Source organism: Neobacillus mesonae (assembly GCF_023715155.1).
Classification (GTDB): Bacteria; Bacillota; Bacilli; order Bacillales; family Cytobacillaceae; genus Neobacillus; species Neobacillus mesonae_A.
The window spans coordinates 346,029-461,371 of the sequence record NZ_JAMBNQ010000001.1; the positions used below are offsets into that span (position 1 = coordinate 346,029).

116 protein-coding genes, 1 other RNA gene and 1 riboswitch (2 of these 118 cut by a window edge) are annotated in these 115,343 nt (G+C 38.1%); of the genes, 92 read left to right on the plus strand and 25 right to left on the minus strand.

Features of this window, described 5'->3' with window-relative positions; translation table 11 throughout:
* From M3183_RS01865 to M3183_RS01900, 8 genes are all read left to right on the plus strand, one after another.
* A protein-coding gene (locus M3183_RS01865; RefSeq protein ID WP_251465923.1) for a DEAD/DEAH box helicase crosses the window boundary here: on the plus strand, positions 1-784 show its 3' end. Its footprint begins 1,520 nt before the window's first position; only the last 784 of its 2,304 coding nucleotides appear in the window; its start codon lies beyond the left edge, outside the window; the stop codon is at positions 782-784.
* Positions 775-2,067, plus strand: a complete 1,293-nt coding sequence (locus M3183_RS01870) for a ribonuclease H-like domain-containing protein (RefSeq protein ID WP_251465925.1) — start codon at positions 775-777, stop codon at positions 2,065-2,067. The genes M3183_RS01865 and M3183_RS01870 overlap by 10 nt, the downstream gene beginning before the upstream one ends.
* 405 nt (positions 2,068-2,472) lie before the next feature.
* Complete coding sequence (locus tag M3183_RS01875; RefSeq protein ID WP_251465926.1) at positions 2,473-2,835, plus strand: CotD family spore coat protein; 363 nt, start codon at positions 2,473-2,475, stop codon at positions 2,833-2,835.
* A 131-nt stretch (positions 2,836-2,966) separates the two neighbouring features.
* Positions 2,967-3,524, plus strand: a complete 558-nt coding sequence (locus tag M3183_RS01880) for an SLOG family protein (RefSeq protein WP_251466265.1) — start codon at positions 2,967-2,969, stop codon at positions 3,522-3,524.
* Positions 3,525-3,651: 127 nt separating this feature from the next.
* Entirely contained in the window at positions 3,652-3,954 is a 303-nt protein-coding gene (gpsB, locus tag M3183_RS01885; protein WP_251465931.1) for a cell division regulator GpsB, read from the plus strand.
* Between the two features lie 71 nt (positions 3,955-4,025).
* An RNA gene (rnpB, locus tag M3183_RS01890) (RNase P RNA component class B) lies at positions 4,026-4,417 on the plus strand.
* A gap of 234 nt (positions 4,418-4,651) precedes the next feature.
* The gene (locus M3183_RS01895) at positions 4,652-5,797 is read left to right on the plus strand and encodes a THUMP domain-containing class I SAM-dependent RNA methyltransferase (RefSeq protein ID WP_251465932.1); all 1,146 of its coding nucleotides are present in this window, start codon (positions 4,652-4,654) and stop codon (positions 5,795-5,797) included.
* A gap of 48 nt (positions 5,798-5,845) precedes the next feature.
* Positions 5,846-7,762 (plus strand): ATP-dependent DNA helicase, encoded by a 1,917-nt coding sequence (locus M3183_RS01900; RefSeq protein WP_251465934.1) that lies wholly within the window; start codon positions 5,846-5,848, stop codon positions 7,760-7,762.
* A 41-nt stretch (positions 7,763-7,803) separates the two neighbouring features.
* On the opposite strand, the gene M3183_RS01905 is transcribed toward M3183_RS01900, so the two are convergent.
* From M3183_RS01905 to M3183_RS01930, 6 genes are all read right to left on the minus strand, one after another.
* Positions 7,804-8,106, minus strand: coding sequence for a metal-sulfur cluster assembly factor (locus M3183_RS01905; protein ID WP_251465935.1), 303 nt, complete (start codon positions 8,104-8,106; stop codon positions 7,804-7,806).
* A gap of 14 nt (positions 8,107-8,120) precedes the next feature.
* A complete protein-coding gene (locus M3183_RS01910; RefSeq protein ID WP_251465936.1) occupies positions 8,121-9,365 on the minus strand; it encodes a hypothetical protein in 1,245 nt (414 codons plus the stop codon).
* Positions 9,366-9,377: 12 nt separating this feature from the next.
* Complete coding sequence (locus M3183_RS01915) at positions 9,378-9,587, minus strand: DUF2249 domain-containing protein (protein ID WP_251465937.1); 210 nt, start codon at positions 9,585-9,587, stop codon at positions 9,378-9,380.
* 15 nt (positions 9,588-9,602) lie between these two features.
* The gene (locus M3183_RS01920) at positions 9,603-9,836 is read right to left on the minus strand and encodes a DUF2249 domain-containing protein (protein ID WP_251465938.1); all 234 of its coding nucleotides are present in this window, start codon (positions 9,834-9,836) and stop codon (positions 9,603-9,605) included.
* A gap of 27 nt (positions 9,837-9,863) precedes the next feature.
* Positions 9,864-10,556, minus strand: a complete 693-nt coding sequence (locus tag M3183_RS01925) for a Crp/Fnr family transcriptional regulator (protein WP_251465939.1) — start codon at positions 10,554-10,556, stop codon at positions 9,864-9,866.
* A 143-nt stretch (positions 10,557-10,699) separates the two neighbouring features.
* Positions 10,700-10,852, minus strand: a complete 153-nt coding sequence (locus tag M3183_RS01930) for a hypothetical protein (RefSeq protein WP_251465940.1) — start codon at positions 10,850-10,852, stop codon at positions 10,700-10,702.
* A 148-nt stretch (positions 10,853-11,000) separates the two neighbouring features.
* Between M3183_RS01930 and M3183_RS01935 the strand changes: the two genes are divergently transcribed.
* The 3 genes from M3183_RS01935 (at position 11,001) to M3183_RS01945 (ending at position 13,834) form a co-directional block, all read left to right on the plus strand.
* Complete coding sequence (locus tag M3183_RS01935) at positions 11,001-11,234, plus strand: DUF2249 domain-containing protein (RefSeq protein ID WP_251466267.1); 234 nt, start codon at positions 11,001-11,003, stop codon at positions 11,232-11,234.
* A 195-nt stretch (positions 11,235-11,429) separates the two neighbouring features.
* Positions 11,430-12,932 carry a carboxypeptidase M32 gene (locus tag M3183_RS01940; protein WP_396953686.1) on the plus strand — a complete coding sequence of 501 codons (1,503 nt, stop codon included), beginning with the start codon at positions 11,430-11,432 and terminating at the stop codon, positions 12,930-12,932.
* A complete protein-coding gene (locus M3183_RS01945) occupies positions 12,929-13,834 on the plus strand; it encodes a DMT family transporter (protein WP_251465942.1) in 906 nt (301 codons plus the stop codon). Before M3183_RS01940 ends, M3183_RS01945 begins: the two co-directional genes overlap by 4 nt.
* A gap of 36 nt (positions 13,835-13,870) precedes the next feature.
* Here the strand turns inward: M3183_RS01945 and M3183_RS01950 are convergent, their stop codons facing one another.
* The 3 genes from M3183_RS01950 to M3183_RS01960 are packed head-to-tail and all read right to left on the minus strand — an operon-like array spanning position 13,871 to position 16,178.
* A complete protein-coding gene (locus M3183_RS01950) occupies positions 13,871-15,529 on the minus strand; it encodes a b(o/a)3-type cytochrome-c oxidase subunit 1 (RefSeq protein WP_251465943.1) in 1,659 nt (552 codons plus the stop codon).
* Positions 15,526-16,005, minus strand: coding sequence for a cytochrome c oxidase subunit II (locus M3183_RS01955; RefSeq protein WP_251465944.1), 480 nt, complete (start codon positions 16,003-16,005; stop codon positions 15,526-15,528). Before M3183_RS01955 ends, M3183_RS01950 begins: the two co-directional genes overlap by 4 nt.
* Positions 16,006-16,028: 23 nt before the next feature.
* Complete coding sequence (locus tag M3183_RS01960) at positions 16,029-16,178, minus strand: cytochrome c oxidase subunit 2A (protein WP_251465945.1); 150 nt, start codon at positions 16,176-16,178, stop codon at positions 16,029-16,031.
* Positions 16,179-16,913: 735 nt separating this feature from the next.
* Here M3183_RS01960 and M3183_RS01965 point away from each other — a divergent pair.
* The 5 genes from M3183_RS01965 to M3183_RS01985 all read left to right on the plus strand — a co-directional run bounded on the left by M3183_RS01965 (position 16,914) and on the right by M3183_RS01985 (position 24,679).
* Positions 16,914-18,005 carry a type III polyketide synthase gene (locus tag M3183_RS01965; protein WP_251465946.1) on the plus strand — a complete coding sequence of 364 codons (1,092 nt, stop codon included), beginning with the start codon at positions 16,914-16,916 and terminating at the stop codon, positions 18,003-18,005.
* Positions 18,002-18,571, plus strand: coding sequence for an isoprenylcysteine carboxyl methyltransferase family protein (locus M3183_RS01970; protein WP_251465947.1), 570 nt, complete (start codon positions 18,002-18,004; stop codon positions 18,569-18,571). Before M3183_RS01965 ends, M3183_RS01970 begins: the two co-directional genes overlap by 4 nt.
* Before the next feature lie 605 nt (positions 18,572-19,176).
* Positions 19,177-22,833, plus strand: coding sequence for a dynamin family protein (locus M3183_RS01975; RefSeq protein ID WP_251465948.1), 3,657 nt, complete (start codon positions 19,177-19,179; stop codon positions 22,831-22,833).
* Between the two features lie 25 nt (positions 22,834-22,858).
* Entirely contained in the window at positions 22,859-23,683 is an 825-nt protein-coding gene (locus M3183_RS01980) for a sulfurtransferase (RefSeq protein ID WP_251465949.1), read from the plus strand.
* A 108-nt stretch (positions 23,684-23,791) separates the two neighbouring features.
* Entirely contained in the window at positions 23,792-24,679 is an 888-nt protein-coding gene (locus M3183_RS01985) for a 5'-3' exonuclease (RefSeq protein WP_251465951.1), read from the plus strand.
* Between the two features lie 53 nt (positions 24,680-24,732).
* Here the strand turns inward: M3183_RS01985 and sspL are convergent, their stop codons facing one another.
* Positions 24,733-24,870, minus strand: coding sequence for a small, acid-soluble spore protein L (gene sspL / locus M3183_RS01990; RefSeq protein WP_251465953.1), 138 nt, complete (start codon positions 24,868-24,870; stop codon positions 24,733-24,735).
* Positions 24,871-24,956: 86 nt separating this feature from the next.
* Between sspL and M3183_RS01995 the strand changes: the two genes are divergently transcribed.
* The 4 genes from M3183_RS01995 (at position 24,957) to M3183_RS02010 (ending at position 27,016) form a co-directional block, all read left to right on the plus strand.
* Positions 24,957-25,448, plus strand: coding sequence for a divergent PAP2 family protein (locus M3183_RS01995; RefSeq protein ID WP_251465955.1), 492 nt, complete (start codon positions 24,957-24,959; stop codon positions 25,446-25,448).
* 37 nt (positions 25,449-25,485) lie between these two features.
* A complete protein-coding gene (locus tag M3183_RS02000) occupies positions 25,486-25,755 on the plus strand; it encodes a DUF6123 family protein (protein WP_251465957.1) in 270 nt (89 codons plus the stop codon).
* A 390-nt stretch (positions 25,756-26,145) separates the two neighbouring features.
* Complete coding sequence (locus M3183_RS02005) at positions 26,146-26,802, plus strand: reverse transcriptase-like protein (RefSeq protein WP_251465959.1); 657 nt, start codon at positions 26,146-26,148, stop codon at positions 26,800-26,802.
* Positions 26,803-26,824: 22 nt separating this feature from the next.
* Positions 26,825-27,016, plus strand: coding sequence for a zinc-finger domain-containing protein (locus M3183_RS02010; RefSeq protein WP_251465961.1), 192 nt, complete (start codon positions 26,825-26,827; stop codon positions 27,014-27,016).
* A gap of 44 nt (positions 27,017-27,060) precedes the next feature.
* Here M3183_RS02010 and cspD read toward each other — a convergent pair whose 3' ends face one another.
* Positions 27,061-27,261 carry a cold-shock protein CspD gene (cspD, locus tag M3183_RS02015; RefSeq protein ID WP_042355328.1) on the minus strand — a complete coding sequence of 67 codons (201 nt, stop codon included), beginning with the start codon at positions 27,259-27,261 and terminating at the stop codon, positions 27,061-27,063.
* 359 nt (positions 27,262-27,620) lie between these two features.
* Here cspD and M3183_RS02020 point away from each other — a divergent pair, with 359 nt between their 5' ends.
* The 3 genes from M3183_RS02020 (at position 27,621) to mntR (ending at position 30,715) form a co-directional block, all read left to right on the plus strand.
* Complete coding sequence (locus tag M3183_RS02020) at positions 27,621-27,881, plus strand: hypothetical protein (RefSeq protein ID WP_251465963.1); 261 nt, start codon at positions 27,621-27,623, stop codon at positions 27,879-27,881.
* Between the two features lie 149 nt (positions 27,882-28,030).
* A complete protein-coding gene (locus M3183_RS02025) occupies positions 28,031-30,202 on the plus strand; it encodes a DNA topoisomerase III (protein WP_251465965.1) in 2,172 nt (723 codons plus the stop codon).
* A gap of 90 nt (positions 30,203-30,292) precedes the next feature.
* Entirely contained in the window at positions 30,293-30,715 is a 423-nt protein-coding gene (gene mntR / locus M3183_RS02030; RefSeq protein WP_251465967.1) for a transcriptional regulator MntR, read from the plus strand.
* Between the two features lie 703 nt (positions 30,716-31,418).
* Here the strand turns inward: mntR and M3183_RS02035 are convergent.
* Together M3183_RS02035 and metA are read right to left on the minus strand one after the other, a co-directional pair.
* The gene (locus M3183_RS02035) at positions 31,419-31,631 is read right to left on the minus strand and encodes a DUF3892 domain-containing protein (protein WP_251465970.1); all 213 of its coding nucleotides are present in this window, start codon (positions 31,629-31,631) and stop codon (positions 31,419-31,421) included.
* Positions 31,632-31,743: 112 nt separating this feature from the next.
* Positions 31,744-32,652 (minus strand): homoserine O-acetyltransferase MetA, encoded by a 909-nt coding sequence (gene metA, locus M3183_RS02040; protein ID WP_251465972.1) that lies wholly within the window; start codon positions 32,650-32,652, stop codon positions 31,744-31,746.
* Between the two features lie 210 nt (positions 32,653-32,862).
* On the opposite strand from metA, the gene M3183_RS02045 reads away from it, so the two are divergent.
* The 14 genes from M3183_RS02045 (at position 32,863) to M3183_RS02110 (ending at position 47,727) form a co-directional block, all read left to right on the plus strand.
* Positions 32,863-34,545 (plus strand): formate--tetrahydrofolate ligase, encoded by a 1,683-nt coding sequence (locus M3183_RS02045; RefSeq protein WP_251465974.1) that lies wholly within the window; start codon positions 32,863-32,865, stop codon positions 34,543-34,545.
* Positions 34,546-34,764: 219 nt separating this feature from the next.
* Complete coding sequence (locus M3183_RS02050; RefSeq protein ID WP_251465975.1) at positions 34,765-35,301, plus strand: hypothetical protein; 537 nt, start codon at positions 34,765-34,767, stop codon at positions 35,299-35,301.
* 144 nt (positions 35,302-35,445) lie between these two features.
* Entirely contained in the window at positions 35,446-36,294 is an 849-nt protein-coding gene (locus tag M3183_RS02055; protein ID WP_251465978.1) for a DegV family protein, read from the plus strand.
* Positions 36,295-36,392: 98 nt separating this feature from the next.
* A complete protein-coding gene (locus M3183_RS02060) occupies positions 36,393-37,043 on the plus strand; it encodes an HD domain-containing protein (RefSeq protein ID WP_251465980.1) in 651 nt (216 codons plus the stop codon).
* The gene (locus M3183_RS02065; protein ID WP_251465983.1) at positions 37,040-38,926 is read left to right on the plus strand and encodes an ABC-F family ATP-binding cassette domain-containing protein; all 1,887 of its coding nucleotides are present in this window, start codon (positions 37,040-37,042) and stop codon (positions 38,924-38,926) included. Before M3183_RS02060 ends, M3183_RS02065 begins: the two co-directional genes overlap by 4 nt.
* 413 nt (positions 38,927-39,339) lie before the next feature.
* Positions 39,340-40,476 carry a conserved virulence factor C family protein gene (locus tag M3183_RS02070; RefSeq protein WP_251465985.1) on the plus strand — a complete coding sequence of 379 codons (1,137 nt, stop codon included), beginning with the start codon at positions 39,340-39,342 and terminating at the stop codon, positions 40,474-40,476.
* Between the two features lie 49 nt (positions 40,477-40,525).
* Complete coding sequence (locus M3183_RS02075; protein WP_251465987.1) at positions 40,526-40,960, plus strand: BrxA/BrxB family bacilliredoxin; 435 nt, start codon at positions 40,526-40,528, stop codon at positions 40,958-40,960.
* A 124-nt stretch (positions 40,961-41,084) separates the two neighbouring features.
* Complete coding sequence (locus M3183_RS02080) at positions 41,085-41,678, plus strand: YpjP family protein (protein ID WP_251465988.1); 594 nt, start codon at positions 41,085-41,087, stop codon at positions 41,676-41,678.
* A gap of 93 nt (positions 41,679-41,771) precedes the next feature.
* Positions 41,772-42,353 carry a TerD family protein gene (locus M3183_RS02085; protein ID WP_251465989.1) on the plus strand — a complete coding sequence of 194 codons (582 nt, stop codon included), beginning with the start codon at positions 41,772-41,774 and terminating at the stop codon, positions 42,351-42,353.
* Positions 42,354-42,440: 87 nt separating this feature from the next.
* Positions 42,441-43,214: a TerC family protein gene (locus tag M3183_RS02090; protein WP_251465990.1), complete on the plus strand. Its 774-nt coding sequence runs from the start codon at positions 42,441-42,443 to the stop codon at positions 43,212-43,214.
* A gap of 69 nt (positions 43,215-43,283) precedes the next feature.
* Positions 43,284-44,480: an HpcH/HpaI aldolase/citrate lyase family protein gene (locus M3183_RS02095; RefSeq protein ID WP_251465991.1), complete on the plus strand. Its 1,197-nt coding sequence runs from the start codon at positions 43,284-43,286 to the stop codon at positions 44,478-44,480.
* Positions 44,422-45,801: a phosphoribosyltransferase family protein gene (locus M3183_RS02100; protein ID WP_251465992.1), complete on the plus strand. Its 1,380-nt coding sequence runs from the start codon at positions 44,422-44,424 to the stop codon at positions 45,799-45,801. Before M3183_RS02095 ends, M3183_RS02100 begins: the two co-directional genes overlap by 59 nt.
* On the plus strand, positions 45,779-46,894 hold the full coding sequence (locus M3183_RS02105; protein WP_251465993.1) for a cysteine protease StiP family protein: 1,116 nt from the start codon (positions 45,779-45,781) through the stop codon (positions 46,892-46,894). Before M3183_RS02100 ends, M3183_RS02105 begins: the two co-directional genes overlap by 23 nt.
* Positions 46,891-47,727 (plus strand): hypothetical protein, encoded by an 837-nt coding sequence (locus M3183_RS02110; protein WP_251465994.1) that lies wholly within the window; start codon positions 46,891-46,893, stop codon positions 47,725-47,727. The genes M3183_RS02105 and M3183_RS02110 overlap by 4 nt, the downstream gene beginning before the upstream one ends.
* On the opposite strand, the gene M3183_RS02115 is transcribed toward M3183_RS02110, so the two are convergent.
* A complete protein-coding gene (locus M3183_RS02115) occupies positions 47,671-47,919 on the minus strand; it encodes a hypothetical protein (RefSeq protein ID WP_251465996.1) in 249 nt (82 codons plus the stop codon). The two genes, M3183_RS02110 and M3183_RS02115, sit on opposite strands and share 57 nt — an antisense overlap.
* A gap of 218 nt (positions 47,920-48,137) precedes the next feature.
* Here M3183_RS02115 and M3183_RS02120 point away from each other — a divergent pair, with 218 nt between their 5' ends.
* Genes M3183_RS02120 through M3183_RS02135 form a run of 4 tightly spaced genes read left to right on the plus strand, consistent with a single transcriptional unit; the run spans position 48,138 to position 52,136 of the window.
* On the plus strand, positions 48,138-49,781 hold the full coding sequence (locus tag M3183_RS02120) for a YceG family protein (protein ID WP_251465998.1): 1,644 nt from the start codon (positions 48,138-48,140) through the stop codon (positions 49,779-49,781).
* Between the two features lie 3 nt (positions 49,782-49,784).
* On the plus strand, positions 49,785-50,891 hold the full coding sequence (locus M3183_RS02125) for a toxic anion resistance protein (RefSeq protein WP_251466000.1): 1,107 nt from the start codon (positions 49,785-49,787) through the stop codon (positions 50,889-50,891).
* A gap of 29 nt (positions 50,892-50,920) precedes the next feature.
* Positions 50,921-51,529 (plus strand): TerD family protein, encoded by a 609-nt coding sequence (locus M3183_RS02130; RefSeq protein ID WP_251466002.1) that lies wholly within the window; start codon positions 50,921-50,923, stop codon positions 51,527-51,529.
* 28 nt (positions 51,530-51,557) lie between these two features.
* Complete coding sequence (locus M3183_RS02135; protein ID WP_251466269.1) at positions 51,558-52,136, plus strand: TerD family protein; 579 nt, start codon at positions 51,558-51,560, stop codon at positions 52,134-52,136.
* A gap of 177 nt (positions 52,137-52,313) precedes the next feature.
* On the opposite strand, the gene M3183_RS02140 is transcribed toward M3183_RS02135, so the two are convergent.
* Entirely contained in the window at positions 52,314-53,561 is a 1,248-nt protein-coding gene (locus tag M3183_RS02140) for an MFS transporter (RefSeq protein ID WP_251466004.1), read from the minus strand.
* Between the two features lie 205 nt (positions 53,562-53,766).
* Between M3183_RS02140 and M3183_RS02145 the strand changes: the two genes are divergently transcribed.
* The 20 genes from M3183_RS02145 to M3183_RS27040 all read left to right on the plus strand — a co-directional run bounded on the left by M3183_RS02145 (position 53,767) and on the right by M3183_RS27040 (position 70,299).
* Entirely contained in the window at positions 53,767-54,681 is a 915-nt protein-coding gene (locus tag M3183_RS02145; RefSeq protein ID WP_251466006.1) for a LysR family transcriptional regulator, read from the plus strand.
* A gap of 145 nt (positions 54,682-54,826) precedes the next feature.
* Positions 54,827-55,525: an anthrax toxin lethal factor-related metalloendopeptidase gene (locus M3183_RS02150; RefSeq protein ID WP_251466008.1), complete on the plus strand. Its 699-nt coding sequence runs from the start codon at positions 54,827-54,829 to the stop codon at positions 55,523-55,525.
* Between the two features lie 44 nt (positions 55,526-55,569).
* Entirely contained in the window at positions 55,570-56,364 is a 795-nt protein-coding gene (locus M3183_RS02155) for a thymidylate synthase (protein ID WP_251466010.1), read from the plus strand.
* Entirely contained in the window at positions 56,361-56,846 is a 486-nt protein-coding gene (locus M3183_RS02160; protein ID WP_251466012.1) for a dihydrofolate reductase, read from the plus strand. Before M3183_RS02155 ends, M3183_RS02160 begins: the two co-directional genes overlap by 4 nt.
* 338 nt (positions 56,847-57,184) lie before the next feature.
* Positions 57,185-57,376 (plus strand): twin-arginine translocase TatA/TatE family subunit, encoded by a 192-nt coding sequence (locus M3183_RS02165; RefSeq protein ID WP_251466013.1) that lies wholly within the window; start codon positions 57,185-57,187, stop codon positions 57,374-57,376.
* 110 nt (positions 57,377-57,486) lie between these two features.
* Positions 57,487-58,227: a twin-arginine translocase subunit TatC gene (gene tatC / locus M3183_RS02170; protein WP_251466014.1), complete on the plus strand. Its 741-nt coding sequence runs from the start codon at positions 57,487-57,489 to the stop codon at positions 58,225-58,227.
* A gap of 175 nt (positions 58,228-58,402) precedes the next feature.
* Positions 58,403-59,245: a DegV family protein gene (locus M3183_RS02175; RefSeq protein WP_251466015.1), complete on the plus strand. Its 843-nt coding sequence runs from the start codon at positions 58,403-58,405 to the stop codon at positions 59,243-59,245.
* Positions 59,246-59,362: 117 nt separating this feature from the next.
* Positions 59,363-60,988, plus strand: coding sequence for a sensor histidine kinase (locus M3183_RS02180; RefSeq protein ID WP_251466016.1), 1,626 nt, complete (start codon positions 59,363-59,365; stop codon positions 60,986-60,988).
* A gap of 57 nt (positions 60,989-61,045) precedes the next feature.
* Positions 61,046-61,648: an SCO family protein gene (locus M3183_RS02185; RefSeq protein WP_396953687.1), complete on the plus strand. Its 603-nt coding sequence runs from the start codon at positions 61,046-61,048 to the stop codon at positions 61,646-61,648.
* 188 nt (positions 61,649-61,836) lie between these two features.
* Entirely contained in the window at positions 61,837-62,661 is an 825-nt protein-coding gene (locus M3183_RS02190; RefSeq protein ID WP_251466017.1) for an SGNH/GDSL hydrolase family protein, read from the plus strand.
* Positions 62,662-62,668: 7 nt separating this feature from the next.
* Positions 62,669-63,247: a YpmS family protein gene (locus tag M3183_RS02195; protein ID WP_251466018.1), complete on the plus strand. Its 579-nt coding sequence runs from the start codon at positions 62,669-62,671 to the stop codon at positions 63,245-63,247.
* 157 nt (positions 63,248-63,404) lie between these two features.
* Complete coding sequence (msrA, locus tag M3183_RS02200) at positions 63,405-63,944, plus strand: peptide-methionine (S)-S-oxide reductase MsrA (protein ID WP_251466019.1); 540 nt, start codon at positions 63,405-63,407, stop codon at positions 63,942-63,944.
* Positions 63,941-64,375: a peptide-methionine (R)-S-oxide reductase MsrB gene (gene msrB / locus M3183_RS02205; RefSeq protein ID WP_251466021.1), complete on the plus strand. Its 435-nt coding sequence runs from the start codon at positions 63,941-63,943 to the stop codon at positions 64,373-64,375. The genes msrA and msrB overlap by 4 nt, the downstream gene beginning before the upstream one ends.
* A gap of 186 nt (positions 64,376-64,561) precedes the next feature.
* Entirely contained in the window at positions 64,562-65,017 is a 456-nt protein-coding gene (gene tnpA, locus M3183_RS02210; protein WP_251466272.1) for an IS200/IS605 family transposase, read from the plus strand.
* Between the two features lie 316 nt (positions 65,018-65,333).
* On the plus strand, positions 65,334-66,545 hold the full coding sequence (gene hmpA / locus M3183_RS02215; RefSeq protein WP_251466023.1) for an NO-inducible flavohemoprotein: 1,212 nt from the start codon (positions 65,334-65,336) through the stop codon (positions 66,543-66,545).
* 161 nt (positions 66,546-66,706) lie between these two features.
* Positions 66,707-67,483 (plus strand): SGNH/GDSL hydrolase family protein, encoded by a 777-nt coding sequence (locus M3183_RS02220; protein ID WP_251466025.1) that lies wholly within the window; start codon positions 66,707-66,709, stop codon positions 67,481-67,483.
* 12 nt (positions 67,484-67,495) lie between these two features.
* Positions 67,496-68,410: an ABC transporter ATP-binding protein gene (locus tag M3183_RS02225; protein WP_251466027.1), complete on the plus strand. Its 915-nt coding sequence runs from the start codon at positions 67,496-67,498 to the stop codon at positions 68,408-68,410.
* Entirely contained in the window at positions 68,403-69,383 is a 981-nt protein-coding gene (locus M3183_RS02230) for an ABC transporter permease (protein WP_251466029.1), read from the plus strand. Before M3183_RS02225 ends, M3183_RS02230 begins: the two co-directional genes overlap by 8 nt.
* 151 nt (positions 69,384-69,534) lie before the next feature.
* Positions 69,535-70,056 carry a hypothetical protein gene (locus tag M3183_RS02235; protein ID WP_251466031.1) on the plus strand — a complete coding sequence of 174 codons (522 nt, stop codon included), beginning with the start codon at positions 69,535-69,537 and terminating at the stop codon, positions 70,054-70,056.
* Between the two features lie 117 nt (positions 70,057-70,173).
* On the plus strand, positions 70,174-70,299 hold the full coding sequence (locus tag M3183_RS27040) for a hypothetical protein (RefSeq protein WP_285878354.1): 126 nt from the start codon (positions 70,174-70,176) through the stop codon (positions 70,297-70,299).
* Positions 70,300-70,348: 49 nt separating this feature from the next.
* Here M3183_RS27040 and M3183_RS02240 read toward each other — a convergent pair whose 3' ends face one another.
* Entirely contained in the window at positions 70,349-70,564 is a 216-nt protein-coding gene (locus M3183_RS02240) for a twin-arginine translocase TatA/TatE family subunit (protein ID WP_251466033.1), read from the minus strand.
* A 53-nt stretch (positions 70,565-70,617) separates the two neighbouring features.
* Positions 70,618-71,667 (minus strand): M42 family metallopeptidase, encoded by a 1,050-nt coding sequence (locus M3183_RS02245; protein ID WP_251466035.1) that lies wholly within the window; start codon positions 71,665-71,667, stop codon positions 70,618-70,620.
* A 222-nt stretch (positions 71,668-71,889) separates the two neighbouring features.
* Here M3183_RS02245 and M3183_RS02250 point away from each other — a divergent pair, with 222 nt between their 5' ends.
* Entirely contained in the window at positions 71,890-72,210 is a 321-nt protein-coding gene (locus M3183_RS02250; RefSeq protein ID WP_251466037.1) for a hypothetical protein, read from the plus strand.
* A 290-nt stretch (positions 72,211-72,500) separates the two neighbouring features.
* Here the strand turns inward: M3183_RS02250 and corA are convergent, their stop codons facing one another.
* Positions 72,501-73,451 (minus strand): magnesium/cobalt transporter CorA, encoded by a 951-nt coding sequence (gene corA / locus M3183_RS02255; RefSeq protein WP_251466039.1) that lies wholly within the window; start codon positions 73,449-73,451, stop codon positions 72,501-72,503.
* Positions 73,452-73,563: 112 nt separating this feature from the next.
* Between corA and M3183_RS02260 the strand changes: the two genes are divergently transcribed.
* From M3183_RS02260 to M3183_RS02270, 3 genes are read left to right on the plus strand one after another with little or no spacing between them, the layout of a single operon-like run.
* Positions 73,564-74,904 (plus strand): spore germination protein, encoded by a 1,341-nt coding sequence (locus tag M3183_RS02260; RefSeq protein WP_251466041.1) that lies wholly within the window; start codon positions 73,564-73,566, stop codon positions 74,902-74,904.
* A 24-nt stretch (positions 74,905-74,928) separates the two neighbouring features.
* Positions 74,929-75,999 carry a spore germination protein gene (locus M3183_RS02265; RefSeq protein WP_251466044.1) on the plus strand — a complete coding sequence of 357 codons (1,071 nt, stop codon included), beginning with the start codon at positions 74,929-74,931 and terminating at the stop codon, positions 75,997-75,999.
* On the plus strand, positions 75,996-77,096 hold the full coding sequence (locus M3183_RS02270) for a Ger(x)C family spore germination protein (RefSeq protein ID WP_251466046.1): 1,101 nt from the start codon (positions 75,996-75,998) through the stop codon (positions 77,094-77,096). Before M3183_RS02265 ends, M3183_RS02270 begins: the two co-directional genes overlap by 4 nt.
* A gap of 32 nt (positions 77,097-77,128) precedes the next feature.
* Here M3183_RS02270 and M3183_RS02275 read toward each other — a convergent pair whose 3' ends face one another.
* Both M3183_RS02275 and M3183_RS02280 read right to left on the minus strand, forming a co-directional pair.
* The gene (locus M3183_RS02275; RefSeq protein ID WP_251466048.1) at positions 77,129-77,479 is read right to left on the minus strand and encodes a hypothetical protein; all 351 of its coding nucleotides are present in this window, start codon (positions 77,477-77,479) and stop codon (positions 77,129-77,131) included.
* 665 nt (positions 77,480-78,144) lie between these two features.
* Positions 78,145-78,612, minus strand: coding sequence for an MFS transporter (locus M3183_RS02280; RefSeq protein WP_251466050.1), 468 nt, complete (start codon positions 78,610-78,612; stop codon positions 78,145-78,147).
* A 258-nt stretch (positions 78,613-78,870) separates the two neighbouring features.
* Between M3183_RS02280 and M3183_RS02285 the strand changes: the two genes are divergently transcribed.
* Genes M3183_RS02285 through M3183_RS02300 form a run of 4 tightly spaced genes read left to right on the plus strand, consistent with a single transcriptional unit; the run spans position 78,871 to position 82,790 of the window.
* A complete protein-coding gene (locus M3183_RS02285; protein ID WP_251466051.1) occupies positions 78,871-81,189 on the plus strand; it encodes a xanthine dehydrogenase family protein molybdopterin-binding subunit in 2,319 nt (772 codons plus the stop codon).
* Positions 81,190-82,017: an FAD binding domain-containing protein gene (locus M3183_RS02290; protein ID WP_251466053.1), complete on the plus strand. Its 828-nt coding sequence runs from the start codon at positions 81,190-81,192 to the stop codon at positions 82,015-82,017.
* 23 nt (positions 82,018-82,040) lie between these two features.
* On the plus strand, positions 82,041-82,508 hold the full coding sequence (locus M3183_RS02295; RefSeq protein WP_311315340.1) for a (2Fe-2S)-binding protein: 468 nt from the start codon (positions 82,041-82,043) through the stop codon (positions 82,506-82,508).
* 30 nt (positions 82,509-82,538) lie between these two features.
* Positions 82,539-82,790: a hypothetical protein gene (locus tag M3183_RS02300; protein WP_251466055.1), complete on the plus strand. Its 252-nt coding sequence runs from the start codon at positions 82,539-82,541 to the stop codon at positions 82,788-82,790.
* 11 nt (positions 82,791-82,801) lie between these two features.
* Here the strand turns inward: M3183_RS02300 and M3183_RS02305 are convergent, their stop codons facing one another.
* Positions 82,802-84,880, minus strand: coding sequence for a peptidoglycan D,D-transpeptidase FtsI family protein (locus M3183_RS02305; protein ID WP_251466057.1), 2,079 nt, complete (start codon positions 84,878-84,880; stop codon positions 82,802-82,804).
* A 107-nt stretch (positions 84,881-84,987) separates the two neighbouring features.
* Between M3183_RS02305 and M3183_RS02310 the strand changes: the two genes are divergently transcribed.
* A complete protein-coding gene (locus M3183_RS02310; protein WP_251466059.1) occupies positions 84,988-85,368 on the plus strand; it encodes a hypothetical protein in 381 nt (126 codons plus the stop codon).
* A 43-nt stretch (positions 85,369-85,411) separates the two neighbouring features.
* Here M3183_RS02310 and M3183_RS02315 read toward each other — a convergent pair whose 3' ends face one another.
* Genes M3183_RS02315 through M3183_RS02325 form a run of 3 tightly spaced genes read right to left on the minus strand, consistent with a single transcriptional unit; the run spans position 85,412 to position 89,077 of the window.
* The gene (locus tag M3183_RS02315) at positions 85,412-85,900 is read right to left on the minus strand and encodes a (2Fe-2S)-binding protein (RefSeq protein WP_251466061.1); all 489 of its coding nucleotides are present in this window, start codon (positions 85,898-85,900) and stop codon (positions 85,412-85,414) included.
* Positions 85,897-86,736, minus strand: coding sequence for an FAD binding domain-containing protein (locus M3183_RS02320; protein WP_251466063.1), 840 nt, complete (start codon positions 86,734-86,736; stop codon positions 85,897-85,899). The genes M3183_RS02315 and M3183_RS02320 overlap by 4 nt, the downstream gene beginning before the upstream one ends.
* Positions 86,723-89,077, minus strand: a complete 2,355-nt coding sequence (locus tag M3183_RS02325; protein ID WP_251466065.1) for a xanthine dehydrogenase family protein molybdopterin-binding subunit — start codon at positions 89,075-89,077, stop codon at positions 86,723-86,725. Before M3183_RS02325 ends, M3183_RS02320 begins: the two co-directional genes overlap by 14 nt.
* Positions 89,078-89,411: 334 nt before the next feature.
* Here M3183_RS02325 and M3183_RS02330 point away from each other — a divergent pair, with 334 nt between their 5' ends.
* The 7 genes from M3183_RS02330 to katA all read left to right on the plus strand — a co-directional run bounded on the left by M3183_RS02330 (position 89,412) and on the right by katA (position 96,883).
* Positions 89,412-90,953: a carboxypeptidase M32 gene (locus tag M3183_RS02330; RefSeq protein ID WP_251466066.1), complete on the plus strand. Its 1,542-nt coding sequence runs from the start codon at positions 89,412-89,414 to the stop codon at positions 90,951-90,953.
* A 523-nt stretch (positions 90,954-91,476) separates the two neighbouring features.
* Positions 91,477-92,250: a TerC family protein gene (locus tag M3183_RS02335; protein WP_251466067.1), complete on the plus strand. Its 774-nt coding sequence runs from the start codon at positions 91,477-91,479 to the stop codon at positions 92,248-92,250.
* 128 nt (positions 92,251-92,378) lie between these two features.
* A complete protein-coding gene (locus M3183_RS02340) occupies positions 92,379-93,062 on the plus strand; it encodes a phosphatase PAP2 family protein (RefSeq protein WP_251466068.1) in 684 nt (227 codons plus the stop codon).
* A gap of 160 nt (positions 93,063-93,222) precedes the next feature.
* On the plus strand, positions 93,223-93,924 hold the full coding sequence (pssA, locus tag M3183_RS02345; protein WP_311315341.1) for a CDP-diacylglycerol--serine O-phosphatidyltransferase: 702 nt from the start codon (positions 93,223-93,225) through the stop codon (positions 93,922-93,924).
* A 100-nt stretch (positions 93,925-94,024) separates the two neighbouring features.
* On the plus strand, positions 94,025-94,333 hold the full coding sequence (locus M3183_RS02350) for an iron-sulfur cluster assembly accessory protein (RefSeq protein WP_251466070.1): 309 nt from the start codon (positions 94,025-94,027) through the stop codon (positions 94,331-94,333).
* A gap of 158 nt (positions 94,334-94,491) precedes the next feature.
* Positions 94,492-95,235, plus strand: a complete 744-nt coding sequence (locus M3183_RS02355; RefSeq protein ID WP_251466276.1) for a Cof-type HAD-IIB family hydrolase — start codon at positions 94,492-94,494, stop codon at positions 95,233-95,235.
* 187 nt (positions 95,236-95,422) lie between these two features.
* The gene (gene katA / locus M3183_RS02360; RefSeq protein ID WP_251466071.1) at positions 95,423-96,883 is read left to right on the plus strand and encodes a catalase KatA; all 1,461 of its coding nucleotides are present in this window, start codon (positions 95,423-95,425) and stop codon (positions 96,881-96,883) included.
* A gap of 684 nt (positions 96,884-97,567) precedes the next feature.
* On the opposite strand, the gene M3183_RS02365 is transcribed toward katA, so the two are convergent.
* Entirely contained in the window at positions 97,568-98,602 is a 1,035-nt protein-coding gene (locus M3183_RS02365) for a nuclease-related domain-containing protein (protein WP_251466072.1), read from the minus strand.
* 332 nt (positions 98,603-98,934) lie between these two features.
* Between M3183_RS02365 and M3183_RS02370 the strand changes: the two genes are divergently transcribed.
* The 15 genes from M3183_RS02370 to M3183_RS02440 form a co-directional block, all read left to right on the plus strand.
* On the plus strand, positions 98,935-99,780 hold the full coding sequence (locus M3183_RS02370; protein ID WP_251466073.1) for an oxidoreductase: 846 nt from the start codon (positions 98,935-98,937) through the stop codon (positions 99,778-99,780).
* 75 nt (positions 99,781-99,855) lie between these two features.
* Positions 99,856-101,883 (plus strand): CapA family protein, encoded by a 2,028-nt coding sequence (locus tag M3183_RS02375; RefSeq protein ID WP_251466075.1) that lies wholly within the window; start codon positions 99,856-99,858, stop codon positions 101,881-101,883.
* A 229-nt stretch (positions 101,884-102,112) separates the two neighbouring features.
* The gene (locus tag M3183_RS02380; RefSeq protein WP_251466076.1) at positions 102,113-102,583 is read left to right on the plus strand and encodes a GyrI-like domain-containing protein; all 471 of its coding nucleotides are present in this window, start codon (positions 102,113-102,115) and stop codon (positions 102,581-102,583) included.
* Positions 102,584-102,809: 226 nt separating this feature from the next.
* Positions 102,810-102,954: riboswitch (FMN riboswitch) on the plus strand.
* Between the two features lie 117 nt (positions 102,955-103,071).
* The gene (gene ribD, locus M3183_RS02385) at positions 103,072-104,154 is read left to right on the plus strand and encodes a bifunctional diaminohydroxyphosphoribosylaminopyrimidine deaminase/5-amino-6-(5-phosphoribosylamino)uracil reductase RibD (protein ID WP_251466077.1); all 1,083 of its coding nucleotides are present in this window, start codon (positions 103,072-103,074) and stop codon (positions 104,152-104,154) included.
* A 12-nt stretch (positions 104,155-104,166) separates the two neighbouring features.
* Positions 104,167-104,826: a riboflavin synthase gene (gene ribE, locus M3183_RS02390; protein ID WP_251466078.1), complete on the plus strand. Its 660-nt coding sequence runs from the start codon at positions 104,167-104,169 to the stop codon at positions 104,824-104,826.
* Between the two features lie 19 nt (positions 104,827-104,845).
* Positions 104,846-106,039 carry a bifunctional 3,4-dihydroxy-2-butanone-4-phosphate synthase/GTP cyclohydrolase II gene (locus tag M3183_RS02395; protein ID WP_251466079.1) on the plus strand — a complete coding sequence of 398 codons (1,194 nt, stop codon included), beginning with the start codon at positions 104,846-104,848 and terminating at the stop codon, positions 106,037-106,039.
* A gap of 18 nt (positions 106,040-106,057) precedes the next feature.
* Entirely contained in the window at positions 106,058-106,528 is a 471-nt protein-coding gene (gene ribH / locus M3183_RS02400; RefSeq protein WP_251466080.1) for a 6,7-dimethyl-8-ribityllumazine synthase, read from the plus strand.
* A gap of 538 nt (positions 106,529-107,066) precedes the next feature.
* Positions 107,067-108,032, plus strand: a complete 966-nt coding sequence (gene meaB / locus M3183_RS02405) for a methylmalonyl Co-A mutase-associated GTPase MeaB (protein WP_251466081.1) — start codon at positions 107,067-107,069, stop codon at positions 108,030-108,032.
* A complete protein-coding gene (locus M3183_RS02410; RefSeq protein ID WP_251466082.1) occupies positions 108,016-109,212 on the plus strand; it encodes a M24 family metallopeptidase in 1,197 nt (398 codons plus the stop codon). Before meaB ends, M3183_RS02410 begins: the two co-directional genes overlap by 17 nt.
* Positions 109,213-109,245: 33 nt before the next feature.
* On the plus strand, positions 109,246-110,886 hold the full coding sequence (locus M3183_RS02415) for an AMP-binding protein (RefSeq protein ID WP_251466084.1): 1,641 nt from the start codon (positions 109,246-109,248) through the stop codon (positions 110,884-110,886).
* A 52-nt stretch (positions 110,887-110,938) separates the two neighbouring features.
* Positions 110,939-111,859, plus strand: coding sequence for an AEC family transporter (locus M3183_RS02420; RefSeq protein WP_251466085.1), 921 nt, complete (start codon positions 110,939-110,941; stop codon positions 111,857-111,859).
* 69 nt (positions 111,860-111,928) lie between these two features.
* Positions 111,929-112,951 carry a TRAP transporter substrate-binding protein gene (locus M3183_RS02425; protein ID WP_251466086.1) on the plus strand — a complete coding sequence of 341 codons (1,023 nt, stop codon included), beginning with the start codon at positions 111,929-111,931 and terminating at the stop codon, positions 112,949-112,951.
* A 15-nt stretch (positions 112,952-112,966) separates the two neighbouring features.
* Positions 112,967-113,452: a TRAP transporter small permease gene (locus M3183_RS02430; RefSeq protein WP_251466087.1), complete on the plus strand. Its 486-nt coding sequence runs from the start codon at positions 112,967-112,969 to the stop codon at positions 113,450-113,452.
* Entirely contained in the window at positions 113,449-114,762 is a 1,314-nt protein-coding gene (locus M3183_RS02435; RefSeq protein WP_251466088.1) for a TRAP transporter large permease, read from the plus strand. Before M3183_RS02430 ends, M3183_RS02435 begins: the two co-directional genes overlap by 4 nt.
* A gap of 69 nt (positions 114,763-114,831) precedes the next feature.
* Positions 114,832-115,343, plus strand: the 5' end (the start) of a protein-coding gene (locus M3183_RS02440; protein WP_251466278.1) for an acyl-CoA mutase large subunit family protein. 1,153 nt of this gene lie beyond the right edge of the window; only the first 512 of its 1,665 coding nucleotides appear in the window; it begins with the start codon at positions 114,832-114,834; its stop codon lies beyond the right edge, outside the window.

Consider the following 115,343-nt stretch of genomic DNA (forward strand, 5'->3'; position numbering starts at 1 on the left):
TCAATCTGATACAGCAAATGTAAAAGTCATCGGTGAAATGGATCGGTTTTCAGCTATGACACTCCTTCATGATGAAGCCATTTATTTGCATCAGGGAAGACAGTTCCAAGTAGAAAAGCTTGACTGGGAAGAAAAAAAGGCATTTGTCCGTGAAGTGGATGCGGACTATTATACTGATGCTAATTTAGCTGTACAATTAAAGGTTTTGGAAGAAGATAAGCTGCAGTCATTTTCGGATGCCGAAATTGGTTTTGGAGATGTCAGTGTAAGGGCAATGGCAACCATCTTTAAAAAAATAAAGTTTGAAACCCATGAAAATATCGGATCCGGGCCAATCCATCTTCCAGAGGAAGAACTGCATACAAATGCCGCATGGATTTCTTTACAAAAGCCTTTAGCTGAAATGGGGCAGGAACGATTGGAACAAGGGTTAGTTGGAGCTGCACATGCCTTAAATCATATAGCCCCATTATTTGTAATGGCCGATCCACAAGACATTCATGTTATTCCACAAGTCAAGGCTGATCATAATGAAAAACCAACCATCTTCTTTTACGATCGTTATCCAGGCGGTGTAGGGTTAAGTGAAAAAATATATAGTGATATGTTTCATGTGTTCCAGGAAGCCAAAAAACTGATTCTCCATTGTCAATGTGAATCAGGATGCCCTTCCTGTTTAGGTACAGAAGCAATCAGCGAAACGGCTAAAAAAGATACATTAAAAATCATTGATTCTTTTCTTTCGGCATCCGAAATCGGTAAGGAAGTGAGGACATGTCCTTAAAAAATAAATTAAACCGCTTGAGACCACATTTGTCGGTGGGGAACCAATCGGATAAAAGCATCATTTCAAAAGAATCACCGGACATTGAAGTTCCATTTCGAGAACGATGGGAAGAGGCAGATGTTTTCCCCTATTTTTTCGATCATAATTATTGTTTGATTAGGGAAGTAAAATACCCTCTCTCACAAAAACACGGATATTACCGTTTTCAAGATTTTTTGACTGCGGTGGATATTTGGAATAAACAGGATGTAAGCCACCCTTTGTCTGCCCGGGGGTTTGCTCCAGAGGAATTATTTTTCTTTGATACCGAAACGACTGGACTTGGCGGCGGTGTTGGCAATACTATTTTTCTACTTGGATATGCCAGTATAATGGAAAATCACCTTTTGGTACGTCAGCATATTCTTCCCAACCCTGGGGCAGAGGTTCCTTTGTATCAAAGTTTTTTAGAAAATGTAAATTATAAAACTCTTGTTACCTATAATGGAAAATCCTTTGATTGGCCGCAGGTGAAAACGAGACATACCTTGGTACGGGATCATGTACCTAAACTTCCGGCATTTGGCCATTTTGATTTATTGCATGCAGCTAAAAGGCTGTGGAAACATAAATTAGAGCGTTTAAAATTGTCAGTGGTTGAAAATGAAGTTTTAGGAGTCAAGAGAGAGGATGACATTCCGGGCTTTTTGGCCCCTATGATTTATTTTGATTTTATTGATAGTAAACAGCCGGACGGTATGATTGGAATCTTAAAACATAATGAAATTGATATCCTGTCACTTGTAACGTTATACACACATTTAACTTTTCAAATTTGCGGTATAGATCCTGGGCAAACCAGAATGGAGACGTACGAGGTTGGAAGATGGTTTGCATCATTGGGTGAGAAAGAAGAAGCAGAAAAGACATTATCAAAACTAAAAGATAATAAAGATGCAGCATTTTTTCGAGCAGCATTGGAATTGGGGTTTCAAGCAAAAAAAAACCATAACTGGGAAAAGGCGAAGACTTTATTTTTGGATGCGGCGGATTCAATGGATATGCTATTGTGTTTGAAAGCAAGTGTTGAACTTGCCAAAATTTATGAACATAGATTAAAAGATTTACAACAGGCATTTTTCTTTTGTGAAAAAGCAATCTCCCTGTCTGGGGCAATGACGGATCAAAAATTGCCGGATGAATTGACAGAAGAAAGGCTTTATAAGAGGCGCCTCCGTCTGGAGAAAAAAATGAAAAAGCCCCAAGAAATTCAGGAAATTTCATATAAAAACTTGTCGTAATACCATTTATTGCGCTTTTTTATTGAATGTAACAAAAGTTTCACAAATTTATTACAAAAACACCAAATTCCATATTGTTTATCTCTTGTTAACAGGGTACAATTTAAAATTGTTGAGTAAAAAACAACCCTTTAGAATTATATGGAGCTGGTCATTATGTATAAAGCAATATTATTTTTATTTTTCCTTGTAGTTTGCTTAACTGCAGTAGTTTTTACTAGTTTGAAAGACAGTTTTTATTCATTTTTTTAAAGAATCAGAAATCCATTTTGCCGGCATTACAATTTGGGCTATATCCATTTTAGAAATGGCCGGAAAAAATAGGTGTTTTCATTAGTACAAGAGTACTCCTTCATTCATAGGCTAGTAATGTAAATACAATATGAAATGAAGGGAGAATAAATTATGTTTCTTGGAGCTAATGTTACGCCGCCGGTTATTCATCCAACAACAAATTATGTGAATCATACTTTCTCAAAAACGGTGGTGCCTCATATTCATCCGGTTCACACCACAACAGTAAACCACCATATGTTTGAGCATAAACATTATTGTCCGCACACATCATCTTGCTGTGAAGATGTATGTAATCAGCATGTAAACTGCTGTAACCCATGTGCAACTGGCGGCATGGCGGCACCTAATGCTATGCCTAATGCTATGCCTGGTTATGGAATGGGCGGTCCTGGTTATGGAATGGGCGGTCCTGGTTTTGGCCCGGGAGGTCCTGGTTTTGGGGCAGGACCATATATGGGACCTAGACCTTAAATCTATTAAGATACTTTACAGGGGCTTTTAGCCCTTGTTTTTTATTTCTTTTTCTTACTATTATGGTATGCTGGTTGTATTAAAATGTTTGTCCTAATTATAAAATTTTTTTGCTAAAGGAGAAATTTCACATTAAAGTTTTGGCTGTTTCCGGTTATAAACCATTTGAGTTAGGGATTTTTAAAAAGGATCATCCATCGGCTGAATTTATCAAGGCAGCTATTAAAAAATCTATACTGCCTAAGGCTGAAGAGGGACTGGAGTGGATCTTAATCAGCGGTCAGCTCGGTGTGGAACTTTGGACTGCTGAAGTTGTTTTTGAACTGCAGGAGGAATTTCCTGAATTAAAGCTTGCAGTGATTACACCTTTTCTTGAACAGGAAGCTTCATGGAATGAAAATAATAAGGAGTGGTATGAATTTATCCTGATGCAGGCCGATTTCGTGGATTCTGTGACTAGAAAAGGATATGAAAAACCATGGCAATTCCGCTTAAAAAATCAATTTTTTCTCGAAAAAAGCGATGGACTGCTGCTCCTTTATGATCAAGAGAAAGAAGGAAGTCCAAAGTATATTTATGAATTGGCTGTAAAATATCAACAGGATCATAATTATCCAATTGAACTTATTTCGTTTTATGATTTACAAATGATTGTTGAGGAAGAACAAATGAAACATATGGATTATTAAGGCATAGCCTCCATTTTTCGCAATATAATGGTGTAGGAGTCGTGTACTATCTCTACATGAAAATTGACAAAATCGTATATTTTTGAAAAAATAGTATGTAATGATGGGCCAACTTGAGGTGATTTGAATGCTGTCAGATAAAGTGAAATTAACAGCTAAGGATATTTTGGAAAAAGAATTTAAAACAGGTGTCCGCGGTTATAAACAAGAAGAAGTAGATAAATTTTTAGATTTGATTATTAAAGATTATGGGACTATGCATCAGGAAATTGAAGATTTGCAGCAAGAAAATCTTAGGCTGCGAAAACAGCTTGAAGAAACATCAAAAAGACAGCCGGTTGCACAGCCTGCAGGAACAACAAATTTTGATATTCTTAAGCGGTTGTCCAACCTTGAGAAACATGTATTTGGCAACAAACTGTATGATTAACAGGAATTACCTAATAATAACCATTGAATTAACAGCATGAAATACATATACTATGTAAGTAATCATTCATAACGTTCGGGTAATCGCTGCAAAAAGCTTTTGCAAATTGTTGAGGAAAGTCCATGCTCGCACGATGCTGAGATGCTCGTAGTGTTCGTGCCTGGTGAATTCATAAGCCAGGGCAGCTGGCGGCTGCCAGTTGACGGCTGGGAAAATACCTGCGTCCTTTTGGATATGGTATGAGTACCTATAAAAGTGCCACAGTGACGTAGTCTTTCTAGAAATGGAAAGAGTGGAACGGGTAAACCCCGCAAGCGAGAAACCCAAATTATGGTAGGGGCATCTTCCCTTAGGAAATGAACGACGGGAAGGACAGATGATTAATCTGTAGATAGATGATTACCGCCTTTGTACGTGACATATGTCGTTTGCAGTACAGAGGAACAGAACATGGCTTACAGAACGTTATAATGAAAATATTCATGCAAACACAGCCCTCCAAATTGGGAGGGCTTTTTGTTTGTCGAAATGGTTCAATTTAGACAACATATAATTTAAGTACATAGTAAGTTTGCTGTCTAAATTTAGCGGATTTGCACTAACACATTGTTTTTCGGTTGAATTCAGGGTTTTTAGCCAATAATGTTATAGAAAATTTAACAAAGTATAAATTATAGAGATAAATAAGGGTGAAATTATGGGTACATATCAGATAATTGCAACAGCAGCAATGGGTCTTGAAGCTTTAGTGGCAAAAGAGGTTCGGGCACTTGGATACGATTGTCAGGTTGAAAATGGTAAGGTTATATTCACAGGGGATGAGAGTGCAATAGCACGTAGTAATCTGTGGCTAAGAACGGCTGACCGGATTAAGATAATAGTTGGAGAATTTAAGGCATATACCTTTGATGAATTGTTTGAACGGACGAAAGCTTTGCCATGGGAGGAGTTTCTTTCTGAAGATGCTGAATTTCCAGTAATCGGAAGGTCGCATAAGTCTAAGCTGTTCAGTGTTTCAGATTGTCAGGCGATTGTCAAAAAGGCTGTTGTTGAACGTTTAAAAAAACACTATAAACGGAATACATGGTTTGATGAAACTGGCGCATTATACCGCATTGAAGTTGCCTTATTAAAAGATACAGCAACAATCACAATTGATGCGAGCGGCCAGGGACTTCATAAACGGGGATACCGGGCTGAACAGGGAGAAGCACCTTTAAAAGAAACGATGGCTGCAGCTCTTATCATGTTGACAAATTGGCATCCAGACAAACCATTTTACGATCCTTTCTGCGGTTCCGGCACAATACCGATTGAGGCCGCATTAATTGGCCAGAATATCGCGCCAGGCTTTAATCGTGATTTTGTTTCAGAAGAGTGGAAATGGCTCCCTTCAAAAATATGGGATGATGCTAGAACTGAAGCAGAAGATCTGGCAAAATATGATCAGCCGCTTGATATTACGGGCTCGGATATTGATCATCGAATGGTTAAAATTGCACAGGAAAATGCCTTTGAAGCGGGTTTTGGAGATCTTGTTCAATTTAAGCAGATGCAGGTTAAGGATTTTACGACGACAAAGGAATATGGAGTTATTGTTGGAAATCCTCCATATGGAGAAAGAATTGGCGAAAAAAATGCGGTAGAAGCAATGTATCGAGAAATGGGACAAGTGTTTAGCAAATACGATACTTGGTCAATTTATATCTTAACCTCAAATGAACAATTTGAACAACTATATGGTAAACCTGCAACAAAGAAACGTAAGCTTTATAATGGTTCAATCCGTACTGATTTATATCAATACTGGGGTAAAAAACCACCAAGAAATCATACAGTTTAAGATAAGAACATCGTTTTATTGCCGTTAGCAGGCATGGGGAGGAAAGTAATGGAACAAAGCATACCTTTTACAGTTTCTAAAACAGAATCATTTTATGAAAAATTAAGTGAATGGATTGGCGATGTCTTTTATGATATATTGCCGGATGCAGGTTTTGAACTTCGGGATGAACAAGTCTTCATGGCTTTTCAGCTGGAGAAAGCTTTTAAAGAAAAAAAAGTCATGTTTGCCGAAGCTGGTGTTGGAACAGGGAAAACAATTGTTTATTTGCTTTACGCTATTATGTATGCTCGCTATACAAATCGTCCAGGTGTAATTGCCTGTGCTGATGAGACGTTAATTGAACAGCTGGTCAAAAAAGAAGGCGATATTGCAAAATTGGAACAGGCACTTGGACTAAAAATTGACGTCAGACTGGCAAAGTCTCAGGATCAATATTTATGCTTAAAAAAACTTGACCACGTAAAGAACTTTTCAGAAGAGATTCACGATATTTTTGAACAATTACCTGATTTTGTTCATATGAATGGGTCTTTGCAGAACTTTACAAAATATGGTGACCGCAGGGATTACTCAGCATTATCGGATGAAACTTGGAAGAATGTAAGCTGGGATCCTCTTCAGGACTGTTTTTCATGTGATAAGCGTCATCGCTGCGGATTAACATTGCACCGGGAATTTTACCGCCATGCAAAAGACTTGATTATTTGTTCGCATGATTTTTATATGGAGCATATTTGGACAAAAGAATCCCGCAAACGGGAAGGACAGCTGCCGCTTTTGCCGGAACATTCTTCTGTTGTATTTGATGAAGGGCACTTGCTTGAATTTGCTGCTCAGAAAGCATTAAGCTATCGTTTTACAGATTATACATTAGAGATGTTGCTGACAAGATTAATGGAGAATGAAGTTAGAGAAAAAACATTGTATACGATTGAAGAAGCGCTGATGGAAAATCATGCATTTTTCTCTTCCTTATCCCAATTTGCAAAGCGAATGCAGGATTCAGAAAAACACCTCATTACAAAACATCCATTAGTCATGAAACAGTGCCGTAAATTACTTTCAAAACTGCAAGAACTTGAGGAGGAGCTTGTATTTGAAAGTGAACTATTTGTCATTGATGAATATGTTTTAAAGATTGTGGAGGAATATTTAGAAAAAATAACGTATTCCTTATCTCTTTTCTTACAGGAACTAAATGGGATCACTTGGTTTGAAGAGATTGGGGAGGAACGTACACTTGTGATTATGCCGAAAATGGTAGAACAGGTGATGAGGGAGGAAGTTTTCTCGCAAAAGAAACCGTATATCTTTTCGTCTGCCACTTTGTCCAACCAAAAGTCGTTTGATTATATTGCGAGGAGCCTTGGAATTGAGCAATTCTTATCATTTTCAGTAGAATCACCGTTTGATTATGAGGCAATGATGAAAATCTACCTTCCCTCATTTACAAGTGGAGATTTCATTGGAAAACTTAATTATGTAAATGAACAAATCCGTCACTCAGATGGGAGAGCCTTAATCCTTGTCAATAATCAAGCAGAACTAAAGGCAATTAAAGAAAATCTAATGGAGGAGATATTTCCATTTCCGATTTATTTTGAAGGAGAAGAGGAAATCAGCACTTTAGTTTCAAAGTTTCAAAATGAGGAGCAAGCTGTTCTTTGTTCAGTCCATCTTTGGGAAGGGCTTGATATTCCGGGACGGTCGCTTGAGAATATATTGATTTTTTCATTACCATTTCCTCCAAATGATCCGGTCTTTACCGCTAAAAAGGATGGCGTGCTTGACCCTTTTTCAGAGGTGGATTTACCGTATATGCTGCTTCGATTAAGGCAGGGTCTAGGTCGATTAATTAGAAGTGAACAGGATCATGGTACAGTTCATATTTTATTAGATGAAAATCTTGATTTAACTGTTCTAGAGCATGTTAAATCGGTTTTACCGGTAAAAATAGATTAAAAAAAGCGGAAGGCCTGGACAAGGCGCTTCCGCTTTTCATTTTACCATATTCCTAGGGCTCTTTTACCGTCTTCCGTCATTTTATCTGGAGACCAAGCTGGCTGCCAGACAACGTTAACATCCACGCTTTTAACTTCCTCTAGTCCTTCAAGACATTGGCGTACTCCATTCGAAATACTGTCATGAAGAGGACAACCAGGTGTTGTTAAAGTCATCGTAATTTGAACATCACCATCGTCAGAGATACCAAGACCATAAATTAAGCCTAAGTCAACTACATTTATATTCAATTCGGGATCATAAACACTTTTTAGTGCTTCAAGAATTTTTTCTTCTAAATCCATGTTAAACACCTCGTTTATTTTTTTAGTACACTTATGATACTTAAGGCAATAATTAAAAACGTAATCGATACCACTATTTGGCCAATATTAAAAAGTATGAGAGATTTTATAGCCATCGAACAAAAAATGATTAATACCGCAGCAATAAATGATGAAAGAACAGGGACAATAAGTTTATCATTCATCATATCTTTTAATGACGGCACTTTCGTTTTCCCAATTTCTTTACTATATTTATATGTCCACCATAAAAATGGAACAATTTTGTATAAGTAGCCGGTAATGCTAAGGATAATCCAAAGCAAAATATAGGCATATACCAGAGGTCCCACCAGGTCTTTAAAGCTTGGTGTCCATAAAAGAATAAAGGCAGCCAGATGAATTAGATTTCCAAATCCAATAGCGGAAATGGCAAACGTAAATGGCTTATCAAGTTTTTTCTTCAATCTCTTTCTTATAATAATGCTTATATGCCAGCTAAAGATGGAGAAACCTGCCAACAGTAAAAAGAATCCAAGTTTTAATAGAATGTTTTGACCAGTTAAGAATGAAATTAGTGTTAGGATAAGTCCTGAAACATAAAAACCATAGACGAATTTTGCTTGAATCATGGGAAAACCATGTGACAATGAAAACATAGGGACCATCTTATAGGAAAAACCGAAAATTAACAGCGTAAACCAGCCGGTAAGGCCAAGTAACAAATGGCTTTGAAAAATTGCTTGGTAATGGCCGGCACCTGCACCAGTTTTTAGACTGCAAATTAAGGTAATACCTAAAGTAATGGTTAAAAATAAACAAACCAATGCTGTTCCGACAAAAGCGGTAAGGATATTTGGCTTTGCTTGGGTTTTTAATGTCATCATCATTTGGAATAAAAACATCAAGATTCCTAAAAGGGTAAGAATACCAGGAATCAACGCATTTTTTGGTGATAAATAAAGTGTTGCTGCAAAAGAGCTGATTCCAATAGCTGTAACAAAAAATTGAAGAAAGCCAAATTTTTCATTCCAGATTTTTGTCAAAAATGCTACTGGGACGAGCTGATACATTGAGCCCATAGCCGCCAATAATGCCCAGCCCAAGACCATAAGATGTGCTGCAGACCAGATAGCGGGAATTCTGAAAGCTCCTCCGGCCATCATTTGCCCATTGAACAGAAGGAGAAGCTGGGATACAACTAAAGCAATTAAACTGAAAATAATAAAGGAAAAAGGAAGTTTGATATTCGTTTCACTTCCTAGATTTTGAGGAAGCATGTTTTCACCTTCTTAACGGAAGATCTCAATTTTAAAACTTCCGTCTGATTGTTGTTCTGTTCGTTGTTTATAACCAAGTTCCTCCAATTGTTCATAAAGGAACATTGGACGTCTGTCGTTTATGATGGTTAATACTTCATCATCTTTCATTTTTGTTAGAGCATTTAATGTACGCATCATTGGCTGCGGCGGTTCTAGTCCGCGATTATCTAAAATTTTCATTTGCGTTCGCACTCCTTATTTGGTTTTTGTAAAAGTTACTTTCCAATGTTTTTTTTCAATTTCCTCTTCTTCATGTGAGAAGCCCTTTGCTTTTAATACAGTAAAAAGCGGTGTCGGCTTAAAGGGTGCATGCAGGATAAAAATATCATCCTTTTTACATTCCTTTACGGCTTCCATAATTTTTTGGAATGGCTCAATTTTATTCTTTAAGTCCTCGCGTACATCTATTTCAATAATTTTAGGTTCCATTTGAATTCATTCCTTTTCTATATTTATTTAAATAAATAATTCTGATTGGAGGGATTCACGGTCTATGTAATATTCACCCATTTCCCCCTGAAGGATATGTTTTTTCTTTTTTAATTGATTAATCGTTCGACTGACTGTTTCTCTGGACGTTCCAATCATATTGGCTAATTCTCTGTTGGTGAATTGTGTTGTCAGTTTATATTTGCTGCCGATTTTTTCGCCATTGGTTTTACAAAGCCTCATAAGGAGCAGGATAATTTGCTCAAAGGTATTGTGAAGTACCTGGGCTTCCAGCCTGGCTTGTAAATCTATTATCTTTTCCCCAAGAACCTTAAATAATTTGATACACAACTCTGGATTTGAAATAAGAATTTCTTCAAATTTATCTATCGGAATAACGATTAAATTTGCGTCTTCCATGACCTCTGCATATGCAGGATATTTTCCCTTTCTAAAAAAACCGGCATGGGGAAATAGTTCTCCAGGCTCCAGTACTGAAACGATTTGCTCTTTGCCTGTAAAGTCAGTTTTATAGATTTTAACCTTGCCGCTCTGAATGAAAAACACTCGGTCAAGGGGATCATCCTGCATAAAGACATACATCTTATGCTTGTAAAACCTTGATTGAGCAATTTCAACTATGGGCGCCAGCTCATCTGATGACAGCTCTTTAAAAAGACGGACATCAGACAGACTTTTTTCAATATCCTCCAGCCTCATTTACATCACCTTCATGTTAATAATTCCTTTTCATTAACATTGTAGCAATGAAATCACATGAAATATGTGACCTGAATCATAGATTTGATGTTTTTTGAAAATAATTCTCAATGTAACATAGAAAAGAAAAAAATCCGCAAAGCCTAGCTTTGCGGATTTTTTTCTACATTATCTATCTTTTCGTGACAATCAAAGCAGTAAGTCTGTTTATCATCTGTAATAATACCGTTAAAAAAACCGTCTAAACAATAAATTTCTTTACCACAGCACTTACATGTACCTGCCAATTCTTTCAATTTTACTGCCTCCTTTTTATAGACCCTTATAGACCCTTATAGACCCTATTAATAAAATCATGATAAAGGTGTGATAGGCTTCACTATTAATTGGTAAAACATTTTTTATAATGTAATAGAGGTTAACAAATTAAAAGGAGTGATAATGATGCAAACTTTTGCAAAGATTATTAATGTACCAGATTATCCACCAAGAGAAAAGCATCCAACAGTTTTTAAAGCATTTGATGAATTGGCATCTGGAGAAACAATGCAAATTGTGAATGACCATGATCCCAGGCCGCTTTTATATCAATTCATGATGGAAAGACCTGAACAATTTACTTGGGAATATTCCGAAGAAGGCCCTGAATCATGGAAAGTATCAATTAGCAAAAAGTAAGGTTTAACTCATTTTATAATAATCGGATATCTTTTAACTCTCACTTAACGTTTTATTTATGTAATTTCCATATTGCATTCTCTTTTTTCCTATAAACTTATTTTACAACAGAATTCATTTCTGTTGTTTTTTTTTTAATAATTTTTTCAGAAGAGTATGATAAAATTAAACATAAAAAAGGAGGGGGAGCCAGTTGTGAATCTTAAGCAAACGGAGAAAGAGTTTTTAGATTATGTAAAAAAGATGTCGGCCTATAATGAGGCGCTTGGTGTAATTTATTGGGATTTAAGAACGGGAGCACCCAAGCAGGGAGTGGAACAAAGGTCGGAAGTAATTGGTTTGTTATCCACTGAAGTTTTTAATATGTCAATATCAGAAGATATGGCCGCATACATAGCTAATCTTTCAAAAGTTGAACTGCCAGATAAAACAAAAAAAACTTTAGAAGTATGTAAAAAAGAATATGACCGGAATAAAAAGATTCCGGAAAATGAATTTAAAGAATTTGTTATTCTCCAGTCAAAGTCAGAAAGCGTTTGGGAGGAGGCAAAAGAAAAGGACGATTTCAAGATGTTTCAGCCATATTTAGAAAAATTGGTTGAAATGACAAAACGGTTTGCCGGTTATTGGGGTCATAAGCAAAATATATACAATGTCCTGCTGGATTTGTATGAGCCAGGCATGACAGTAGAAGTTTTAGATAAGGTGTTTGGTGAACTAAAAGAAAAAATCATCCCTTTAGTAAAACAAATTTCAGCTTCACCAAATAAACCAAAAACAGATTGTTTATTCCATCTATTTTCAAAGGATAAACAACTTAAATTCAGCTTAAGGATTCTAGAACAGATGGGCTATAACTTCGAAGCCGGGCGGCTTGACGAAACAGTACACCCATTTGCAATCGGTTTAAATCCAGGTGATGTAAGGGTTACTACCAGATATAATGAACACGACTTCCGCACAGCTATCTTTGGCACAATCCATGAGGGCGGTCATGCGTTATATGAACAAAATATTTCAAAAGACTTAATTGGCACACCTCTTTGTGATGGGACATCAACTGGTATCCATGAATCACAGTCTCTTTTCTACGAAAATATCGTTGGGCGCAGCCTCGCATTTTGGAAACAGAATTATAAGCTGTTGAAAACCTATGCCAGCGGTCAGTTTGATGATATTGGAGTAGATGATTTTTACCGTGCAATAAATGAATCTAAGCCTTCTTTTATTCGGATTGAGGCAGATGAGCTAACCTATCCGCTGCATATTATCATCCGTTATGAGATTGAGAAGGGATTATTTAATGGTCAAATCGAAGTGAAGGACCTTCCGGACATATGGAAAGATATGTATGAACAATATTTGGGAATCCGGCCTAAAAATGATGCTCAAGGGGTACTTCAAGATGTTCACTGGGCGGGTGGAAGCTTTGGCTATTTTCCATCATATGCTTTAGGGTATATGTATGCCGCTCAATTCAAGCAGGCGATGTTAAAGGATCTGCCGAATTTTGATCAATTATTGGAAGAGGGAAGATTGCTGCCAATTAAAGAATGGCTGACAAAAAGAATTCATCAATATGGAAAATTGAAGAAACCGCTTGAAATTTTACAGGATGTTACAGGTGAAGGATTAAATGCAAAATATTTAATTGATTACTTATATGAAAAATATGGGCAGGTGTATCAGTTAAATTGAAGCGCATATATCCGATTATTTTAATTACAGTCAGTGCATCATTATGGGGGATCATAGCCATATTTGTACGGAAACTTTCAAGTATTGGCCTTTCCTCCATGGAGATAGTAACCATTAGAGTGGTCATTGCGGCCATATTGCTTGCGGTTATAGGCCTTTTAAAATTTCAGCCTGAGATGAAAATTCGTTTAAAAGATATCAAGTTATTTATTGGAACAGGTATTTTTAGTATCGTTTTATTTAATTGGTGCTACTTTACCTCAGTGAATAAAATGAATTTATCCTTGGCAGTAATTTTATTATATACATCACCTGCATTCGTGACTATATTATCGTTTTTATTTTTAAAGGAGAAGATGAATTGGATAAAGGGTGCATCTGTTATCGGTACAATTATTGGATGTACCCTGATTGCAGGAGTCAGCCAAAACGATACCGTCTCTTTAAGTACACTCGGAATTATTACAGGACTCGGAGCAGGTTTTGGATATGCTTTGTACAGCATCTTTGGGAAATTTGCATTGGATCGGTATTCTTCGTTTACTGTCACTTTTTATACGTTTTTAGTGGCAGCCATTACTTTGATTCCGGTTACACAACTTTGGAATAAAGGGGACTTATTGTTTAGCAGAGAAGTATTATTATATGGAGGAGGTTTAGGAATCTTTCCAACGGTAATTGCTTTTTTATTATATACAAAAGGTCTTGAGAAAATTGAGAGCAGTAAGGCGGCAATTATCGCTACGGTGGAGCCGGTCGTGGCAACACTATTAAGTGTAATACTTTATAAGGAAAGCTTCGGTTTAGTTCAGGCAATTGGCACCCTGATTATTCTATCATCTGTAATAATAGTTAATATTAGTATTCCCAAAAAACAAAAGGCGTCAATCTCTTTGGATTGACGCCCTTCATTATTCCAAGGACCTGCAATTTTCATTCTACCATGTTCTAAATCCTTTTGATCCTGGAGGGGCATTTTGGATAATATCGATAAATGGAATCGTATATGCAAAAAGAATCAATGCTGTTAAAATTCCAAGCCACAATTTCCAGTTTTCGAATACCATTGGGGCTCTTTCTTCCGAGTTTTCTGCTTCCCCGACAGGAAATTCTTCATCTCCTTTAGGAGCAAAAAACGCAAGATTAATGAATATTACTAGTACTAAAATAATACCGATGAATAGAATGGTACCGCCGACCGCTTGAGCAATTTGGTAAGGAATCCATTCTAGAGCCTGCTTAGAATCGCCATATGTTGAGAAGGAAGAGCGACGCGGGCCGCCTAGAAGTCCTTGGATGTGCATGGACCCTGACATGAACGCCATTCCAATAAACCAAACCCATGCCTGAATGATTCCTAATTTATTCATTTTTTTCGTTAGCTTTCTTCCAGTTAAATGAGGAATCAGCCAATAAGAAATTCCAAAGAACGTTAAAATAACCGATGTTGCTGCTGTCAAATGGAAGTGCCCTGTTACCCAAATTGTGTTATGAACAACTTGGTCCATTTGGTTTGAAGCATTGATAATACCGCCTGCACCAGCAGGGATAAAGGCTGCCATACCTATAAATGGTACGATAAATCGAGCATCATTCCAAGGAAGGACCTTAAACCAACCTAAAATTCCTGTTGCCCCCTTGCTGCGGCCATATCTTTCAAATGTTGCAAATAGAGAAAATGCAGTCATTAACGATGGGATGACAACCATAAACGTTAAAATTACCTGAAAGAATTTCCATGCCGGATCAATACCTGGTTCTGTCAATTGGTGGTGAAAACCAACTGGAATTGAGAAAAGCAGGAATAGGATAAACGATAAACGAGCTAAAGAATCAGAGAAAATTTTTCCGCCAATAATTTTTGGGACAACAGCATACCAGCACATGTAAGCTGGAAGCAGCCAAAAGTATACGAGCGGGTGTCCAAAATACCAGAATAAAGTACGGCTGACAAGAACATCTACTGTATCTACCAAACCTAAAGACCAAGGAAGCAATTGGAATAAAACAGTGGCAGCAACACCTAAAGTAGCCACAATCCACAAGACAGTATTAATAACGGCCATAAAGCTTAATAATGGACTTGGTACTCCGGGGTGGTTTTTACGCCATTTGGCGTAAGTCATAATTTGTGCTATCCCGTCAACCCAGCTGCCGACAACGACAAAAGTTAATCCTAAGTAAAAAATCCAGTGTGCCTTTAGCGGGGCATAAAATGTATAAAGGACAGATGCTTCATTTAATAAAATCATTGTACCAGACATTAAGGTTCCCGCTGTCATCATCCAAAATCCGGTCCAGCCAGTTCGTCTTGCGGCACTTGAGTGTGGTCCGGCAGTTCTGCTGACGGCAGCATATTGGAATCCCATGATAAAAAATGTTGTAAGGACAAGTCCCATTAATACACCATGTGCAGTTAGAATCTGATAATAGCCAATTCCAAATGGAAGTTCAAATTTACCAGAGCGGACAAGGGTTTGCAGTAACCCCATAAGCCCTCCTATAGCGAGTGCCCCAAATGCAACAAAGAAATGTGCCATGGAAAGCTTTGCATCTTTAGAATCTACTTTAACTATAGCTTTTGCATTGTTAATCATTTTTTAACCACCTCAATCTTTGAAAACATTAAATGGTGACCTGAACCGCAATATTCATTACAAACAATCAGATACTCGCCCTCTTTATCAAACGTTGTTGTATATTCGCTGATATAGCCAGGCTCCAGCATCATATTGATGTTTGTTCCAGCAACCTCAAAACCGTGAATAACATCTTTAGTTGTTGCAATAACTTTGACCTTTGCACCAAGCGGAATCTCCACCTTTGCTGGATTATAGGAGAATGCTTGTGCAACATAGACTAATTCATAATCCCATTCTTTTCCTTCAACCTTGTGCAGACCAGGCTTATCAAATGGTTTTTGCTGATCCACCTTTTCCGGGTCGATTGTTAATAAACAGCTTGGCGGTTTGTTGCCCATATAGAAAGCACTTACACCGACTGTTGTTAAAAAAATGATCAGACAGCTGATTCCTAAAATCAACCAAATCTTTTCAAGCTTATGCATGTGCATATTTCTTTCCCCCTCTAATCCAATTAAAAACGATCTACGAATAGATAGTAGACTCCGAGCCATGAAACGATAATAAATAACAATAAAAATAACACTGAAGCCATTGTTCCTTTTAGAGAAGACCTGTCTTCAATTTCGGTATTCTGTTTTGCTTTTAATTCAACCTTCGCCATCTCTATGCACTCCCTTCAAAAACATAAAAAATAAATTAGTCATTTCTCTTTCATAATACAAAACAATTACGTAAGGAAAATATCAAATTTCCATTTTCACAAATTGTTCATTACTAATGTATCTACTATGGTAATGATATAAAGTTGATACAACAGTGATTAATGTCACAATCAGTGCTGTCCAAATGTGACATTAATGTGAATTATCACTTCTCTTCTGTGATGTGGATAGTTCAATGTTAGTAATCTAAATCACACCTTGTCCTGTCACCGCATATGAATAACAAAAATAAAATAATAAAAATCAAATTTTTAATCCAGGAAGAGAGTGATGGGAGTGGAGAAATATTATTGTGAACAGTGCCGTTTATTGTATAACAAAGTAGAGCACTGTAAAGTATGTGGAACTCTGGCAAACAATAAAATTAAAATTGAAATTCAAAAACAACCTGAGAAATAAAGAGAATGAGGGAAGAAATAAATTTTTGTATTTTTGTACAATTGGAAAAGATTGTGTAATGCTTGTCCATTCAACCTGTTATATAATGAAAGGGCACAACAACAACAACAACCTTCAAAACGTTGGCTTCTCCAGAGCGGGGGAGCTTTTTTTATTATATAAGACTTTAAGCTTCGACTTTAAGAATGGCCCAGTTCCAAAATCCACAAAAACAAGTTGAATAAAATCCTCTACACTGGAAAAAATACCCTCAAAAACAATGAAGGGGTTTGATTATGCCTACAATCGTTTCATCCGCAGAAGTTATTCCTCCTTTTGAAATTAAGCAAGAACAGGCAATAGAATTTGCAAGAGACCTTTTTTCCAATTCTTACAAAGATATTGAGAGGCTTTTGAAGGCGTTTCAAAACGGCCAAATTGAAAAAAGATATTTTGTGAAAAATGTAGACTGGTTTAGACAAACCCATACGTTCGAAGAGAAAAATAATGCCTATATTGAGGCTGCCGTTACTTTCGGGAAAAAGGCTATAGAGAAATGTTTAAACAATCATTCATTTTTAAAAAGCCCCATTCCATTTGAAGAGATCGAGGCTATTTTTTTTATCTCTACTACAGGGTTGGCTACCCCGACAATTGAAGCTAGAATTATGAATCTGCTGCCATTTAATCCAAATACAAAACGGATTCCTATTTGGGGGCTCGGCTGTGCTGGAGGAGCTGCAGGTCTATCAAGGGCATATGAATATTGTTTAGCTTTTCCAGAGGCAAAAGTCCTTGTTCTTTCAGTGGAATTGTGCAGTCTTACATTTCAGCATAATGACCTTTCAAAAAGTAATTTAATTGGAACATCACTTTTTGCGGATGGGATTGCGTGCATATTAGTTTGTGGTGACGAATGTAATTTGGAACATTTTCGTAAAAAAAAGACAATGCCATCCATCATTGCTGTTCAATCCACCCTAATGCCGGATTCTTTAGATGTTATGGGGTGGGACATTAAGAATGATGGGTTATTTGTAGTCTTTTCAAGAGATATTCCCCGGATTGTTAAAGATTGGCTTAAACCGAATGTTATGGATTTTTTACAAAAAGGACGTATCGATTTAGAAAGATTGGATTACTTTATTGCCCATCCCGGCGGCAAGAAGGTATTAGATGCCTATGTTAAAGCATTAGAAATCCCGGAATCCATGACCAAAGTATCCTTGGATGTGCTCAGCCAATATGGAAATATGTCTTCTGCGACCATATTTTATGTGTTAAAGCAGTATTTGGAAATGGAAATTCCAAGGGGTTCTTACGGCTTGTGCACTGCACTTGGACCAGGATTCAGTTCAGAATTGCTGCTGTTGAAGTGGTTTGAATGAAGGATTTGTTTCCGTTTATGTGTTTTATGGCTTATTTAATCATCATTCGTTTAATCGAACTCATGATGGCAAAAAAGAATGAAAATTGGATGAAGCAGCGTGGTGCTGTTGAATTTGGCACCTCTCATTATCCATATATGATTATGATGCATGTCTTATTTTTTGTGTCAATGATTCTTGAAAAGGTATTTTTAAATCGAGAACTTTCTCCAGTATGGGCATCTATTTTAATCATTTTTATCACGACTCAATTCATGAGAGGCTGGGTTATTCTTTCGCTGGGCAGATATTGGAATACGAAGATAATAGTTATACCAAATGAGAAGGTCATTATGAAGGGGCCATATCGCTTCATAAAGCATCCAAATTATGCAGTTGTTTCACTGGAATTTGTGCTGGTTCCTTTATTGTTTAATGATTATATTACTGCATGTATCTTTACTGTATTAAATATTTTCATGTTAAGAGTACGGATTAAAGCAGAAGAAAAAGCACTCCAAAGTTTAACGGAATATGAAGGAAACTTCCATGGATCAAATCGGTTTATTCCAAAGTTTATAAAGTAAAACCTCAATCAGTGGGGGATTATCCTAAACTAATTGGTTAGTCCCGTTGTACTGTTTTTAATACCGTTGCTATCGCACCGATTAAGAGTCAATACAAACACTGGCTGGATCAGGCTGAACATCTGCTTATGCATCGGTAAGTTTCGCTGTGTCTCTCCAAACGGGCGAATGCAGCAGTTGATCCCCCCCTTTAACTTCTTGCTTTATGTAAGCATTGAAGCGGGGGTCTTACTGCACGTTAAATCGGGATAAAATAATTGGAACCATTTCTTATGGACAGTTGAAAATGATTATCAGCTATGTTATTATTTATTTAACAATTAATAATGAAAGTCATTCTCAAAAAGTGAGGGTGATAAGGAGAGTGTTACATATGGCTTATGCATTTGCCTTCGGAACGATTATTATTTACGCATTTGTCATGAAACATGTTTTAAAAAATGTAACTCATTGAAATGAACTTAAAAAAATCAGGGAGTAATATACTCCTTGATTTTTTTTGTGGAAATTTCTGCTGATGCGTGTATGAGGATAGGAAAAGTTCGAATTATCGTATAAAATAGAAATTATTATTATTATTATGTTATTAAGGGGAAATATGAGTAATGCTGAAAACAGCCAAACAAAATGAGACAATCAAGACATTGAAACAGAAAATCGTTCTGTTATATGAATATTTTATCGAGCAGAACGATATAGAAAATGCGGAAAAAGTAAAACAGCTTGCAAAAAAATTAGCAAATCAAGAATATACGATTGCTTTTTGCGGTCATTTTTCTGCAGGAAAATCGACGATGATCAATCGAGTGGTCGGTGAAAATTTATTGCCGTCAAGCCCGATTCCTACAAGTGCTAATCTTGTTAAAGTAAAATCTGGCGAAAATTACGCCAAGGTATTTTTTAAAAATGAAAAACCACGGTTATATTTAGCTCCCTATGATTATGAGCTTGTCAAAAATTATTGTAAAGATGGCGACCAAATTGAAGAAATCGAGATTAGCAACAGTGATTCACAACTGCCTGTAAACACCGTTATCATGGATACCCCAGGTATTGATTCAGCAGACGATGCACACCGAATTGCGACCGAATCAGCTATTCATTTGGCTGATTTGATTCTATATGTAATGGACTATAACCATGTACAGGCAGAACTGAACTTTTTATTTACTAAAGAATTGACAGAGGCTGGAAAAGAAGTTTATTTAGTTGTGAATCAAATTGATAAACATAAAGATGAGGAACTAAGTTTTAAAGACTTTCAAAAAAGTGTGGTTGATTCATTTGGTTCTTGGGGAGTGAAACCTGCAAAGATTTTTTATACATCTTTGAAATACCAAGATCACCCGTTAAATCAATTCCAGGAGCTTCAGGAGTTTATTGCCGACCATTTGGCATCAAAGGATCAATATTTGCTCCCATCTGTTTTTAACTCCTTGAAAAAAATTGCCCGAGAACATGTTGAGCAAACAAGTAAACAGGAAGAAGAAAGACATTCTAGTGCTTTTGACAGATTAAATGAGTTATCCGAAGAAGAAAAAGAAGGATTAATGGATTCCTTTCAAAAGCTTTCTTCCAATCTTTCGATAATAAATGATGGTGTTTCAAAAAAGGAAAAAGAGTTTGATAATGAACTCCAAGAAATATTAAAGAATGCTTATTTAATGCCGTTTCAAACTAGATCACTTGCGGAAAGTTATTTGGAATCATGCCAACCGGAATTTAAGGTAGGATTTCTATTTTCTAAACAGAAAACCCTTGATGAGAAAAACGCAAGGCTTGAAAAGTTTTACGAAGATATTACCGATAAAGCGAAGTCTCAGCTTGAATGGCATTTAAGGGAGTTCTTACTAAAAACATTAAAAGAGTCAAAATTGAATCAAGGTGAGCTCCTGGAACTCGCACAATCGTTTTCACTTACTGTTCCTAAAGAAATATTAATAGACGCTGTTAAGACAGGGGCCCGCTTAACTGGTGAATATGTACTTCATTATACTGATGATGTTGCGAACGGAATTAAGAAGATTGCCAGGGACCAATTGTCTGTATTTAAAGATCAATTTCTTAAAGCAGCAGCCGACCAGACAGCAAATTTAAAGGCGCAATATGAAAAGGAATTTGGCAAAATGGAAAGATATGTAGATGCATTATCAGAATTAAATGCATATCAACAATCCATTGCTGAAAAAGAAAAACAACTTCAATTAATCATAAGTCAAACAGAGGCCTTTGATGGTGATGACTATGATTTGTTTGAACAGGATGAAGAAGAATACGAAGTTATTAAGTTGGAACAGAAGCCGGCTGCAACAGCTGAAAAATATGAAAGTCAAGCGGTTCAAACCAATGAACCTATTTCGGTTCCTGCTAAAAAAATAGAAAAGCAAGCTGAGGATTATTTGAAAACCACCGTTTCACGTTTAAAACTTGCTTCCAGCTTAATTGCCGATTTACCAGGATTTCAAAAGCTTTCAGGTGAATTAGTGGAGAAAGCAAGCCGATTAGAGAACAAAGGGTTTACTGTTGCATTATTTGGTGCCTTTAGTGCAGGCAAATCCTCTTTTGCCAATGCTCTGATGGGGGAAAAAGTGCTGCCTGTTTCACCTAATCCGACAACTGCAGCCATAAATAAGATTAAACCGGTAACAGCTCGATATAAACATGGCACTGCACTGGTTAAATTTAAGGAAAAGGCAGCAATGCTTGAAGATGTCAATCGTTCCTTAAAGGTTTTTGATCTCCATGCAAATGATTTTGAAGAAGCGGCAAATGTAATAAAACAAATTATGCTTGAAAAAGGTCAGGCTGGTGTTTTAGAGAAAACACATTTTGCATTTTTGCAGGCATTTACAAAAGGATATGCATCCTTTGTCCCGCTTCTTGGAACGGTATTAGAAACAGATATAAACGAGTTTAATGAGTTTGTAGCCTTGGAGGAAAAGTCTTGTTATGTGGAATGGATTGAACTCTATTATGACTGTGACTTAACCCGAAAAGGGATCACGCTGGTGGATACACCGGGGGCTGATTCAATTAATGCCCGCCACACTGGGGTTGCCTTTGATTACATTAAAAATTCTGATGCTATTTTGTTTGTAACTTATTACAATCATGCCTTTTCTAAAGCCGACAGGGAATTTTTAATTCAATTAGGCAGGGTAAAAGAATCCTTCCAGCTTGATAAAATGTTTTTCATTATTAATGCCATTGACTTGGCAGAAAACGAGGAAGAGAAAAAGGCTGTTTGCAATTATGTGAAAGAGCAGCTGGTAAAGTACGGAATTAGAAATCCGCATCTTTATCCATTATCAAGTCTATTAGCATTACAGGAGAAGACCAATCAACCAGTTTCTGAACCTTCGGGGATGACCCATTTTGAGCAGAATTTTTCAGAATTTATTTCTACTGACTTAACCGAAATGGCTGTTTCTTCCGCTGTAAAAGAAGTGGAACGGATACAGGAAGTCATCAGCAAGCTGATACAAACATCAAAAGAAGATCAAAGTATTAAACAGAAAAAGCGGTTAAATATAGAACACCAAAAGGTTGAAATTGGAAAGTTATTAAAAGAGCAATCAGCTGATCATTTAAACAGCCGTATGCGGCAGGAGGCAGAAGAGTTAGTTTATTACATCAAACAGCGTGTCTTTTTCCGGTTTGGTGATTTCTTTAAAGAGGCGTTTAATCCATCTACTTTAAGAGATGATGGACGGAATTTAAAAAAATCTTTACAAGGGGCGCTGGATGAATTTTTAGAAAGTATTGGATTTGACTTTGCACAAGAGATGCGGGCAACAACTGTAAGACTCGATCGGTTTGCAGAAAAATTGTTCTCGGAATATCAGGAGGCTTTGATTCGTCTTTTACATGAAATTAATCCTGATTTGTCTTTTTCAAAGTTTGAGGTTCAAATCACTAATCAGCTTGATTTCCCAATTGCTTTTATCACGACAGACCAACAAGCCTTCAATAAGGCAAAGTCCTATTTCAAAAACCCAAAAGCGTTCTTTGAAAAAGGTGACAAGGAATTGATGCAGGATGAGCTTCAACAGGTGTTAGACCCACTGGCTGATGAGTATTTACGACAGGAAGCTGGGAAAGCAAACCGTCATTATGCTGCAGAAATAACAAATGAATTCAGCCGCTTAATGAAGCTGGCAGAAGAGCAGATTGATGATTTCTATTTAAGTTTACTAACGGCATTAGATGGTGGTGTGCCGCTTGAACGTTTAACAGAAATTCAGCAAAAATTAATGAATTAGAGAAAAATGAGGGGGGACATCGCAAATGAAGTACATTGCCGATAAAGAGTCGACACTTAAAAATTTGCATGACAGCAAGTTTCGGATTGTCGATTGCCGGTTCTCATTGGCAGATAAAGATAAAGGCAGCCAGGAATATAAAAAAAGCCATTTGCCAGGAGCTGTATTTTTTGATTTAGAAAAAGATTTATCAGGCGTTGTAGATATCCATGGCGGCCGCCATCCGCTGCCAAACATACAAGAATTAATTCAAAAACTGGAAGAGGCAGGAATTGATGAGACGGTTACTATTGTTGCATATGATAATGGTGAAGGTGCGTTTGCAGGCCGATTTTGGTGGCTGATGCAATATTTAGGTCATGAAAAAGTATTTGTTCTGAATGGCGGATTTAAGCAGTGGAAGGCTGCTGAATATCCGTTGACTACGGATATTCCTGTATTTGAAAAAACTCATTTTAACAGCAATATTCGTCATGAACTTTTGGCTGATGTTGACGAAGTGAGAGCGGTATCTGCTGGAGAAAAGGATGCTGTATTGATTGATTCACGGGAATCTAAGCGATTTTTGGGAATTGAAGAGCTGGTTGATAAGATAGCGGGACATATACCGGGGGCCATCAATAAGCCTTATTTGGAAGGCTTTATTAATGGCCAATTTAGGTCAGTTCAGGAGCAAAAAGAGAGATTCTCTGATATCGGCTTAACTACACAAGTCATTGTTTACTGTGGCTCAGGTGTGACCGCAGTTCCAAATTTTCTTGCATTAAAAGAAGCAGGCTTTGAAAAAGTGAAACTGTACTTAGGAAGTTTCAGTGATTGGATTAGCTATAAGGAAAATGAAATCGACTAATTTTAAGTCCGGTTTTATGTTATAATGGAAGACGTATTGTTAAGCGCCCAGTAATCAGTGCATTCTGCTAATTGGGCGCTTTAACTTTGTTGGGAGGTTAAAAAAATAATGACTCAAAAGCCATCATTCATGCTGGTTGACGGGATGGCATTGCTGTTTCGTGCATTTTACGCAACGTCCGTTTCCGGACATTTTATGATTAATTCAAAAGGAATTCCAACGAATGGAATTCATGGGTTTATAAAGCATATGTTTACCGCTGTTTCTACGTTTAAGCCGACACATTTAGCCGTATGCTGGGATATGGGCAGTAAAACGTTTAGAACGGAACTGTTCCCGGATTATAAAGGGAACCGCGGAGAAGCTCCAATCGAGTTAATTCCCCAATTTGACCTTGTTAAAGAGGTTGTGGAATCATTTGATATACCTAACATTGGGCTTGAAGGATTTGAAGCTGATGATTGTATCGGGACAATTGCAAACCAAATAAAAGAATTCACCCATGTCTCCATTTTGACTGGTGACCAGGATATTCTGCAGCTGCTTGATGATCAAGTTTCTGTTATTTTACTAAAAAAAGGTTTTGGCAACTATCATGTCCATACACCCGAAACATTTTTTGAAGAAAAGGGAATTACACCAAAACAAATGATTGATTTAAAAGCCTTGATGGGGGATTCCAGTGATAATTATCCTGGGGTTAAGGGGATCGGCGAAAAAACTGCCCTGAAGCTTTTAAAAGAATATAATCATGTTGACGAGATTGTTTCAAACCTTGACAAGTTATCCAAATCAAACCGGACAAAGATAGAACAGGATTTAGAAATGCTCCATCTATCCAGAAGGTTGGCGGAGATTAAATGTGATGTTCCTGTAAGCTGTACGATTGAAGAAGCTGGGCTAAACATTAAAAAGGAAAAAGCATTAGATAAGTTAATGGAGCTGGAAATTCGCGGCCTGCAGCGGCTTCTGCCAATGGAATCATTTATATCATAGCTAAGAACGCTGGCTGCCACTTTTGGGGCAGCCAGTTGCCCATTGATATTCGTTTATATTTTGGTATTAGATTTTTTTGCACGATTTTCCAATTTGCTTTTAGGCTCCTCAGCAAACTCAGCGTCTTGTCCATATCCTTGAGGATTTACTCCGGGTGCCTTAACCCCCCGGTTTCTACTTTTTTTACCCATTAACAATTCACCTCCACAAATTTTAGTATTTCCGTTTCGAATAATAAAACACCGCTTTCTAAACAATAATGGAAGAGGTGATGAAAATGAATAAGGGAGTTTATTTGTCCCTTCTTAGCATAGCACTTGCTCAAGGTGTAAAGATTCCATTGTATTATATAAAAAAGAAGGAGTGGCGTCCTGATTTATTTTTTAGTACAGGCGGGATGCCGAGCTCCCATTCGGCGGGTGTCTCCACCTTAACAACGTATATAGCTTTACAGCGTGGGATGCCAACATTTGACTTTGCTTTGTCCCTTATTTATGGCTTAATTGTAATGTATGATGCCCAAGGAGTAAGAAGGCAGACTGGTGAACTTACTTTAAAAGTAAATTCGCTTAATGAATTAATTGAAAAGATTCATAAAGAGGAAAGTCTTGAATTTAAGGAGGATGCTCCTAAAAAGCTGAAGGAAGTGCTTGGCCATCAGCCGGAGGAAGTATTAGGCGGGGCGCTTTTAGGGGTATTAGTAGGAATGGCAGGTCATAAGTTTACAAAAAAGGATAGTAAAATCAATAAAATTAGGTTAAGATTTTAAATGAATTTGCAAGTTTTTTGGAGGGGAATGTTAGTACGTGCGAACAGTGGAAGATTACCTGCAATACTTGAAGGGAAAGGGCCTTCATTTTAAAGAAGACTCAATAGGTTTTATTTATTTCGGGAAACAATATACGAATGCATCTGATGAATTGATTAACACAGCAATAGAACTGACATTAAAAGCCCAGAAGAGCTTTGATGGCAGTTTTTATGTTTCACTGTTGGAAACATTTACTACAAATCAAATCATTACCAGAAAAGATGCCCTAAAATTTGTTGAAGAGCAAGAGTTGTTAGCTATTTAACATTTTAGAACATTTAAGGTTATTTAAAGGACCCTGTTGATGGCAGCGGAAAGTACGAAGACTCAAGTATATCTAACGTATTTCCATCTTGCGTGAGTGCCTGCAAAGGCGTAAATCATTGTCTCTCATAAGTTCGGGCACGAAGTAGACTCCGCAGTCGTTAACGGCGAGGAAACACCAGCTAACCGCTTTAAGTCCTGTGATGCCTATGTTGCTGAAGACTTCCTTGTGGAGCGAAAAGCAGCAGATATGTTTAACGCACTCAATTTTAAAAAGCTCCCTTTCTAAAAGAAAAGGGAGTTTTTTCCTAAGATTCATAAGAATATTGTCATGATGGAGTTCGTATATATCGAAGATGTAGGATAAATCATTAATGAAAGGCTGAAAATAATGAAATTCAGGCTTGAATGGGAATATAAATTAAAAAATAGTGAAAAGATCCAATGTACATCTGAATGGGTGCCAGGGGAAACCGCCATTCAGATGGGAGAAGAACTTGAAATGAGCGGAAAAGTAAACAATCTGTTTTTTTATGATGAAAAAGGGACATCATGGATTTTAAAGGAAATGAAAAAGTTATTAACAGAGATTGAGGAAGATCCTCATGAAGTAACCGTTTATTTTGACGGCGGTTTTCAAAGGGAAAATAATCAGGCAGGACTTGGTATTGTCATTTTCTTTAAACAAGGAAAAAAAAGGTATCGAATCCGGGCCAATGAATTAATTGATGAAATGGAAACGAATAATGAAGCCGAATATGCTGCAATTTACTATGCCTTAAATATTTTGGAGGATTTGGGTGTAAAGCAAATGCAGTGTGAATTTAAAGGAGATGCACAGGGGTTATTAAAACAGCTTGAAGGAGAATGGCCTTGCTATGAAGATGTTCTAAATAAATGGCTTGACCGGATTGAGGAGAAAATGAAAAAGCTGGATATCAGTCCAACATACACAGTAATTCCTAGAAAGGAGAACAAAGAAGCAGACAGACTGGCAACTCAGGCATTAGAGGGAAAAGAAATCTTCTCCAAAATGCTAATCCTATAAACATCGGAGGTGCAGGAGTTTAGTGAAAGAATCTATAAGAAAAGAAGTGATCCATCAAGTTGAAAGTTTGATGGCCGAATATTGTGATGGCTGTTTTGTACACAAACAGTTAAAAAAGGACGGAGGCAGAAGATATGCCCATCGCTTCTGTATTTCACAATGCACCGTTGGAGAAAAATTGCAGGAGTATGGAAGAAAGTTAAATAAACAATAAAAAAGGCTGACATTGAAATGTCAGCCTTAAAATTTAATATTGGATTATAGTTTTACTACGTTAGCAGCTTGTGGTCCACGGTTTCCTTCAACGATTTCAAAAGAAACTTCTTGACCTTCTTCTAGTGATTTGTAACCTTCACCTTGAATTGCACTGAAGTGTACGAATACATCGTCGCCGCCTTCAACTTCGATAAAACCAAAACCTTTCTCGTTGTTAAACCATTTTACTTTACCGTTTTGCATGTACTTCTTCCTCCTAAGCCTTTCGAGGCACCACTTTTTAAGTGCCAAAGTTAAATATTACCATGCATACTAATTCCAAAGAGTCAATCCTTATGTAATTCGTCTACATGATGCTTTAAATATACAATAAGAAAAATTGCCAGTCAAGAAAGGGAATAAGGGTTTTTAAACAAATCATGAAATTTCTTCCGCATTTTCTGGCAGTAAGACCCCCATTTCAAGAATTCAAGTTAAACAAGTGGTAAGCGGCTGATTTAAGTTTCACTTTATGAAAAACTTTTTTATTTTTATGCTGATAACATAAAAATACAGGTGAACTTCATATGCTAGAGAAACTAGTTTAAATAGGGGTGCGGATAATGTATCGTTTTTCGATTAAGGAGGATGAATGGATATTACGATTCTCACCAAGGATTTCCATAGATGCTGAAGAACGTCAGGCCATTTTAATGTCATTGCTGCATATAGGTGAAAAATTGTCAAATTACTCCCATGGTGATGCCTTCCTCATGTTTACCAAAAAAATTGGGGCAATTGTCTTCGATGTCGAAACCATTCCATCATTTATTTTAACTGTTTCAAATATTATTTCAGATGAATACTGGTATATTCAAGAATGAACCAACTAAAATAGTTTAAAGAGTGGTCAATAGATCACTCTTCTTTTCATTTAGCCAAGAAAAAATTTTCCCATATTATTGATATGAAAATTTTCATGGTAAAATAATATGGTACGTTATACTGGGATTGTATAAAAGGGGCAGGAGAAATGAAGGTTATCATTGCTGAAAAGCCGGATCAAGGTTCTACCTTGGCATCGGTTTTTAAACATAAAAGACAAAATGGATTTATTGAGGTTTTTCCAAATGAGCTTTTTCCAGATGGTGCTTATGTAACATGGGCAATCGGCCATATTTGTCAATTAGTCCAGCCGGAAAAATATGAGCCAGGATGGAAAAAATGGTCCTTGGAAACTTTACCGATTATCCCCGGTCAGTTTGCCTATGAAGTAACAAAAGATAAATCAAAGCAATATGCTGTCATTAAGAAATTGGTTTCTGACCCTCATGTAACGGAAATCATCCACGCAGGTGACGCTGGACGTGAAGGGGAATTAATTATTCGCAACATTTTGAGACTTGCAGGCTGTCATAAGCCCATGAAACGATTATGGATTTCATCCTTAACTGCAAATGCGATTCTTGACGGATTTAGAAAATTAATAGATGAGCAGGAGACCCGTAACCTATATTTTGAGGCCTATACCCGCGCTTGTGCGGACTGGGTTGTGGGAATGAATGCTTCAAGGCTCTATAGTTTAATATTACAAAAAAAGGGATTTTCCGACGTATTTTCAGTTGGCAGAGTTCAAACCCCAACATTAGCCCTCATTGTGAAAAGAGAGTTTGAAATTGAAAACTTCAAATCCGAGCCATTTTGGGAGGTCCAAGCCCAATTTTCAATCAACGGAAAAAAATATAGCGGCAAATGGCAAGACAATGGTGAAACTAGAGTAAAGACAAAAGAATTGGCAGAGAAGGTAGCTGCATTTTGTCTTAATAAACCTGCAGAAGTTAGTGAAGTGATTTCTGAACGTAAAGAGTTGCAGCCGCCGCTGCTTTATAATTTATCTGCCTTACAAGCTGAGGCCAATAAACGGTTTAAATTTCCACCCAAAAAAACACTTGATGTATTACAGAAATTATATCAAAAAGGTAATGTATCATATCCAAGGTCTGATTCCCGCTGCGTTACAAAAGAGGAAGCAGCAGGTTTTCCGGACATTCTTACAAAATTAAGTCACTTTAAAGATTACCAGCCTTTATTTCCTTTACCAATTTCCTCAATTGCAGAAAATAAAAGGTATGTAAATGAAAAGAAGGTAACTGATCACTATGCAATTATTCCAACAGAACAGATTCCGAATATAGAGAAATTAAGTCCTGATGAGCTAAAGATTTATGATCTAATTGTAAGGAGTCTAATTGCTGCCCATTACAATAAAGCAATTGCTGAATATACGACTGTAACAACACTTGTAGATGGCAGAGCACAGTTTATTTCAAAAGGAAAGGTACAACTAGAAAAAGGTTTTAAAAAGGTGCTGGCTCAAAAGGAAAAGGATGAAGAACCAGCACTTCCTAAGCTGGTAAAGGGAGACCAAGGCCAGACTGTTAAGGCTGAAGTGAAGGAGAGCCAAACACAGCCTCCTAAGCGCTATACAGAGGGACAACTGATTACATTAATGAAAACGGCTGGAAAACATATTGACGATAAAGAACTTGAGAGAATTTTAACAAAAACGGAAGGGCTCGGTACAGAGGCGACTAGAGCAGGAATTATCACTATGCTGAAGGACAGAGCATACATTGAAGTGAAAAAGAATCTAGTTTATGCCACCGCAAAAGCTAAAATTCTGATTGGGGCTGTTGGCAAGGAAATTCTAGCTTCGCCAGAAATGACGGCCAAATGGGAACAGAAGCTGAAGGAAATATCAGAAGGTAAGGCATCCCCCAACCATTTTATGGAACAAACTAAGAAAATGGTCCACCATTTAATTAACGCCACCGTAGAGCAGGCATCTAATTGGACTTTTTCAAATGAAGTTTGCGATAGTTTTACACCTGGGAAACAACGCGGGAAGAGGAGAGCCCCTGTCAAACTTGGGTCATGTAAAAAATGTGATGGTACAATTATAGATAAGGGCAGTTTTTACGGATGCAGTAATTATAAAAATAATCATTGTGATTTTACCATTTCTAAGAAGATTTTTGGTAAAACAATTACCCAAAAGAATGTAAAGCTCCTTTTGACAGAAGGAAAGACAGAAATTATTGAAGGATTTAAGAATAAGGATCGAAGTTTTAATGCAAGACTGTACTTTGATGAAATAGAAAGTAAGGTAAAATTTTCATTTGAAAAAAATCTGCCGGTAAACTGATAGGGAAGACAGGCCTGTGATAAACAACCTTGTCACTCATTGCCTTCTATAGTAAACTTTTTAATGATGATTAGTAATGGAGGTTACGGGATGCCAACACCAAGTATGGAAGATTATATTGAACAAATTTATATTTTGATTGAAGAAAAAGGATACGCCAGGGTTTCTGATATTGCTGAAGCGTTATCTGTTCATCCCTCCTCAGTAACAAAAATGGTTCAAAAGCTTGATAAAGATGAATATCTGGTTTATGAAAAATATAGAGGACTTGTACTTACAACAAAAGGTAAAAAGATTGGCAAGCGGTTGGTTTTTCGACATGAATTATTGGAACAATTCTTGAAAATAATTGGTGTAAAAGAAGAAAACATCTATCATGATGTTGAAGGAATTGAGCATCATTTAAGCTGGGATGCAATTGATCGAATTGGAGATCTTGTTCAATTCTTTGAAGAAGATGACAGTCGTACCCAAGCTTTACTGGAAATCCAGAAACAAAATGAAAATGTATAAGAAAAGCACTCAGCAATAAGCTTAAGTAGTTCCGTTTTGGTGGAGAAACATACCAAACAGCATGTTAAATAGGAGACAAAGTCGCATACGATTTTGTCTCCTATTTTCCTCTTATATATCAACGACCAAGAGCTATAACCACTTTAATTAGCCAGCAAAATCGCAGCCTAAAAAACATATTGACAATAGTTGTTGTCAATGTGCTAATTACTATGTTAATTCCTATGCAATTTGCTAGGTTGTTTTTTACTGAGGTTCACTTGTTTTTTTGAAACATAAGTAGTCTAATCCATAATTGGGTAACCGGCGAAGGTAAAATAAGCGGAGATTTTTCCGCTATATGCAGAACGGAGCTCGTTTCGAGGAATATAAGGGGAGGTTTTCCGCTTATCAAAAGCAAAATTACCTATTTTCACATTTGTCGAGTCAATAGGCGGAAACCCTCCGTCTATTTTAGCTATTTTCAGTGTTTTTTGTTACTTAAGGGAAATTTCTCCGCCTATTTATCAAACTTGCCTCAGCGTTTAACGACTTGTACAACCTCTCCATTAAAACATATTAAAGACAAAAATCCCAAGCTTTTTTGTGTGCTAGTTATATTGTTAATTACTTGTTATTCATGCAACGAATTCTTATGTTATTTGTGTTGTGGTTTTAGATATTCTCCACGTTATCGGAACTACTTACAATAAGCTGGATGGTTTTAAAATATGTCAGGATATTCGTCAAAGTTAGTTTGGTCTTCTGGTTTTAAATATATATTTCCTTCCATATCCAGTCCTGTCTCTACCCCGTAAATAAGGCCATTTTCTGCCTCATCCAGGGCTTTTTGATATGAAATGACCCTGCCTTCTGAAGTAACAAAACTGATTATTTGACCAAAATGATTTCTGTGCAATGCTGTAATTGTTTCCAAATAAATCCCTCCTCATCTCTAGCATTTCTACTTTTCTTAATTTCTAATCAATTCTTTGCAGGAGACGGGAAGAATAAAGCATCGGGAGGATTCTGCCGATGCTTTGTTTTCGTTATTTCCAAAAAAATGGGGTTTCTTGATAGACATAATAGTTAAGCCAGTTTAAAAAGAATAAATGTCCATGAGAACGCCAGCAGTTAATCGGAGGCTGTGTTGGATCATTATTAGGAAAATAATTTTCCGGAACATGAATTTGTAAACCTTTTTTAACATCCCTTTCATATTCTTGTGCCAGAGTGTCTGAATCGTATTCTAGATGACCTGTAATCATTACATGTTTTCGGTCTTTTGATGCTATTAAGAGGGCCCCGGCCTTTTTTGATGCAGCTAATAATGTCAGTTCTGGATTACTTTTAATAGCTTCAATCGAAACATCGGTATATCTAGAATGCGGGGCATAAAATCGGTCGTCAAATCCCCTTAATAGAATATTATTTGGTTCAAAAATTTGATGAGCATAAATACCTGAGCATTTTTGCGACAATTCAAATTTTTTAATGTCATAATGATAGTAAAGGGCAGCTTGTGCACCCCAGCATATGTGAAGAGTTGATGTTACATTAGTATTTGTCCACTCCATAATATCCTGAAGCTCTTCCCAATATTTAACTTGCTCAAATTCCAATAATTCTACAGGTGCTCCCGTAATGATCATTCCATCGAATTTTTGATCTTTAATTTCATCAAAAGTGATATAAAATTGCTCAAGATGCTGCTTACTTGTATGGGTAGATTCATATGAACTCGTTTTTAAGAAGTTTACATTTATTTGTAATGGCGAATTCCCCAAGAGTCTTAACAGCTGAGTTTCTGCTTTTTCTTTTTCTGGCATTAAATTCAGGATTAAGATGTTTAACGGTCTGATATCCTGTCTTGTAGCCCGTTCATCATCCATGATAAAAATATTTTCCTGTTCTAAAGTTGCCCGTGCCGGTAATAATTTAGGGATATTAATAGGCAATGGACTGTCCCTCCTTTAATTCCAATCGTTCATTCGTTCTATTTGAAAAAATTGAACAACCGCTATAAAAATTCAATATTATCATTATAAACAAAATTCTAATTTGAGGGAAGAAAATAGTTTGTTCATAATTTTGTAATTCGGATTGCGGCAGCACTTTTGATACAATGAAAAGGAACATATAAATTGAGTTTTGGGGGGTAAACGGCAATGAAGACAACTCTAAAATCTGATATCGAGATTGCACAGGCATCAAAGATGAAACCAATTGTTGAAATCGCCAAAAACATCGGTTTAGAGGAAGAAGATTTAGAGCTTTTTGGAAAATATAAAGCCAAAATCTCGAGTGAGACTTTGGCAAAATTAAAAACGAAACAAGGCGGAAAAATCATTTTGGTAACATCTATCAATCCAACTCCTGCTGGTGAAGGAAAATCAACAGTTACAGTAGGTTTGGGAGATGCCTTTAACCGAATAGGAAAAAATGCAATGATTGCTATACGGGAACCTTCGTTAGGACCTGTTATGGGAATTAAAGGTGGTGCTGCAGGCGGGGGGTACGCACAGGTTTTGCCAATGGAAGATATCAATCTTCATTTTACCGGGGATCTACATGCGATTACGACGGCAAATAATGCCCTCGCTGCTTTAATAGATAATCACCTTCAGCAAGGGAATGAATTAAACATAGACCCGCGCAGGATTGTTTGGAAGCGCGCAGTTGATTTAAATGACCGCGCACTAAGGAAGGTGGTTGTGGGACTTGGCGGTCCAATGCAAGGGATACCGCGTGAAGATGGCTTTGATATCACAGTGGCATCTGAAATTATGGCTGTTTTATGTTTAGCCGATGATTTAAAAGATTTAAAATTTAGGTTGTCACGGATTGTCATTGCCTATAATTATAATAAGGAACCGGTAACTGTCGGCGATTTAGGTGTTCAAGGTGCACTGGCATTATTATTAAAGGATGCAGTGAAACCGAATCTTGTACAGACGATTGAACATACCCCTGCATTGATTCATGGGGGGCCATTTGCGAACATTGCCCATGGCTGCAATAGTGTGATTGCAACCACAACTGCATCTAAATTAGCTGATTATGTCATTACAGAAGCAGGATTTGGTGCTGACTTGGGTGCAGAAAAATTTCTACATATTAAATCAAGGAGTGCTGGGATTAAACCAGATGCTGTTGTCATAGTGGCAACAATTCGAGCTTTGAAAATGCATGGCGGTGTTTCAAAAGAAGAATTGGCAGCAGAAAATATCCCTGCATTAACCTTAGGTTTATCCAATCTGCAAAAACATATTGAAACAATTAGAGATTTTGGTCTTCCTGTTGTTGTTGCAATCAATAAGTTTATAACCGACACCGAATATGAAGTTGAAACACTGCTGAAATGGTGTAACCAGGAAAAAGTGGAGGCAGCATTAACAGAGGTATGGGAAAAAGGCGGTGCAGGCGGGATTGAGCTGGCCGAGAAACTATTATCTGTTATAGATAATGAGGTAAATAAGTTCCAGCCTTTATATCAACTCTCCGATTCAATTGAATATAAAATCAGTACAATTGTCCAAAAGGTGTATGGCGGCAAGAAAGTTGAATTTTCATCCAAAGCTAAAAAACAGCTGCTTGATTATAAGAAGTTTGGCTGGTCTAACTTACAGGTATGTATGGCGAAAACACAATATTCCTTATCAGATGATCCAGCGAAGCTAGGGAGACCTGCTGATTTTACCGTCACAATCAGGGAGTTTAAGCCATCCATAGGGGCAGGCTTTATTGTTGCTTTAACAGGAGATATCATGACAATGCCAGGCCTGCCGAAAAAGCCATCAGCATTAAATATGGATGTTGATGAAAACGGCAATGCTTCAGGTATTTTTTAATAAAAGCAGCAGGATGCGGAAAATTTAACCTCCAGCTTTTTTAAATCGGCGATTTGCCGATTTTCTTTTATTTGGCTGTGTTACAGTTATTGTTGATTCTTAATCATGTTGATTGAAGCGGAAGGTACCAAGACTTCTTTTTGGTGCACAAATCAACAGCTAAGATTAACTCAGCCTTTTTATAAGGTTAATTTTTATCAGGAAGGAGTGGAAGTTTAAATGTTTGATCCTACGGCCTTTGATAATATGAAAGTAGTCATCGAGGGTGCCTTGTATGACAAAGACATGGATAAGGAAATTGTGATTATTGACCGTAATGATCTATTAAATTCAGCAAAAATGTCACGAAAGTTCAATATTAGCTTTATAGAAAATAAACATAAGATCAATAGGATTTCGGCCAATATAAACTTAGCGGCAGGCCTTGAAAATTTGGGCGCCGAGCTTCTCCCGGGCAAATTGCCAGATAATTCAGCAGGCTGTTATGTAGAACCAGTATTTACAATATACCATGACCATGATAATAAACATTATCAAGCAATCCAACAGATTTTTTTGGGGGTTTGGGGTGAATTAAGGAGAATTACACAAACAGTAGTAATGAATCCATTCGAGCCTCAAAACGTAAAAAATATCGTTTCAATTGATTTTGAAAGACTTATAAATGAAGATCAAATGGACGACCTGGTTGAGATGATTGATTTTATGATTTCAACATTAAAAGACTTAGATTCCTATTTCAGCGGTGTTGAATAAAAACCGCCCAAGTCCCAATAAATGAATGATGCAGCCGGTATTTTGACGGATTTATTTTAAAAAGGAATATTTACAAACATTCAAATAAAAGGTACGATAGTTATAACTAGATATTATGACCTAATACTAAAAGGGGAGATGGAGATGGCCAAAACGGCATGGGTAACAGATAGTACAGCCTATTTAGATAAAGAATTGAAAAATCACCCTGATCTTTATACAATTCCATTAACCATTTTGCTTGACGGGGAAGAATTTACTGACGGGGTTGACTTAACTCCGGCACAATTATTTGACAGACTTACACAATTAAAACATCCCCCAAAGACATCACAACCAGCAGTTGGTGCTTTTCAAACATTATATAAGCAATTGGAAAAGGGATATGATCGCATTGTCACCATACTCATTTCAGGAAAATTAAGCGGCACCGTCTCCTCAAGTGTTCAAGCAGCAAAACTTGTGAATATTCCGGTAACGACGTTTGATTCACATATTCTAACCTACCCAATGTCTGCCCTGGTAAAAAAAGCAATGGATCTTGAAGCAGCCGGCGAAAAACTCGAAACCATTATAGAGAAGCTGGAACAAATCCGTGATACCGGCGAAACATATGTCCTTGTTGGAAGCTTAGAACAGCTTCACCGTGGAGGCAGGATGACGGGTTTGCAATTTTTCCTTGGAAGCATGTTAAAAGTAAAGCCAATCATTTCATTTAATGAAGGGGCATTATTTGTTAAAGAAAAGGTTAGAAGTGAGAAGAAGGCAAAAGAAAAAATTCTAAACTATTTCCGTTCGGCTTACGAAAAAAATAAGATAGAAGAGGTTTATATCCTATATGGATTGCATATAGAGGATGCAAATGAATGGGGAAGGGAACTTCAGCAGCAATTCCCAGAGTTGAAAATTGTCTGCTGTCCGCTTGGTGCTGTTATTGGTGTGCACGCTGGTGAAAATACGCTTGGTATAAGCTGGTTTAATCAAATGAATTAAAACTGTATGATGTTTAAAACATGCCCCGAAGTAGTTCGGGGTTATTTTTGTCCTTTTTCATGATAAAATAGCAGGGATGAAAGCAGGTGTATGTGATTGTGAAAAAAGAAATTATTGAACAAACCGAAACCTATGTCCGAAATGAACTAGGCGAAGATGCTGCCGGCCATGATTGGTTTCATGTTGACCGGGTACGCAGGAACGCTTTGCATATATGTTATGAAGAACAGGCAGGAGATCCGTTTATAATTGAAATGGCGGCCCTTTTGCATGACATACCAGATGAAAAACTTAATGAAACTGCAGAAAAAGGAACGCAAAAGCTTGAGAGCTTTTTATTAACGCTGCCTTTACAAGACCATGTAAAAAAACATATTAAGCTAATTGTCAGCACGATCTCCTTTAAGGGGGGGAATGGCTGTGAACCAGCTTCACTGGAAGCTAAAATTGTTCAGGATGCCGATCGTTTAGATGCCATTGGTGCTATAGGGATTGCCAGGGCATTTGCTTATGGCGGAAAAAAAGGTCAGCAAATCTATAACCCTGCTATACAAATGAGAGAAAAAATGAGTTTGGAAGAGTACCGCAACGGGAAATCGACAAGTATTCATCATTTTTATGAAAAACTGCTAAAATTAAAAAATTTATTAAACACAAATACCGCTGTTAAAATAGCCGAGAGCCGTCAAAAGATGATGGAAACCTTTTTAGAACAATTTTTTCAGGAATGGAATGGGAAAACAAAATGAAAATGCTTACGGTTGAAAATGTTACTAAAACATATGGAGAAAAGCAGCTTTTTCAGGATATTACCTTTACAATTGCTGAAAAAGAACGAGTCGGATTAATTGGTGTGAACGGAACAGGTAAGTCATCTTTATTAAAGATTGTGGCTGGAATCGACCAGCCTGATGAAGGAAGAATTATTACTGGAAAGGATTATTCGACTGCTTACCTTGAGCAGCAGCCTGAATTTACAGCAGATCTAACTGTGCTCGAGCAGGTATACCATGGGGATGCACCTATTTTGAAACTGATGCGGGGGTATGAAAGTACGCTGTATCAATTAAATAACACCCCTAATGATACGAGAATTCAAGAAAAATTATTTAAACTGCAAAGGGAAATGGACACCCTTGATGCGTGGGATGCCATTACAAATGCCAAAACGATATTAACAAAATTAGGAATTGAGGATTTTGGCCAGCATGTGGGAGCTCTGTCAGGAGGACAAAAGAAACGGGTTGCGCTTGCACAAGTCTTGATTGCTGAACCAGACCTTCTTATTCTAGATGAGCCGACAAACCATCTTGATTTTGATACAGTCAAGTGGCTTGAGGATTACTTAGGTAGATATAAAGGGGCAATTTTGCTTGTAACCCATGACCGTTATTTCTTAGATCGGGTAACAAATCGCATTTTTGAACTGGATCGCGGGAGTCTGTTTAGCTATAAAGGCAATTATGCTGCTTTTTTAGAAGCTAAAGCGATTCGAGAAGAAAATGATGCTGCAACCTATGAAAAGCAAAAAAATTTATTTAGACGTGAACTTGAGTGGATTAGGCGCGGGGCGCAGGCAAGATCTACAAAGCAAAAAGCCCGGATCGAGCGTTTTGAAGAACTTGATGAAAAACTTTCAAACGGCAGACCCGGGTCAGAAAAACTTGATATTGCCTTAACAGGAAGACGATTAGGCAAACAAGTCTTTGAATTAAAAAATGCAACAAAACAGTATGGAGAAAAAACCATACTTCATCATTTTAATTTATTGATAAAACCTGGGGATCGTATTGGAATAATTGGAAATAATGGAACCGGTAAATCAACACTCTTAAATATTCTGGCAAAACGGATTCCGCTTGATGAGGGCGAGTATAATATGGGGCAAACTGTGAAAATAGCTTATTATACTCAAGAAGGGGAAGATATGGATGAGAACATGCGGATGATTGAGTATATTAAAGAAACAGCCCAGATGGTGGAAACATCAGATGGCAATTTTATTTCCGCCGCTCAGATGCTGGAACGATTTTTATTTTCCCCTTATACTCATGGTACACCGATTCGAAAGCTTTCAGGCGGTGAAAAGCGCCGTTTGTATTTGCTCAAGATCTTAATGACTGCTCCCAATGTTCTATTGCTGGATGAGCCGACAAATGATTTGGATACTCAAACATTAACCGTGCTGGAGGATTATTTAGAAGAATTTTCTGGAGTGGTTATTACTGTCTCGCATGACCGATATTTTTTGGATAAGGTTACCGAACAATTGCTGGTTTTAAAAGGCGGCGGACATATTGAATCATTCTATGGAAATTACAGCGAATACCTTGAAAAAATGTCAGCATTGGAAACCAAGATACCAGCAAGAACTTCTCCTGTTTCCAAACCTCCGCAAAAGGAAAAGAAAAAGAAAATGACCTATAAGGAGAAAAAAGAATGGGAGGAGATAGACGATATAATTGCAGATACAGAAGGAAGGCTCGAAGAGATTAATTCCGCAATGTCGGAATCGGGAAGTGATTTCACAATATTACAAGATTTAATGAAGCAGGCAACTGAACTGAATGATAAACTAGAACAATTAATAGAACGATGGTCTTATCTGTCAGAGCTTGCCGAAAATGAATAAGAGCAGGGTGGTTGTTCTATTTATTTGAGAGAGTTAAAGGCCAATATATTTTTTTATTAAGTTGATTGCAGCAGAAGGCACGAAGCCTGCATGAAAATGCTAACGTATTCTCTCGTGCGCGGGCTGAACTAAGGAGATATTACAATATTCTTCGGCAGTACGGGGCGTCGAAGCCCCGCTGGAGTCTAAAGTGACGAGGAGGCTTCCCCGGAGAGGATGCGAACAGCTTATGTCTCTTTCTAAAAAGTTTTTGCCTTCTAGACGTGCGATGCCAATGCAGCGAAATCCTTCTTTATGGAGGGCACTTAACAACCCAGTTTATCAAAGCATTTTTTTGATAAGCGTATGGTATGAATGAACCATAAACAATATGATAAACTTGATAAAGAAAACTCTAGAATAAGGTGATTGTATTGAAGATAAAGTCCATTGAACCAACGCCAAGTCCCAATACAATGAAGATTATATTAGACCAGGAATTGCCGGTAGGAAAAAGCCATAATTATAAAAAAGAAACAGCATCAGAAGCACCGTCAATCATCCAGTCTATACTCGAAATTGAAGGTGTTAAGGGCGTTTACCATGTTGCAGATTTTCTGGCAGTTGAAAGAAATGCAAAATATGATTGGAAGCAAATCCTGCCTCAGGTCCGACAAGCATTCGGTGAAAAAGCTGATCAAGCTGCGGCTGAGGAGAAGAGGGTAAATGATCATTTTGGCGAAATAAAAGTAGAAGTCCAAATGTTTAAAGGAATCCCTCTCCAGGTTAAACTGACTGATGGTACATCTGAAAAACGATTTGGCATGCCAGAATACTTTCTAAAAGTAAGAGAAAAGGCTCAGCTTCCTGAAGATAATTATATTTTACTTCGTAAATGGCAAAATCAAGGTGTAAGGTATGGTGATATGGAGCAGGTGGGCCAAGAAGTAGTAGAAGAACTAATTGCCGCTTATCCAATAGATAGACTGAATGAATTAGTTAAAAAGGCACAGTCAAAAGAAAAAGCATTAGATCAAAAAGTAAAACCATCCCGTAAAAAGGTAATGATTGAAGATTTAAATAATAATGATTGGCGCATACGTTATCAATTGCTGGAACAAATGGACGATCCAGATTTATCTGATTTACCTATCCTTGAGAAAGCATTAGAGGATGAAAAGCCATCCATTCGCCGGCTTGCCGTCGTTTATCTTGGGATGATTAAAGATTCTTCTGTGCTTCCATTGCTCTATCGTGCACTTAACGACAAGACCGTTACCGTCCGTAGAACAGCGGGAGATTGTTTATCTGATCTCGGGTACCCACAAGCAGCTCCAGAAATGATGAAGGCACTAAAGGATTCGAGTAAATTAGTCCGCTGGCGCGCTGCAATGTTTCTATATGAAGCAGGAGATGAAACCTCTCTTCCAGCATTAAAAGCAGCTGAAAACGACCCCGAATTCGAGGTCAGCATGCAAATAAAAATGGCCATTGAAAGAATCGAAGGCGGGGAAGAAGCAAAAGGCTCAGTTTGGAAGCAAATGACTGAAGCTAGAAAAATAGAAGAATAATTATTAAGAAAGTGAATTTATTATGTAACAGAAATGGAGTGGAAGTTAAATGTCAAATGCATATGAAGAATATATGAAACAAATTATTTCACCTATGCGTGAAGAGTTAACAAATGCAGGATTTGAGGAATTAACAACGGCTGAAAATGTAGAAAACTTTGTCGAAAATGTGGAAGGAACGACACTTGTTGTAGTCAATTCGGTTTGCGGCTGTGCTGCTGGATTAGCCCGTCCTGCAGCAACACAAGCTGTTTTGAACAGCGAAAAAAAACCTGATCATCTTGTCACTGTATTTGCGGGGCAGGATAAAGAAGCAACTGCTAAAATGCGTGAGTATTTTGAAGGATATGAGCCATCCTCCCCATCAATGGCCTTATTAAAAGGGAAAAAAGTGGTTCATTTTATCCCGCGGCATGATATTGAAGGGATGCCAATGGAAGCAGTAATGCAAAATGTAATCAGTGCATTAGAAACCAATTGTTAAATTTATTTGGCGGCGGCCTCAGTGCCGTCGTTTTATTTTTCCATTTTTTTAAAAATTGAAGTATAATGAACTTATGGACAAAACTCAATTATGTTTTGATAAAAGAAATTAGGTGATACCCATTATGAATAAATGGCTCCGAAAATCTTTATTTGTTGTTGTATCAATCTTAACGTTCGGTTTAATTACTCCGGCTCAGTTAATGAATACAATCAATGCTGGAAACCATAATGAACGTGATGTGGTTGAAGCCCAATCGGTAGAAAATGATTTTTCAAGAACTGCCAGCTATATTGAAAAATCGGATTCTGAAAAAGAGAAATTCATGCAAAATCTTTTTAGACAAGCAGAATTTCAATCCTACCAAAAATTTGGGGATAGAATAAAGCCAGTCATTGAAAATGAATTCCGAGAAGTGATACTGCCTAATATTGAAACGGCAATAGTAGAAACCGCATCTCAATTTCCGGAAGAGGATTTAAAGAATCTTACAATTACAGAACAGCCCGGAAAAGGATTATCTGAAAAAATATTTAATATAAAAAATAACGAAACTGGGAAAGATATTCTTAGGTTTCATGTGCGAAGAGAACATCCGCCTCAAAATGGATACTGGTTTAACTTTCATTACCATACCTATCATGATCAGTATCAAAAACACCACGATCTTGGCTCTATCTACTGGGACAAAAACACACCGCCAAAATGGATGAGTTAATCATTTTCGTTAAAGAAAAAAAGTTTATTTTAAATGAAACTTTTTTATGTAAGACTCGTAAATAAACTATCAACTAAATTGGAGGAATGAAAAATGGCGATAAGTTTATCAAAAGGGCAAAAAGTTGATTTGACTAAGACAAATCCTGGACTTACGAAAGTAGTTGTCGGTCTTGGATGGGACACAAATAAGTATGACGGAGGACATGATTTTGACCTTGATTCTTCCGTGTTCCTTTTGGGGGAAAATGGAAAAGTAACAACTGAAACAGACTTTGTTTTCTATAATAATCCACAAGGCGGAAATGGTTCTGTTGTACATACGGGAGATAATCGAACTGGTGAAGGCGAAGGTGATGATGAGCAAATCAATATTGATTTAAATGGAGTTCCAGCTAACATTCAGCGGATTGCCTTTACCATCACTATTCATGATGCAGCGGGCAGAAATCAAAATTTTGGACAGGTTTCCAATTCCTATGCTCGTATTTTTAACCAAGATTCAAACGAAGAGTTAATTCGCTATGATTTAGGTGAAGACTTCTCGATTGAAACAGCTATTGTTGTTGGAGAATTATACCGCCACAATGGCGAATGGAAGTTCAGTGCAATTGGCAGCGGCTATCAAGGCGGCTTAGCAGCATTAGCAACTGATTTTGGTTTGCAGGTTGGTTAATCATTAATGGATTAAAAGACCCGGCATAAGGCTGGGTTTTTTTTGACAAATTATTTTTATTAGACTATCTTAGGGGGAACATAATGGATGTCAGTAATACAAGGAATTCTTGACACATATGCCCAATTCTTTGATTGGCAGATGTGGGGAGAAGTTTTAACCGACCCCGTTGCTTGGGGGCTAATAGGTACATTAATAATTCTAGAGGGCCTGCTCTCTGCTGATAACGCGCTTGTATTAGCTGTAATGGTAAAGCACCTGCCGAAAAAGAAACGGAAAAAAGCTTTGTTTTATGGACTCATAGGTGCATATAGTTTTCGTTTTGTCGCAATTGGACTTGGCGTATATTTAATTAAGCTTTGGTGGGTAAAAGCGATTGGTGCAGCATATCTTGCCTGGCTTGCTATTAAGTATTTTATAGATAAGAGAAAAGGCGGGGAAGGCCAGGAGGAAGAAGAAGAGGGAATCAACAAAAATGGCATACTAATCCGCATGTTTGGTACCTTTTGGGGGACGGTTGCATCCGTTGAGTTAATGGATATCGCATTTTCAGTTGACAGCGTTCTTGCGGCGTTTGGCGTCAGCACCGAGGTCTGGGTTCTATTGATTGGCGGTATGCTGGGAGTATTAATGATGCGGGGCGTTGCTGGTATCTTCTTAACGTTGATTGACCGAATACCTGAGCTGGAAACGACCGCATATATATTAATTTTAATTATTTCTGTTAAAATGTTTCTTGGCGTATTATTTGATTACGAAATGCCGCCGCTTTATTTCTTTATCATTTTGATATTCACCTTTGGAGCAACCTTTATTGTTCACTTCCTGAATAAGAAAAAGGCTGAAGGGGCAGATAACTAATTTAATCAAAAAAGGGAGCTGACGCGAGTTGTCTCCCCTATTTTTTTACATTACATAAGGAGTACATATATGAGGTTTTTTGCCTATTATTATGAGGATGATCTTGATCGGTTCTTTTATAAAAAGCCACAGGAATTTACTAAGTATACCAGCCGTGAAACACTAGCATACGGGTTAGGAGCAACCCTTTATATGCCGGCAACCCGCCCTAATATTCATCAGGATATTTTATCAAACAAACATGAGGGGTTAACATCTCTTGTTATTGATCTAGAAGATGCCGTAGGTGATCAACAGGTTGAAAATGCAGAACAATTATTAATTCAAGAGCTTCATAAGCTTTACGGGGGACTTTACAACGGATTTCTTTCCCATTCCGACTTACCTCTTATGTTTATTAGAATCCGGAATCTGGAGCAATTAAAACGGATAGTGATGCAACTCGGCGATTCCATCCAGCTGTTAACGGGTGCCGTTCTCCCAAAGTTTAATGGTGAACAGGGAGAACAATTATTACAAGAAGTGGCCCGAATACATTCTGATAATCATCCTTTTTATGCTATGCCGATTCTTGAGTCTTCTAAAGTGATTCAAAAAGAAACCCGCATGAAAGAATTATTAAAGATTAAGCAGTTAGCAGACCATTATAAAGACCATGTGCTTAATATACGGATAGGAGCAACAGATTTTTGCGGATTATATGGGATTCGGAGGAGTGCTGATACAACGGTCTATGAGATTGCTGTTTTAAGAGATTGCATTTCTGATATTATAAATGTTTTCCAAAGGCATGATAGTGGTTTTGTTGTTTCTGGTCCGGTTTGGGAATACTTTTCCTCCAAAAATAGAATCCTTAAACCACAGTTACGGCAAACGCCATTTCGTGAACGGTATGGTAATGAGGGGCTCATATGGCGTCAAAAATTATTGGATGAAAATATGGATGGGTTAATTCGTGAAATTCTTATGGATATTGCCAATGGATTGACAGGAAAAACGATTATCCATCCGACACATATTAAGGTGGTCCAAGCGTTAAATGTTGTCTCATATGAGGAATATATTGATGCCCAATCCATTATTCAAGCAGCAGCTGGTGAGGAGGGAGTAATAAAAAGTGAATTTTCCAATAAAATGAATGAAATTAAACCACATCTTTACTGGGCAGAAAAAATAATGTTAAAATCACAGCTTTACGGGGTGCTACATGAACAATACTCAAACATCGACCTTATCAAAAAAGAAGTACGTTTTTCACATTCTTAATTCGCTGGATGTGGAAATAAATGTGCTGGATAATCCATATGAACTGCCAATCGAAGATTTATTCACAATGGCTGCACGAATTAATAAAAAACGTTCATTTTTATTCGTCAGTAAAGTTTTGGGTAAACACATACCTATTAATCCTGAAAAAGGACTGCTGACTGGAGCACTGTTAGCAGCGAGATTTCTAGAAAGAGTAAAGGGTATTACTTATAAAGAAAGGGACCTGCTGTTAAAACAATACAATCAGAAAATAGATGGCAGCAATAGACTACCTGAACCTTTTGTTCCATCCAAATTTAATCCTGTGATAATAGGATTTGCGGAAACAGCCACGGCTTTAGGTCATTGTTTTTTTGAGTTTTTTCAGAATGCGTCCTTTTTTCATACAACAAGGGAAGTACTTTTCGGCAGCACACCAAGTATCACTTTTGAGGAAGAACACTCACATGCAACTTCCCACCGGTGCTATATATCAGAGGATATGATCAATAATGAAAGGGAAATCATTCTCGTTGATGATGAAATTACCACGGGCAAGACAGCTTTGAATATTATAAAATCAATCCACCGCAAATTTCCACGGAAGGAATATACAATTGTTTCCATATTGGATTGGCGTTCAGATGAATCACGTAATCAATTTGCAGAAGTGGAGAAGAATTTAGATATAAAAATAAATGGGGTCAGCCTATTATCAGGAAATGTCAGGATCAATCAAACAAAAGAATTAAAGGAAGGTTATCTAGAGTCGGAAGAAAAATGCCAGGAGATTATGGCAGAAACGATAGACCTTTCCTCCTTTTTTACAGATACCTCCTATACATCGATCAGCGGGAATATTAAATATATTCAAGAGACAGGAAGATTTGGTCTAAACAGTATTGAAAACGAGGCAATACGCCAAAAGGCTTCTAAGGCTGCAGCCTATTTAAAAGAGAAGCGAAAGGGAAAACGTACACTCTGTCTTGGAACAGGTGAATTTATGTACCTTCCAATGAAAATAGCATCTGAAATGGGATTGGGCGTATTCTATCAGTCTACCACTAGGAGTCCTATTTTTATTGAAAATTTGGAAGGGTATGGTGCGAGGTATGGAATGTCTTTTCCTAACCCTGATGAACCATCAATCAGAAATTTTGTTTATAATATCGAACCTGGTTATTATGATGAATTGTTTTTATTTTTTGAAAGGGAAGTTGAATTAAAGAACTTAGAGCCATTTCTAAAAGCATGGAAAAAAACAAAAATTGATTCAGTTAAACTAGTCTTTTGTTCAAGAAAAAGAGGTGAATACCATGACTATTGCAACTCCCGTTAAAATGGGCACCTACTCCTGTGAAGATGTTGTCTTTTTATTAAAAGATCTAAGTGATATTAAACTTGAGGACTCAAGCGATAACCGAGAACGTCAAATACAATCCGGCGGCCATTATAGCGAATCATTGCCGATTGAATATCAGCCGCCGGAGAAGTATGTTGATTTGTTCTGGAATACATTACATGAATACAAACAAAAAGTTGCTTTGTGCGTCGGAATTGCTGCGGAACAAATATTTAAGCAGAAAGGCCGTAATACCATACTCGTTTCCCTAGCCCGAGCTGGAACACCTATAGGGATTTTGATGAAACGATATCTAAAATTACGCTATGGTGTTTCACTGCCGCACTACAGCATTTCTATTATTCGTGATCGGGGAATTGATGAAAATGCCATCCATTATATACGTGAAAATCATCCTGAAGGGAATTTTCAATTTGTTGACGGCTGGACCGGAAAAGGTGCAATATCAATAGAATTAACAAAGGCTTGTATTGAGTATGAACAAAAATATGGGGTAAGGCTTGATGATACTCTTGCCGTGTTGGCAGACCCTGGGTTTTGCACAACACTGTTTGGAACAAGAGAGGATTTCCTTATTCCAAGTGCCTGCTTAAACTCTACTGTATCAGGACTTGTCAGCCGCACCGTTTTAAATGAAAAATATATTACTAAAGATGATTTCCATGGAGCTAAATTTTACAAAGAGCTGATAAATGAGGATGTCTCCAATGAATTCATCAATTTGATTACAAATGAATTTCCTAGGATAACAGAGGAAGCAGTAAAAGCCTCCTTACAAAGAGATAAAGAAGTGCTTAAAACTGGTTTTTTAGGAATGGAAGATGTGAAGAAAATACAACTCGAATTTAACGTTGAAAGTACTCACTTCATTAAACCTGGAGTTGGGGAAACAACAAGAGTTTTGCTTAGAAGGATCCCTTGGAAAATCCTAATGAGAGATGCCTCTAGTCCATTTGTCCAGCATATCCTTATGCTGGCAGAAGAAAAAGGTGTTGAAGTAGTGGAATATCCCGAATTGAATTATCTATGCTGCGGTATTATCAAATCGGTCAAGGAGAAGGACAAATGATTGTTGCTTCAGACCTTGACCGGACTTTGATGTATTCAGCCAGAGCAATGAGTGAACTGGGCGGTATTGAAGAAACAAAGCTTACAGGAGTTGAATGGATGGACGGCAGATGGACAGGGTTTATGACGAACAAAGCTTATGAAAACCTTAAAAATCTATCTGCACAAGCTTTATTCATACCTGTTACAACAAGAACTACCGAACAATTTAATCGATTTGTTATTTTTAAAGAGGATATACCGCTTTCATACGCCATTACAACAAACGGGGCTGTTATTTTATATCATGGTGAACCTCTGGAAGACTGGTCCGATTATATTTTAGAAAAAATGAAAAGTGAGTCCGCACCTATGGATGAAATGTTCGCAGTACTAAAGCAGGAAGGTTTTTGCTTTACGGGGACGTTAAGGTCTGTTGAAAATCTATTTTTCTATTATACGTTAACAAGCTCTTTTTCATCAGTTGATAAAAATAATCTTCAAACATTGGCTTCCATGTATGGCTGGAGGATTTCACTTCAGGGGCGGAAGCTCTATCTTATTCCTAAGTCTATAAGCAAGGGAGCTGCACTGGATTACATCTGTCAGAAAGAAGGAATGAAGACAATTGCTGGTGCAGGTGATTCACTCCTTGACTGGGATTTCCTTAAGAATTGCTCTTATCGCTTCGTTCCGATACATGGTGAGTTGAAAAACCTGTCCGAAACGTATGACTTTACCATAATAGACCAATCCGGAATAATGGCTGGTGAAGTAATTCTAAGAGAATTTCAGCGATTATTCCGGTTTAATAACGATTTTTTTAATCAAAAAGAAATAAAGACCGGAAAATAGGCTGTAACTTGCAATCAGGAACAAAATGGAATAACCAAGGGATGGAATGATAGGCGCAAGCAGTATGGTGAAGATTAGGCTGAACCAAAATAAATCCAGTAAAATAAATATATCACAAGCCATAACATCTAATACATCTTGTAATTCCTCGTATACAAGCTCTGCTTTTGGCCGTTTATATAGAAATCTCATCTGTGCCACCTACTTTAATGTGAGTATTCATTACTATGCAGGTATCGAAAAAAAGGTGAATGTGAATAAAAATCGACGCAAGGGTGAAACATTTTCACCTTACATACGTATAAACAAATGAACGATTTTACCAACTATGGTATGATGAAAAGGAACAACCTTACATAATTTGCTAAACTTGAATATAAGCTTTTGCTTATTTAGGGAAGGGGTTATGAATGAATTCATCTTTACATCAACTAATCATCAGACCTGTAGCCCTTTCATATGAAAATTGGCTGGAAATGCTAAAAAAGCCGCTTTCAGATAGGCCAAATTTTTCAATTGAAAATGGGACAATTCAAATCGGGCAAGTATTAGGGGAATTTCTTGGAGTACCAATCGATATAGACGAGTACTATAACCAGCTTTTTGAATATGCGGCTTCCAAAGAGTTAGACCTGCATTTGCTTAGCGAGGATACATTAGATAAATCAATAAATAATACACAATTTCAGGCAATCCAGAGAGTGATCAATATTCATCAGGAGCAGAAACTGTCAATTAATCGCTTTACAGCGTTCCTAGAAGGGGAGCAGCTCCTCCTAAAATCGAAAGTTCCCGTACTGCACCGCAAACTTCGGGAAGCAATGATTGAGACGATGGAATTATTTGCTGAACTTGAACACGATGGGCTGAAAAATCATGAGTTAAGGCGAGTTCTAGTTGACTTAGTAAAGTGGACTTTTAATCATTTGTCTGCCCCTCTGGAAAAAGCTGATTTACAAAAATCATTGCCAAAATTTCTTTGGTATGGGGATGTAAAAAAAAGCCATCAATATTTTTTATTTTATTTAATGAAACTTGGCTGTGACATTGTGATATTCCATCCAGAGGGAAGGGATATTTTAGAAGGTTATGTAAAGGAACCTATTTTTGTTCATCATTATCCCAATAAAGAGGTGCCGGAGCCATTTCCTACAGAGAAACGAAGCAGGAAAACAACGGTTGCATATCGTGCCTCTAAAGAAATTGAGACCATTCTCAATCAAGAAGGTTCAGGCTTGTATAAACCGTGGCAGTTAAGGGACTACACCCCTTCTTCATTGACGCTTAAAACAACTTATGATGAACTTTTTATTGTTTGTAAGGAAATAGCAATGATTCGTCCTGAGTTCGAAGCTGTGAATGGACAAGTGAAGATTCCATCCATTTTTGCTAAAATACAAGGTGTCAGCAGGGATCGGAAGGAGTATTGGGAACGCCTTCATTCACTAAGCCAATTAGATAATAGTATGTTGATTAAAAGCCTCCCAATTACTATTCCGAGCCATAATGATTTCCGCTTTCATTATCAAAATGCGCAAGGCAGGGACGGCTCTCTTAGTCCTGAAAAAATAATGCAGGCCCATTATTGGCCATATTCCTTCCTGCCTATAGGATTGCAAAAGGGACTGGCTGATGCAGTGAAGAGAATATGTGAAAAACCGGGATTAAAGCCATTACCAATGGAAAGTATGGAAGATGTAAAAATATATCTATTTACCCAAGCTATGTTTATCCCGAAAAAAATCATTCAGCTTCTTGAAAGATTTGATTATTCTCAAGAAGTTCCGAAATGTATTATCTTTAATAATGAATTAACCGGGATGTTTTCAAGATCTGATGCAGCCATCCTGCTTTTACTTAATCAATTTGGCATCGATCTTGTTCTTTATAATCCAACAGGGCATAATGACATCGAAAATTATATTGAAGAATCATTATTTGACACTCATTGGCTTGAGGATGTCGTATTTGATTTAGAATATAAAGAGCCATCCCATTCTATTTTTAAAAAGGGACTTTTTCATGGAATCTTAAAAAACTTAAGGGGAGATTAAACAGTGAATCTTACACCAAATCCTTCCAACAGCATAACTCCGGCACCCGCTGAAGATTTATTGACAGAAACAAAGGTATCTGATATTAAACTTGCCCTTCGGAAGGAACCGGAAGTGCAAAATTTAGCACGTTCGATTGACGAGCGTGATCAAATTCAAGTATTGGAATTTGGAAAAGAGCCAGCGGAACAAATTTCACGATTTTCAGACCAAATTTTAGGCAATATGAGAACAACGAAGGTTGAGGATTCCGGTGAGCTGTTAAAACAGCTTGGCCGGATTATGGATAAATTTGATCCAAAAGACTTTCAAAAAACTTCTACTGGCTTTTTTGGAAAGTTGTTTAAAAAAGGTGAAAAGGTAGTTGAGAAATTGTTTGGAAAATATCAGACAATGGGGTCTGAAATTGATAAAGTATACGTGGAAATTTCCAAGTACCGCCAAGAAATGGTAGATTCTACGACCATGCTCGAAAATATGTATGAGCAAAACTATCAATACTATTTAACGCTTGAGAAATATATAGTTGCCGGAGAACTAAAAGTAGAGGAATTGAAAAATGATCAGCTTCCAAGCCTTGAGGCACGTGCTGCTTCCGGTGACCAGCTGGCTTCAATGCAGCTTGATACTCTTAAAAATGCGATTGAATTATTAGAACAGCGCGTTTATGATTTGGAAATGGCGAAAATGGTGTCCTTGCAAACAGCACCGCAAATCCGGATGCTGCAGCGTGGTAATACCAAACTGATTGGTAAAATTAATTCTGCATTTGTCACGACGATTCCAATTTTTAAAAACGGCTTGATCCAGGCAGTTGCGGCTAAACGACAAAAACTTGTGGCTGATTCCATGAGTGAGCTTGACCGACGTACAAATGAAATGCTATTAAGAAATGCGCAAAACATTTCTCAGCAAAGTACTGATATTGCAAGACTGGCGGGTGCCCCAAGTATTAAAATCGAAACGATTGAAGAATCATGGAATATTATCATCAAAGGTATGCAGGAAACAAAAGCAATTGAAGATGAAAATAAACGTTTACGCGAAGAGGGAACGAAGCGTTTGGAACAGTTAACACAAAACTTTAAACAATTGAAACAGCAATCGTAGGATTGTTAATAATAGAAGAGGTGATAGTTATGGCGATAAATTTACAAAAAGGACAGCGCGTTGACTTAACGAAAGGTAATCCAGGGTTGTCAAAAATTCTAGTAGGACTTGGCTGGGACCCCGTACAAAAAAGCGGCGGCGGTCTTTTCGGTTCATTATTTGGCGGCGGAGGCAATGCAAATATAGATTGTGATGCCTCAGTCATTATGCTTGGTGCCAATGACAAGCTCGGAAGTAATAAAGATGTGATTTATTTCGGTAATTTAAAAAGCAATGATGGAAGTGTCCAGCACTCAGGTGATAACCTAACTGGTGACGGCGATGGAGACGATGAACAAATCTGGGTCGATTTGAACAGAGTTCCATCTACAATTCAAAAGCTTGTTTTCGTAGTGAATATTTATGATTGTGTAAAAAGAAAGCAGCACTTTGGCATGATTCAAAATGCCTTTATTCGAGTAGTCAATCCAACTAATAACCAAGAGCTTCTTCATTACAACTTAACAGATAATTACAGCGGGTTAACAGCCCTTGTGACAGGCGAAATATATCGAAGTGGAAATGAGTGGAAGTTTGCGGCAATTGGATCTGGTACCAATGCGGCAAGCCTTAGCGAAGTTGTCCGTTCCTATAGTTAATGAAATAAATCTGTAAGAGGTGATTATGATGGGCATTAATCTATCAAAAGGACAAAGAATTGATTTGACAAAAACAAATCCAGGATTGACAAAGGTAATTGTTGGTCTGGGATGGGATACCAACCGTTATCATGGCGGTGATGACTTTGACCTGGATGCATCCGCATTTCTTACTGATGCGAATAGCAGGGTAATCAATGATTCTGATTTTATTTTCTATAATAACTTGGTCCATCCTTCTGGTTCTGTTGAACATACTGGAGACAACCGGACTGGCGAGGGAGACGGAGACGATGAGCAAATTAAAATTGATTTTAGCAAAGTTCCATCGCATGTACACCGTATTGCAATAACAGTAACGATCCATGATGCGGATGCAAGAAATCAAAATTTTGGACAGGTCAGCAATGCTTTTGTAAGAGTTGTTGATGAAGACTCAGGGCGCGAAATCCTAAGATTTGATCTTGGCGAGGATTTTTCTGTTGAGACAGCTGTTGTAATCTGTGAGCTCTATCGTCATAATGGAGACTGGAAATTTAATGCTGTCGGCAGCGGATTTGCTGGTGGGCTTGCATCCCTATGCCGCAATTTTGGATTGGAAGTGTAATTTAATTTAAGCTGCCGTATATTCGGCAGCTTATTTTTAACTCCAATTGTTCTAGATGCCTTAAATATCTCAAGATTTGCAGGTAAAAGCTGCCCCAGAATCTGCTAAACAATTTAATCAAAATATGAAAGGTGGTTAGCCTCCCAAGAGATTATGTGTTTAATGGATACATGATGTTTAATCAGAATAGGTTGTTTGCTTCATTTCCTTATTGAATGACAGATGGTTTGGCAATGTAATAGAAGTTAAGCTGGCAATAATTGCTAGTGCGGCTGCCATACTAAATGAATATAAATGAGTTTCAAAAACATCATATAACCAACCGCCAAGAATCGAACCCAAGGCAGCTCCTATTTGATGACCGAAGTATGCCCAGCCATTTAAGATGCCAAGTAATTGTGTTCCATAAAGATCACTTAAAATAGCTGTAGACATAGCAACAGAGCCTGACCACACTAATCCGCCGCTAAAGGCTACAATAAAGAGCTGCAAATTCTCAGCCGCTAAGACTAAGCCTAAAAACCCAAGGCCGCGAACAAAATACACTAAAAATAAAATGTTTTTTTTAGGGAAACGATCAGCGAAGTGACCTAAAACAAATGTGCTGAACATTGCAACCATTCCAATCATTCCAATACCAAAAGAAGCAGCCATTGGATCGAAATGATGATCAATCAACATAGGTACCCCATGAGAACCTAAAAGATTCATCCCAAACCCGCAGGAGAATAATCCTAGAACGATTTTCCAATAAGCATTTGTTTTTACTGCATCTTTCAAATTTATATTAGGATGTATTTTTTTTTCTGCATTGTCAACTGTTCCTATATTGTCGGCCCCTTTTGGAACATCCTCCCGCATAATAAAAATTGCAGAAGGGACAGTGATACAGATGAATACGACTGCAAATATAAGAAGAGTATTCTGCCACCCAACAAGTTGTATGAGCCATGTTTCTACGGGAGTCATAACGGCAATACCTGCCATTCCACCTGCGGCCAGATAAAAAAGTGCTTTTCCTCTTTGTCTAACAAACCATTTAATGACAATAGGGGATAATGATACATTACTTAAAAAGGAAAGCCCAAGCGATAGAAAAACACCAAAAGAAAGCAGAAAAGAAACTAGGCCTTTGGCGTTGACCGTCCACACGATTGATAAACAAATAATCGTTAATCCCGTTAATATCATAAATCGTGTACTTAAAGTTTTTAAAAGAAGCCCCGCTATTGGCATTCCAATCCCATATACAATCATCCCTATGGCAACAATCATCGACAGCATCGTTCGAGAAAGATTTAAGTCATCCATAACTGGTTTAATAAAAGGGCCGATTCCCATTCGCATTCCATTGGAAAGTAAAACAATAATTGTACCAGATAGTACAATATACCAACCATAATAAGGACGTTTGGTGTTATCCATGTACAAATACTCCTTCTTTCTCGTTTAAGGAAACGAGTGAAATTTGATTTCTAGACAATCTCATAACCTCTTGGATATAAATAAATGTTTTCACATTCCCCTTTATCTATAGAAAAAATTATAATACGGTATAATTAATAAGAAAAATATATTTATATTATTAAAGGTATAAGAAATACTTATTTCTAAGGTGGTTTCTAAATGAATGGAGCTTAGACAATTAACTTACTTCATCGAAGTGGCGAGACTAAATAATTTTACAAGAGCGGCCGAACGGCTAAGCATAGCTCAACCGGCTCTTTCGCAGCAGATAGGTAATTTGGAACAAGAACTGGGTGTAAAACTCTTTAAACGAACTGGGCGGGGAGTGACATTAACAGAGGCTGGAGAGCAATTCTATTTGGGTGCTGAAAGGACTTTAGCAGAGGCACAAAAGGCAAAAGACTCAGTTAAAGAGTTTATAAACTACCCGCATGGCAACATTATGGCAGGAGCACTGGAATCCTTAGTACAAACCAGGCTGCCAAAGTTGCTCGTAGAGTTTGGGAAAGAGTACCCTGGGATAAAAGTATTTCTAAGGGAGAATACTACAGAACCATTGCTGGATGCTCTCAAAAAGGGAGAATTAGATCTCGCCTTGGCACACACATTGGATGTTAAATATTCACCGAATTTAATGAATATAGTTACACCAAAAGGGGTTTGTTCCAAACCATTATATCAAGATGAATTGGTTTTAGCCGTCGCCAAAGGGCATCCACTGGAAAATAGAAAAACAATATCCATTAATGATCTTAGGGAGGAATCATTTGTATCCTTTAAGAAGGGATCCGGAATCCGCTCGCAGCTGATTGCGGCGTGCCTTAGTGAAGGCTTTGAGCCGCTTATTGCATACGAGTGCGCCTCTCCGCGAACATTGGTGGCAGAAAAACTAGGAGTTTCAGTCCTTCCGCGTTTAATGGCGGAGTCTCCGGGACCATCAATTTCTGTTCTAACCTTGGACCCGCCGCTTTCACGCTGGGTTTCCGTCTTTTATTGTGAGGGCCGATATTTATCACCGTGTGCAAAGATTTTTTTGAGTTTTGTGGAAAAATACCTAGTTTCTGAAATGGAAGATTAAGTTTACTAGATTAAATTAATACTGATGATAGTAAAACCATAACATCCAAGAAATACCACGATTCCCTTTTTAAATTTTATTTTCCCCCTAATCTGCCATGTTATAATTTAATAGAAGACTTTTCATAGAGATTGGGGGAATCAGCATGCGCAAGTGGTTCATCTCATTTATTGTCACAGGCTTATTCCTGTTATCCATGACAACATCTCAGGCTTTTTTTGACGGAATCAGGCTTGGTGACTTTCCTAGAACATCGCAGCTTTATCAATCTCTTAAAAATATACCATCTCAGTCATTAAATAATATTATAGTGCTGCCCAAAAAAATTTTTGACCAACACGAAGCGGCAGCCATCATAAATAGAATTGCGGCGCTGCCAAATTCAATTCTATATAATCTTTATCATCAAGGAATTTCTTTAAAACTATTTACCGGAAAATTGACTGACAACCCTACAGCCAGGCAGCTGGCAGGACAAATTCCAAGGGGGTATCAAATAAATACTACCTGGGATGATGTGCCGGGGATTGGCGGCGGAAAAACAGTTCTTGTCAAAATCGGCTTTAGTGAAAAAGGAAAAGGCCATGGTTCTGTTAACTTAGAGTTACATGAATTGGCGCACTCCATTGATAAATATGTTTTTAATAATATTAGCCAAACAAAGGTTTTTAAACAGGTTTGGGAAAAGGAACATGATCAATTGTTTTCGGGGAACAGTTATTTTCTTTATCCAGAGGAATATTTTGCCGAAACTTTTGCGATGTTTTACTTAAATGATAAAACAAGAAACCAATTAAAATTAAAAGCTCCTTTGACTTTTAAATTGATTAGTAATCTGTCCTGAATTAAAATAAATTAATATGAACTGCAGTTAGAGGAGTGTAAAATTTGAAACAATATTTAGATTTATGTAAGCATGTGTTAGAAAATGGAAATGAAAAGGGTGACCGAACAGGAACTGGAACAATCAGTACCTTTGGCTATCAAATGAGATTTGATTTAGAAGAGGGTTTTCCTTTATTAACAACTAAAAAACTGCATTTAAAATCCATCATTTATGAATTGCTTTGGTTTTTACAAGGTGACACAAATGTCCGATACCTTCAGGAACATGGTGTCCGTATTTGGAACGAATGGGCAGATGAAAAGGGTGAATTAGGGCCTGTATATGGACATCAATGGCGCTCTTGGACCGGAGCAGATGGAAAAACAGTTGACCAAATCAGTGAATTAATCGAGCAGATTAAGACTAATCCAAATTCACGAAGACTATTGGTGAATGCTTGGAATGTTGCTGAAGTTAATCAAATGGCTTTACCTCCATGTCACTGTATGTTCCAATTCTATGTGGCGGACGGTAAGCTGTCCTGCCAACTTTATCAACGATCTGCGGACGTTTTCCTTGGCGTGCCATTTAACATTGCTTCATATGCCTTATTAACAATGATGATTGCCCAAGTTTGCGGTCTCAAACCGGGTGAGTTTATTCATACTTTTGGTGATGTCCATATTTATCAAAATCATGTGGAGCAGGTAAAGCTGCAGCTGACAAGAGAGCCAAGACCGTTACCAACCTTAAAAATCAATCCAGAAGTAAAAGACATATATTCATTTAAATATGAAGATTTTGTACTGGAGAATTATAATCCACATCCACATATAAAAGGAGCTGTCAGTGTATGATCTCCTTTATTGTTGCCATGGATGAAAACAGGGTAATCGGCAGAGATAACCAATTACCCTGGCACCTGCCGGAGGATTTAAAGTTTTTTAAACGGACAACAATGGGGCACCCAATTGCCATGGGGAGAAAAACATTCGAATCAATAGGGAAACCGCTGCCTGGCAGGGACAATTTGATTATTACCCGGCAAAAGGGATATCGTGCTGAAGGATGTAAAGTATTTGATTCAATGGATGATTTTCTTGAATATTGTAATAAACAAAATGAGGAAATTTTCGTTATTGGCGGAGCTGAAATTTTTAAAGAGACTTTTGCCTTTGCAAACAGGCTGTATATAACCCGAATTCACCATGTGTTTGAGGGTAATACATATTTTCCAGTATTCAATTTAAACGACTGGACGCTTGTCTCTTCTGCCCAAGGGATTAAAGATGAAAAAAATCCGTATGACTATGAATTTCAAGTTTATGATAGAAAGTGATTTTTAGTAAACAATTAAAAATAAGCATCAGCCGCAGCTGGTGCTTATCGATTAGCTTAATTAAGGTATAAAGATTTAATACACTTAATTCTATATTGCTCATCATATGTTTTCTTAGGAATTCGTTCGATGATAATTGTGACAAAATATTTTAAAAAGTCAATTAACATATTCTGCGTTGACTTCAATTCAGTATATTGTTAAATTGTCTATAGAGACATTAATGATTCTTACACTATTACGTTTATTATGAGATCACTATGAATAATGGATGAGTAAAATGGTTAAGTATAATTCTATAATCGTAATAGTAAACAACTAAAAGAGGAGGTATTTCCATGTTTTCAAATATCGGAGTACCCGGATTAATTTTAATTTTAGTACTAGCGCTTATTATTTTTGGACCAAAGAAATTACCGGAAATTGGACGGGCTTTTGGGCAGACATTAAAAGAATTTAAAAAATCAACCCGTGAGCTTACTGAAGATGTAATGGACGAGAAAGAAGAAAAGAAAAACTTGACTAAATAAGGTGTGAGATACTAGAGTCTTACACCTTTTTCATCTTAAAATATAATTGATATCATTCATATTTACTGACATCAATATCTTTTAACCTTCGAAATTGGCAGGGGAAGTTAATGGAAGACAAAGAATTACAGCTTGTTGATCATTTAGAAGAATTACGAAAGAGAATTATTATTACGGCATTGGCCTTTATTGCTTTTTTTATAGTTGGTTTTATTTATGTCAACGATATTTACAAATGGTTCGTTCGAGATTTGGATGTGAAGCTGCTGGTCCTTGGACCCAGCGATATTATTTGGATTTATTTCATGCTGGCAACTGTTGTCGCCATTGCAGGGACCATTCCAGTGCTGGCGCTGGAAATTTGGCTGTTTGTTAAGCCGGCATTAAAACCGAATGAAAGAAAAGTAACTCTATCATATGTTCCTGCATTATTTTTCTTATTTATTTTTGGATTGGCCTTTGGATATTTTGTCATCTTTCCAATGGTATTGAAATTCCTCGTCAATTTGGGAGAGGGAATGTTCGTCACGAACTTTACCGCAGAAAGATATTTCAGTTTTATCTTTAATATGACCATTCCATTTGGTGTATTATTTGAGCTCCCTGTTGTAGTTATGTTTTTAACTTCACTTGGAATTATTAACCCGTTTGTATTATCTAGGATACGGAAGTACGCTTATTTTGTCCTTGTGATTATTGCAGTAGTCATTACCCCGCCAGACTTTATGTCTGATTTTGTTGTCACATTGCCGCTGCTCTTGCTTTATGAAGTAAGCATAAATCTTTCCAAAGTTGTTTATCGAAAACGATTAAAGAAACAACAGGAGGAAGAAATAGCAGAGGTAAATTAGTAAATTGAATATGCATTGGAAATGTCCCTATTCATAATGAATGGGGATTTTTTTATATTAGTTTAACGAATGTTCTCATAAGACACCTGTTTTTTTGATTATTGTAAAAAAATAATAGTTTCTATTACTTGTCGAAACTTGTATAATCAAGTAAGTACAGTAGGGATGTGAGAGCATGAGCAAAGTGAAAATTGTAACCGATTCAACGATGGATATGCCTGCAAAGTGGATTGAAAAACTTGGGATTAAAGTTGTACCGCTGGCAATCACAATAAATGGTGAAACGTATTTAGACAGGGTTGAATTAGATCCTGTTGATTTTATACAAAGGATGAATACTGCGAAAGAATTGCTCAAAAGTTCGCAGCCTTCAATAGGTGCATTTCTTGAAGTATATAACGAGTTGGGGGAAGAGGGATATGAGGTCCTTTCTATCCATATGACTGGAAAAATGAGCGGTACTGTCCGTTCGGCGGAAAGTGCAGCGCAAATGACGGATACAAAAGTAACTGTCATAGATTCAAAATTTATTTCTAAAGCCCTTTCATTTCAAGTGAAAGAAGCTGCCGAAATGGCCAGTCAAGGCAGTAGTGTAAATGAAATTTTAAAGCGGCTTGAAATAGTGAGAGATCATACAAAACTATATATCATGGTAGATACATTGGAAAATTTAGTAAAAGGCGGCAGGATAGGGAAGGGGAAAGCCTTTATTGGTTCATTGCTTAATATTAAGCCGATAGCCTCTCTGGAAGGTGCAGAATATACGCCAGTGGCAAAGATGCGGAGTTATTCTCAAGTAGTTAAATATTTGGCTTTGCAGTTTGCTGAGGATGTAAAGGGAAAAACCATTCGCGGTGTTGGGATTGCCCATGCAGAAGCACATGAGCTTGCTGTTAGGATTAAAGAAGGCATTATTGAAAAAACCGGATTTCAGGAAGTGGAGATTGATTATACAAATCCAACAGTAAGCACTCACACTGGTCCCGGAGCTCTTGCGTTAATGTATTATTTTGAATAAGGACTTAATAGGATAGACCTGGGTGGTTTATCCTATTTTTTTGATAAATATAAAGGAATTCCCAAAGAATATGTCGAAAATTTAATTAGATTGATATGTTTTGAAAGGAACTGGGAAATGGCAAAAGATAAGGTGAAAGAACTGCCCTTATATCGAAAGGTATTATTATTCTCGTTTTTAATTACATTTCTGATGGTTTTTTCAACGGCAGGTTTTGTGTTTTTTTACCAAACTAATCAAATGGAGGAGCAGCTTGTAGAACGGGCAAAAGGAATAGCTGTTCTTTGGAAAGATTCCATTTCATCCAATGTTGTTCAAGAAGTAGTTAATCAACATGATGAGAATAGGCATACGGAGGTACAATCGTCAAAATTAATCAATAATCTAATGGAGAAAAACTCAAGATATTTTGATGGTTATGTTGTAATTGCGAAAAAATTCCAAGGGAGTACATTATCTATTTTAACTTTATCCATGGAAAATGGAAAAGGGTCTTTAGGAAAATTCAGCACCTATTTTGCTGGAAAGGAATTTCTTGCCCCTTTTAATCGTTCAATAGTGGAAAAAGGCTTAACTGCCAGCCGCATCCATCAAGATAGGTATGGAACATGGGTTACTGCATTTGACCCAATATTGGATCAAGATGGTCAAGTTACGGCTGTCTTTGTTGTCAATGTCGATGCTTCATTGGTGAAGCACTATAAGAGAAAAATGGGGCTTTATTTACTGCTTGCTTTATGTACTATAACTGCATTCGTTTATTTTGCAATGAAATGGGGATTGAAAAAAATTTTTGAACCTGTTCACGAAATTATTTCGGGGATTAATGCGGTTAGTGCTGGGGATTTTAACATGAAGCTGCAAATTTCAAATGAGTCAGACCTAGGGCAAATAGGCGAAAAATTTAACCACATGACCGATCAATTATCAATACTTTTCGAACGGCTCTCTGATACATGCAAAGAATTCGGTGCACAGCCAGAAAGTCAAAATGGCACCCACCCTTTTGAAGAAGCAATTGGTGAGATGGAAAAGGTCATCGAGAAGACAAAGTTTCAAAAGGAATTACAGCGTGCTGAGAAAATGAATGCTATCGGGCAGCTTGCAGCATCAGTTGCTCATGAAATAAGAAATCCAATGACTGTAGTACGAGGCTTCTTGCAGCTTTTTTCTGCAAAGGAGCATTTAACAGAGCAGGAAAAGACCTATATTCAATTAATGATTGAAGAATTAAATCGAGCAGAAATCATAATAAACGACTATCTTTCACTTGCAAAACCAGATTTAGACGAAATTACAAAAGTAGACGCCGGTAAATTAGCTGCTAGTGTTATGGATCTTATGAACACATTTGCCTTAATGTCGAAAAATATAATTCTAGAGAAACAAATTGAAACCGGTATCTTTGTTAAAGGAAATGCCAGCGAATTAAAACAGGTGCTGATCAATATTGTTAAAAATGGGATAGAGGCGATGAGAACAGGAGGGAATCTTACACTTCGAGTATATCAAACAGCTCAATATGGAGTGTTTGAAATCATTGATACAGGAATTGGAATGTCAGAAGAGGAACTAGAACGGCTCGGGACAGCATTTTATTCATTAAAGGAAAAAGGAACCGGAATGGGGATGATGGTATGTTATCAGCTTGTAGAAAGGCTGAAAGGGAAGATTGAGGTTGATAGTGTAAAAGGAGAGGGAACAACATTCAAGATTTCGGTTCCTTTATGGCTGGATCATTAATATCAGCCTTTTTCTTTCTTCTTTACTTGTTCTTTGTTACACTGAATAAGGATACATATGAAGAAATTTGTAGGTGATAAAATGAAAATCAGGGTTGCGGCAATATTTTTTGTTATAACAGCATTACTTTTGTCAGCTTGTGGAAAAAAGGAAATTGAAAATGGTGTCGATTGGCCGGTTAAGGACTTTACGGCTACCAATCAAGCCAATCAGTCTTTTGGGCTAAAAGATTTAAAGGGGAAGGTTTGGGTCTCTGCTTTTATTTTTACAACATGTGCGGATGTCTGCCCTCCAATGACTTCAAATATGGTGAAATTACAAAAGATGGTGAAGGATGAGGGTTTAAAAGATGTTGAATTTGTCTCCTTTAGTGTGGATCCAACAGTTGATAAACCTGATGTTTTAACACGTTATGCTAAACAATTTGGGGCAGATCTTAATAACTGGACTTTTTTAACAGGATATTCCCAGGAGTTTATTGAAAAATTTGCATCGAAAACGTTTAAAACTTTTGTTAAAAAACCAGACGAAGGAAATCAAGTTATTCACCAAACCTATATTTACTTAGTAGACCAAAAAGGGCATATTAAAAAATCCTACAATGGGTTTAAAGATGTCCCATATGATGAAATTATTAATGATATTAAAACATTACAATAGACCATTTAATGGGTCTATTTTTTTTGCCAAGAATAGGATATTAGTACAGATTAGGTTTGAATAAATATTGTCGTGTTATAATATAAGAAATGTCAAATACCTATCCATAGAAGTTGTACAATTCTAAAAGTCGAATAATATAATTTTAAATGTTAAAATAAGATAGTTTAGAAGGAAGGTGAAACATCATGAAAAAAATCATCGCCCCTCTAATTCTCTCATCGTTAATGCTAGCCTCCTGCAGTGAAGCTGATCAGCCTGTATCACATCCGGAAAAGAAAACAGCTATCCAAACATTTGCCCCCATTCCTGCTGATTTTTCGCCTAGGAATTTAACGGTTTTATCCGCTGGGGATTCCTTGACACAAGGAGTAGGTGACACCACGGGGAAAGGCGGATACCTGCCATATTTAGAAACGATGCTTGAAAAAAATAAAGGAATTAAACAAGTCGATTTCTATAATTATGGTGTGAAAGGTAATCGCACTACACAGCTTTTGAAAAGATTACAATCTCCGGAAATGAAACCAATATTGCAGAAAGCTGATTTAATTATTTTAACTATTGGCGGTAATGATATTATGAAGGTAGTGCGGGACCACTTTGCCAATTTACATCTTTCCGATTTTATGACAGAAAAGGATTCCTATCGAAATCACTTAACACGAATTATGCAGACAATTACGCAGGAGAATCCTAGTGCATCAATTGTATTAGTGGGAATGTATAATCCTTTTACAAAATGGTTTTCAGATATTAAGGAAATGAATGAAATTGTTTCTGAATGGAATAAAACAGGGCAGTCGGTTGTAGTTCATTATCCAAACGCATATTTTGTCGGGATTGAAGACTTATTTTTAAATACAAACGATAATCTTTTATATACCGATCATTTTCATCCGAACAATAAAGGATATGAGTTAATTGCCCAAAGATTAAATGAGACCCTTGGAGACAGAGTTCTTCCAGATCTTGAGAAGAAGCCATTAATGGTAAGTACAGAGGAGAATTAAAACGTTTATGAAAAACAAATGGAAAATTGGGTTCCTAGTTTTGCTGGGAATCAACCTTTTGTTCGCAATTATTATGTTATCACTTGTTCTAAACTCGTCGGAGGACGTAGACAAAAAATTAGCCAAACGACCCACAGGGGACCAAGTTTCTTTCCATGTGAAATCTAATAAATATGATTTAAACAAATTGATTAATCACTATTTGGAAGAAGAGGCTGCTGATTCGCCAATTGATTATCGGGTATTATTGACTGATGAAGTAGAATTATATGGGAAAATTCCAGTTTTTAGTGAAGAACTGAATTTGAAATTAACGTTCGAACCAAAAGCACTTAAAAATGGTGATTTAGTTCTTGAACAAAAATCAATGTCACTTGGACAGCTCCCGCTCCCGATATCCTATGTGCTTAAATTTATCAAAGAAAATTATAAGCTGCCTAAAGGGGTCGATATCAGGCCAAATGATAAACTTGTCTATATCAATATGGAGCAATTAAAACTGAAAAGTGATCTGAAAATAAAAGCGGATCAATTTGATTTGAAAAGAAATCAAATTGCTTTCACCATTTTAGTACCGGTAAAATAGGTGCCCAAAGATTGGGCACCTATTTTTCAACCTCGATCCTGATTTCCGGGGTTCCTTTTTCCAATTACCCACAAGTGCAAAAACACCTGATTTTATTTTTGATGGATTAAATTGTATACTCATAGTAGAAGAATTTCTATAGGAACGGGGTGTGAAAATGGATAATCATATCGAATTAGCAACTTTTGCGGGCGGGTGTTTTTGGTGTATGGTAAAGCCCTTTGATCAACAGCCAGGAATTAAAAGTGTCATTTCCGGATATACAGGGGGAACCGTTGAAAATCCAACTTATCAACAAGTATGTTCCGGCACCACGGGACATTTCGAAGCCGTTCAAATAACGTATGATCCAGAAATATTCACTTATGAAAAATTACTAGAGTTGTTTTGGCAGCAAATTGACCCTACTGATGCCGGGGGACAGTTTTATGATCGCGGGCAGTCCTATCAAACAGCTATTTTTTATCATAATGAATTTCAGAAAAAATTGGCCGAGGAATCCAAGCAGAAGTTACAAGAAAGCGGCAAATTCAACAAGCCTGTCGTAACACCTATACTGCCGGCTCAAGCCTTCTATCCTGCAGAGGATTACCATCAAGATTACTATAAGAAAAATCCGGCTCATTATGAAAGGTATCATGTCGGCTCTGGCAGGAAAGGTTTCATTGAAGCACATTGGAGTGATATTAAAAAATGACAAAAAAAGATAATGAACAATTGAAGAAAGAATTAACAGAAATACAGTTTGCAGTAACCCAGCATAATGCAACAGAACCCCCTTTTAGAAATGAATATTGGAATGAAAAGAGGGAAGGCATTTATGTGGATATTGTGTCAGGCAAACCGTTATTCAGTTCGCTGGACAAATTTGATTCAAGCTGCGGCTGGCCAAGTTTTACACAACCGATTGAAGAAAAAGAAATTGTTGAAAAAGCTGATTACAGCCACTTTATGGTTCGTACTGAAATAAGGAGCAAAACGGCAGATTCCCATTTAGGTCATGTATTTAATGATGGGCCAGGACCAGCAGGCCTTCGTTATTGCATAAACTCTGCATCAATGAGGTTTATCCCAAAAGAAGACCTTGAAAAAGAAGGATATGGAGAGTTTATGAAGCTGTTTAAATAGAAGTAAAGCCGCGTTATCGCGGCTTTTTATTACGACTTTAGTCCGTTGAGCTCGCGATAGCGTGCGAAACAAAAAACCACCTGCTATGCGGGTGGGTGACAAGTGGTTAGACCAAACAAAAAACTCACTTTTTTCTATAATAGAGATTGTTCAAGCCTCTATAATTTAGAAAGGAAAGTGAGTTTATTGGCAAACAAAGCAAATAGTTTGGCACATACAAAATGGTTATGCAAGTACCATATTGTGTTCACTCCAAAGTATAGACGAAAAATAATTTACAATCAATATAGAAAGAGTATAGGTGAAATATTACGAACGCTTTGTAACTATAAAGGTGTTGAAATAATAGAAGGTCACCTCATGCCAGACCATGTTCATATGTTGGTAAGTATTCCGCCCAAAATATCTGTTTCAAGTTTCATGGGATATTTAAAAGGTAAAAGCGCATTAATGGTTTTCGACAAGCATGCAAATTTAAAATATAAATTCGGAAATCGGCATTTTTGGGCTGAAGGATATTATGTGAGCACAGTAGGATTAAACGAAGCAACGATAAAAAAATATATCCAAGATCAAGAAAAACATGATATAGCATTAGATAAATTAAGTGTAAAAGAATATACAGACCCTTTCAAAGGGTAGCAAGTAATACCAATACCCTTTAAGGGGTGGCAAAAGCGGCAAAGGCAATAGAGGCTTGAATTAAATGAAAGCCAGCGCCTTTAGACGCTGGCCGGTAATATAGGCTTATAGCCGTTGTTCAAACCACCCGTTGGACGGGTGGTCATGATTTTTGAACTTTGGGAAATTTCAACTAGCCCATTTATCTGAAAATGTCACATTATTGTCAAAGTTCAAGGTGGGATTGTGTGATTTAAATCACTTAACCAGTGTGCTTTATTTCATATAATTACCTATGGACACGATGAATATAGTGAAAACGTAAGGAGTGTTTATCTTGTTAGACCAAAAAACTATTGAAATTGTTAAATCAACCGTACCTGTATTAGAAGAACATGGAGAGAAGATTACCACAAGATTTTATCAGTTGATGTTTGGTAATCATCCCGAGTTATTAAATATCTTTAATCATGCCAATCAAAAACAAGGAAGACAGCAAAGAGCTCTTGCAAGTGCAGTTTATGCAGCTGCCAAATATATTGATAACCTTGAGACAATTCTTCCAGTTGTAAATCAGATTGCACAGAAACATAGAAGCCTTGGCATTAAACCTGAGCATTATCCAATTGTCGGTAAACATTTATTATTGGCGATTAAAGATGTTCTAGGCGATGCTGCGACAGATGAAATAATGGATGCATGGGCTGAGGCCTATGGCGTCATTGCGGATGCCTTTATCAGTGTAGAGGCAGAAATGTATAACGAGGCTGCCAGCCAAAAAGGCGGCTGGGATGGATTCCGTCCATTTTTCGTTGATAAAAAGGTTGTTGAAAGTGATGTTATTACCTCATTCTATCTTAAGCCTGTAGATCATAAGCCAATTGCTGACTTCCAGCCAGGCCAATACATTAGTATTAAACTTGAAATAGAAGGAGAAAAATATACTCATATCCGTCAATATAGCTTGTCCGATGCTCCTGGAAAAGGCTACTACCGTATCAGTGTAAAACGTGAAGCTGGTACACCAAATCCTGATGGAACGGTATCTAACTATCTGCATGACAGTGTAGAAGAAGGTGAAATCCTTAACATAAGTGCGCCGGCAGGAGATTTTGTATTAGATACAAGTAAAAAAGGCCCTGTTGTCTTATTGAGCGGTGGTGTAGGTTTAACGCCAATGATGAGTATGTTAAAAACGTTGGTGGAAGTTCAGCCAGAACGTAAAGTAACTTTCGTCCATGCAGCGCAAAACGGAAATGTTCATGCATTGCGGGATGAAGTAGAAGAACTTGCAAAACTGGATAATGTAACTTCTTATTTCTTCTACGATTCACCAACTGAAGAAGACCGGGAAAACCACCGCTTCGATGTTGAAGGATACGTTACCCGTGAATGGTTAGAGGAAAAAATAACGGATAAAGAGGCAGATTTTTACTTCTGTGGTCCATTCCCGTTCATGAAAGCGATGAATCGTACTTTGACTGACTTGGGAGTAAATGAAGAACATATTCATTTTGAATTCTTTGGTCCAAAAGCAAGTTTAGTATAATAGGCTGAAAGCCCTCCTTAGGCAGAACTCCTAGTCCTGCCTAAGGAGTTTTTTTTGTGATTTTTAAGCCTTTTTTACCTTATATGTAAAGCTCAAAGTTTGATTCCACCGCTGTTTGTGATTAAATATAAGTAAGAAAAGGCTGGAAAGGATTGAGCTTTTTGAATAGGAATATGGTTCGTATGGTTACTGCAATTGCAGTATTCTTTTGCCTCCTATGGATTTTTGGACTTGGCTGGGCTGTGAAGAATTATTATGCCGGCAAACCCGATCAAGTTCCACAAAAAACAAATGTAACAAGTAAAATAGATAATAAAAAAGGATTGAATGTTGTTGCATTAGGAGATTCTCTTACACGGGGAACCGGCGATGAAACTGGCAAAGGCTATGTAGGGGATTTAGTTGATGAAATAAAAGAAAAAACGAAAAAACCAGTCCAGCTGACAAACCTGGGTATTATCGGCCAAAGATCTGATCAATTAAAAAAGCAGATCCAACAAAAGGAAGTTGGAAGACAACTGGAGAAAGCTGATGTAATCCTGGTGACAATCGGCGGCAATGACTTGTTTCGGGGTGGACAAGGATTAATGGATTTTCAATCTAAAAATATTGCTGTGATTGAAAAAAAATATCTTTCTAATTTAAAGTTTATTTTTGAACAAATCCGCAGGAACAATCATAAGGCGAATGTATTTTTTGTTGGTTTATATAATCCCTTTATTGAGCTGGATCATGGGAAAGAAATGTCAAAGGTTGTCCGCCGCTGGAATTATGATAGTGCGGAAGTAAGTGCAGCCTTTCCAAAAATTATCTTTGTTCCAACATTTGATTTGTTTGAACTCAAAGTAAACGACTATCTGTATTCCGATAAGTTTCACCCAAATACAAAGGGATATAAGCTAATCGCAGAGCGTGTAGCATCATTGCTTACATGGTAAGGAGATTCAGGTATGGAGAAAAAAATCACATTATCTGTTAAAGATTTAAGAAAAGTGATTGGGCGGCGTGAAATTATTAAGGGTTTGACTTTTGATTTACGTGAAGGAGAAGTATTTGGTTTTCTTGGACCGAATGGTGCAGGGAAAACAACGACCATACGCATGTTAGTGGGATTAATTAAACCCACTTCCGGAAGTATTCACATATGCGGTTATAATATTGCGGAGGATTTTCAAAAAGCGCTGAGAAACCTTGGCTGTATTGTAGAAAATCCAGAATTATATCCATATCTTTCCGGCTATAATAATTTGCTTCATTTTTCGCGTATGATTAATGGAGTTGGAGAGGAACGGATCAAAGAGGTCACCAAGCTTGTTGGCTTGGCTGATCGAATTGATGATAAGGTTAAAACTTATTCCCTCGGGATGCGGCAGCGATTGGGAATTGCCCAGGCGCTTTTGGGGAATCCAAAAGTGTTAATACTGGATGAGCCAACAAATGGATTGGATCCGGCTGGAATTCGTGAAATGCGTAATTTTATTCGTTTTCTGGCAGAAAAAGAAGGGTTAAGTGTCCTCGTTTCAAGCCACCTGTTAAGCGAAATTCAGCTTTTATGTGACCGAGTGGCCATCATTACAAAGGGAACGATTATTAGGACTGACTCTGTCGAAAAATTATTATCCAATAGAGAAAGAATGGAATGGAGACTGGAGCCGTATCTGAAGGGGAAAGAGGTATTAAGCTCGCTGACTAAGATCGAAGAAAAAGAGGACGGGATGATTTGGACAGAATTTAATGAAGAAAAGATACCTCATTGGAATAAACAGCTTGTTGAAGCGGGGATTTCCGTCATGGAAATGAATCGAAAAATGCCGGTGCTGGAAGACTTATTCCTTGAACTAACCGGGGGTGAGACCATTGAATAAATTAATTCAAAATGAAATGATGAAGCTGATTGCGAAGAAGCGGTTAGTTGTTATCGCCCTGATTATCGGTGTTCTGGTGATTTTGTTTACATATGCTCAATATAAAGAAATCCAAACACAGCGGGAAAGGCTTGGCACAGACGATTGGCGCACAGCTGTGCAGCAGAACATTGTAGATATCACTAATCGGCTAAGCAGCAGCAGGATTTCTGAAGAATGGAAAAAGCAGCTAAAAATATCACTTCAGCAGCAGCAATATTATTTAGATCATGATATCAATCCGGCTGAACCAGGTGCATCAACATTTATGCGGATATTTTTGGAAAACGCCATTGATATGTTAATCCCCTTAATGGTCATGGTCATTGCCAGTGACTTGGTATCATCGGAGTATAGTCAGGGAACGGTTAAACTTCTTTTGACCAGACCGGTTAAACGATGGAAGGTACTGCTAAGCAAATACATAACCCTTTGTTTTGCCGTCTCCTTAATTGTTGCAATTGCAGGTTTCCTGTCTTACATCCTTTCGGGTGTAGTGTTTGGATATAAGGGCTTTGGCACACCTATTTTAACAGGATTTAATATATCGGATGAAGCGTTGAATACAGCAAATGTGAAACTCTTAAGTCTGTGGAAGTTTTTATTAATGGATTTTGGGCTGGTTTGGTTTGTTGCCATTGTGGTCGGGACATTATCATTTATGCTGTCTGTCTTGATTCGAAGTACAGCAGCTGGAATGGGTGTCATGCTGGCAGCACTAATATCAGGTGCCATTTTAAGTAATATGGTATCCTCTTGGGAATCGGCGAAATACCTATTCATGGTCAATCTTAGACTGACGGATTATATGAAAGGTACAGCCCCTCCGATTGAAGGAATGAACCTATCGTTCTCCATGTCGGTTCTTTTGGTCTGGTGGGCTGCAGCCTTATTGGTATCATTTATTGTATTTACCAAAAGAGATGTATATTAATAAAAAACTCCTTTCCAATTGTGGAAGGAGTTTTTTATATTGGAAAAGTCACTAATTATTTTCAAAAATGGTAAATTTTTTAAAAAAATTTGGGCAACCTAACTTCTTGTAGAGCAATTGAAACAGAAATTACATTGGAAAGGTGAGGAACATGAAGTTAAAAATACTCTTATTAGCGTTGGGTTTAGTTTTTTCAACCCAGGGGTTTGCTGTGGCACATGGAATGGCGCCTGATACTGATAGAGAACACCATCACAAAATGCATAAGGATTGGCAAGCCAAAATCAAAGCAAGGGAACAGCTGCTTCTTACCTGGGTTGATCAATATACTCCAGAGAAAAAAGAAGAGTGGACGAAGGCTTTGGCAGAAAAGAAAGAGCTTCACAAACAGTGGATGAATCCGGAAAATGCAAAAAAACGAGAACAATGGAAAAAGGAAAAAGTCGAAAAGATGAAGGAATTAAAGAAATTATTAGAGGAAGGGAAGATTACTAAGGAACAATTTATGAAAGGAGTCCATGGCGGCAAAGGAATGGCCCATTGGAAATCTTTCAAAGATTTAAAGACTGCTGTCGACAACAAAGATGACAAACAAGCTAAGGAAATTTTAAACAAACTGCTGGTTCATTATCAAACACATAACGCTAAGATGAAGAAAATGCTTGCAGAATAGAAATACATTGAAAGGTCAATCATTGTGATTGGCTTTTTCTATTAAGGTGAATAATGGAAGTGTAAAATCAAAAACAAGTGGGAAATGTAAGAAGGAAATATGATAGGAGGGGTCAGAATGAAACGAAAAGCCTTAATGATGACAACCGCTGCACTAGGAGCCGCTTATCTACTGCGTAATGATAAATCTAGAAAAAAATTAATGAATCAATTCCAAGATTTTGCTGATAAAGCAAAAAGGTAGCCACAAAAAACATCCCTAAAAGAAGCTTTTGGGATGTTTTTTTTATCAATTATTTTTTCAAGTCAATGTTTTCTTTCTTTGCCTCTTGAACGTCGGATTTGATTTCCTCTTTAATATCGTCAGCAATTCCATCGGCTGCGCGCTTAAATTCACGAATAGATTTGCCGACAGCACGTCCCATCTCCGGCAATTTATTGGGGCCAAAAACAATTAAGGCAACAACCAATATTAATATAAGTCCAGGAACTCCTATATTGGAAAGCATGGTTTCATCTCCTTGCCATACATACATCAAAACTATTATAACTTAAGGTTTCATCATAAGACAAGGTTAGATTGTACATAGTGATATAAGAGCTTGGCTGTATTCTCGATTGACGATTTATGGGTCCGTTCGAATGCATGAGATGAATCGATACCAGGACCGATAAGTCCATGAATGATATCTGCGCCTGAGCGGATGGCTGCAGATGCATCTGAACCATAGTAAGGATAAATATCTAGTTTGTATTCAATCTTATTTTCTTCAGCAAGCCGGACTAAGTGTTTGCGTAATTCATAATGATATGGGCCGCTTGCATCCTTCACACAAATTGAAACCGTATATTCATCTGTTGATTGACCATCTCCCATCGCTCCCATATCAACAGCCAAGTACTCTACCGTTTCCGGTGTAATATTGGAATTACCTCCATAGCCAATTTCCTCATTATTGGAGATTAAAAAATGGGTTGTATATGGCAAGGTAATATTTTCGGTTTTAATTTGTTTGATCAATTGCAGTAAAATGGCCACGCTGGCTTTGTCATCTAAATGACGTGATTTTATATAGCCGCTTGATGTCACTTCAACCCGAGGATCAAATGAAACAAAATCTCCGACTTCAATACCTAAAGCGCGCACTTCCTCAGCTGTATGTACTTTTTCGTCGATGCGGATTTCCATATTTTCTTGATTTCGCTCTTTTTTACCGGCATCTTTGTATACATGGACAGAAGTTTGATGCATGAGGATCGTTCCGGTATACTTTTTACCGCTGCTTGTTTCGATTTGGCAGTATTCCCCTTCAATAGAGTTATATCTAAAGCCGCCGATTAAATCTATTTTGAGTCTGCCGCTAGGTTTGATCTCCTTTACCATTGCACCGAGTGTGTCAACATGTGCAGTTAACATCCGGTGTTTGCTGGAATCTTGTCCTTCCATCACAGCAATTAAACCGCCTTTATGGTTCCTTGTTGTTTTAATACTTAATTCTGAAAGAAATTTTTCAACGTAACGAATGACTTCATTCGTGTTTCCTGACGGGCTTGGTATGGAAACTAAATCGGTCAATATTTTGACTGTTTCCTCTGTACTTGGGTAAGGCATAAACCTCTCCTCCTAAATATTATTTCTTTCTATTATACATCTAAGCTGAAATTTTCATGTTTAGAAAGGATTCATCGCAATTTTTTCTAACAGCTGCATAGGATAGGTAATGATTAAACTTCCGATGAATAAAATGATTAGTATTTGGAAATAGATGGGAGTATTCAAACTATTTTAAAAATAGATTGAAAATTGAAAGTGAAAGCAAGGGAGAGGGGAAAGTTGAACAGAGTCGAATTATACCAGCAGAAGCCGAAACCAACACCTAGGAAGGGTCTACTTCTTTTTCTCATGACCTGCATGATTCTAGCAGCAGGGTTAACTATTTTGGGTTATTATTATCAAAATTCAATTAAAATTGATGCGCCTTCAGAGGAATTAGGAGAAAAAGTCGTCATCGACCTCCCAAATGGCCACAAGGTATATACGTATGAAAATTTAATTGTAGAAAAGGATGGAAAGATGTATTACAAAGGGGACCTTAATACAATGGATTTAACAGGAGGAACCATCTCATATGAAAATTGGAAGGATACGAAATAAAATCCAACTTCAATTTATGAAGGGCTTCATCCACATTATTGGTCCGGGTGTATTGACTTTAATATAAGCTGCTATAGAGCGTGTAAAATCCGATTGGATCCACTAAACCTCTGGTTACGCATTGGCGGGTTTTGCAGTATCTCATCAATCGGTCGAATGCATCAGTCGATCCTTCACTGATCTTCCTTTTGCGCTAACGATTAAAGCAAAGCGGGGGCATATTGCCCGTTAAAGCGGGATAAATGTGCAAAAGTCCAGCAGCTGCACTTGCTGGACTTTTTTATGTCATCTTATTTAAACCATCCTTTCCTGTAAAACCACCAGGACATCCCTAAGGCAATTAAAAGCATAATAATAAGGGTCCCAAAATAGCCGTATTTCCAGGTTAATTCAGGCATATTGTGGAAATTCATTCCATAAAGTCCGACAATAAAAGTTAACGGCATAAATACCGTGGTAATGACCGTTAATACTTTCATGACATGATTTGTTTGATGTGAATTAATGGAAATATAGCTGTCACGGATATCAGTGGTCAATTCGCGGCTGGATTCTATCATTTCAGCCAATTTTAGCAGATGGTCATGTATATCAGAAAAATATTCTTTTTTACCATGAATATAGGTGATACGCTGTGAATTTAATATCCGGTAAATAAGATCGCGCATGGGTGTAATCGTATGACGTAGTTTCAAAAGATCATCCCGTGTATCGAATAAATCCTCAAGCAAAATCTCCATTGTCTTTCCCCCTGAATTTTCATCAAGTTCATTTAACTTATCTTCAATTTGATAAACCGGAGGGAAATAATTATCTACCATTTTATCGATTACATTATAAAGGACATGGGAAGGATCCCATTTTTTCAAATTTGCAGATTGATTCAGCCTGCTCCACACTTCATTAATTTCCTGGGATGCTTGATGATGAAAGGAAACAACATAGTGCTCGCTGAGGAAAAAATCCACTTCCTCTCTAACAACGGTTCCTGGATTCAATCCTTGAGTAACAAAAAAAGTATAATCCTCATAATAATCAAGTTTTGGCCTTTGTAATGTAAAAATACAGTCCTCAATTGCTAATGGATGAAAGTGTAACGGCTCCCTTAGAAAATCAATTTCTCCTTCAGTGGGCTGATTGAAATCAATCCAGTACCAAAGATAATCTCCATTTACCAAATCAGATATAAACACATCTTTCACAATCTCATGATTTTTTTTAATGGCTAATGTACGAATCATAAAATCCCCTTATTTCCTCTTAGTGCATTTACTATTCTCTTCTATTAGTTAGAATAAAATACCAGCCTGTATGGAAAATTATAAAGAAAGCCTGAAGGTGAGAGGTTGAGAAATGCCAACAAATGAAGTAGAACAAATCAAAGAAAGCCTGAAAAGTAAAATTCCTAAAGCGGCTGACGTGGTCTTTAAAGAGCTTCATACAAAAGAAAAGTATATAGAATCCTTCTATATTAAAACAATCAGCGATGAAACCGTCCTTCATGATAAGCTGCTTAAGCCATTTTTCGAACAGCATCATCCTGAAGAGTTCAGAAACTATCTTGAATCCATACCGCAAATAAAATCGTTCGAGTCAGAAGAGAAGGCCATTGAAGAATTATTGAATGGTACAGCCGTCCTTTTTTATCAGGATTCTGTTTTTCTTTTTGATAGTAAGGTAGACCGGAATAATTCAGTTTTAGATACCTCAGTAGAAACGACGATTCAAGGCCCGCAGTCAGGATTTAGTGAAAGCCTGCCAACAAATCTTGGATTGATCCGCAAGCGATATCCAGAGACCTTCTTGAATGTAGACATAACAAAGGTAGGTAAGATTTCTAAAACAGAAGTGATGATTCTGCATGATACGAGATTTGCGGACCCTGATACATTAAAGCGGATAAAAGATTTCTTATCCTCCCTTGACCTGCAGATGTTTCAAACAGGGGAACAGCTGCTGGATTCAATCAAAAAGAGCAATAGAGCGATGATTCCATTAATGCTTGTGACAGAAAGACCTGATAGAGTAGCGGTCAATTTAGCAACGGGAAAAGTTATTCTGCTTGTTTCGGGATCACCGTTTGCAGTGGTGCTGCCAACCGTAATGAAAGACTTTATGTCATCAATGGCAGATATCTACCAAACCTATTGGGTCAGCAGATTTCTACAGTTATTACGCTATATCGGTTTTATTATCAGTGTTTGCCTGCCAGGACTATATGTAGCCACAACCAGCTATAATCCGGAAATTTATCGGGTACAGCTGGCATTGTCGATTGCTGGAAGCAGGAATGCAGTTCCTTACCCGTCATTTATTGAGGTCCTGCTCATGCTGTTTATGATGGAGCTGCTGACCGAAGCAAGTATCCGTCTGCCTAAAGCAATTGGACCTACAGCGACAACAGTCGGCGGTTTGATTTTGGGGCAGGCTGCGACAGAGGCTGGGCTGGTCAGTAATATTATGATTATCATTGTATCGTTTGTCGCGATATCAAATTTTGTGGTACCCATTAACGCCTTCAGCTTTTCGTTAAGGATTGTAAAATATTTCATTTTGGCACTAGCAACTTTATTTGGACTTGTGGGAGTTGTAATTGGCTTTTTCATCTTTGTGGCATACTTGGTCAAACTGGATAGTTTTGGCGAGCCGTTTCTCACCTTAGTCCAAAGCAAACCACAGCCGCATAAGGAATAATAAACCATAGAGGGGGGAAGGCATTTGAACCGTTATTTCTTATATCTAGTGTTGTTAAATATGCTGATAAATGTCATTATCTTTGTTCCAAAAATCTTGATTGAGTATCGCTATGAAGGTGCAGTCATGGGGGTGTTGATTGCCATCCCCCTAGGCTTTAGTTTAAATGTAGTCTTTTCCAAGATGATTTCAAAATTTCCAGAAAAAGGGTTTCCAGAGATATTTTCAATTGCTGGAAAGAAGCGCTGGTTCATTATTCTTCCTTTTGGCATTATTTCGCTTATAACATTTTCCTCAGGACTGATCTCTTTATTGGGTTTTGTCGATATTTTAAGACGATTTGTAAATCCAGAAATGCCCTATGTTTATCTATTATCAATTTTCTTAACAGGAGTTTTACTCATCATCCAATTACCAACAGATAGAGTCATGTACTTATTGGAAATTGTTCTATTTTTAAATACGCCGTTAATCACTTTTATTATTTTTAAGGCTTTTACAAGTGAATTTTTAGTTTGGGACTCCATTCTTGAGGTGGGGACATATTTATTTGCGAAACCAAGTTTAAAAGCAATTGCTGCAGCTTCTTATGCTTTCTCAGGCTATACGAATCTCATTATTTTCAATCGAATTATAAAAGGGAAATTGAAAATGTGGAATTTTTTGGTAATACTTGTGTTAGGACTGATCAATTTGTTTACCACATTTTTTATTCCTATTGGTTTTCATGGCTCGGATGGTGCCCAAGAATATCTTTATCCATGGATATCTACAGCTGATTCCCTTCGCTTAGTCTATAGTCCGATTGAGCGGGTCATCTTTCTCTTTTTAATTTTTTATATGGGGATTACACTAATGAGTGTTTCAGTCCACTGGCATGTTGCTTTTGAACTAATAAAGGGAACCTATAAAGAAAGTAGAAAAAAGAACTGGGCAGTACTAGTAATCTTTACATGCTGTACGATTATCTGTGCCATTTTCCTTAATACAATACTGCTGAATAAAATAACAGTTCATTGGATGATTGTCCGTTTGGGCTTGGAAATAATGATCGTGGGTTTATTCTTCATTTGGGCAAGGAGGAAAACCGCATGAAAACCAATGGTGGATGGAAAATTTACAGCCTTTTTTTAATGATTGCTTTTTTAGTAGGGGGCTGTGGATTTAAAGATATTGATAAACGCCTTTTTGCCGTCAGTATCGGTGTTGACCTTGCAAAAGACAGTTCAAAAAAGTATCTTGTCAGTCTGAAATTTGCCATTCCAAGTGCTTCAAAAGAACAGCCCAATGATTTTTATATTGTCTCTCAAGAGGCCGATTCTATGTCTGAGGCGGTGCGAATTCTTAAGACAAAGGTAGATAAAGAAATTGATTTCAGCCATGCCAAAGTGATTATCATAAGTGAAGAGGTGGCCAAATCGAGGGGAAATGCGGGCATGTATTATTGGTTTAACCGGAGGCGGGATATCCAGGCAATTACCTGGGTCGCAGTCGGGAAACCAAACGCAAAGGATATCTTAAAGGTAAAACCAAAATCAGAGCAGGTTCCATCCAATTCATTATTTCTAGCTTTAGGCAAAGACGGTTCGGAAACACCGTATGTTATTCCAACCTACTTGTTTGATTTTAAATATAGATTAATCGAAAGAGGAATAGATCCCATTTTACCAATTATTGAAGCTAAAAAAGATTACTTTGAAATAAATACAGCAGGTCTTTTTAACGAAAGCAAGATGATCATTCACTTAGCTCCAGAGGAGACAAAAATACTAAACTTTCTCAAATCTAAGGAAGAAAAAAGTTCTATTAAGGTGGAGAGAGGAAAAACAGTCATAGTGATTGATTCTCAAATGGTGAAAGCAAAATATAAAATCCATACACCAAAAGGAAGCCCGCCCTATATTAAAGTGAATGTTTCTGTTAAAGGAAAATTGGAAGAGGCTTCGAGGCGTGTTGCCAATAGTCAATTATATCAATATGAAAAAGCCGCCGAAAAGACATTAAATCAGGAGTTTAAAAATGTATTAAAAAAAATGCAACGGGCAGGTGTCGATCCAATGGGATTCGGACTTCGCTATCGTTCCCGTCATTTTAATCATGATGATTGGGAGGAATGGAAGAAGATTTACCCGAATATAACCTTTAAAGTTCATACAAAGGTTCAAATTACCGATACAGGGCTAATAGAATAGGAAAGAGCATTCCAATAATTGGAATGCTTTTTCTAAATAACATTTTGGATGTTACGATCAATTTGGTTTTCAACGGCAATGACTTCTTTGAAGAAGCTTTTTAAAATCAGCCATTTTGCCGGATATGTATAAATATAATCTTCCATAGCCTGAGGAGAGTAATGAACCAAACAGTCAAGCTGCTTTTTCTCCATTTTTAAATCATATAACAGGGCATGTGGATTGGTGTAATATTCATTTAGCTGATATGGATTAAGTTTTACAATTTCAATGTTTTGATTTTCAATGAATTTCTTGATTGATTCTTGTTGTAAACTAATGCTTTCTTCGGCCGTACATCCAGTTAATGTAATGTGCTCATTGATAAAATAAATTCCCTTCAACCCTAACACCTCTCTTCTTTGTTTTTACAGTTATTGACAGGCAAAGTAAGATGTATACATATCAATGGGGTCAAAAAAAAACTCGGCAGCCATTCTGCCGAGCATCAAAAAATATCTATATAAAGGGGGTGGAGGTTGAAAGGTTCTTTCCTGAACCATGTTTATATAGTATCGAATAAATATGAAAAAACTATGAACGAAGCATTAATAGTTTAAGAAAAATTATTCCCATTTCATTGTAAAGACTTCGCGTTTTGCTCTCGAAAACCACAGGCTGATGATGAAGCTGATAGAACCTATTACAACTGAAACTTCCCCAATCATTCATTTTTGCTGCGGAAATTTCCATTCCAAAAATGAATCCGAGAATAATAGAAGATAAAATCGCCCCCAAATACCTGCATGTTTGAAATAATTCCGAAGTGGTGTCCAACATCTCCTTGGAATTCTCTTTTAACCTTTAATTCTCTTTCCATAAATAAAACCAAAAAGGCAAAGCTGCAAGCACCAGATACATAATGGATATTGGTTTTGAAAGTCTTTAAAAATCAAGAAACAAAACCATGCTGCAAGTAAACAAGCTAATTCCTAAAAAATCAAGGTGGGAAATCCATTTTTAATGGTATCCTTGTCTTTTTTAGTATCGTTCGGAAATATATAAAAACCTAGAATAAAACGAATGAGGACAAATGGAAAGTTCCCCTAAATGATAGCGGGGCGATTGACACATATAATGAGGAAACCCCCAATCGTTGATCAGAAGAAAAAATGGATAGCACTGCCAGGGCAGAAGCCTGCCGCTCCTTAGTAATATGGTCATGAATTAACGCTATTCCTGAAGGATAAATTGTACTGCTTCCGATTGATTGAATAAGCTGCATCACGAGCAGTTTGAAAAAAATTGTAGAAAGGGGAGCCCCCAGTGCAGAAACAGTCACATAAGCCATTCCAAATAAAAAGGTCTTTTTACGGCTAATAACATCCCAAAATTTCCCTTTTACCAGCTGAGCAGCAGCACTGGTCAAATAAAAGGATGTGATTAGCCAGAAAACAATTGTGAACGAAAGCTGAAAATCCTCTTGGATCCTGTATAAACCCAGTGTAAATATGGAGGAATTTAATGGATTTAACATCGTACCAGAGGAAGCGCAGTTATAAATATTGAACGTCTCAAAAATGTCATTCCTTTAAAAATTTCATTTTAATCTTTACCAGTGATTTCTTTTAAAACAAACTATCAAGTATTTTTCGGAAAAATTTTGCACCGAAATTCTCATTCTAGGAATGCTTCCTACTCAATATAAATAAAGTAGGAAGGATATGTAAATTTATTGATAGGTCATATTTATGCTGCTGTCTTGGTCACAACTTGGTGGCAGGAGGGATTTAGTATGGATGTTATTGGAAAAAGTGTGATTCGTAAAGAGGCAGCCGATAAGGTTACAGGGCGGGCGAAGTATACAAATGACTTTCAATCAATAGAAATGTTGTCTTGTAAAATGGTTATTAGTCCATATGGCCATGCAAAAATTGTCAATATCGATACATCTAAAGCCTGGAAAGTTCCAGGAGTCATTGCCATTATTGCTGGAAAGCGGTACCCGCTGACAGGGGAAGCGATTCGTGACCGGCCGCCGATTGCTGTTGATAAAGTCCGATATCATGGAGAGCCGGTTGCTCTGGTAGTAGCTGAGACACCATCCCAGGCAAAGACAGCAGCAGACTTAATAAAGGTCCAATATGAATTACTTCCCGTTGTCAATTCACCTGCACAAGCATTTCAAAAGGACGCTCCGCTCGTCCATGAACGTTTAGGGGAGTATAAATTAGAAGCAGACTCTTATCCTGTTCCAGGCACAAACATTGCCACTCATTATAAAATTCGTAAAGGAAATATGGAGAAGGGCTGGTCAGAAAGTGAAACGGTAGTGGAAGCAAGTTTTTCATTTGCACCTTCTGACCATGCAGCAATGGAAACAAGGTGTGCGACAGCGGAAATAGTGCCGGACGGAAATATTATGATTACAACCTCCTCACAGGCACCCTTCATGGTAAAACGATTGATTGCTGACTATTTCGGTGAAGATATGGGGAAAATCATCGTTCGTACCCCGCTTGTTGGGGGAGCTTATGGCGGTAAGGCATCTGTACAGCTGGAAGTGCTCGCCTATTTAGCCTCAAAAGAAGTGGGCGGCAGGCCTGTAAAGCTGCTAAATACAAGAGAAGAGGATATCATCACCTCTGCATGTCATATTGGTTTGGATGCAACTGTTAAACTTGGTGTTGATCGAAGCGGAAAGATTCGAGCAGCCGAAATTCGCTATTTATGGGATGGCGGTGCCTATTCTGATAAAGCGGTTGATGTATCAAGGTCAGGTGCTGTTGATTGTACTGGACCTTACGATGTTGAAAATCTCTGGTGTGATTCTTACTGTATGTATACGAACCATCCATATGCAGCTCCATTTAGAGGCTTCAGCCACTCGGAGCTTTCATTTGCGATTGAACGAACTATGGACCTTCTTGCACAGAAATTAAATATGGACCCGTTTGAACTTAGATATATCAATGCGATTCAACCAGGTGATACAACGCCAACACGTGTAAAGCTGAATAAAAGTAATGTAGGAAACCTAAGGAAGTGTATAGAAAAAGTAAAGGAATTATTTAAATGGGAAGAGGGAGCAATTAAAGAAATAGATGACCGTTTCATCCGGGTAAAAGGTGTCAGCTGCAGCTGGAAGACTTCCACCATTGATACGGATGCCCCGTCAGGAGTCATTTTGACATTTAATCGTGATGGGTCGATTAATCTTATGTCCGGCGTTGTAGAAATTGGAACAGGGACAAAAACTATTTTGGCACAAATTCTTGCCGAACGAATGAGAATGGATGTGGATAACATTCATGTAAGAATGGAAGTAGATACACAGACAACACCGGAACATTGGAAAACTGTTGCGAGCAGGGGAACGTTTATGGGAGGAAGGGCTGTTTTGAGGGCGGCGGAAGATGCGATTAATCAATTAAAAGAAATTGCTGCTTGTGCATTACGAGCTCCAAAAGATGATCTGGAAGTGGCGAACAGCCGTGTGTTCTTAAGGGATGACCCTTCGATTGGACTTCATTTTAAAGATATATGTTATGGGTTTAAATATCCGAATGGTCAAACCATAGGCCAGCAGGTCATTGGCAGGGGAAGCTATATTCTAAGGCATCTTACCCATCTGGATCCTGAAACGGGCGCTGGAAAACCTGGTCCGGAATGGACGGTTGCTGCCTACGGGGTGGAGATTGAATTTGATAAAAGAGATTATACGTACCGTCTCATAAAAGCGTGCACTGTCGTTGATGTTGGAAACGTGATGAATGAGAAAGCGGCCGAGGGCCAGGTGATGGGGGCTATGAGCATGGGGCTCGCTTTTGCTGGGAGGGAAACCTTTTATTTTGATGAACTGGGGCGTGTTCTGAATCCACAGCTCCGGACGTATAGGCCGCTTCGCTATGGTGAAAATCCAGAATACCTGGTGGGATTTGTCAAAACTCCTCAGCTTGATGGACCATATGGGGCCCGCGGTCTTGGGGAACATGGATTAATGGGGATGCCCGGGGCGCTCGGAAATGCATTGTCAATTGCATCTGGTGTTTCTCTTCACCACTTGCCATTAATTCCAGAATTGATTTGGCGGGCAAAGGAGGCGGTGAAATAAATGCTTCCATTTGATTTTGAGTACTACCGGCCTGAGACATTAAAAGAGGCTGTGGAGCGTTATCAATTTTTGGAGCACCAGGGAAAACAGCCGACATATTTTTCAGGCGGTACAGAATTGATTACGCTGGGAAGAATTAATTTAGCTTACGCAGATGCAGTAATTGACATGAAGGAAATTGCTGAATGTAATATGAAAGAGTTCAACGGAGATCATTTAGTGCTAGGCAGTGCTTTATCATTAACACAAATTGAGGAGGCAAATCCTTTTCCATTATTAACAAGTGTTGCAAGTGAAGTGGCCGATCACACGGCACGCGGAAAAATTACGCTGGGAGGTAATATTTGCGCACAAATTTTTTACCGTGAGGCGGTTTTGCCGTTTTTATTAGCAGACAGTCAGGTCATCATTGTTGGACCGGAAGGAATAAGGAACGTTCAAATTAATGAGATATTCCAAGAACATTTAAGATTAAAAAAGGGAGAACTCCTTGTTCAAACTGTAACGGACCGGCGTTTTATCGGGGCACCGTTTTTTGCGAAAAAACGCCGACAGCAATGGGATACAGGTTATCCGTTAATCACGGTGGCTGCTTTAAAAATAGGGCAGGAAATCCGTTTAGCCATCAGCGGACTCTGCCCGTTTCCATTTCGTTCAGAAGAAATGGAGGTATATATAAACAGGTGGGGACAGTCACTGGAGGCCAGAATAGATGGGGCACTTTCGGTTTTACCCAAATCCATTTTGGATGACGTTGAAGGGTCTGCTGATTATCGTATATTTGTCTTGAGAAATTTGTTGATGGATGCCCTTCAGGCATTGGGATGAGAAGAAGGGAAGGGGAGGAAACGGTGGCATCACGGACTATTACTTTAAACATTAATGGGGAAGAACGGAATGTAATGGTCAGGAATGCAGATACCCTTTTATATACCTTAAGAGGGAAGCTTGGTTTATCCGGATCAAAGCCTGGCTGCTTAAATGGAGATTGCGGCGCCTGCACGGTAAATGTGGATGGCTGGCCGATGAAATCATGCTTAATGCTGGCAGTGGAGGCTGAGGGAAAAAAGGTGATGACCATTGAAGGATTAAGGAATGCACCCATCCAGCAAGCTTTTGTCAAAGAGTTTGCCTTTCAGTGCGGGTATTGCACCCCTGGCTTTATTATGAACTGTCATGCTCTTTTGGAGCAGCATCCAAATGCAGACGACAAAACGATTAAAGAATGGCTCGAATCCAATATTTGCCGCTGTACCAGTTATATTGAAATTGAAAAGGCTGTGAAATCGGTTTTGAGAGGACATAGCGGGGGGAGTTAATCCGCGGATAAAGGTCTTCAATCCGCGGATATGCGGCTGCAATTAGCGAAAAAAGCCCTCCAATTTGCGGAAAAGTGGCAGCATAAGCGGAAGGCAATTCAGTTAGCGGATAAAGGTCTTCAATCCGCGGATATCCAGCCGTTATTCGCGGAAAAAGCCCTCCAATTCGCGGATATCCAGCCGCAATTAGCGGAAAAGCGGCCGCCGCATAAGCGGAAGGCAATTCAATTAGCGGATAATCCACTTAAACTGGCACATAACCCCCAAAAAAATAACAGTTAACAAAACAGGGCTCAATAAACCGAGCCCTGTTTCATTTTAAAATACGTATCCAGCACTCTGCGGCCAATTCTGAGATTGGCTTTGTTATCTTCCTTTCCTTGGTAAGCCCATGGGACCAGTACAGCCATAGCTACTTCGGGATTTGAACTAGGGGCATAGCTGACCAAACTTAAGTTCATGACAGGCGGCGGTTCTTTGCCGTAATTATTTCGTAATGGGCCATCATAAAATGCTTCTGCAGTGCCTGTTTTACCTGCAGGGGAATATCGGGCACTTTTGAAAAATTTATAGGCTGTTCCTCCAGGCTCCTGCATAACCTTCCGGAAGCCAACATGCACCCGGTGCAGCCATTCATCCTTCACATCAATGGTATTAAGAACGGAAGGCGAAATTTCACTCAACACAGGACCTAGTTTTTCACGCGTTTTTGCAGGACTGCGAATTTCTTTGACAATATGCGGCTGCATCCGATATCCGCCATTGGCAATGGTTGAAACATACTGGGCAAGCTGCATGGCGGAATAGGTATCATATTGGCCAATGGAGAGATCCAGCAAATATCCCGGAAGTCTGCTCTGCCCCTTAAAGCCAGTCTGTTCATTTGGCAGATCTATGCCGGTTCGTGTTCCAAGGCCAAAGGAAGCAAACGAATTTCGAATCGTTTCAAAAGCCATTTTATTAGCAAAGTTAATTGGCTTGTTGTATTGATAATTTCCTTTTCCAATCCGAATGGCTGTGTGGAACATATACACATTGGAAGATTTTTTTAATGCCGTAATTTCATTTAATCTGCCTAAATAAGCATATGACTTTTTGATTGGAGTTCCTTTGATTTTTATCCCTTTATCATCGAACACTGTGCCAGGTGAAATCGCCCCGGTTTTGTATCCGGTCAGGATTGTGGCTCCTTTCACGGTTGAACCTACACTATAGGTGGTGGTAAAAGTGCCGAGGGCATCATCCTGCATTTCAAGACGTCTAGTTTTTTCATTCCTGACAAGTTTCTTCCCGGTCATAGCCAAAATTTCTCCGGAATAAGGGTCCATCAAGACCACATAAGCTCTGTCGGTCAATCTTGTTCCCGGCCATCTTTTTGCCCGCCAAAGTTCTTCCTCTACAATTTTATCTACTGCTTTTTGTAAATCCATATCAATAGTCAGGACTAAATCTTTTCCCTTTTTCCCATTTAAAACCGGCTGAGTTTCAATAACAGTACCAGATTTATCGGTGATATTTTTTATTTTTGCCTTATAGCCGCGGAGGATATCTTCATACTGTGATTCTAATTGGCTTTTTCCCACCCGGTCATTGCGATGGTAATCCCTTGATAAAAAATAGTGTAATTGCTCTGCAGGGAGCCCTTCCTCTGAATTCGTTACCTTTCCTAATACAGATCTTAAAGTATAGTCAAAAGGATAAGAGCGTTCCCAGTCCGTTGCCGTATCAACACCGGGAAGGGATTGAAGATTCTCACTTATATAGGCAAATTCCTTTTCCGTAACATGGTTGTTTTTGATAATCTGTGGAATGAATTTGTATCCGCTAGTAAAATCCTTAAAAATCGCGATTACTTCTAAGTCATTTTTTGTAAACTGGTTTAATTCTTGGTCTGTAATGCGATCTAGTTTCATTTTATATAAGTCCCGGTCAGTTAATTGTTTTGCATAATATAAGTCTTTTTCTTTCTTTGTTATTTTAGCATCGGCTAAGTCAGGGTTTGTTAAAATCCAAAAATCACGTTTATCTCTGTCAGTCACCTTGGATGTATCTTTTTCCATTAATTGCGAAAGCCGTTTCGCTGTTTGGAGCATTTCATCTTGACTGAACCCTTGATTGGTAAAGGTAATCGCTGCTTTTGGAACATTGTCCACAATCACCTGATAATGCCTGTCAAATAATTTCCCTCTAGGGACTGGATTACTGACAGTGATATCCTCTCTTCTTTCCAAATCTTTTTTAAAATTTTCCCCATGAACGATTTGAATAAAACCAAGCCGCAGAATGAGAATGGAAAACAAGAGGAATACAGTAAAAAACAAGATATTTAAGCGAAAGGGGAGATAAGATGTTTTCTTTTTTTGATTGTCCAACCCGATCACTTCCTTTACTTGTATACATGGTATGGATAAATTCGAATAAGTTTTAAAAAACTAATGATGTACTGGATTTTTTATTGGATTTGAAAGGAGGAAAAGTCTTGAAAAATCAACAGCAGTCTCAAACCTTTCAGCAGCAAAAAATGATGCAGCAAGCACAGCAGCTTCAAGAGAACCAGACTATAATGGAACAGCAATTCGAAGAACAGAAAAAGCAGGCATTACAAACGATGCAACAGGCTTCGCAAACGATTCAGCAAAATATTTCAATGGCCAATCTTCAAGGTATGCAGCAAGCACAGCAGCAGCTTCAGCAGGCCGCTGCACAGTTAAATCAATTGCAGGGGATCGCCGTAACTCAAAGTACGACTGTCCAGCAGCAACAATTGGAACAGGTCCAGCAGCAAATTGAACAGGCTTCCCAATCCCTTAATCTGATTGAGTCATTAAACGCAGGTAATAATAGTTTCAAAAAGGGATAAGGAGACAATACCCAGCTAAATCGGCAAGCTGGGTATTTCCTTTTTAGGAAGCAGAGTCATTCTTGTGGTTTTGCAGCACTGATTTAACAGCTTCCTTAATTTCCTGGTAACCTGTACAGCGGCAAAGATTGGACTGCATCCATTCCTCGATAGTTTCATCATCAGCGTCTGGACGTTTATTTGCCAAGGCATGACAGTTTAAAATAAATCCAGGAGTACAATAGCCGCATTGAATGGCCCATTTATCCACAAATTCTTGCTGAATCGATGAATTTCTCAATCCTTCAATCGTCATAATCGGCTGATTGACTGTCTCAATGGAGAGAGAAAGACAGGCATGCATGGGTTCCCCGTTTACCAAGACTGTACATGCTCCGCAGTCTCCATTTTGACATGCTCGTTTTGCTCCGGTTAATCCAAGCTGCTCGCGCAATGTCTCTAGGAGGGTGTCAGCTGATCGAATCATAACATCGCGGGTTTCTCCGTTCACATGAAGTTTCACCACTGTTTTTGATGTGCCATTTGAAATCATGCTTGTGCCGCCTCCAGTGCTTCAAGGGTTTCAAGTAAAGTATTTTTAAACACAAATTCCCGGTAGTCACGGGATGCCTGGATATCCTCTATGATGGGTGATGGTAAAAGTGTTCCGGCCTTTTCAATTTTTTCTTCCTTTGTTAAAGACGAATTATTTAGGACACTTTCTATTTCGCTTGATCTGAAAGGATAAGGACAGACACCGCTAAGTGCAGCCCTTATTTGTCTCTCTTTGACTAATGCAGCAATCGAGACAACGGGATAACCCACCTTAGATATTTTTGTCTTTTTCAGGCTTACAAAAGGAAGTGTGGTATAGTCTTTTGAAATATTGATTTGTACAATAAATTGCCCCGGATTGATCTTTAATTCTTGATTAAATAGATCCTTAAGAGGATGAACTGTCTCGCCATCATTTCCCGTAAGTTTCACTGTTGCGTCTGCAACCAAAAGGGGTAAAACAGCTTCCCGGTAAATAAGCCTGCTGTGAAGGTTTCCGCCAATGGAAATTTTATTTCTAGAAGTGTGATCAGCAATCTTTTTTACGGTTTGCCCTAATAAAGGATATAAATTTGACTCTGTTATATTGTTTAAGGAAACTGCGGAGCCAATGACTAATTGGTCCTCTTGAAGTTCCAATACATTACACTCCGGAATTCCTTTTAAATCGATTATGGCATCGGCGTAGAGCTGATTAACCCGGGAAAAAGTAAGAAATTCTGTGCCTCCGCTATAATAAAGTACTGTCTTGGACTGGCTGATTAACGTTTCATAGGTCTGAACAGCTTCAGTAAGACTTTCGGGACGATAATATTCAAAATCAAACGGAATCATTTTTGAACTCCTTCCGCACATTCCAAATTTGCTCCGGCAAAAGAGGCAAATGATTTAACTCTATCTGTGCTGCTCTTGACAGGGCATTTGCAAGCGCCCCAGCCATTCCAATCACTCCATATTCGCCAATCCCTCTAGCACCATAAGGACCGTCTGCTGCTGGTGTTTCAATGAAGTCCACAATATAGTCGGCAGGCTGGTCGCCAAATCTCATGAGTTGATAGGTTCTTAATTGTGGATTTAGTACGGTGCCATCTGTACCAAACTGGAAGCCTTCATGGCTTGCAAAGCTTAAACCTAAATACATGCCGCCTCTCATTTGCTGGACAGCAGTCATTGGGTTAATGATTTTACCGCCATCAAGAACAGTTAGAGCTTTCAATATTTTATATGTACAATCTTTTGGATTCCACTCTACCTCAATGGCCTGTGTCCCAACCGACCACCATGGTCCAGGTTTGCCGAAGCCGGTATCTTTATCCATTGGGGTAAGATGCCGCTGGATATATCTGCCGTGACCAACAACCTGCCCTTCAACGGCATGGCCATTCGGAAATTTATATCCGAGGGCAATGTCTTCGATTTTGACCCCATATTCCGGACTCGGCTTCAGATAAACGCGGCCGCCGCCAATCTCCAAATCTTCCATAGAACATTGCAAGGCAATGGAAGCGGTTCGCTTTAATTGGGCAATCGCGTCATCAGCAGCATTCATGACGGCTCTCCCGGCTAAAAAGGTTGTGCTGCTCGCAACCGTCCGCCATTGATGAGGATCTGTCTGGGTATTCACTTCCATCGTAACATGAACCTTGTTGATATCCATTTTTAATCGTTCAGCTACCATTTGTGCTAGAATTGTTTTCGTTCCCTGGCCTATTTCGATGGCTGCACAGCTTAAATTGACACTGCCATCCGGTTCAAATTTAAGAATGGCGCCGGACTGGGCATTGGTCGCTGTTGTTGAAGTTTTCCAAAAAGTACTGATTCCTTTTGCTCGAATCATTCCTTCAGCTGTTTCCTTTCGTGCCCCTTCATTCCAATTAATTAATTCTTTTGCTCTTTCAATACATTTACTGACATCACCAATATTACTTGCGTTAAGTGTCGTCCTTGTCGGTGAACTGTTTCCTGGCTTAATTGCGTTGATAGTTCTTAATTCAACTGGATCCATATGGATGATTTTCGCAAGCTGATCCATCGTGCGTTCAACGGCAAATGTCAGCTCCGGGTGGGCATAGCCGCGGAAGGAAGTAGCATATGGATGATTCGTATACATACAGTATGAATCACACCAGACATTGGCGATATTATATGGGCCGGTACAATCTATAGCCGCCGCTCTCGTGATCCCGGCAGCCTGGTCAGTATAGGCGCCTGAATCTATCAGATAGGTATACTGTCCGGCCATTAGTTTTCCAGACTTATTGGTCCCAAGTGCAATGGTGGCTTCAAGTCCAATATGTCCTGGAGCAGTGATCAGGTCCTCCTCGCGGTCATATTCCAGTTTGACCATTTTTCCCCCTACAGCCTTAGAAGCCAAATAAGCAAGCGGCTCCAGCTGTACAGTCCCTTTTCCGCCAAACGCGCCGCCAATCATCGGAACATGGACGATAATGTTACCAACATCAATATTAAAAAATTGGTTCAATACTTTTTTGATGGTGAAGGGTGATTGAGTTGTAGAATGAACCACCACTTTGCCTGTTGGATTAATTTCTACTCTCACACATCGAGGCTCTATTGCCGCATGATCAGAAAGATTAAAAGAGTAAGTTTCCTTCACTTTATATTCGCAATTTTCCCATGCCTTGATAAAATCACCTTTCCGGATTTTAATATGACTGCCGATATTGGTTCCTTGAACCGGATAGACATTGCTGATAATTTTCATATATTGTCCAGAATTTTCATGGATCAATGGTGCATCTGTTTTAAAGGCTTCACGGACAGAATTCACAACCTGCAGCGGTTCATATTCAACTTTTATAAGGTCGGCAGCCCGCTTTGCTTGATACTCGTGGTCGGCCACGACAATCGCTAATGGCTCGCCATAGTAGCGAACTTTTTCAAAAGCAAGCGGGGGACGGTCAGCCAAAATGGGGCCAATATGAAAGGGAAATATTTTACCAGTAATGATGGCTCGAACTCCAGGAACCTTCCATGATTCTGTTACATCGATCGATTTTATTTTGGCATGTGCCTGAGTACTGGTTGCGAGTTTTGCATGGAGGATCCCTGGTACTGAATAATCCGCTGTATAGCGGACAGCTCCAGCAGCCTTTGCGACCGCATCAATACGATGTTCCGGCTTTCCAACCGAGAACCATGGGTTTTCCATCATAAAAAAGTCCCCTCCTGGGATCAGCAGTGACGCTAATATAGTTTGATTATCTCCTGCTTAATTTTTCCAAGAAAAGGCCGGAATTATGCAAAAAATTTTCCACCTTTGGAAATTTCTATTTTATAATAAAGTAAAACTTCCATCAGTGGGGGGCTCTTCATCCCTCACTGATGGTTAGTTGAACCAATCGGACCTTTACGGGCAGTTAATCTCCCGCCTATCTTCTTGGTTGACTCATAATTTTGAGGTGGAAGTTTTACTGCCCGTTAAGGCGGGATAAAGGATGAAAGCCTTTTTGGTTTTTATCCCGTGAGAAATAAGGGGGGGCAAAGAAATGGAACAAAAATCAGGGACCCAATCTGTACAGGATGCATTAAAAAAATTTAAGGCATTAGATGAAAAAATAACGCATTTTTCTAGTATAGTCGGCCTTGCTGAATGGGACCAAAAAGTGATGGCCCCGAAAAAAGGCCGAAATGTGTTTGCCAAAGCAGCGGGTACATTAAGAACGGAAGTATTCAAACTATCCGTTTCAAATGAAATGGGTGATGTATTAGCCGCGTTATCCACACCTGAAAATGACCATGTTTTAGATACCGTAACAAAAGCGAAAGTCAGGGAGTACAAGACCTATTATCAAAAATCAAAAACCATACCCGCAGAATTGTTCCAAGAGTATTCCATCCTTACAGGACAGGCAAATGATGCCTGGGAAGAGGCAAGAGATAAAAATGATTTCACCATATTCCTGCCGTATTTGGAGAAGATTGTGGATTATAAACGAAAATTTGCCGAGTTATTCGGTTATGAGGATCACCCATATGATGCCTTACTAGATGAATTTGAACCCGGCTTAACGGTTAAAGTACTTGATCCATTGTTTGCTAAATTAAGAGAATCCAGTGTGAAATTATTAAATCGAATTCAGCATAATGGACAAAAAACAAGAGTAGAAATATTTGCCCAGCCGTATTCGGTTGAAAAACAAAAAGAATTTAATCACTATATTCTTCCGATTATTGGGTTTGATATGGATGCTGGCAGACTGGACGAAACCGTTCATCCATTTGCTCAAACAGTAAATATTGGAGATGTTCGTTTGACGACCCGGTATTTAGAGCATAATGTCCGGTCGGCACTTTTTGGAACCATCCACGAGGCAGGACACGGGATGTATGAACAGCATATCAATCAGGAGTTTGAAGAATCTGTTTTACAAAGCGGGACATCTTTTGGAATTCATGAATCTCAATCAAGGTTTCTAGAAAATATGGTTGGCCGCAGTAAAGAGTTTTGGACCTATTTTTATCCCGCGCTTAAGCAATATTTCCCAGTACAATTAGCGGATGTGTCCCTCGATGATTTTTACCGTGCAGTCAATACGGTGGAACCGTCTTTGATACGTGTGGAGGCAGATGAACTGACGTATAACCTGCACATTATGGTTCGCTATGAAATTGAAAAAGCGTTAATTGCTGGTGAATTTGAAGCAAAAGACCTGCCGGAAATTTGGAATCAAAAAATGCAGGATTATCTTGGGATTACTCCGCCAACCGATACGGAAGGCGTGCTCCAGGATGTACACTGGTCATTTGGCGGAATCGGTTACTTCCCGTCCTACTCATTAGGGAATCTTTATGCAGCTCAAATCTTGAGAACGATTCAAAAAGAGCTGCCTGAATTTAAATCACTTATTAAAAACGGTCGATTTGACGTAATCCAGGAATGGCTAAGAGTAAATATTCATCAATATGGCAAGCTCTACACACCAAATGAATTAATTGTAAAAGTTACGGGTGAGGAGTTAAATGCTGATTACCTTGTGGAATATTTGGAGGAGAAATATTCTGAGGTATATAGTCTGGAAGATAAATAGGATTTGAACCCGCATGAGCTGACAGTAAAATCTCCCATTTTAAAAATTAAAGTGAAAATTCTATAATGTAAGCGGGGATCGACTGCCGCATGTGCCCGATTGGTAAGATACGCACCAATGCGAAATCGGAGGTATAGTCGAGCACACCCGGGTTTGTACTGACTCTTTACCAGTGCGGCAGCAACGATATAAGAGTCAGTAAAACAGGACGAACAATCTGCAAGGGATGGAAAAGAATTGAAGATTAACCGTATGGTAAATTGACATTCTAGTGGATTCATAGTAAAATAATAATAACAAAATAGTTCCTTTCAAAGGGGAGTAGCTGCTACAATAAAGTCGTCATTCTCGAGGATTTTTCCTCCGGCTTTATTGGCAACATACAGTTGTTAGCAAGACCTTTACTTAGCAAAGTAAAGGTCTTTTTGACGTTTTCATGGGCCTTTACTGTGTACAGTAAGGGCCTTTTTTCATGGTCCTGGAAGGTGTTTTTTGTAAAAGACTTTTTGGAGGAGGAAATCGAATGGATTTGTCCTTAGTTATGGAGTATGGCTGGGTATTATTGATTTTGGTTGCACTAGAGGGTTTATTGGCGGCTGATAATGCACTTGTGCTGGCAATTATGGTAAAGCCGCTGCCGGAAGAAAAACGGAAAAAAGCATTATTTTACGGATTGGCTGGTGCATTTGTATTTCGTTTCATATCATTGTTTGCCATTTCATTCTTAGTGGATGTTTGGCAGATGCAGGCAATCGGTGCCATTTATTTGCTGTTTATGGCGGGTAATCATATTTTTCGTAAGGTTGTCAAAGGAAAGGCTGGGGAAGATGAGCCAAAAGATAAGAAGGTAGTTAAAAGAGGCGGCTTTTGGATGACGGTTTTAAAGGTAGAAGTGGCGGATATAGCTTTTGCAGTCGATTCGATTCTAGCTGCAGTTGCTATGGCAGTTGTTCTGCCCAATACACCACTCCCCAATATTGGCGGCCTGGATGGCGGTAAATTTATTGTCATTTTTGCCGGCGGCGTAATTGGTTTAGTGATCATGCGTTTTGCTGCCAACTTGTTTGTGAAGCTGTTGGAAAAAAAGCCAGGGTTAGAAATTGCCGCGTTTACGATTGTAGGATGGGTTGGTGTGAAACTGGCCATATATACTCTTTCACATCCGGAACTTGGCGTTCTTAGCGAGTCATTTGCTCATTCAACAGAGTGGAAGGTCTTATTCTATTTGGTTCTTGTCGGAATCGCAGCAGCTGGCTGGTTTTTCTCGAAGGAAAAGAAAACAGCGGTTAAATTATAGGTGAATAATCGATGGCGGCTATTTTAAATGGATAGCCGCTATTTTATCCTCAAGTTAGAATGAATTCATTTCATTACCCTCATAATAATTGTATGATTATATTTATACTTAAGTTGTGAGGGGTACTAATGAAATTAAGATTGTATCTTATGTTTGCATTTGCTATTAGTGTTATTTGCGTGATTGGCTTTGCTGTTGTTTCTATGCTGATCAGCGACCATCAAATTGCCGGCTTTGACAAAACAATTATTGCTTCAGTACAGGGACTGGAATCACCTGGATTAACCAAAGTAATGAAGTTTTTTACTTTTATTGGTTCCACAAAATTTGTTATCATTCTTAGTATAATCATCATCTTATTCCTTTATTTAGCCCTCAAGCATCGGCTGGAAGTTATTTTGTTTACGATTGTTGTTATCGGGACTGGAATCATCAATCAGTTATTGAAACAATTTTTCCACCGCATCCGCCCCGATTTTCATCGTTTAATCGAGATTGGCGGCTATAGTTTTCCGAGCGGTCATGCTATGAGTGCTTTTTCTGTGTATGTCATGCTAACTTTTCTGCTTTGGCGCCATATCCCCGCCAAGATTTGGAGAACGGTCTTAATTCTATTTAGTATAGTCATGATTTTAATGATTGGAATAAGCAGGATTTATTTGGGGGTACATTATCCCAGTGATATTATCGGCGGTTATTTGGCAAGCGGTGTATGGGTGTCGTTCGCCATATTCTTTTTCCAATATTATAAAGAAAAACGGTATAATAGAAAGTACAAGCCAGCTGAAGACAACAGGGAAAACCTTCAATAAAGTGAAACTTCCATCAGCGGGGGAGTCTTCATTCCCCGCTGATCGTTAGTTGAACCATTCGAACCTTTACGTACAGTTGATCTCCTATTTAGTTTCTTAGTGTACTCATAATCTTGAGGCGGGAGTTTTACTGCACGTTCAGGCGTGAGAAAAAACAGGAGTGATACATATTATCAGGAACAGTATTCCGAACTTATTTACGCTTTTTAATTTATTTTTTGGATTTTTATCCGTCATGTATTCGGCGGTGGGGGACTATAAGAATGCCGCCATTTTAATCTTAATCGGTATGATGCTTGACAGCATGGATGGCAGGATTGCCAGAATGCTTCGGGTGCAAAGTGAACTTGGAAAAGAATTGGATTCCCTGGCAGATATCGTTACTTTTGGGGTAGCTCCTGCCATGATGGCTTATTATGCTTATTTTTCCAACTTTGGAGTCTTAGGGATGGCTGTCTCTGGTCTTTTTCCATTGTTTGGCGCATACCGGTTAGCCCGATTCAATATTGATGCCGTCAAGTCCTCACTTAAATATTTTACAGGTGTGCCGATTACCGCAGGCGGAGGAATTTTAACATTATTGACCTTATTTCACGGGAAAATGCCAAGTATTATTCTTCCAATCGCATTTTTTGTTATTTGTATTTTGATGGTAAGTACTGTCAAAATTCCAAGCTTAAAAGAAGTGCCGCTGCCGAAATACGGAATCATCGTCACTCTCTTTTTGGGTTACGCGATTTACATTGTATTTAAAAAAGAACAGCACCGGTTTCCGTACTTTATTTACATAGCAATTCCACTGTACATAGCTTTCATTGGATACCAATTTGTGAAGATAAAACGGAGAAGAAACCCAAAATGAGGTGACGACACCCTATCTTTGAGGCATTTAAGTTTAAAAAAATCTCTATTTCAATATAATAGAGACATGAGTTTATTTTTTAGAAAAAGGATGGCTGACAATGAAAGTAAAAATTAATCGCAGTGCAGCAAAAGCATTAAAGAAAATGCTGGATAAAGAGGAATCAAAGGATAAGATGATTCGGGTAGCTGTCACAGGCGTCCACGGTGACCACGCACATTATGACATCATGCTTGATACTCCAACCGAAAATGATGAAGTGGTAGAAACCGATAAGGATTTATCTATCATTTTGGAAAAAGGAAATGAATTTTTGGATGGCGTATGGATTCAATTTTTCCAAGTGCCGAACGAAGAGTGGGTCATTACCAATCCATCCAAAGGCGGTCACCATCACCACCATCATTAATGAGAAAACACTTAGGCAGTTACATGCTTAAGTGTTTTTTACTTTTTTAAAAAGGTGTAGACGATAAATATATTATGTTAACAAGAACTGAACCTTTGTTGAAAACAATAAAAGATGGTACCCTAGTGAGTGGGAAAGTAGAAGGGAGACCTGGTACGATGGAAATAAATCATGTCGATATTAAACTGATCGCATTAGATATGGATGGCACTTTATTAACCAATGATCATCAAATTACAGAAGCAACACAAAAAGCCATTAAAGAGGCGCAACAAAAAGGAGTCAAAATTGTTCTGAGTACAGGCCGCTCGTTCAAGAATTGTCATAACCATGCCGATGCACTGGGACTTGATTCATACTTAGTTACCGTCAATGGCAGTGAAATATGGGATGAAAACAGGGAAATTGTCAAAAGGACTGTCATGAACCCTGAATGGATTGAATGGATGTACGGTCTTGCTAAACAATATCATACGTTGTTTTGGGCAATTGATACAGAACGTACTTGGCGAAACGAAATGCCTGAAGATTTATATTCAGTGGAATGGTTGAAATTTGGCTTTGATATTCATGATGACGAAGTAAGACAAGTCATTTTTAAGGAGCTTCAGGCAAAAGGTGAATTCGAATTAAGCAACTCGTTTCCAAGTAATATTGAAGTAAACAGACGCGGGATTTCGAAAGCCAGCGGACTTGAAATCGTCTGCAGACGTCTTGGAATAGAAATGAAAAACGTAATGGCAGCCGGTGACAGTTTAAATGATTTAGAGATGATAAAAGAGGCCGGAATCGGCGTAGCCATGGGAAATGCCCAGGATACATTAAAACAAAATGCTGATTGGATCACAACAACAAATGAAGAGGACGGCGTAGCAAAAGCTATTCGAAAATGGGTGTTATAAAAAATAGGACATTATTCCTTTTAATTGGAATAATGTTCTTTTTTTTAAATACCTATTTAATAGTGAGTTTTTTGATTAAAGGTTAAAATCAATATTAATTTATAATTATTATAATTTAATATTGATTTTTACAAGATTTATATTATAATTTATTTAAAGATTTTAAAATAGTTTACGAGGTGATGAAATGAGTAATGTAAACAAACCATTGACAACAGGAACTGGAGCGCCAGTAGGAGATAATCAAAATTCAATGACAGCTGGAGGCCGCGGTCCGACACTAATCCAAGATGTTCATTTGCTTGAAAAATTAGCCCATTTCAACCGTGAGCGTGTACCGGAGCGGGTTGTACATGCTAAAGGTGCAGGAGCGCATGGATATTTTGAAGTAACAAACGACATGTCTAAATATACAAAGGCAAAGCTCTTTAATGGCGTCGGCAAACGGACGCCGATGTTTATCCGATTCTCAACTGTAGCCGGTGAACTTGGCTCAGCTGATACTGTTAGAGACCCGCGCGGATTTGCAGTTAAATTTTATACAGAAGAAGGAAACTATGATCTAGTTGGGAATAACACACCGATTTTCTTTATTCGGGATGCCATTAAATTTCCAGACTTTATCCATACACAAAAACGCGATCCACGAACTCATCTGAAAAATCTTAACGCAATTTGGGATTTTTGGAGCTTGTCTCCGGAATCGCTGCACCAGGTTACATATCTGATGGGCGACCGGGGCATACCGGCAACATTGCGCCATATGAACGGTTACGGCAGCCATACCTTTAAATGGGTAAATGCTGAAGGTAAAGCTGTTTGGGTAAAATATCACTTTATTGCAGAACAAGGTGTTAAAAATATGGCCAACGATGTCGCTGCAAAATTAGCCGGCGAAAATCCTGATTATCATACAGAAGACTTGTTTAATGCCATTGAAAACGGTGATTTCCCTGCATGGAAATTGTCCGTACAAATCATGCCATTAGAAGATGCCAATACGTACCGCTTTGATCCATTTGATGTCACAAAGGTTTGGTCCCACAAGGACTATCCGCTGATTGAAGTAGGACGGATGGTATTAAACCGCAATCCGGAAAACTATTTTGCCGAAGTGGAGCAGGCCACCTTCTCACCAGGTACAATGGTACCAGGTATTGAAGCATCACCAGATAAAATGCTTCAAGGACGCCTATTCGCCTATTCCGATGCCCATCGTTACCGCGTCGGCGCCAATCATAATCTATTGCCGATCAACCGTCCAAGAGTCGAAGCAGCAAACTATCAACGTGATGGAGCCATGCGTTTTGATAACAATGGCGGTGGTTCCGTATATTATGAGCCAAACAGTTACGGCGGACCAAAAGAAGTGACGGAACATAAGCAGACACCATTTGAAGTAACCGGCCAGGCAGTGCAGGCCGCATATGATCACGATGATCACTATACCCAGGCTGGCGACCTATACCGCTTGATGTCAGTGGAAGAGCGCGGTCGCTTAGTTGAAAATATCGTCGCCGCCATGAAGCCGGTTGAACGAGATGACATTAAACTCCGCCAAATCCAGCATTTCTATAAAGCTGACCCTGAATACGGCGAGAGAGTGGCAAAAGGATTAAATTTGCAGGTACCGCAGGAAGTAAAATAAGCTAGATTTAAAGAATTGGCCGCTCTTTTTTCGGAAGAGCGGCTGTTTCTATAAATTTGCCTGGAGGTTATTCCTATTTATTTATGAGTTACTAAATGATTCCTGCGAGTAAAAAAAAAGCGGCGGCTGAAAAAGGACATATCTGCGAGTATGAGCCGGATATCTGAGACTTGAGGAGATATATCTGCGAGTTGGTCAAAAATATCTGCGGGTTAAAAAAGAGCGGCGGCTGGAAAAGGACATATCTGCGAGTATGAGCCAGATATCCGCGACTTGAGGAGATATATCTGCGAGTATGAGCCAGATATCTGCGACTTGAGGAGATATATCTGCGAGTTAAAAAAGAGCGGCGGCTGAAAAAGGACATATCTGCGAGTATGAGCCGGATATCTGCGACTTGAGGAGATATATCTGCGAGTTGGTCAAAAATATCTGCGGGTTAAAAAAAGCGGCCGCTAAAAAAGGACATATCTGCGAGTATGAGCCAGATATCTGCGACTTAAAGAGAAATATCTGCGAGTATGAGCCAGATATCTGCGACTTGAGGAGATATATCTGCGAGTTGGTCAAAAATATCTGCGGGTTAAAAAAGCGGCCGCTAAAAAAGGACATATCTGCGAGTATGAGCCAGATATCCGCGACTTGAGGAGATATATCTGCGAGTTGGTCAAAAATATCTGCGACTTAACGAAATTTATCTGAGTTCCTCAATGCCCGGCGAAGATTTCGATATTTTAATGCTAATTTTTCTAATTGAAAACTATCCATAAAGTAATATCTACCTTTATTCGTTCCAGAATAATTTAATTCGGCGGACCTCAGCATTCTGCCAGAGGCATCAGGTGAGAGTACACATGCAAATTCACGAAATTGCTGATTAGTTATTTTCAAATCGTACAATAAAAAAGAATCCAATATCGTATAAACATGAGCATCTTTCGAAAAAGTATTGCAAGAAGGGCAGTGCCATTTTAACTTCACACGTGTTAAAGGCAGGTAATCACAAGTCGGACAATACACACCAGGCTTTAATTCTGATTTCTTAATTCCATAGTTTTGAAGAAGAAATTTCGTTGGCGGAGTATTCGATTTAACGAGGAATCTGGTCATTTTTCGAAGATCCTTCGGAGTTAGGATATCAGTCTTATACTTCTGTTCATAAAGTGAAATTCTGTCCAGCATACTGTGTGATTTGCAGACCCGCTTAATCACTTTATCATTTTTCCCTTTGAATTCCAGAACTGCATTTGAATTGCTGATGACAACTAGATAATCGACCGGTACTGGCGGAAAATGATGTTCAGCAAGCAGCTTCTGAATAAATTTTCGATGCCGCTGGGCCTGTGCGATGGGGTCGGAATATCCTTTTTCATTGCCGTCTTTGTTTTGAAAAAATTGTTCATGTTCTGTGTCAAATGTGAGTTTTCCAGTCATGTTTTTAATTTCAAGGATTAGGGCAAGTTTGGTGGTTAGCAGGAGAGTGTCGATTTGGCAGTTGAAGTCACCATCGAGGAAATTTAAATCGTGGAAAATGATGGTTTCTTTTTCCGGCAGGGAACGTAAATAATAGTCAAGCGATTCTTCTCCTCGAAATCCTGCCCATCTTCTATCTAAATCTTCCGTAATGATTGGATATTTTACATGATTTTTAGGCAATCGCCGCAGGATTGCCTCTAAAATAAAAATGACAATCGGTATTCCTCGTTCTTTTCCGATCAAAACTCATCACTCCTTTAAAAGAATACCTGTAGAATTCGATAAATTAGAAAAGAAATCCTGCAAAAAATGTAGAATTTTGTTATCAGTAACCATTTCCTCCACCATTTTGTTAAAATTACATATATTCAATTTTAACTTGTAAAAAAATATCTGCGGGTTCGAAAGATATATCTGCGAGTTTCGGAAAATATCTGCCGCTTTAACCGATATATCTGTGAGTTTCGGAAAATATCTGCGTCATCAACCGATATATCTGCGAGTTTCGGAAAATATCTGCGTCATCAACCAATATATCTGCGGCTGTACAAAATCAACATAAGGAGGCATCTATTATGGCACAGCCTATCGCCATCATTACAGGCACATCGAGCGGTTTCGGACTTTTAACGACTATTGCCCTTGCACGATCGGGTTACCAAGTCATCGCCACGATGAGAACCATTGAAAAAGCTGCCAATCTATTAGAAGAAGCAAAAAAATACAATCTTGAGTCAAATATCACCCTGCATGAATTAGATGTTACGTCAGAGGCATCTATTGAAAACCTGAACTCGTTCCTTGAAACCATTGGCCGGGTTGATGTGTTGGTTAACAATGCAGGATATGCTGCCGGCGGTTTCGTTGAGGAGCTTCCTTTAGAAGAATACCGAAAACAATTTGAAACAAATGTTTTCGGTGTTATCGCTGTAACTAAAACGGTCCTCCCTTACATGAGAAAGCAGGGCCGCGGTAAAATTATCAATCTTAGCAGTATCAGCGGGAAGGTGGCATTCCCGGGGCTGTCTCCATACTGTGCGTCTAAACATGCACTTGAAGGGTGGAGTGAAAGTCTGCGCCTTGAAATGAAGCCTTTCGGTGTTGATGTAGTCTTGATTGAGCCAGGCTCCTTTAAGACAAATATTTGGTCGACGGGCAGGCAGGTAACCGCTTCGCAAGAAAAATCGCCCTATTATGAACACATGCAAAAGCTTGAAAACTATATTCTTTCAGGTGAATCAGGGTTTGGTGATCCCAATGCGGTAGCACAAAAAATCATCGAAATAGCAAAAATAGCAAAACCAGACCTCCGTTATCCTATTGGCAAAGGAGTAAAAATGACTATTCGTTTAAAAAATCTGCTGCCTTGGAAACAATGGGAAGCAATGGTACTGAAAACTCTAAATAAAACAAAAAACTAACCAAATCGACAAATTCTGACAAAACTTTATCTCCTTCTCTATTAAACTATTCTTAGTAACCAGAGGGGGAACAAAATGAAACACAAACTCTTTATTTATATAATTTTATTTCTTTTACTAATACAAGGGGGTTTTGCACAGACTGTCAAAGCCGAGCAGCCCAATGACCTTCAAGATATGGAAATGGAATTGGCAGAGTTCCTTAAACCATGGGACGGCAAAGTTACACTGCGGTATCAAAATTTAATCACAAATGAAAGTTATTCCATAAACAGTCACACTGAGGTACCTGCCGCTAGTACCATCAAGCTTCCATTAGCCTTATACATAATGAAACTTGCCGATAAGGGGCAAATCGATTTAAACGAGCAATTAACGTACCAAAGCCATCACTATTATGGGGGCAGCGGGGTTATACAAAAAGATCCAGTAGGTTCCAAATATACGATTGATGAACTGGTGAAAAAAGCCATGATTTATAGCGATAATATTGCTTTTATCATGCTTAAAGAGAAGGTTGGAGCGGGAAACTTTATTCAATTTTTAAAAAGCCTGGGAGCAGAATATGCCTATCCAGGTGGAAGAAATACTACTTCTGCTGATGATTTATCCCTTTATGCCCGTGAATTATACCGGTATTCCGAGCAAAGTCCGAATGGGAAAAAGCTGGTTCAATATCTGGAGAATACCGTATACAATACTACGATTCCGAAGGGAATACAGGATCAATTGGTTGCCCACAAAGTGGGGTTGATTCCAATGAATTTAATTTACAATGATACAGCTGTTGTCTTTGGCACAGAACCGTTTACGCTGGCGGTGACGACCAGGGGGATTGATTATGAAAAATCACAGCAGGTTATTGCTGATATTGCTTCCATTGTAAACAGCCATCATCAATTGCTGGCTGACAGCAGGAAAAACGATTCCCAGCCAGTTTTTGCAGTGAAAAGCCAAGACACCGCTAAGTCTGTAGAAGTAAAAAAAGGGACCTTTTTCTATCAATTTATTGAAACAACATTATTTGGAAAGTTTTTTAAACCGGTAAATCAAGAAAATGGATTTGAGCTTTTAACAGATTTACAAGGAGCTGTATCTAAAAGTCAGCCGATTGTACCGAAAGAATATCAAAATAGGAAGGATGAACCAATCCGGCTGTCTTTTGCCGGTGACGCCATGTTTGACTGGTCGGTAAAACAAACCGTCAAACAAAAAGGACCGGATTATCCTTTTCTAAACATTCGGCCTGAACTCGAATCCAGTGATTTAAATGTTGTAAATTTGGAGACTTCTGTTACCGCTAGAGGAAGTAAGCAGGGCAAGCAGTATACCTTTCGTTCTGACCCAGAAGCTTTAACGGGATTGAAGAATGCCGGATTTCAGCTTGTCAGCCTGGCTAACAACCATTCCCTTGACTTTGGACAGACAGGGTTTACGGATACCATCGTAAATTTAAAGCAATACGGACTTGATTATGTCGGTGGCGGAGTAAACAAGGATGAAGCCTATTCTGCAAAAACTTATTCCATTAAAGGGAAAACGGTAAAAATGTTAGCCTTTTCAAGAGTATTGCCCGATACTTCATGGGCGGCGGCAGATTCAAGGCCAGGGCTTGCAAATGGCTATGACATAAACCTTATTGAAAATACAATTCAAAAAGAAAAAGCGGATGCTGATTTTTTATTTGTCTTTCTTCACTGGGGGATTGAAAAGAATCGCACACCCGAACCATTTCAGCGGGAATGGGCAAGAAAAATGATTGATTCCGGTGCGGACGGTGTAATTGGCAGCCATCCCCATGTGCTTCAAGGGTTCGAATATTATAAAGGAAAACCGGTTGCCTATTCATTAGGGAATTTTTTATTTCCGAACTATATTAAAGGAAATGCAGCCCAAACAGGAATTTTGCACATTGATATTGCCAATGAGAAGCTCCACATGTCTTTTGTTCCATTTCGGATCTCTCAGGACCAAATTGTGAAACAATCAGATCTTGAAAAAAATAGAGTATGGAAAGAACTTCAAAGCCTTTCGTTTGGAGATTTAGAAATTCAAAATGGAAGAATTGTAGATTTATCTTCCGTTACAAATAGTCTTCATTAAGTTTGCAGAGGATGATTCATCCTCTGTTAATTTTTGTCGAAAAAAGGTATAGGAAAATAATGTAAGGACTTTATCTTAATTTAAAGAAACTTTTATTTATATATGATTCCATGAAAGTAAAGACTTTTAAAAGTTTTTTAAAATAACAAAAAATTAATTTTAATAAGCAGGAATTTTCAAATCATTTTTCGAATAATTAAAATATGAGAGACATAAAGGAGGGGTTGTTATGGGGGTTAAAGTGGTTGAAAAAGAAGAAATAAAAGTAGTAGGGATTTCATGGAATGGGACATATGGGGAAATGGACAAAATTCCGGGCTTATTTCAAACATTGGAACAACGATTGGATGAGGTGTCCTTTCAGGCAAAAGAACCTGTACTTATTGCACCATTTCATGGCCGTGAATCTGAATTTACCTATTATGTCACAACACCTGTTGAAGAAGTGAAAGAAATTCCTGAAGGGATGGTTGGTTTTACCATTCCAAGCAAATATTATGTATGCACGACTCATAAGGGGAGTTTCAAGGAGGTAGAAAATACATATTCCAAACTGTTTGCATGGATGGAGGAATATGGATATGAGCAGGATCATCAGGCATTAGGGCTCGAAATTTATAAGGAAGAGCATAAGCAGCAAAATATTGCTGGAGATCTTCAGTTTGATATTTATTTACCGGTAAAAGTCTACAAAAACTAACTTTATCCGGCATTAACGGGCAGTAAGACTCCCGTTCAAGGCTTAGCGCAAACAGGAAGTATAAGCAGTGGGGGTTAACTGCCGCATGTTCCCGATTGATTCAGCCAACAATCAGTGGTAGATGGAAAAAAACACTGATTAAAGTTCTCTTTATTTTTAAAAATGTGAGCAGGCTATTTCCTTTTACTCCATTTCTTCTGTATAATGAAGATTAATTAAAATTAAATATTTCCTTCGGGGCAAGGTGAAAGTCCTTACCGGCGGTGATGAAGCATGGCTTCTTAGTCCGTGACCCGGTTAACAATGGTTAAACGGTGGATCTGGTGAAACTCCAGGGCCGACAGTTATAGTCTGGATGGGAGAAGGATAAACTCAGGTTTAGACATTTGAAAAAATTCATATGTTTAAGCCTTAATTTCCTATTGTCTTTTTAGGCCCTGAACTTTCTGATTCAGGGCCTTTTTATTTTGCATAAGGAGAAAAAATTTATGAATGATACATACTACATGAATTTTGCTTTAAATCTTGCCAAAGGTACAGCAGGACAAACAACGCCTAACCCTGTGGTCGGAGCGGTGCTGGTCAAGGACAATCAGATTATTGGAATGGGTGCTCATCTGAAAGCTGGGGAACCCCATGCAGAGGTACATGCCATTCGTATGGCAGGGGAAAAGGCAAAGGATTCCACTCTTTATGTCACCCTTGAACCTTGCAGTCATTATGGTAAAACACCGCCTTGTTCAGATTTGGTCATTAAAACGGGAATCAAAAAAGTATTTGTCGCAACCACGGACCCCAATCCGCGTGTTGCCGGTACTGGAATTGATCGGATGAAAAAGGCCGGCATCGAAGTGGAAACAGGGCTTCTTGAACAGGAAGCACGAGAACTGAATAAAATCTTTTTTTACAACATTAAAACAGGTCTTCCATATGTGACCCTGAAAACAGCTGTCAGCTTAGATGGCAGGACGGCAACAGTTACAGGTGAAAGTAAGTGGATTACGGGTGAAGAGGCCCGTGCCGATGTACACCAATTCCGTCACCAGCATGATGGCATATTGGTGGGAGTCAATACAGTTATTCAAGACAATCCTTCCTTAACGACAAGACTTCCATCCGGAGGGAAGAATCCGATCAGAATTATTTTGGATACCCGGCTTCGTACACCTAAAGAGGCAAAAGTGATTACGGACGGGATGGCTCCTACCTGGATTGTGACGGGCTCTGAGGTAGATTTGGCAAAGGAAAAGGAGTTTCAAGAAGCCGGGATTGAAATGATAAAAATGGCTGATTCATCCATTTCAATAAAAGCTATGCTGAAAATACTGGGCGAACGCGGTATTACTTCCCTTTTCGTCGAAGGCGGTGCAGAGGTACATGGCAGCTTTTTAAAAGAGCGTGCTTTTCAACAAATGATTACCTATATTGCACCGAAATTAATTGGCGGAAAACTTGCCCCTGCCTCCTTTGGGGGACCGGGAATTGAAAAAATGGCAGACGCAGTTGATTTAAATTTAAAGCAGGTAGAACTCATAGGCGATGATATAAGAATTATTGCAGAGCCTAAATAAGGGGGTGGATTTTTGTTTACTGGAATCATTGAAGAAATTGGAATCCTTTCGAATATGAAAAGAACGGGGGAATCCTTTGTTCTAACCATTGAAGCAAAAAGAATTCTGGATGACGTTCATCTTGGCGACAGTATTGCAGTCAATGGGGTGTGTTTAACAGTTACGTCTTTTACTGGCAATCGTTTTACAGTTGATGTCATGCCTGAGACAGTAAAGGCGACCAGTTTAAAGGACTTGAAGCGCGGGTCAAAAGTTAACCTCGAGCGTGCCATGGCAGCCGGAGGCAGATTTGGAGGGCACTTCGTTTCAGGACATATAGATGGAACAGGTGTGATTAAAAGCAAAAATGCGTTTGAAAATGCAGTGTACTATGAGATTGAAGCCGATCCGCACCTAATGAAATATATCATTCTAAAAGGCTCCATTGCGGTGGATGGGACAAGCTTGACTGTTTTTGGGGTGACGGAAAATAGTTTTACCATTTCTCTTATTCCCCACACATTATCGGAAACGGTCCTGGGCCTTAAGGGGGCCGGAGATGTGGTCAATTTGGAATGCGATATGTTAGGGAAATATATAGGCCATTTTTTTAAAAATCTCCAATCAGACCAGCAGCAATCCCAAAAAAGCGGGATAACATCACAATTTTTACAGGAAAATGGATTTCTTTAATAAAAAGGAGTGAGGAAATATGTTTGATACAATTGAAGAAGCAATTGCTGATTTAAAAGAAGGAAAAGTGATTATTGTCTGTGATGATGAAGACAGGGAAAATGAGGGGGATTTTTTGGCATTGGCCGAAAAAGCAACTCCCGATGTGATAAATCTGATGGCTACACATGGGAGGGGGTTAATCTGTGTTCCGATAGCTGAAGAGCTTGCCCACAAGCTTGATTTAATGCCAATGGTTTCTGTCAATACAGACTCACACGAAACAGCTTTTACGGTAAGTATTGACCATAAATTTTCTACCACTGGTATTTCAGCATTCGAAAGGTCGGCAACTGTCCTTAGTATGATTGACCCGAATGCCAAACCAGACGATTTCATGCGTCCAGGCCATATTTTTCCGCTTGTGGCTAAAAAAGGCGGGGTGCTCCGGAGAACAGGACATACCGAGGCTGCAGTAGACTTTGCAACTATCTGCGGTGCTAAACCAGCTGGTGTTATTTGTGAAATTATGAATGAGGATGGAACAATGGCACGGGTGCCTCAGCTGCGAAAAGTTGCTGATGAACTTAACCTCAAATTGGTCACCATTAAAGATTTAATTGAATATCGAAACAAACAGGATAAATTGGTTAAGCGTGAGGTAGAGGTGAAGCTGCCAACAGAATTTGGCGAGTTTAGGGCGATTGGGTATTCCAATCTTGTGGATAACAAGGAACATGTTGCATTAGTAAAAGGTGAAATTGATCCGGAAAAACCGATCCTTGTCAGGGTCCATTCGGAATGTTTGACGGGTGACGTTTTCGGTTCCTATCGATGTGACTGCGGTCCTCAGCTCCATGCTGCACTGACACAGATTGAACAGGCGGGTAATGGAATCTTGTTATATATGCGTCAGGAAGGGCGCGGAATCGGCCTTCTCAATAAATTAAAGGCTTATAAGCTTCAGGAGCAGGGTTATGATACGGTTGAAGCAAATGAACAGCTTGGTTTCAAGCCGGATTTACGGGATTACGGCATCGGTGCCCAAATTTTGAAAGATTTAGGTGTAAGAAAGATGATGCTCCTAACCAATAATCCAAGAAAAATTAAAGGATTAAAGGGATATGGTCTTGAGGTGGTTGAACGGGTGCCGATTGAGATGGAAATGAGACCCGAAAACGAAAAATATTTACGAACAAAACATGATAAAATGGGACATTTGCTTCACTATTAAAAAATTGGAGGATTCATCATGGGACATATTTTTGAAGGAAATTTAGTTGGTACAGGTTTAAAAGTCGGAATTGTAGTAGGTCGTTTTAACGAGTTCATTACCAGTAAATTATTGGGCGGAGCACAGGATGCGTTAAAAAGACACGGAGTTGATGATAAAGATGTGGATGTTGCATGGGTGCCAGGCGCATTTGAAATTCCGCTAATCGCTCAAAAAATGGCGGAAAGTGGTAAATATGATGCTGTCATTACACTTGGCACCGTCATCCGCGGCGCTACACCACATTTTGATTATGTCTGCAACGAAGCAGCCAAAGGTGTTGCTTCTGCTTCATTAAAGAGCGGGGTACCGGTTGCATTCGGGATTTTAACAACAGAGTCCATTGAACAAGCCATTGAACGTGCGGGCACAAAGGCAGGAAACAAGGGCTGGGATGCCGCTTCTTCTGCTATTGAAATGGCTAATTTGTGCAGGAACTTCAATCTATAAAAAATATTAATAATGGCAAGTGTAAAAGACCCATTAGTTGAGTTAAGACTTTTGGGTTTTTTTCTTGCTTTTATTTATATTAAATAAACACTATTAACTTTATTAATTTAAATATTAATTAAAATTAATTAATATCTATTAATTGTTTTATTGACATTCAAAACTGGGATGTTATAATTGGTTAAAAAGTTAATAAATTCTGAATATTTTGTACAACTTCTAGAGCTTCTATCCTTATCTTTCTCATCATATTATTTACTTAAATAAGTAAACTTCGCTGTTTTGTCTGCTCAAATCTCTCAATTTACCAAGGCCGAAAAATATTAACTAAGTAAATTTATAATATGCAATTTGTAATAATCTTTGTCTTACATCATACATTAGTACTACATTTCACTTCTCTTATTAAGTTGATTGTCAGACAATTGAACTTAGGATTGTCTGACAATTAAACTATGTAATGATGTATAAACCAAACCTAAGAGTATTTTAGAATAAACCAACATGTTTATTTTTAATTAAAAAGGATGTGGGAGGATTGCAAATTAATTTAAACAAGATTAGTGAAGGGGATCGATTAACTATTGCAAAATCTTTGACTGCAATTGAAAAAGATGACCCAATTGTTGAAGATATTCTTCATTTCCTTTTAAGAAAAAAATCTTTTAAACAAATTATTGGTATAACAGGTCCACCTGGTTCAGGAAAAAGCACTATTGTTGATCAAATGATATATCATTTCCGCCAACTGGATCTATCTGTTGGAGTTATATGTATTGATCCTTCAAGCGTATTTACAAACGGAGCAATACTAGGGGATCGGGTCCGGATGCAAAGGCATAGTACAGATCCTAAAGTTTTTATAAGAAGTATGGCTACCCGTAATGTAAAAGGCGGATTGGCGGCAGGGGTAAGAAAGGCGGCATTATTATTACAAGAGGCTGGGAATGACGTTGTAATTATTGAAACCGTAGGTGTAGGTCAGGTAGAAATAGATATCGTTGAAGCTGCAGATACAGTAATTGTCACCGCGGCTCCAGGTCTCGGGGATACTATGCAAACTTTTAAAGCAGGATTAATGGAAATAGGCGATTTTTTTGTGGTAAATATGGCAGACCGCCCTGGATCTGGTAAAACGGTGAGACAATTAGAATCCACATTACAATTTACTAGAATAAAAAAACAGTGGAAACCTAAAGTTTTAAAAACGATTGCTACAACTGGTGAAGGGGTTAAAGAATTAATAGATGAATGTAGGATTCATTGGGAATACGTGGTTAAAAATGGAAAACTGGAAGATAATCGATTAAAAACAATGGAAATGGAAATCAAGGATCAATTAATTAAGAGAGTAATTAATGATTTAGATAACATTACTGTAAGTGATTCTATGAAAGATGTTGTTCAGAAAGTATATAGGACGGAAATTCCTTTAGGGAAGGCAATTAATAAAATGTATCAAAAATTTTATGAAAGGTGTGACTGCATTGCAAGCAAATATTGAAATTTATCAAAAAAGAGTTGCAGGTCTTCAGGAATTATTAAGAGAGAATAATGTGAGCGCAGCTTTAATTATGTATCCAAGAGATCTTTTTTATTACTCAGGCACTGCGCAGCCTTCAAATCTATGGATTCCAAGTCATGGGGACCCTGTCCTATTTACAAGGCGTGCACATGATATGACTAAAAGGGTTACTTGGATTAGTCAAATTATCCAAGCAAACAGTTTTAAAGAAATGCTGTCTGTTCTAGATGAATTAAAAATGACACCAGAAAAGGGAGGTAAAATAGGAATCCAGCAAGATGTTTTACCGACAAATATTGGATTAAGTCTTCTAAAGAATTTAAAGGATTATAGTCTCATGAACGTATCTAAACTGATTAGTCAAAAGCGGCTTGTCAAAGATCCCGTAGAGATTAATAATATTAGACTGTCTATTGATTTATGGAAAGAAGGACATAAAGCAGTTTTAAATAGTATAGAGGAAGGAATTACAGAATATGAACTGGCAGCGAATATGGAATTTGCTGCACGGAAAAAAGGCGGGGACGGGGTGGTATGGTTTAGACGCTGGGATGGCTGTTTACCTGGAGGAGGGATTGTTACCTCTGGACCAAATGCTTGGGAAGTTTCTGGTCATGCAATGACAGTGACAGGCGTCGGAATCAGTGAGAGTTTACCATGGGGAGCTTCTAAAAGAAAAGTGAAAAAAGGAGATCTTATTGTAGTAGACTACGGTGTATGCAGGGAAGGATACCATGCGGATATGGCTCGTACATATTGTGTTGGTAAACCGAATGAAAAACAAAGAGATTTATGGAATAGATTAGTTGAACTGCATCTTCAAGTTATTGAGCAAATAAAGCCGGGTGTAACTGGGGAAGAACTGTACCTGTATTCTGAAAAGTTAGCAAAAAAAGAAGGACTTGATGAGAATTTTATGGGTGTCGGAAATAATCGTGGTCAATACATTGGTCATTCTATTGGCTTAGAAATTGATGAGGAACCGGTATTAGGGATAGGTTATAAACAGCCGCTGCCAGCTGGGGCCATAGTTACAATTGAACCAAAGTTCATGGTTCCTGGACTAGGTTCTGTCATGGTAGAAGATGATATTTTAATCACAAACACTGGTAATGAAATATTAAGTACATTAGATCGGGAACTATTTTATATCGATTAAGAATAGCACTTTTGCAATAAAGGGGGGAATAGTATGGTTTTAAATCAAACTGACTTTTATAAAGTGAAAGAAACATGGGCGATTTCAACTATTTTATCTAAGCAGGCGATGGAACGTCCAAATTCTCCTGCACTCCAATGGGAAGATGAAATACCAATAACATATAATGAGCTATATCTCCACTGTTTAAAATTATCAGGAGGCCTTTCAAAATTAGGTGTTAAGAAAAATGATAAAGTTCTTATTTTACTTCCCAACAGTCTTGAGGTTATATATACATGGATTAGTGTAAACTTTTTAGGAGCAATTGAGGTTCCAATAAATATTCATTATAAAGGTAGTTTCTTAGTACATGAAACCAATGATAGTCAAGCAAGGGTGGCTGTGGTTCATGAACAATATTTATCCAGGTTTTATGAGGTAAGTAATCAGCTGAAACATATAGAAGATATTATTGTTGTTGGAGAAGGAGAAGTGGAATTTAAAAATAATGAGCAAAGTAAGTGGCATATTCACAATTGGGAAAAAATAACAAATTCGGAACCGATATCTGGGCCGGTAAAAGCAAAATACTCAGATATCGCTGCCATTATGTATACATCTGGAACAACAGGTCCTTCCAAGGGCGTAATAATGCCGTATGGTTTAGAGGGATCATTTGCTCAAGCAATCATAGATATAGCTCATTTATCAAGCGATGACGTCTATTATGTATGTCTTCCGCTTTTCCATGCAAATGCTCAATTTATGCAAGTACTGCCGGCGTTTATAGTTGGTGCTAGGGTAAGTGTTTGGCCGGGATTTAGTGCTTCTGGCTGGCTGGATCAGATTCGAAAAATAGGTGCAACGGTTACAAATACATTGGGTGTCATGTGTGAATTCATTTATCGGCAGCCGCGAAGGCAGGATGATTCTATTAATCCATTAAGATGTATATTTTCATTACCTACACCAAAGGATATTGCAGAGGATTTTGAAAAGAGATTTTCTGTTACATGTATTGAAGGATATGGTATGACTGAATCAACAGTGGTCACTTATCGAAGATTAAATGAACCATTAAAACTGGGATCTGCTGGAAGAGCTCTTGATTGGTATGAGGTTTCCATTGTTGACCCTGAAACAGATGAATTAATGCCCCCAGATGGAATTGGAGAAATAGTTATCAGACCTAAATATCCATGGACATTTATGAAAGGATATCATAATGCTCCATCCAAAACAATTGAAGCATGGAGGAATTTATGGTTTCATACTGGGGACAGTGGAAAGATGGATGAGAATGGGTATTTATATTTTGTTGATCGGATAAAGGATTCGATTAGAAGACGAGGAGAAAATATTACTTCTCAGTCTATTGAAAACGTTTTAAACTCACATCCTAAAATTAAGGAAAGTGCCGCCATTGCTATTAAATCTGAATATGGTGCAGGCGGTGAAGATGAAGTAAAAATTTGTGTTGTTCTAAAGCCTAATGAAATTTTTTCCTATCAGGACCTGCATAAATATTGTGAAGAAAATATGCCATATTTTGCAGTGCCCAGATATATAGAATACGTTGATGAACTTCCTAAAACACCTAATCAAAAACTTAGGAAAAATGTATTGCGCGAACAAGGTATTACGGCTAAGACTTGGGATCGGGAAGCTGCGGGAATTAAGGTTAGAAAATAAATGGAGAAAAGAATCTTTAAAAATTCCTTCTCCATGTTAAGAAGGTGTTTGCTTGATCATTAATGTGATCTTACCGGTTATGTTAATTATGGCTGCTGGCTACTTATTTGGGAGATTTACAAATGTAGACCAAGCACCCATATCTAAATTCTCCATGGTTGTCCTTAGTCCTGCATTAATTTTTAGTTTTTTGGTACGTACGAATTTATCGGCCGTAAGTTTAATACAGATTCTTGTGGCTACAGTTTTATTTACCATTTTCCTAGCAGCAATTACTTTTGTAGTTATGAAAATAACAAAAAATAAAATGTTGTTGAATCCAGCATTATTATCAACATTGTTTCCTAACTCTGGAAATGTCGGACTGCCCGTTTTACTTTTTGCTTATGGTGACGAGGGTTTTTCTATTGGAGTAGTGATAGTCGTTATTCATTTTGTTTTAATATACTCTCTTGGTGTTTATTTTGCATCAATGGAGGGCGGAAACTGGAAGAAAGGTTTGAAAAATGTTACTAAACTACCAACAACCTACGCAACGATATTGTCACTCATTGTGATTATCTTTAAAATTGATGTTCCGGATTTCTTGTATGATCCAATTAAGCTGGTTGGTGATGCCATGGTCCCAGTTGTTTTATTAATACTGGGTATACAGCTTTCGAAAACAAAGATTTCTAGTGCGGAAGGACTAGAGAAAGGAAAAAATGTATCTAGTTTAATTTCGATAAGTGTAATTAAACTATTAATCTCACCATTACTAATCATTGCCATTGTAATAGTCGGTCAATTTGACCCCCTTATAGCAAAGGTATTAATTTTACAGAGTTCAATGCCAACAGCGGTATTAATGACGATGATTGCAACTGAATATAAAGCAAAGCCTGAACTTGTTGCAAGTGCAACATTTGTAACGACGTTGTTAAGTTTCTTCTCCATAACCGGGCTGTTGTATTTATTAAATTATTTGTATTGAAAGAAATTCTATCGTGAAATTACAGAATAATTTGAATATTAATTTTATCTAAGAAAGGTGTGGGTTAATGTGGTCAAGAAACTTAGTCTTCTGTTAATTAGTTTAGTAGTTATTATAATGGCTGGATGCAGCAGTGATAAATCTTCTGGATCAGATAATAAAAAGGAGACGTTTACATTAAAACTGGGGCACGTAGGTCCAGCTGATGCAGAGCACCCATGGCAAAAGTATGCAAAGATTTATGCAGACGAAATTGAAAAAAAGACAGATGGCCGGGTTAAAATACAAATCTATCCTTCAAGTCAGCTTGGCGGCGATCGTGAAATGACAGAAGCACTACAGCAAGGAACATTGGAAATGGGTTTAATCAGTACGATTGCAATGGGTAACTTCGTACCCGAGTTGCAGGTTTGGGATCTTCCATATATTTTCCCTAATGATAATGCAAAGGTAGATGAGATTTTAGAAGGACCAATTGGTGAAAAATTAGCAAATGCAATGTCAAAAAAATCATTACATGCTTTAGCATACTGGGAAAATGATTGGCGGGCAATGACAAATTCAAAACATCCTATTGAAAGTGTTAAAGATTTAAAAGGGCTAAAAATGAGGGTGGTAGAGAATAAACCATCATTAGATTGGTTTGGAAGAGTAGGAGCTATCCCAACGCCTATGGCATTTTCGGAAGTTTATACCGCGTTGCAGCAAAAGACCATCGATGGTCAGGACAATGGAACTCTCTTAACTCATGGAGCTAAACTTTATGAAGTTCAACCTTATTTTACATTTACCAATCATATGTATGCACCATTAGCATTGGTTGTAAGTGACAAAACTTGGAGCAAAATGCCTGAGGATATTCAGAAGATTCTTAAGGAAACTGGTGTAACAGTTGGCAAAGAACAAAGGAAATACAGCCGTGAGACAGCAAAAAAATTGGCAGAACAGCTGAAAAAAGAGGGAGTTACGGTAACAGAACTTTCAGATAGTGCAATCAAAGAATTCCAGGATAGTGCAGCGGAAACCTATAAAAAATTAGCACCAGAAATTGGCCAGGATTTAATTGACGAAATGCTGAAATATCGCCAATAGGGAGTCGGTTATATCATGAAAAAATTTAATTCGATAATGGAAGGTTTAACAGGATTCCTATTAATTGTCATGACGATTTTAGCTATAACCCAGGTAATCACCAGATATGTGCTGGAAGTATCTGTGCCTTGGGTTGAGGAATTAATCCGCTATTTAATGGTATTCACCATTTTTATTGGATCATCAATAGCCATCTATCAAAAAGCACATTTAAGTGTTGAAATATTTGACCTTGTCTTGAATAAGAAACAATTTAGATATTTAGATTTAACCCGACAGTTAATCATTACACTTTTTAGTGTCGTCATGGTTTATATCACCTTTGAATTTATTAAAACATTATTAGATTCAGGACAATTAAGTCCAGCTATGCATATATCAATGGGATGGCCTATGGCCTCCCTCCTATTGGGGAGTTTATTGATGGTTATTAATGGAGGATTTCTCTTCTATAGGATTTTGTCAAAAAAAGAAATTATTAAGGAAGGGGATCCTATGTGAATGCATTATTAATTCTGATTCTCTTTTTCATCCTAATTTTTGCAGGAATACCGGTCGCTTATAGTTTTGGTGCAGCTTCATTGGTTTATATTTTAATGATCTTTCCGGATAATATCAGCATCCTTGCAAGCAGGGGGTTTGGCTCAGTTGATTCGTTTTCATTAATGGCTATTCCATTTTTTATCTTAGCCGGGGATGTTATGAAAGAGGCAAAAATATCCCATTATCTAATCAACTTTTTATCCATTTTTACGAAAAAAATTAAAGGATCCTTGGCACATTTAACCGTCATTGCATCTACCTTTTTTGGAGCAATTTCAGGCTCATCTGCAGCTACAGTTGCGGCTATCGGCGGAATCATGATTCCAGAGATGATCAAAAAAGGGTATGATCGTCATCATGCCGTAGCTATTGCTGCATCCTCGGGATTCCTTGGGATTTTAATCCCTCCTAGTATCCCTTTGATTATTTATGGGATGAATGCAGAAGTATCGGTTTCGAAACTTTTTTTAGCCGGAATCATGCCAGGAATTATGATGGCCATTGGTTTTATGGCAGTGAACTATTTTATGCTTAAAAAATATAAAATCAATGAAACAGCCGCTGCTATTCAAAGTGGTGTAGAAAAAGAACTTAAACCTGAAAATCAAAGGAAATCTGCTTTTTTTCCGGCGATTCCTGCCTTATTGATGCCAATCATTATACTTGGAGGTATTTATACTGGAATATTTACACCAACTGAGTCAGGAGCAGTTGCCGTAGGATACGGTATCCTTGTAGCGTTCTTTTATTACAGAAGTTTGACTGGGAAAAAACTATTGCAGATTGCGGGGACTTCGGTTGTTACCAGTGCAACGATTCTAATCATGATAAGTTTTGCTGGTGTTTTTGGTTATATTATTACAGTTGAAAGAGTCCCTGCATTATTAGCAGAAACCATACTTTCTTGGACAAATAATACGATTGTTATTTTACTTATACTCAATATTATATATCTCATCCTTGGAACCTTCATGGAAACCATTACAGCTATAGTTATTACTACACCTATTTTCTTGCCATTAATTCAAGCGCTGGGAATAGATTTAGTTCACTTTGGAATCATTCAAACTACCAACCTATGTATCGGTTTAATTACACCGCCAATGGCCTTAAATCTGCTCATGGCCTCTAAGGTAGGGGAAGTATCAATCATGAAAACGATTAAACCATTAACTCCATATTTAATCATATCAATCATTGTTTTACTTTTAGTGACCTATATTCCACAAATTTCTTTATTTTTACCTGACTTATTAGTCAAAGAATAGTTTTGATATTTAAAAGAGTGGGAGGCTTCGCAAGTGGAGAAAGTAAATGACTTATCAAAAGAAGAGCAAATGAATGAAATAAAAAAAGGATTCATGGAATGGGAACAACATACATTGGAGCCCTTTATGGAGAAAAAACCTGAGAGAAAGGAAGAGTTTTATTCTCTGTCAGGGATTCCTATTAAGAGACTATACACACCCTTGGATGTAAAAGACTTTGATTATAATCAGGATCTGGGATTTCCTGGAGAATTCCCGTACACCCGAGGAGTATATCCAACGATGTACAGGGGAAGGGTTTGGACACATAGACAAATAGCCGGTTTCGGTACAGCAAAAGATACAAACGAAAGATTTAGATTTTTAAGTGAACAAGGTCAAACTGGTCTTAGTGTTGATTTTGATCACCCAACATTAATCGGTTTAGCATCAGACGACGCTTTATCTATCGGCGAGGTTGGGATGGTTGGTGTAGCTATTGATTCACTGGAGGATATGGAGGAGCTTTTTGAAGGAATCGATATAGGTCAAGTCAGTACATCCATGACCATTAATTTTCCAGCACCTATTTTATTTGCAAT

What these genes read in the sequence shown, in the direction of transcription:
- M3183_RS01870 (WP_251465925.1), top strand. Translation starts at nt 775, where the DNA reads ATGTCCTTAAAAAATAAATTAAACCGCTTGAGACCACATTTGTCGGTG.
- M3183_RS01875 (WP_251465926.1), top strand. Translation starts at nt 2,473, where the DNA reads ATGTTTCTTGGAGCTAATGTTACGCCGCCGGTTATTCATCCAACAACA.
- gpsB (WP_251465931.1), top strand. Translation starts at nt 3,652, where the DNA reads ATGCTGTCAGATAAAGTGAAATTAACAGCTAAGGATATTTTGGAAAAA.
- M3183_RS01895 (WP_251465932.1), top strand. Translation starts at nt 4,652, where the DNA reads ATGGGTACATATCAGATAATTGCAACAGCAGCAATGGGTCTTGAAGCT.
- M3183_RS01900 (WP_251465934.1), top strand. Translation starts at nt 5,846, where the DNA reads ATGGAACAAAGCATACCTTTTACAGTTTCTAAAACAGAATCATTTTAT.
- M3183_RS01905 (WP_251465935.1), bottom strand. Translation starts at nt 8,106, where the DNA reads ATGGATTTAGAAGAAAAAATTCTTGAAGCACTAAAAAGTGTTTATGAT.
- M3183_RS01910 (WP_251465936.1), bottom strand. Translation starts at nt 9,365, where the DNA reads ATGCTTCCTCAAAATCTAGGAAGTGAAACGAATATCAAACTTCCTTTT.
- M3183_RS01915 (WP_251465937.1), bottom strand. Translation starts at nt 9,587, where the DNA reads ATGAAAATTTTAGATAATCGCGGACTAGAACCGCCGCAGCCAATGATG.
- M3183_RS01920 (WP_251465938.1), bottom strand. Translation starts at nt 9,836, where the DNA reads ATGGAACCTAAAATTATTGAAATAGATGTACGCGAGGACTTAAAGAAT.
- M3183_RS01925 (WP_251465939.1), bottom strand. Translation starts at nt 10,556, where the DNA reads ATGAGGCTGGAGGATATTGAAAAAAGTCTGTCTGATGTCCGTCTTTTT.
- M3183_RS01935 (WP_251466267.1), top strand. Translation starts at nt 11,001, where the DNA reads ATGCAAACTTTTGCAAAGATTATTAATGTACCAGATTATCCACCAAGA.
- M3183_RS01950 (WP_251465943.1), bottom strand. Translation starts at nt 15,529, where the DNA reads ATGATTAACAATGCAAAAGCTATAGTTAAAGTAGATTCTAAAGATGCA.
- M3183_RS01955 (WP_251465944.1), bottom strand. Translation starts at nt 16,005, where the DNA reads ATGCACATGCATAAGCTTGAAAAGATTTGGTTGATTTTAGGAATCAGC.
- M3183_RS01960 (WP_251465945.1), bottom strand. Translation starts at nt 16,178, where the DNA reads ATGGCGAAGGTTGAATTAAAAGCAAAACAGAATACCGAAATTGAAGAC.
- M3183_RS01965 (WP_251465946.1), top strand. Translation starts at nt 16,914, where the DNA reads ATGCCTACAATCGTTTCATCCGCAGAAGTTATTCCTCCTTTTGAAATT.
- M3183_RS01970 (WP_251465947.1), top strand. Translation starts at nt 18,002, where the DNA reads ATGAAGGATTTGTTTCCGTTTATGTGTTTTATGGCTTATTTAATCATC.
- M3183_RS01975 (WP_251465948.1), top strand. Translation starts at nt 19,177, where the DNA reads ATGCTGAAAACAGCCAAACAAAATGAGACAATCAAGACATTGAAACAG.
- M3183_RS01980 (WP_251465949.1), top strand. Translation starts at nt 22,859, where the DNA reads ATGAAGTACATTGCCGATAAAGAGTCGACACTTAAAAATTTGCATGAC.
- M3183_RS01985 (WP_251465951.1), top strand. Translation starts at nt 23,792, where the DNA reads ATGACTCAAAAGCCATCATTCATGCTGGTTGACGGGATGGCATTGCTG.
- sspL (WP_251465953.1), bottom strand. Translation starts at nt 24,870, where the DNA reads ATGGGTAAAAAAAGTAGAAACCGGGGGGTTAAGGCACCCGGAGTAAAT.
- M3183_RS01995 (WP_251465955.1), top strand. Translation starts at nt 24,957, where the DNA reads ATGAATAAGGGAGTTTATTTGTCCCTTCTTAGCATAGCACTTGCTCAA.
- M3183_RS02005 (WP_251465959.1), top strand. Translation starts at nt 26,146, where the DNA reads ATGAAATTCAGGCTTGAATGGGAATATAAATTAAAAAATAGTGAAAAG.
- cspD (WP_042355328.1), bottom strand. Translation starts at nt 27,261, where the DNA reads ATGCAAAACGGTAAAGTAAAATGGTTTAACAACGAGAAAGGTTTTGGT.
- M3183_RS02020 (WP_251465963.1), top strand. Translation starts at nt 27,621, where the DNA reads ATGTATCGTTTTTCGATTAAGGAGGATGAATGGATATTACGATTCTCA.
- M3183_RS02025 (WP_251465965.1), top strand. Translation starts at nt 28,031, where the DNA reads ATGAAGGTTATCATTGCTGAAAAGCCGGATCAAGGTTCTACCTTGGCA.
- mntR (WP_251465967.1), top strand. Translation starts at nt 30,293, where the DNA reads ATGCCAACACCAAGTATGGAAGATTATATTGAACAAATTTATATTTTG.
- M3183_RS02045 (WP_251465974.1), top strand. Translation starts at nt 32,863, where the DNA reads ATGAAGACAACTCTAAAATCTGATATCGAGATTGCACAGGCATCAAAG.
- M3183_RS02050 (WP_251465975.1), top strand. Translation starts at nt 34,765, where the DNA reads ATGTTTGATCCTACGGCCTTTGATAATATGAAAGTAGTCATCGAGGGT.
- M3183_RS02055 (WP_251465978.1), top strand. Translation starts at nt 35,446, where the DNA reads ATGGCCAAAACGGCATGGGTAACAGATAGTACAGCCTATTTAGATAAA.
- M3183_RS02065 (WP_251465983.1), top strand. Translation starts at nt 37,040, where the DNA reads ATGAAAATGCTTACGGTTGAAAATGTTACTAAAACATATGGAGAAAAG.
- M3183_RS02075 (WP_251465987.1), top strand. Translation starts at nt 40,526, where the DNA reads ATGTCAAATGCATATGAAGAATATATGAAACAAATTATTTCACCTATG.
- M3183_RS02080 (WP_251465988.1), top strand. Translation starts at nt 41,085, where the DNA reads ATGAATAAATGGCTCCGAAAATCTTTATTTGTTGTTGTATCAATCTTA.
- M3183_RS02085 (WP_251465989.1), top strand. Translation starts at nt 41,772, where the DNA reads ATGGCGATAAGTTTATCAAAAGGGCAAAAAGTTGATTTGACTAAGACA.
- M3183_RS02090 (WP_251465990.1), top strand. Translation starts at nt 42,441, where the DNA reads ATGTCAGTAATACAAGGAATTCTTGACACATATGCCCAATTCTTTGAT.
- M3183_RS02095 (WP_251465991.1), top strand. Translation starts at nt 43,284, where the DNA reads ATGAGGTTTTTTGCCTATTATTATGAGGATGATCTTGATCGGTTCTTT.
- M3183_RS02100 (WP_251465992.1), top strand. Translation starts at nt 44,422, where the DNA reads ATGAACAATACTCAAACATCGACCTTATCAAAAAAGAAGTACGTTTTT.
- M3183_RS02105 (WP_251465993.1), top strand. Translation starts at nt 45,779, where the DNA reads ATGACTATTGCAACTCCCGTTAAAATGGGCACCTACTCCTGTGAAGAT.
- M3183_RS02110 (WP_251465994.1), top strand. Translation starts at nt 46,891, where the DNA reads ATGATTGTTGCTTCAGACCTTGACCGGACTTTGATGTATTCAGCCAGA.
- M3183_RS02115 (WP_251465996.1), bottom strand. Translation starts at nt 47,919, where the DNA reads ATGAGATTTCTATATAAACGGCCAAAAGCAGAGCTTGTATACGAGGAA.
- M3183_RS02120 (WP_251465998.1), top strand. Translation starts at nt 48,138, where the DNA reads ATGAATTCATCTTTACATCAACTAATCATCAGACCTGTAGCCCTTTCA.
- M3183_RS02130 (WP_251466002.1), top strand. Translation starts at nt 50,921, where the DNA reads ATGGCGATAAATTTACAAAAAGGACAGCGCGTTGACTTAACGAAAGGT.
- M3183_RS02135 (WP_251466269.1), top strand. Translation starts at nt 51,558, where the DNA reads ATGGGCATTAATCTATCAAAAGGACAAAGAATTGATTTGACAAAAACA.
- M3183_RS02140 (WP_251466004.1), bottom strand. Translation starts at nt 53,561, where the DNA reads ATGGATAACACCAAACGTCCTTATTATGGTTGGTATATTGTACTATCT.
- M3183_RS02145 (WP_251466006.1), top strand. Translation starts at nt 53,767, where the DNA reads ATGGAGCTTAGACAATTAACTTACTTCATCGAAGTGGCGAGACTAAAT.
- M3183_RS02150 (WP_251466008.1), top strand. Translation starts at nt 54,827, where the DNA reads ATGCGCAAGTGGTTCATCTCATTTATTGTCACAGGCTTATTCCTGTTA.
- M3183_RS02160 (WP_251466012.1), top strand. Translation starts at nt 56,361, where the DNA reads ATGATCTCCTTTATTGTTGCCATGGATGAAAACAGGGTAATCGGCAGA.
- M3183_RS02165 (WP_251466013.1), top strand. Translation starts at nt 57,185, where the DNA reads ATGTTTTCAAATATCGGAGTACCCGGATTAATTTTAATTTTAGTACTA.
- tatC (WP_251466014.1), top strand. Translation starts at nt 57,487, where the DNA reads ATGGAAGACAAAGAATTACAGCTTGTTGATCATTTAGAAGAATTACGA.
- M3183_RS02175 (WP_251466015.1), top strand. Translation starts at nt 58,403, where the DNA reads ATGAGCAAAGTGAAAATTGTAACCGATTCAACGATGGATATGCCTGCA.
- M3183_RS02180 (WP_251466016.1), top strand. Translation starts at nt 59,363, where the DNA reads ATGGCAAAAGATAAGGTGAAAGAACTGCCCTTATATCGAAAGGTATTA.
- M3183_RS02185 (WP_396953687.1), top strand. Translation starts at nt 61,046, where the DNA reads ATGAAGAAATTTGTAGGTGATAAAATGAAAATCAGGGTTGCGGCAATA.
- M3183_RS02190 (WP_251466017.1), top strand. Translation starts at nt 61,837, where the DNA reads ATGAAAAAAATCATCGCCCCTCTAATTCTCTCATCGTTAATGCTAGCC.
- M3183_RS02195 (WP_251466018.1), top strand. Translation starts at nt 62,669, where the DNA reads ATGAAAAACAAATGGAAAATTGGGTTCCTAGTTTTGCTGGGAATCAAC.
- msrA (WP_251466019.1), top strand. Translation starts at nt 63,405, where the DNA reads ATGGATAATCATATCGAATTAGCAACTTTTGCGGGCGGGTGTTTTTGG.
- msrB (WP_251466021.1), top strand. Translation starts at nt 63,941, where the DNA reads ATGACAAAAAAAGATAATGAACAATTGAAGAAAGAATTAACAGAAATA.
- M3183_RS02225 (WP_251466027.1), top strand. Translation starts at nt 67,496, where the DNA reads ATGGAGAAAAAAATCACATTATCTGTTAAAGATTTAAGAAAAGTGATT.
- M3183_RS02235 (WP_251466031.1), top strand. Translation starts at nt 69,535, where the DNA reads ATGAAGTTAAAAATACTCTTATTAGCGTTGGGTTTAGTTTTTTCAACC.
- M3183_RS27040 (WP_285878354.1), top strand. Translation starts at nt 70,174, where the DNA reads ATGAAACGAAAAGCCTTAATGATGACAACCGCTGCACTAGGAGCCGCT.
- M3183_RS02240 (WP_251466033.1), bottom strand. Translation starts at nt 70,564, where the DNA reads ATGCTTTCCAATATAGGAGTTCCTGGACTTATATTAATATTGGTTGTT.
- M3183_RS02245 (WP_251466035.1), bottom strand. Translation starts at nt 71,667, where the DNA reads ATGCCTTACCCAAGTACAGAGGAAACAGTCAAAATATTGACCGATTTA.
- corA (WP_251466039.1), bottom strand. Translation starts at nt 73,451, where the DNA reads ATGATTCGTACATTAGCCATTAAAAAAAATCATGAGATTGTGAAAGAT.
- M3183_RS02260 (WP_251466041.1), top strand. Translation starts at nt 73,564, where the DNA reads ATGCCAACAAATGAAGTAGAACAAATCAAAGAAAGCCTGAAAAGTAAA.
- M3183_RS02270 (WP_251466046.1), top strand. Translation starts at nt 75,996, where the DNA reads ATGAAAACCAATGGTGGATGGAAAATTTACAGCCTTTTTTTAATGATT.
- M3183_RS02280 (WP_251466050.1), bottom strand. Translation starts at nt 78,612, where the DNA reads ATGTTAAATCCATTAAATTCCTCCATATTTACACTGGGTTTATACAGG.
- M3183_RS02285 (WP_251466051.1), top strand. Translation starts at nt 78,871, where the DNA reads ATGGATGTTATTGGAAAAAGTGTGATTCGTAAAGAGGCAGCCGATAAG.
- M3183_RS02290 (WP_251466053.1), top strand. Translation starts at nt 81,190, where the DNA reads ATGCTTCCATTTGATTTTGAGTACTACCGGCCTGAGACATTAAAAGAG.
- M3183_RS02300 (WP_251466055.1), top strand. Translation starts at nt 82,539, where the DNA reads ATGCGGCTGCAATTAGCGAAAAAAGCCCTCCAATTTGCGGAAAAGTGG.
- M3183_RS02315 (WP_251466061.1), bottom strand. Translation starts at nt 85,900, where the DNA reads ATGATTTCAAATGGCACATCAAAAACAGTGGTGAAACTTCATGTGAAC.
- M3183_RS02320 (WP_251466063.1), bottom strand. Translation starts at nt 86,736, where the DNA reads ATGATTCCGTTTGATTTTGAATATTATCGTCCCGAAAGTCTTACTGAA.
- M3183_RS02325 (WP_251466065.1), bottom strand. Translation starts at nt 89,077, where the DNA reads ATGATGGAAAACCCATGGTTCTCGGTTGGAAAGCCGGAACATCGTATT.
- M3183_RS02330 (WP_251466066.1), top strand. Translation starts at nt 89,412, where the DNA reads ATGGAACAAAAATCAGGGACCCAATCTGTACAGGATGCATTAAAAAAA.
- M3183_RS02335 (WP_251466067.1), top strand. Translation starts at nt 91,477, where the DNA reads ATGGATTTGTCCTTAGTTATGGAGTATGGCTGGGTATTATTGATTTTG.
- M3183_RS02340 (WP_251466068.1), top strand. Translation starts at nt 92,379, where the DNA reads ATGAAATTAAGATTGTATCTTATGTTTGCATTTGCTATTAGTGTTATT.
- M3183_RS02350 (WP_251466070.1), top strand. Translation starts at nt 94,025, where the DNA reads ATGAAAGTAAAAATTAATCGCAGTGCAGCAAAAGCATTAAAGAAAATG.
- M3183_RS02355 (WP_251466276.1), top strand. Translation starts at nt 94,492, where the DNA reads ATGGAAATAAATCATGTCGATATTAAACTGATCGCATTAGATATGGAT.
- katA (WP_251466071.1), top strand. Translation starts at nt 95,423, where the DNA reads ATGAGTAATGTAAACAAACCATTGACAACAGGAACTGGAGCGCCAGTA.
- M3183_RS02370 (WP_251466073.1), top strand. Translation starts at nt 98,935, where the DNA reads ATGGCACAGCCTATCGCCATCATTACAGGCACATCGAGCGGTTTCGGA.
- M3183_RS02375 (WP_251466075.1), top strand. Translation starts at nt 99,856, where the DNA reads ATGAAACACAAACTCTTTATTTATATAATTTTATTTCTTTTACTAATA.
- M3183_RS02380 (WP_251466076.1), top strand. Translation starts at nt 102,113, where the DNA reads ATGGGGGTTAAAGTGGTTGAAAAAGAAGAAATAAAAGTAGTAGGGATT.
- ribD (WP_251466077.1), top strand. Translation starts at nt 103,072, where the DNA reads ATGAATGATACATACTACATGAATTTTGCTTTAAATCTTGCCAAAGGT.
- M3183_RS02395 (WP_251466079.1), top strand. Translation starts at nt 104,846, where the DNA reads ATGTTTGATACAATTGAAGAAGCAATTGCTGATTTAAAAGAAGGAAAA.
- ribH (WP_251466080.1), top strand. Translation starts at nt 106,058, where the DNA reads ATGGGACATATTTTTGAAGGAAATTTAGTTGGTACAGGTTTAAAAGTC.
- M3183_RS02415 (WP_251466084.1), top strand. Translation starts at nt 109,246, where the DNA reads ATGGTTTTAAATCAAACTGACTTTTATAAAGTGAAAGAAACATGGGCG.
- M3183_RS02430 (WP_251466087.1), top strand. Translation starts at nt 112,967, where the DNA reads ATGAAAAAATTTAATTCGATAATGGAAGGTTTAACAGGATTCCTATTA.